This is a genomic window from Achromobacter sp. KK8, from assembly GCF_054188005.1.
Genome location: NZ_CM135178.1, coordinates 2,523,590 through 2,638,282, shown reverse-complemented (window position 1 = coordinate 2,638,282; position 114,693 = coordinate 2,523,590). Strand labels below are relative to the sequence as shown.

Sequence of the window (114,693 nt, the reverse complement as noted above, 5' to 3'; positions counted from 1 at the left end):
AAGCCACCACCGCCACTCCCGCCATCCGCCCCACAGGCGCCTCCGCCCTACACCGCTCATTCGCATGCGGACACCGAGGATGAAACGTGCACCCCGACGGCGGATTCAACGGATTCGGCACTTCCCCCGCCACCGCCGTGCGCGGCTTGCCGGCCCCATCGATATCCGGAATCGCCGCCAGCAGCATCCGCGTATACGGATGCCGCGGCCGCGCGAACAGCTCGTCGCGCGGCGCCACCTCCACCATCCGCCCCAGATACATCACCCCGACCCGATCGGCCACGTGATGCACCACCGCCAGATTGTGCGAGATGAACAGATAGGTCAGCCCCAGCTCGCGCTGCAGGTCCTTCATCAGGTTCAGCACCTGCGCCTGCACCGACACATCCAGCGCCGAGGTCGGCTCATCGCACACCAGGAACTCCGGATTCACCGCCAACGCCCGCGCGATCGAAATGCGCTGGCGCTGCCCGCCCGAGAACTGGTGCGGATAACGGCTCTGGTCGGCCGGATCCAGCCCCACCTGCCTGAGCAGATCGCCGACCCGCGCCGTGCGCTCGGCCGGCGTCATTTTCGTATGCGTCAGCATCGGCTCGGCAATGATGCGGCCGACGCGCCAGCGCGGATTCAGGCTCGCGTACGGGTCCTGGAAAATCATCTGCAGCCGCTTGCGCAGCTCGCGCCCGCCCGGCTCCGACATGCGCGACAGCGGCTGGCCGTCGAAACGGATGTCGCCACGCGTCAGCCCATACAGCCCCACCAGCATGCGCGCCACCGTCGACTTGCCGCAGCCCGACTCGCCCACCAGCGCCAGTGTCTCGCCCCGATTGATCTCGAACGACACGCCGTCCACCGCGCGCAGCATCATCCGCGGCTTGCCCGCCAGCTTGCGCTCCAGCCAGGGCGGCGACACATCGAACCAGCGCGCCGCGTCCTTCACTTGCACCAACGGCGTGCTCATGGCGTCACCTCGACTTCGTTTTCATGCAACCAACAGGCCGCGCGGGACGTGCCCGCCGGCATCAGTTCGGGCCGGTCCTGGCCGCAGCGCGGCAGGCGCCGGCCGCAACGCGGATTGAAGGCACAGCCCGGCGGAATCGCATTCAGGCGCGGCATGCTGCCGTCGATCTGCACCAGCCGCTCGGCATGCCCTTGCAGCGACGGGATCGACCCCATCAGCCCCGTCGTGTACGGATGGCGCGGCTGGTGGATGACGTCGCGCACGGGGCCGATCTCGGCCACGCGTCCCGCGTACATCACCGCCACCCGGTCCGCCGTTTCCGCGATCACGCCCATGTCGTGCGTGATCAGCATCACCGCCGTGCCCTGCTCGCGGCACAGGCGCTTGAGCAGCTCGATGATCTGCGCCTGGATCGACACGTCCAGCGCCGTGGTCGGCTCGTCCGCCACCACCAATTTCGGCTCGGCCGCCAGCGCCAGCGCGATCACCACACGCTGCCGCATGCCGCCCGAGAACTGGTGCGGGTAATGATCGATACGCTCGCGCGCCGCCGGGATGCCGGTGGCCGCCAGCAGCTCGACCGCGCGGTTGCGCGCCTGCGACCAGCTCATGTCCAGATGCGTCACGATGGTCTCGGCCAGTTGCCGGCCCACCGTGTACAGCGGATTCAGGGAGGTCAGCGGGTCCTGGAACACCGCTCCGATCTCGCGGCCGCGCACGCGGCGCATCTGCTCGTCGGGCAGGTTGTCGATACGCCGGCCCGCCAGCAGGATCTCGCCGGCCGCGATGCGGCCAGGCGGTTCCAGCAGGCCGATGATCGACGCGCCGGTCAGCGACTTGCCGGCGCCCGATTCCCCCACCACGCCCAGGACTTCGCCCGCCTGGATCGAAAAGGACACGTCGTCCAGGGCGCGTAGCGTGCCGCGGCGCGTCGGAAACTCGACGCGCAGATTGCGGACTTCAAGTAATGCGCTCATGGGTATATCTCTAATTCAGGCGTGGATTCAATGCGTCGCGCAGCCAGTCGCCCAGCAGGTTGACCGACAGCACCAGCAGCACCAGCGCCGCGCCCGGGAAGATGGTGATCCACCATTCGCCGGAAAACAGGAAATCGTTGCCGATGCGGATCAGCGTGCCCAGCGACGGCGCGGTCGGCGGCACCCCCACGCCCAGGAACGACAGCGTCGCCTCGGTGATGATGGCCGTCGCCAAGTGCACGGTGGCCAGCACCAGCACCGGCCCCAGCACGTTGGGCAGCACGTGGCGGAACATGATGACGGGCGAGGCCACGCCGATCACGCGCGCCGCCTGCACGTATTCGCGGTTCTTTTCCACCAGGGTCGAACCGCGCACCGTGCGCGCGTACTGCGGCCAGCCGGCCAGCGCGATGGCGCCGATCAGCACCGGGAACGCGATGATCTCGTGCAGCTCGCGCGGCACCGCCGCGCGCGCCACGCCATCGATCAGCAGCGCGATCAGGATCGCCGGGAACGACAGTTGCACGTCGGCGATGCGCATGATGAAGGCATCGATGCGTCCGCCCGCGTAGCCCGAGATCAGCCCCAGCACGATGCCGATCAGCATCGACAGCAGCACCGAGGCCAGGCCGATCAGCAGCGACACGCGGGTGCCGTACAGGATCGCCGAATACAGGTCGCGGCCCTGGCTGTCGGTGCCCAACAGATAGGTCGACTGGCCGTTGGGCGACCAGGCCGGCGGCAACAACGCGTCCAGCAGCTCGACCTTGGTCAGGTCGAACGGATTGTGCGGCGCCACCCAGCCGGCCCCGAAGGAACCGATCAGCAGCAGCGCCAGCATGACGGTGGCGACGATAGCCACGGGCGCCCGGCGCCAGGCCCAGGCAATGTCGCTGTCCCACCAGCGTTTCAGTACGGCACGCATCAGTGGCCACCTCCGCCGCGGGTCAGCCCCGAACGCAGGCGCGGGTCCACGACAAAATACAGAAGATCGACGATCAGGTTGATCACCACGAACACCAGCGCGATCAGGCACAGGTACGCGGCCATCACCGGCACGTCGGCGAATTGCACCGCCTGGATGAACAGCAGCCCCATGCCGGGCCACTGGAACACCGTCTCGGTCACGATGGCGAAGGCGATGATGCCGCCCAGCTGCAGGCCGGTGATGGTGATGACGGGCACCATGGTGTTCTTGAGCGCGTGGCCGAAATGGATGGCGCGCCGCTTCAGGCCGCGGGCGCGGGCGAACTTGATGTAGTCCGAACGCAGCACCTCCAGCATTTCGGAGCGCACCAGCCGCAGCACCAGCGTCATCTGGAACAGCGACAGCGTGATCGACGGCAGGATCAGGTGCTTCCAGCCATTGGCGGTGAACAGGCCCGAGGTCCACCAGCCCAGCGCCACGGTGTCGCCGCGGCCGTAGCTGGGCAGCCAGCCCAGTTGCACCGAGAACACCAGGATCAGCAGGATGCCGATCAGGAAGGTCGGCAACGACACGCCCAGCAGCGAACCGGCCAGCAGCAGCTGCGACAGCAGGCTGTTGCGCTTGAGCGCGGTGTACACGCCCAGCGGCACGCCCACCACCAGCGCCAGCAGGGCCGCCACCAGGGACAGCTCCAGCGTGGCCGGCAGGCGCGACTTGAGCAGGCTCGAGACCGGTTCGCTCTGGCGCAGGGAAATGCCGAAATTGCCCTGGGCGGCGTTGGCCACGAAATGGCCGAACTGGACGATGGCGGGCTCGTTCAGCCCCAGGCGCTCACGCAGCTCGATGCGCTCGGCATCGGTGGCGTCCTGCCCCAGCATGATGGTGACAGGGTCGCCGACGTATTGGAAAAGCACGAAGGCCAGTAGCGCGACGGTGAGCATCACCGCTACGGCCTGCAACAGGCGACGCAGTATGAAAGCAAACATAGGCGGGAAAGGCAAAACGGCGAAGCCCCGCGGGGCTTCGCTGTCTGGTTAGCCGGGGCGGGGTCAGTCGACCTTGACCCAGTCGGCAACGAGGCGGTTGTCCGCGCGGTGGATCACCGAGACGTTCTTGCGCATGGCCCAGGGAATGACCTGGTCGTGCAGCGGGATGTGGCCGAATTCCTTGGCGTGCACTTCCAGCACCTTGTGGATGTCGGCGTCGCGCTTGGCCGCATCGGTTTCGGTCTTGATGCGGTCGATGATCGCGTCCAGTTCCTTGTTGCTGTAGTTGCCCAGGTTGTACATGCCGTCCGCGCCCTCGCCCTTGGTGCGGATCAGGTTCTGCAGCGTGTACATGGCGTCGAACGTGGGCACGCCCCAGCCGAACAGGTAGGCGCTGGTGTCGGAGCTCTGCACCTTGGGGAAGTAGGTCGAACGCGGCATGGCGTTCATGGTCGCCTTCACGCCCACCTTGGCCCACATGCCGACCACGGCCTGGCAGATGGCTTCGTCGTTGATGTAGCGGTTGTTGGGACAGTCGAGCGTGAAGTTCAGGGTGCCGTCGTAGCCGGCTTCCTTGAGCAAGGCGCGGGCCTTTTCGGGATCGTAGGGCACGCGCTTGTGCAGCGACTCGGTCCAGCCGTGGACCTGCGGCGCGATCATGGTGCCGGTGGGCGCCGACAGACCGCGCATCACGGCGCGCTTGATGGCGTCGACGTCGATGGCGCGGTACAGCGCCTCGCGCACGCGGATGTCCTGGAACGGGTTCTTGCCCTTGATGCTGGAGTACTGCAGCTCGGGACGCTTCTGGTCCAGGCCCAGGTAGATGGTGCGGTATTCGTTGCCCTCGACCACCTTGGCCGACTGGCGCAAGCGGTCCAGATCCTGCGCGGCCGGGTCGAGCACGAAGTCGATCTCGCCGGACAGCAGCGCCGCGGTGCGCGTGGCGTTCTGCTTGATCGGCGTGAACACCACTTCGGTCACGTTGCCGACCTTGCCGGCCTTGTTCCACCAGTCCTTGTTTTCTTCGAACACGGTGCGCACGTCGACTTCGCGCGACTTCAGCTTGTACGGGCCGGTGCCGTTGGTGTTGCGCGCGCCGTAGGTCTCTTCCTTGTTGACGAAGTCCTGCGGCTTGGCGATGTTGTTCTTCTCCGACCAGGCCTTGTTCATGATGAACACGTTGGGCAGCTGGCGCAGCAGCACCGGGTTGGGCGCCGTGGTTTCGATCTCGACCGTCAGGTCGTCGATCTTGCGCGCTTCCTTGATGCCGGTGGTGTAGGCCTTGTAGTTCGAGGTGGGCGCCATGGCGCGATGCACCGAGAACACCACGTCGTCGGCCGTGAAGGCGGCGCCGTCGTGGAACTTGACACCGGGACGCAGCTTGAAGCGGTACAGCGTGGGCGAAACCTGCTGCCATTCGGTTGCCAGGCGCGGCACCACCTTGAAGTCCTTGTCGTAGTCCACCAGCGGTTCATAGACATAGCTGTTGGCGGCGATCGTCATGCCTTCGTTCTGCGAGTGCGGATCGAAGGTGAGGATGTCGCCCTGGGCGGCCCAACGGAAGGTCTTGGCCTGCCCGATCGAGGGCACGGCCACGGCGGCGGCGATCGCGATGGCAATCAAAGTGCGGCGCATGGTTCAACTCCTGACTGTAGTCTGAATACCGGCGCGATATTGCCTAGCGCCAAGACCCGCGTCAATTAAGGGTTTATGCGTACCGGAGGGGGTTTTCCCTGGGAGAACCTATTTAGGGACGTATAAAAATATGACAAAAAAATCGCTGTTCTCTTGATGTAAACGGTGTTCACCCGACCGCAACGCGCCTCATCAAGGGCTCGGCCCCTGGCGGCCGGTGCCGCCCTACTCGTCGGCCTCCAGCGGCAGGTCGAGCGGCACATGCTCGGTCATCAGCACCCGCAGCATGTCAATCAGCAGGGCGGCCTTTTCTTCGCCGAAAGGGGCCAGCACTGCCTTCTGGTGCTGCTTCGCCTGCTCGCACAGCGCGGCAATGAGGTTGCGGCCCTTGGTGGTGATGCAGACCCGGGTCTGGCGCCGGTCGGCGCGCACCCCGTTGCGCGCCACCAGCCCTTCGGCCTCCATGCGCTGCACCACCTTGCTCAGCGTCGGCTGCTTGGTGATGGCCAGCACCGCCAGGTCGCCGATGGTCTCGCCCGCGCTGCCTTCCAGGCTGGCCAGCACCCGCCATTCGGTCACCGACAGGCCGGCCGCCTTCACCTGCTGGTGGAACTCCGCGGAAATGCGCTGGCTGGCCTGCGCCAGCAGGTAGGCCAGGTAGTCGTCGACGAACCGTGCGCCGCCGGCCAGGGTATCGCCGTGCTTGTCCGACCGCATGTTGTTCTGCTCCCACGCATCAATATTGAATAGGCGACCCGAGGCCGGCAGGCGCATTGCACCACGTTGGCGCCGGCCTGCGCCATGACGCGGCGCAATGCTGTTGCGCAGCACAGGGTATACCCCGAATCGCAACCCGTTTTTGCACCATCAAAGCGCCTTTTCCCGGTCCTTCGGATAGAGAACAACCAGTATATACACCCTTGTTTTAGCGTGATATTTTTTTGATTCCATGAAATTTCATCTTTTTTATTGACAGCTAAAACGTTGACTCCTAAAGTATTTTTCAGAGCGAAATTTCGTGACATGGGCGTGCTGCGCAGCAGCATGGCTTCGGGACCCGGATGCCGGTCCGCGTGGAGGAGTTCGAGATGGCTGAAAGGTCTTTCAAGAAAGAAGTCCAGCAGTTGCGCATCGGCGCGGGCGAAGAGTTCCGCGGCGAGGGCATCCTTGCGGTCACCAAGGCGCTGCTGCAATCTGGCGTGGGCTACGTCGCGGGCTACCAGGGTTCGCCCATCTCACACCTGATGGACGTGCTGGCCGACGCCAACGACATCCTGCAGGAACTCGGCGTGCACTTCGAGGCCAGCGCCTCGGAAGCCACCGCCGCCGCCACGCTGGCCGCCTCGGTCATGTACCCGATTCGCGGCGCGGTCACCTGGAAATCCACCGTCGGCACCAACGTCGCCTCCGACGCGCTGGCCAACCTGGCATCGGGTGGCGTCACCGGCGGCGCGCTGGTCATCGTCGGCGAGGACTACGGCGAAGGCTCGTCCATCATGCAGGAACGCTCGCACGCGTTCGCCATGAAGTCGCAGATCTGGCTGCTCGATCCGCGTCCCAACCTGGAAAGCATGGTCAAGGCGGTGGAAGACGGCTTCGCGCTGTCGGAAGCCAGCAAGACGCCGGTGATGCTGCAACTGCGCATCCGCGGCTGCCACGTGCACGGCCGCTTCATCGCCAAGGACAACCAGCGGCCGGCGTTCTCGCTGGCCCAGGCGCTGGAAAGCCCGGCGCGCGACACCAGCCGCATCGTGCTGCCGCCGGCCTCGTTCCTGCACGAGCAGGAAAAGATCAAGGAACGCTGGCCCGCCGCCATCCGCTATATCAAGGAACACAAGCTCAACGAGCACTTCGACGGCGACCAGGACGACATCGGCCTGATCCTGCAGGGCGGCCTGTACAACGGTGTGATCCGCGCCCTGCAACTGCTGGGCCTGGCGGACAACTTCGGCAACAGCCGCATTCCGCTGTATGTGATGAACGTGGCCTACCCTGTCATCGAAGACGAGGTCATCGACTTTTGCCGCGGCAAGCGCGCCGTGCTGCTGCTGGAGGAAGGCCAGCCCGATTATCTGGAGCAGGCCCTGCACGCGGTGCTGCGCAAGGCCGGCGTCGATACGAAGCTGTCCGGCAAGGACGTGCTGCCGATGGCGGGCGAATACACCACCCAGGTGATGCGCGACGGCCTGCGTGAATTCCTCAAGCGCGAACGCCCCGAATCGCTGCAGACCCATCCGGCCGTGGCCGCCGACGCCGCCGCCGAAGCCACATTGCAGGTCACCGAGATCACGCGGCCCAAGCCCGCGCCGCGTCCGGCCGAGCAGCCCATCACCTTCCACAAGCACGTCGCGGAACTGGCCGCGGTGGTGCCGCCGCGCCCGGCCGGCTTCTGTACCGGCTGTCCGGAGCGGCCGATCTTCTCGGCCCTGACGCTGGCGCAGGAAAAGCTGGGCCAGCACCATATTTCCTGCGACATCGGCTGCCACCTGTTCTCGATTTTGCCGCCGTTCAACCTGGGCGCGACCACCATGGGCTACGGCCTGGGCGCATCCAGCGCCGCGGCCTTCAACGTGCCGGCGGCCAAGCGGCCCATCTCGATCATGGGCGACGGCGGCTTCTGGCACAACGGCCTGGCCTCGGGCATCGGCAACGCGGTGTTCAACAAGTACGACGGCGTCATCGTCATCGTCGACAACTTCTACGCCTCGGCCACCGGCGGCCAGGACATCCTGTCCTCGCGCGCCGAGAATCCGGACCGCTCCACCAACAATCCCATCGACCAGGCCGTGCGCGGCGTGGGCGTGAAGTGGGTGCGCACGCTGGACCGCACCTATGACGTCGCCAAGGTGCGCGCCACCATCGAGGAAGCGCTGACCACCGACGTCAAGGGCCCCAAGGTCATCATCGCCCAGTCGGAATGCATGCTGAACAAGCAGCGCCGCATCAAGCCGCTGTTCAACCAGGCGGTCAAGGCGGGCAAGCGCGTGATCAAGGAACGCTTCGGCGTCGACCCCGACGTCTGCACCGGCGACCACGCCTGTATCCGGCTGTCCGGCTGCCCGTCGCTGACGGTCAAGGACAGCGGCGATCCGCTCAAGGAAGATCCGGTGGCCCACGTGGAGAGCAGCTGCGTCGGCTGCGGCAACTGCGGCGAAGTGGCGCACGCCGCCGTGCTGTGCCCGTCGTTCTACCGCGCCGACATCGTCCACAACCCCAGCGGCCGCGACCGTTTCCTGGCGCGCCTGCGCCAGGGCGTGATCGGCTACCTGCAGCGCCGCCGCGAAGCGCGCCTGGCCAAATTCGCCCTGTGAGGACCCGCCCCATGAACCCGGTGGCATTGCAGCAAGGCACTCCCATCAAGATCGCCATCCTGGCCATGGGCGGCCAGGGCGGCGGCGTGCTGGCCGACTGGATCGTCGACATGGCCGAGCACGCCGGCTGGTGGGCCCAGACCACCTCGGTGCCAGGCGTGGCGCAGCGCACCGGCGCCACCATCTATTACCTGGAACTGCTGCCCGAGTCCGACGTGACGCGCGCCGGCCGCCCGCCGGCGCTGGCGCTGATGCCCACCCCGGGCGACGTCGACCTGGTGGTGGCGGCCGAGCTGATGGAAGGCGGCCGCGCCATCCAGCGCGGGCTGGTGACGCCCGACCGCAGCGTGCTGATCGCCTCGTCGCACCGCAGCTACGCGGTCAGCGAGAAATCGGCGCCGGGCAACGGCATCGCCGATCCCAACAAGGTGCTGGAGGCCGGCCGCGCGGCGGCCCGCCGCTTCCTCTGCTTCGACCTGCAGGACCTGGCCGACCGCGCCGGCAGCGTCATCAGCGCCAGCCTGTTCGGCGCCGTCGCCGGCAGCGGCGCGCTGCCGTTCTCGCGCGACGACTTCGAGGCCACCGTGCGCCGCGCTGGCGTCGGCGTGGACGCCAGCCTGCGCGCCTTCGCGCTCGGCTTCGAGGCCGCCGACCAGGCGCCCGCGCAGCCGGCCGCGATCGATCTGGCGCGCCCGGTCCCTGTCGTGCCCGAGCGCGCCGCCAGCCCGAGAGCGCAAACCTTGCTCGACCGCATCACCCGCGACTTTCCCGCCTGTGCGCAGCCGATGCTGACGGCCGGCGCGCGCCGCCAGATCGAATTCCAGGACCTGGCATACGCCGAGGACTACCTGGCCCGCATGGCCGCGATCCGCGAACTGGACGCGCGCCACGGTGGCGAATCGAAGCAATGGGCGCTGACCTGTGCCGCCGCGCGCTACCTGGCCACCGCCATGGCCTATGACGACGTGATCCGCGTGGCCGACCTGAAGACGCGAGGCAGCCGCTTCGAGCGGGTGCGCGCCGAAGTCGGCGCCAAGCCGGATCAGCTGGTCTACACCACCGAATTCATGCACCCGCGGCTCGAAGAGATCTGCGGCACGTTGCCGGCCGGGCTGGGCCGCTGGCTGGAACGGTCGAAGGCCTTCGGCGGCTTCGTCGAACGCCGCCTGGGCAAGGGCCGCCGCATGCAGAGCGGCACGCTGGGCGGCTTCCTGATGCTGTACACGCTGGCCGGCATGCGCCGCTTCCGCCGCCGCACGCTGCGCCACCAGATCGAATCCGAAGGCCTGACGCAATGGCTGGACCTGATCGCCGACCTGGCGCCACGCGACTACGACCTGGCGGTCGAGACGGTGAACTGCCGCCGCCTGGTCAAGGGCTACAGCGACACCCACGCGCGCGGCGGCGGCAAGTACCGCCAGCTGATCGCGGCCGCCGCCAAGCTGGCGGGTCGGCCCGACGCGGCGGCCTCGCTGCGCGCCCTGCGCCAGGCCGCGCTGGCCGACGAGAAATGCGGCCCCATGGAACGCCAACTGGCCGAGAAACTGGCCGCCTGATATCGATATAGAGACGACGCCGTGCAAACCCTGAAACTCATCGTCCGTGAAGTCCGGCAGGAATCGCCGCTGATCCGCTCGCTGCGCCTGGCGCGCGAAGACGGCGGCGCCCTGCCCGCCTTCGGCCCCGGCGCCCACCTGAAGGTCAGCGTGCCGGGCCTGCGCGAGCCGCGCTGCTACTCGCTGGTGCAACTGGCGCCGGAAGCCGGCCGCTTCGCCGAACCCGTCGAATACCGCCTGGGCGTGCGTCTGGAAGAAGCCAGCGCGGGCGGCTCGCGCCACATGCATGGCCTGGCAGTGGGCGACACGCTCAGCGTCGAAGGGCCAAAGAACGATTTCCCGCTGCACGAGGGTCCGGCTGGCGACGAACCGGTGGTGCTGATCGCCGGCGGCATCGGCATCACGCCGGTGGCGTCGATGGCGGCGGCACTCAAGTCCGCCAACCGCGCCTTTGAACTGCACTACAGCGGCCGCAGCCGCGACCAACTGGCCTTCCTGCCGGAACTGCAGGCGCTGGCCGGCGACGCGCTGGTGCTGCACGCCGACGATGATGCCTCCTGCCGCTTCGACCTGAAGGCGCTGCTGGACGCCGCCAGTCCACGCCAGCATCTGTACGTCTGCGGTCCCAAGGGCCTGATAGACGCCGTCATCCAGGAAGCGCGCGCGCGCCACTGGCCCGACGCCCACATCCATTTCGAACTGTTCACCAGCGCCGCGCCGCAGGCCGGCGACCAGCCCTTCGAGGTCGAGCTGCGCCAGTCCGGCCGGGTGCTGACCATTCCCGCCGACAAGACCATCGTCGAGGTGATGGAAGAAGAAGGCTGCGACCCGATGTACGACTGCAAGCGCGGCGAATGCGGCGTTTGCCAGGCCACCGTGCTGGAAGGCGAGCCGGACCACCGCGATTACTACCTGTCGGATACCGAGAAAGCCAGCGGCAAGATCATCCAGATCTGTATCTCGCGCGCCAAGTCGGCGCGCCTGGTGCTGGACCTGTAGGCCGGGCGCGAGAAGAGGAGACCACGATGGCCAAATACCGCGACAACCCCGATGCCATCCGCGCCTTGCTGCGCGAGACCGAGGTGCACAAGGACCTGTTCATCGACGACGAACTGTTCGACCTGGAGATGGAACGGCTGTACGCCAACACCTGGGTCTACGTCGGCCACGACAGCCAGGTGCCCAACCCCGGCGACTACATCACCACCACCGTCGGCAACCAGCCGGTGGTGATGGTGCGCCACAGCGACCGCTCGGTGCGCGTGCTGCACAACCGCTGTCCGCACAAGGGCACCATGGTGGCGGGCGACGCCTGCGGCAACACCGGCAAGTTCTTCCGCTGTCCCTATCACGCCTGGACCTTCAAGACCGACGGCAGCCTGCTGTCGATCCCGCTGAAAAAGGGCTATGAGAACACCGGCCTGGAGCAGTGCGAGGCCAGCCAGGGCATGGCGGCGGTGAAAGACGTGCGCAACCACCGCGGCTTCGTGTTCTGCCGCCTGAACCCGAACGGCCAGTCGTTCGAGGACTTCTTCGGCGACGCGCTGTCGACGCTGGATAACATGGTCGACCGCTCGCCCGAGGGCCGGCTGGAAGTGGCCGGCGGCGTGCTGCGCTACATGCACCGCTGCAACTGGAAGATGCTGGTCGACAACCAGACCGACACCTGCCACCCGATGGTGGCGCACGAGTCGTCGGCCGGCACCGCGGTCAAGGTCTGGGAACAGGCCCCGGCCGGCACGCCCAAGCCGATGGCGGTGGAACTGTTCGCGCCGTTCATCTCGCCGTATGAATTCTTCGAGAACATGGGCATCCGCGTCTGGGAAAACGGCCACGGCCATACCGGCGTGTCCGACTCGATCCATGCCGCGTATTCCGGCATTCCCGGCTACTGGGAGTCCATGGTCGCGGCCTACGGCGAGGAACGCGCCCACCAGATCCTGGGCGACGTGCGCCACAACACCGTGTACTTCCCCAACATCATGGTCAAGGGCCCGATCCAGACCCTGCGCGTGTTCAAGCCGATCGCCGCCGACCGCACCCTGGTGGAGTCGTGGACCTTCCGCCTGGTCGGCGCGCCCGACCTGCTGCTGGAACGCACCCTCATGTACAACCGCCTGATCAACGCGCCCACCTCGGTGGTCGGCCACGACGACCTGGAGATGTACGAGCGCGCCCAGGACGGCCTGCAATCGCGCGCCCGCGACTGGGTCAACGTCGGCCGCCTGTACGACCCGGCCGAGCTCGGCCAGAAGAACGTCACCACCAACGGCACCAACGAATGGCAGATGCGCAACCAGTACCGCGCATGGGGCCGCTACATGACGGAGCAGGCATGAGCTTGAGCGACCGCGACCTGATCGATTTCGTCTACGCCGAGGCGCGCCTGCTCGACGAGCTGCGCTTCGAGGACTGGCTGGATCTGTACACCGAGGACGGCCACTACTGGATGCCGCTGGCCCACGGCCAGACCGACGCCCGCCTGCACGCCTCGCTGATGTACGAGGACAAGCTGCTGCTGCGCGTGCGGGTCGAGCGCCTGGCGGGCCAGCGCACCTTCTCGCAGCAACCCAAGAGCCGTTGCCATCACCTGCTACAGGCGCCCACGGTAGAACGCGACCATCCCGACTCGGCGCCCGGGCAGGGGCGCCATGTGGTGCGCACTGCCTTCCACTACGTCGAAACGCGGCAGGACGCGCAGACCCTGTACGCCGGCTGGGCCACGCATCATCTGGTCGAGCAGGACGGCGCGCTGCGCATCCGCCTCAAGCGCGTCGACCTGGTGAACTGCGACGCCGCATTCGGCAACATCCAATTGTTCATGTAGGAGCGGCTTGTGAGCCCCACCGTCCACCAGGCTTTTCTGGACACCGCGGCCCGGCATGGCGCCCGGCCCTTCCTGTGCATCCTGCCGGAAACCGCGGGCATCTATGGCATCGGCGCCGGCGAGCTGACCTACGCCCAGGCGGCCAGCGCCATCGAGACGCTGCGCGCGGCCTATGCCCGCGCCGGCTACGGCCACGGCCACCGCGCCGGCCTGCTGCTGGAAAACCGTCCCGCCTTCTTCCTGCACTGGTTCGCGCTCAACGCGCTGGGCGTGTCGGTGGTGCCGATCAATCCCGACCTGCGCGCGGCCGAACTGGAGTACCTGACCGGCCATTCCGAAATCGCGCTGGCCGTCGCCCTACCCGAGCGCCACGCCGACCTGTTGTCCGCCGCCGAGCGCGCCGGCCGGCCGCTGCGCGTGATGGGACCGGACGACGCCCCGCCCGCCGCGCCCTTCCCCGCGCCGCTGGCGGGCGAGCCGGATGAACTGACCGAGTGCGCGCTGCTGTACACGTCCGGCACCACCGGCCGTCCCAAGGGCTGCATCCTGCCGAACCGCTATTTTCTGCACGCGGGCGGCTGGTACGCCCGCATCGGCGGCCTGGCCGCGCTGCGCCCCGGCGAGGAACGCATGCTGACGCCGCTGCCGCTGGTGCACATGAACGCCATGGCCTATTCCGCCATGGCCATGGTGCTCACCGGCGGCTGCCTGATTCCGCTGGACCGCTTCCATCCCAAGACCTGGTGGGACAGCGTGCGCGAATCCGGCGCCACCGTGCTGCACTACCTGGGCGTGATGCCGGCGATCCTGATGAAGGCCGAACCCTCGGCCCGGGACAGGCAGCCGGCCATCCGATTCGGTTTCGGCGCGGGCGTCGACCGCAAGCTGCACCAGCCCTTTGAGGAACGCTTCGGTTTTCCGCTGCTGGAAGCCTGGGCCATGACCGAAACCGGCGCCGGGGCCGTCATCATCGCCAACCAGGAGCCGCGCCACATCGGCAGCAGTTGCTTCGGCCGCGAAGAGGACGACGTGCTGGTGCGCATCGTCGCCGACCACGGCGGCGAGGCCGCGGCCGGCGAGCCGGGCGAGCTGCTGGTGCGCCATGCTGGCGATGACCCGCGCTACGGCTTCTTCGCCGGGTACCTGAAGGACGCCGAGGCCACTTCGCAGGCCTGGGAGGACGGCTGGTTCCACACCGGCGACATCGTGCGCCGCGAGGCCGACGGCGCGCTGCGCTTCGTCGACCGCAAGAAGAACGTGATCCGCCGCAGCGGCGAGAACATCTCGGCCGTGGAAGTCGAAAGCGTGCTGCTGCAGCATCCCCTGGTCAAGGCCGTGGCGGTGGCCGCCGTGCCCGACCCGGTGCGCGGCGACGAGGTGCTGGCCTGCGTGGTGGCGGAAATCGCGCCCGCCGACGCCGCCGCCCGCGCCGACGCGGCCCGCGACATCGTCCAGTGGAGCCTGCAACAGCTGGCCTATTACAAGGCGCCCGGCTACGTCGCCTTCGTCGACAGCCTGCCGCTCACCACCACCAACAAGATCCAGCGCGGCGAAATGAAGGCGCTGGCGCCGACCCTGCCAGGCACGGCCAGCTGCGTCGACACCACCGCCATGAAGAAGCGCCAGGAGTCCGCCCGATGAGTACGCCGCGCGCCCGCTACGACGGCGTGGTGGCGGCCCTGCCCGTCAGCATTCCGTATGAGCGCTACTCCACCCATGCCGCGCATTGGTGGCTGGGCCGCGCGCTGGGCGCGCTGATCCGCCAGGCCGGCATCGCCAAGACCGACGTCGACGGCCTGTGCGTGTCCAGCTTCACGCTGGCGCCGGACACCGCCGTGGGCCTGACGCAGCACCTGGGCATGAGCCCGCGCTGGCTCGACCACATCCCCATGGGCGGCGCCAGCGGCGTGGCCGCGCTGCGCCGCGCCGCGCGCGCGGTGCAGGCGGGCGACGCCGGCATCGTCGCCTGCATCGCGGGCGACACCAACCAGGTCGACTCGTTCCGCAACACCGTCAGCCAGTTCTCGCGCTTCGCCCAGGATGCCGTCTACCCCTATGGCGCCGGCGGCCCCAACGCCAGCTTCGCGCTGCTGACCGCGCACTACATGCGCAGCACCGGCGCCACCCGCGAGGACTTCGGCAAGGTCTGCGTGGCGCAGCGCGCCAACGCCCTGCGCTATCCGCACGCGCTGATGAAAAAGCCGCTGACCCTCAAGCAATACCTGGACGCGCGCGTCATCACCGACCCGATCCACCTGTTCGACTGCGTCATGCCCTGCGCTGGCGCCGACGGCTTCCTGGTGATGAGCGAAGACCGGGCCCGGGCGCTGAACCTGCCCTACGCCCGCATCCTGTCCACCATCGAGCGCCACAACGCCTGGATCGAGGACCCGATCCAGACCCGCGGCGGCTGGACCATGGACATCGACGAACTCTATGGCATGGCGGACGCGGCCCCGGCCGACATGGACTTCCTGCAGGCCTACGACGACTACCCCGTCATCAACCTGATGCAGATGGAGGACCTGGGCTTCTGCGCCAAGGGCGAGGCGCCGCAATTCGTGCGCGCCAACACCTTCACCGTCGACGGCAGCTTCCCGTTCAACACCAACGGCGGCCAGCTGTCGGTGGGCCAGGCCGGCGCCGCCGGCGGCTACCTCGGCATGGTCGAGGCGCTGCGCCAGCTGACCGGCACCGCCGGCGGCACGCAGGTGGCCGACGCGCGCCTGGGCCTGGTCAGCGGCTTCGGCATGATCAACTACGACCGTGGGCTGTGCACCGCCGCGGCCATCCTGGCCAGGAGCGACGCATGACCGAGCCGCTAGCCAAGCCGCCGCGCAAGAATCCGGTGGCGCGCACGCGCCAGCCGACCCTGCCGCCGGGCGCCCGCAGCCGCGCCGCCCTGGGCCTGACGGCCGCGGCCGCCGAAGGCCGCTTCGAACTGCAGACCTGCGCCGATTGCGGCGCGGTGCAGTACCCGCCGCGCGAAGTCTGCGGCCATTGCCTGTCGGAACGCCTGCCGTGGCGGCCGGTGGATCCCAACGGCGTGCTGCTGGTCAGCACCACGCTGCACCACAGCAACGACCTCTATTTCCGTGAACGCCTGCCGTGGCGGGTGGGCACGGTGCGCATGGACGTCGGCCCGTCGGTGGTGGCGCACGTGCACCAGGATTGCGCCGACGGCGCCCGCGTGCGGCTGGCGCTCAAGCTCGACCGCAGCGGCCAGGCCGTGATGATCGCCCTGCCCGAAAGGAATACGCCCCATATGGAAGACGACAAGACCCTGCGCGAGACCTCGTGCGATCCGAAATTCCGCCGGGCGCTGGTCACCGACGGCAAGTCGGCGGTGGGCCAGGCGGTGGCGCGCGCCCTGCTCGACGCCGGCTGCCCGACCGTGTTCCTGGGCGACCCGCAGGCCTGGCGCCGCGACGCCGCCTTCGACGCGCTGGCGGCCGATCCGCGGGTGCAGGCGCTGGCGCTGGACGTGACCGACAGCGACTCGGTCGAACGCGCCGCCGCGTCGATCGGCGGCAAGGTCGAGATCCTGGTCAACACCGCCGACCTGGAACGCGAAGGCGGCCTGCTCGGCCGCAAGGACGTCAACACCGCGCGCGACGCCCTGGACGTCAACGTGCTGGGCCTGATGCGGCTGGCGCAGGGTTTCGGGCCAGCACTGTGCGGCCGCGCCGCCGACGGCGTCAACAACGCCACGGCCTGGGTCAACGTGCTGTCGATCTACGCCCACCTCAACCTGCCGGCGCGCGGCATGTGGTCGGCCTCCAAGGCCGCCGCGCTGTCACTGGCGCAATGCCTGCGCGCCGAAATGCGGCCGGCCGGCGTGCGCGTGGTGAACGTGTTCCCCGGCCCGGTCGACCACGAATGGGAGCAGCGCACGCCGCCCCCGCGCGTGGCGCCCGCGGCCATCGCGAGCGCCATCGTGCGCGCGCTGAAGGATGGCGTCGAGGACGTGTACGTCGGCGACGTGGCACAGGAATTCCGCGCGCGGCTGGCGGAGAACCCCAAGGGACTGGAACGGGAACTGGGCGCCTGACGCCCCGACACGAAAACCAAAGGAGCAACAGATGAGCCAACCCATACTTGCCCAATTCATGACCGAACTGGTGTCGGGCCGCATCCGCCTGGTGGACCTGACCGAGACGCTGACGCCGGAATTCCCGACCATCGTGCTGCCGCCGGAATTCGGCCAGGCCTGGCCGTTCCGCATCGAGGAGATCTCGCGCTATGACGAGCGCGGCCCGGCCTGGTACTGGAACAACTTCTCCTGCTCCGAGCATACCGGCACCCACTTCGACGCGCCGGTGCACTGGGTCACCGGCAAGGACCAGCCCGACAACACCGTCGACACCATCCCGGTCGAGGCTTTCATCGCCGGCGCCAGCGTCATCGACTGTTCGGCCGAGGCGCGCGACAACCCCGACTTCCTGCTGACCATCGACTTCGTCAAGAAGTGGGAGGAAAAGCATGGCCGCATCCCGGCCCGTTCCTGGGTGCTGATGCGCACCGACTGGTCCAAGCGCGCCAAGCCGGCCGAATACCTGAACATGCAGGAAGACGGCGCCCACTCGCCCGGCCCCGACGCCGAGGTGGTGCCGTGGCTGATCAAGGAACGCGACGTGCACGGCTTCGGCACCGAGTCGGTAGGCACCGACGCCGGCCAGGCCCATCACCTGAATCCGCCCTACCCCTGCCACTACTTCATGCACGGCAACAACCGCTACGGCCTGCAGTGCCTGACCAACCTGGACCAACTGCCGCCCACCGGCGCGGTGATCTTCTCGGCGCCGCTCAAGATCCGCAGCGGCTCGGGCAGCCCGCTGCGGGTGCTGGCGCTGGCGCCGCGCGCCTGAGCGGCGGCGATAACTACAGAACACAGGGGGAACCACCATGACGCAAACCAACGTCGCCATCGTCACCGGCGGCAGCGCCGGCATCGGCGCCGAGATCTGCCGCAGCATGCTCGACGCCGGCTACGAGGTGATCTCGATGGCGCGCCGCGCCGCCGACTTCAGCCACCCGCGCCTGCACAACGTGCAGGTCGACCTGCTGGACGCCGACGCCACCGCCCAGGCGGGCGCCGAGATCGCGGCGCGTTTTCCGGTCAGCCACGTCATCCACAACGCCGGCGTCATCTGGCCCAACCTGCTGCCGCAGGTGACCCAGGAGGAACTGCACGGCCTGACCCAGATCCACCTGGGCGCGGCTATCAGCCTGGTGCAGGCGGCCTTGCCCGGCATGCAGGAACGCCATTTCGGCCGCATCGTCATGATGTCCTCGCGCGGCGCGCTGGGCCTGCCCACCCGCACCGCCTACTCGGCCACCAAGGCCGGCATGGTCGGCATGGCGCGCACCTGGTCGCTGGAACTGGCGCCCTACGGCATCACCGTCAACGTGGTGGCGCCCGGCCCGATCCAGACCGACATGTTCTACGAAGTGATCGAACCCGGCAGCGAACGCGAAAAGCAGCTTGCCAACGGCATCCCGGTCAAGCGCCTGGGACGCTCGGACGACGTGGCGCGGGCGGTGATGTTCTTCGCCGACCCGGCCAACAGCTTTGTCACCGGCCAGACGCTGTTCGTCTGCGGCGGCGCCAGCGTCAGTTCCATCACCATCTGACCGGCGTCCCACGCATCCGCTTCGGGTTTTGACGGATAGGTAAGCACGCAGACCGCGTCTACAGTGCAGTGCCAGAAAGTTGAAACCAAAAGCAATTTCCGCGGTATCCGTTTTCTCCGTTTTCCAGCCGCACCCACTCTGCCCCCTATCCGGAGGTTTTGCCATGCTGTCGAAGAAACTCCCCCTGGCCGCCGCCGTGCTGGCCACGCTGGTCTCCCTGCCCGTCCTGGCCCAGGTCAAGGTCGGCGTGGTCACCTCGTCCACCGGCCCCACCGCGCTGGTCGGCATCCCGCAAAAGAACACCGTGCCGCTGCTGCCCAAGAAGATCGGCGACCTGACCGTGGAATACATCTCGCTGGACGACGCCAGCGATTCCACCAACTCGGTCACGGCCTTCAAGAAGCTCATCACCGAACAGAACGTGGACGCCCTGATCGGGCCGTCGGGCTCGCCCAACGCCATGGGCGTGATCCAGTTCGCCGCCGAGGCCGGCGTGCCGATGCTGGCGCCGGTCGGCACCGCCGCCGTGGTGCTGCCGATGAACGAGCAGAAGAAGTGGGTGTTCAAGACCACCCAGAACGACGACATCATCGCCCGCGCGCTGGTCGACCACATGGCCAAGAGCGGCATCAAGACGGTCGGCTTCATCGGCCTGAACGATCCGTATGGCGAGAACTGGTACAAGGTGTTCTCCGGCCTGGCGGCCGAAAAGGGCATCAAACTCACCGCCAACGAGCGCTACCTGCGCTTTGACAGCTCGGTCACCGGCCAGGCGCTGAAGATCCTGGCGGCCAAGCCCGACGCCGTGCTGGTGGCCGCCCCCGGCGCCGCCAGCGTGCTGCCGCAGACGACGCTGTTCGACCAGGGCTACAAGGGCAAGTTCTACCAGACCCACGGCGCCGCGCTGCCCGACTTCCTCAAGCTCGGCGGCAAGAAGGTCGAAGGCACCGTGCTGGCCGCCAGCCTGATGCTGGTGCTGCCGGAAATGCCCGACAGCAACCCGTCCAAGAAGGTCGCCAGCGACTACATCGCCGCCTACGAAAAACTCAACGGTTCCAAGCCCGCCACCTTCGGCGCCAACGTCTACGACGCCGGCCTGCTGCTGGAAAAGGCCATTCCGCTGGCCGAGAAGGCCGGCAAGCCGGGCACCAAGGAGTTCCGCAGCGCGCTGCGCGACGCGCTGGAACAGACCCGCGAGCTGGTCGGCACCCAGGGCGTCTACAACATGAGCGCCGCCGACCACAGCGGCTTCGACGACCGCGGCCGCGAACTCATCACCGTCAAAGACGGCAACTGGACGCTGGTGAAGTAAGCCGGAGCAGGCCCCCCCCGAAGCGCTGCGCGCCTCCCCCCAGGGGGCATGCCTGCGGACCGGCAGAGCCGGCTCCGCGGCATCCCGATGGGCAACGTTCAAGCGGAGATGAAGTCGCTCCAATGTTTTTCCGTTCTATCCGGAAGTACCGATGAATGCTCAGATCGCCCTGATACTCGGGCAGGATGGCATCACCAACGGCGCCATCTACGCGCTGCTGGCCTTGTCCATCCTGCTGGTCTTTACCGTTACCCGCGTGCTGTTCATCCCCCAGGGCGAGTTCGTCGCCTTCGGCGCGCTCACCATGGCCGCGCTGCAGGCCGGCAAGCCGGTGCTGCTGGTGTGGCTGCTGCTGGCGTTCGCCCTGGCCGAGGCCGTGGCCGACCTGATGGCGCGCGCCAAACGGCCGGGACGCCGCGCGCCGCTGTGGCGCATCGGCGCCAAGGTGGTGTATCCGCTGCTGCTGGCCGCGCTGTTCTACCGCCTGCCGCTGGCGCAGCTGCCGATGGCCGTGCAGGCGCTGCTGACGCTGCTGCTGGTGGTGCCGATGGGCCCGCAGCTGTACCGCCTGTTCTACCAGCCGATCGCCTCGGCCTCGACGCTGGTGCTGCTGATCGTGTCGATCGCCGTACACCTGGCGCTGGTCGGCCTGGGCCTGCTGGCCTTTGGCGCCGAGGGCGCGCGCACCGCGCCGTTCAGCGACGCCAGCCTGGCGCTGGGCCCGGTCAACGTCAACAGCCAGGCGCTGTGGGTGGTGGCGGTGTCGGCGCTGCTGATCGTGGTGCTGTACCAGTTCTTCGAGCGCTCGATGTACGGCAAGGCCTTGCGCGCGGCCGCCTTCAACCGGCTCGGCGCGCGCCTGATGGGCATTTCGCCGGTGTTCGCCGGCAAGGCCACGTTTTTCCTGGCGGCGCTGATCGGCACCGTCTCGGGCATCCTGATCGCGCCCATCACCACCATGTATTTCGATTCCGGCTTCATGGTCAGCCTGAAGGGCTTCGTCGGCGCCATCATCGGCGGCCTGGTGAGCTACCCGCTGGCCGCCGCCGGCGCCGTGCTGGTCGGCCTGATCGAGGCCTTCTCCTCGTTCTGGGCCAGCGCCTACAAGGAGATCATCGTCTTCACGCTGATCATCCCCGTGCTGCTCTGGCGTTCCCTGAAAAGCCACCACGTCGAGGAAGAAGAAGAATGACCCCGCGCCACCTCGTCCTCGTGTTCCTGGCGCTGCTGGCGGCCGCGCCGCTGGCGTTGCCGCCGTTCTACGTCACGCTGCTGAACTACATCGGCCTGTATGCCATGGTGGCGCTGGGGCTGGTGCTGCTGACCGGCGTGGGCGGCCTGACCAGCTTCGGCCAGGCGGCCTTCGTCGGCGTCGGCGCCTACACCACCGCGCTGCTCACCACCCGCGCCGACGCCCTGCCCGCCTGGCTGGCGTGGTTGGGCGCCTCGCCCTGGCTGACGCTGCTGGCAGGCCTGCTGCTGACCCTGGTGGTGGCCTACCTGCTGGGCGCCATCACGCTCAAGCTGTCCGGCCACTTCCTGCCGCTGGGCACCATCGCCTGGGGCCTGTCGCTGTACTTCGCCTTCGGCTCGGTCGAGGGCCTGGGCGGCCACACCGGCATCCCGGACGTGCCCGCCATCAACCTGTTCGGCTGGTCGCTGACGCAGGGCGATGAGATCTACTACCTGATCTGGGCCTTCCTGCTGGTGGCCATGTGGTCGACCAGCAACCTGCTCGATTCGCGCGAGGGCCGCGCCATCCGCGCCCTCAAGGGCGGCCGCGTCATGGCCGAGTCCATGGGCGTGGACACGGCCCGCTCGCGCATGGTGATCTTCATCATCGCCGCGCTGCAGGCCTGTGCCTCGGGCTGGCTGTACGCGCACATGCAGCGCTTCGTCAATCCCAACCCGTTCGGCCTGCAGATGGGCATCGAATACCTGTTCATGACCGTCATCGGCGGCGCCGGCCAGGTGTGGGGCGCGCTGGTGGGCGCGGGCGTGTTCACGGTGCTCAAGCAGTGGCTGCAGGACTGGCTGCCCAAGCTGCTGGGCCAGACCGGCAACTTCGAGGTGATCGTGTTCGGCTTCGGCATGGTACTGCTGCTGCACCGCTTCCGCGGCGGCCTGTGGCCGGTGCTGGCGCGCTGCGTGCCGGTGCGCAAGCGCCAGCGCCAGATCGACAGCCAGGCCGAACCGCTGCCGCGCAAGCCCATGCCGCCGCGCGGCGAGGTGGTGCTGAAGGCGGTCGACGTGACCCGCAAGTTCGGCGGCCTGGTCGCCAACAACGCCATGAACCTGGAGATCCGCGCCGGCGAGATCCTGGCGCTGATCGGCCCCAACGGCGCCGGCAAGAGCACCATGTTCAACCAGATCTCGGGCGTGGACACGCCCACCTCCGGCCAGGTCACGCTGCTGGGCCAGCCAGTGGCCGGCGCCGGCGCGCGCCGCATCGCCCGCCTGGGCCTGTCGCGCACCTTCCAGCACGTGCGGCTGCTGGGCCGCATGAGCGTGCTGGAGAACGTCGCCATCGGCGCCCACCTGCGCGGCCATCGCGGCGTGCTGCCGGCCGCCTGGCGGCTGGACCGCGCCGAGGAGGCCCGCCTGCTGGCCGAGGCCGCGCGCCAGGTCAAGCGCGTCGGCCTGGGCAAACACCTGCACGACGAGGCCGGCTCGCTGGCGCTGGGCCAGCAGCGCATCCTGGAGATCGCGCGGGCGCTGGCGTCGGATCCCTGCATCCTGCTGCTGGACGAACCGGCCGCCGGCCTGCGCTACCAGGAAAAATGCGAACTGGCCGAGCTGCTGAAAAAGCTGCGGGCCGAGGGCATGGCGATCCTGCTGGTCGAGCACGACATGGATTTCGTGATGGGCCTGGTGGATCGCGTGGTGGTGATGGACTTCGGCGAAAAGATCGCCGAGGGCCTGCCGGCGGAGATCCAGCACAACCCCGCGGTGCTGGAAGCCTATCTGGGCGGAGTGGAATGATGAGCGCGAAACTGCTGGAAGTGCGCGACCTGCGCGTGGCCTACGACAAGGTCGAGGCCGTCTCGGGCGTCAGCCTGTCGGTGGACGAAGGCAAGATCGTGACCGTGATCGGCCCCAACGGCGCCGGCAAGACCACGCTGCTGTCGGCCATCATGGGCGTGCTGCCCTCGCGCGGCGAGATCGTGTTCGGCGGCAAGCGCCAGGAGCACGCCGAGATCGAGGAAATGGTGGCGGCCGGCATGAACCTGGTGCCGGAAAAACGCGAGCTGTTCGCAGAGATGTCGGTGGAGGACAACCTGATGCTGGGCGCCTTCGACCGCTTCCGCCGCGGCCTGCGCGACCAGGACCAGACGCTGGCCGAAGTCTACGACCTGTTCCCGCGCCTGCGCGAACGCCGGGCGCAACTGTCGGGCACGCTGTCCGGCGGCGAACGCCAGATGCTGGCGGTGGGCCGCACGCTGATGGCCAAGCCGCGCCTGCTGATGCTGGACGAGCCCAGCCTGGGCCTGGCGCCGCGCATTGTGCGCGAGGTGTTCCGCATCGTCGAGCAGTTGCGCGGCATGGGCGTGTCGATCCTGCTGATCGAACAGAACGCGCGCGCCGCGCTGCAGGTGGCCGATTACGCCTACGTGCTGGAAACCGGCGCGGTCACCCTGGAAGGCCCGGCCGCGCAGGTGGCGGAGGACCCGCGCGTGGTCGAGGTGTACCTGGGGTTGGGGCACGCCACGGCGGCGTCGGCGTAGCCGCGGCCAAGCGGACGGGCGCGGGCCCGCCCCGCGCCGGCATTTCCCGGGTGCTCAGGCAACGCCGCGCCGCCGGTCGCGGCGGTACAGCGCATAGCCCAACGGCCACATCACGCCCACCATCAACCGCGCCCACGGGTTTGTCAGGCGGTAGGCCTGCAACGCCGTCGGCACGCCCGAGTGCTTCAGGTGCAGCCGGAAGCGCGTGTAGCGCGCGGCGGCCATGATGAATTCGCGTGGCCGGAAGCGGAAGAATTCCAGGTGGTGCTGCAACATGTCCCAGGCCAGCAGGTACAGGCCCTGGGCGTTGTTGTGCACCGAGACCGCCCCCTGGCTGAGCCCGCCCGGGGTGTCGTGGTAAGTGCGCACGACCTGGTTGATGAAGCGGCTGAGATAGCCAGCCCGCGCGATCGCCCACCACACCAGGCTCTCGGGCACGAACCCGGCCACGTCTTCGGGGAACGGAAACTTGCGCAGGATGTCGGTGCGCATACAGCCGAACTTCTCGCCCTTGATGCGATAGCGGAAATACACGTCGACCGCGGTGCTGTCGAACACGTCCTGCGGATAGCGGTCGCCGACGATGCTGCCGTCCGGCCGCGCGCACAGGCCGGTGATGGCCACGTACGAATCGCGCCGCGCCGGCGGAATGGCGTCCCAGGCGGCCTTGAACGTGGCCAGCGCCTCGGGCGGCATTTCGTCGTCGCTGTCCAGCGCCACGACCAGTTCGCCGCGCGCCTCGCGCACGCCGCGATTGAAGGCGGTTTTCTTGTGCTGGTTGTTCTGCCAGACGTAACGGATGGGGAAGGCGGCGCGCTGCTGCCAGTCGAGCACGGCTTCGTGGGTGTTGTCGGTGGAACCGTCGTCCACGATCACCCACTCGAAATCCCGGTAGGTCTGGCGGGAAAGCGATTCATACACCCGATGCAGCGTGCCCGCCCGGTTGTAAGTGGGGGTGAGGACGGTGAAAAACGTCGGCGTAGCGGTCATGCGAACTGTGCCCCTTTGCGATTTCCGGCAAACCGCTGCGGTCTTGGTCTGTGTGTTGTTTTCGCCTGAAGTTTAGGGGATATGCCTGTGCCAACTGATGCCATGGCATGCAAATTTGCAATCAAATCTGACAATGTGCGGATTTCCAGACGCTTCCTAGCTTCCGCTCCGGCCGTTGGGCACCTGCCCGGAGTGGCGTAAACTCGGGCGGCCCACACCGGAACGCCTATGGAAGCTTCGACCGTCCAGCTCAATGACATCGCCTTGTTCGTAGAGGTTGCCAAGCGCAAGAGCTTCAGCCTGGCCGCCCGGGCCCTGAACATGCCCACATCGACGTTGTCACGCCGTATCAACGAGCTGGAACGGGCGATCGGGCTGCGCCTGATCAACCGCAATACCCGCCGGCTGGACCTGACCGAGGCGGGCGCGGCCTACATGAGCCGCTGCCAGGGCCTGATCGACGAGGCGCGCCTGGCGCACGAGCAATTGCAGGCGTTGTCGGGCGGCCCGTCCGGCAATCTGCGGGTGTCGATGCCCTATAGCCTGGCGATCTGGCTGCTGCCGGAGACGATCAAGGATTTCACCGACCGCTATCCGGAGGTGGAGTGCGAGTTCGACCTGAGCATGATGACGGCATCGGACGCGCAGGGTACGCCGTTCGACATCGTGCTGCGCTTCGGGCGCGACGGCGACTATCCTTCGGCCGCCGCGGACAACGGCAATGGCGCCGCGCCGGTGCCGCGCAGCGATGGCGCGGTGGTGCAGGAGCTGGTGTCGCTGGACAATTACCTGTATGCATCGGACCGCTATCTGGAGCGCTTTGGCGAGCCCAAAACGCCGAGCGACCTGATGCAGCACCAGTGCCTGCGCACCACCATCGACGACGCCCATTCCTATTGGACGCTGCACAACGGCAAGGTGACCGAGCAGGTGCCGGTGAGCGGCCATCTGGCCGCGAACAACATGAGCATCGCGGGGACTTTCGCGGGGCTGGACCTGGCGATCACGCGCATGCCGCACTGCCAGGCGCTGGATCCGATCATCAAGCGCAATTCGCTGCGGCGGGTGTTGCCTGGGTGGTCGGTGGATCCGATTTCTATCTACGTGGTTTATCCGTCGAGTATTCAGCCGGCCAAGACGCGGGCGTTCATGGATTTCATTCGGCCTAAGTTGGGGCCGGCTGAGTAGTCTTTGTTTTTGGGCGATGCGGGTTCTTGAGCCGCGCGTGGCGGGATCGGCGGGGATGGCGGGGCTACGATTGCGGTCCGGAGCCTTCGCTCCGGACTACCCCTTCCTCATCTTCGTCCAGGCCTTCGGCCTTCCCTTCAGATTCCGTCGGGCGCATCTACACGCCCCGCCATCCCCGCCGATCCCGCCACGCGCTCACGATGAGACTTAGCGTCGGGCTTTGGGGCGGCCGGCTTGCTTGGCGTGCTGGTGACCGTCAGGAGTGGAGCGGAGGATCTTGCGGGGCCCGCCTCAAACCGGCCGCGCGGGCGGCCTTTTGAGGCTTACGCGGTGTCTTGCGTCGGGATGATGGCGCTCTCGCGTGTGCGAAGGGGCCAATCAGCTGGCCTGTTGATGCATGTCCTGCACACGGAGCGGACCGAAAGAGGGCTTACCAAGCCAAATACGTCCCTATTTTTTGGCGTTCCCGGCTCTCCAGGCAAGCCCCCCAAATTGGCACCCTCGCCACTTTCAGGCTAGAATGCCGAGTTACCCAATTTCCCCGCCAGCCCAGTTTCCGGTTGTGCGGCCGGGTCGAAGACACCCGCAAGCCAAGCTTGAAGGCGGCTTCGCCCCGCTAATTCGATTTCCGCAAATTCAACAGGAGAATCAACATGGCTGAACGCAAACGCGTGCGTCGCAACACCCTGGAACGCCGTTGCCTGGGCAAGGCCTTCAAGCGCTTGTTCGTCAAGTCGCCCAAGGGTGTGTTCAAGATGCTGGAAAAGATCAAGCGCGTCTAAATGACACGCGGGCCGCGCCAGGTTCCTGGCGTGCCGCCTGATCGAAAAAAAATCCCCGCTGGTGCGAACCGGCGGGGATTTTTGTTTGGGCGGCCGGGCAAGCCTGCGATAGGCAAACGGCCTTGGGGAAACTGGCGAGAGGGCGACCCGCGCGTTGCCGGCAGGCCATTGTCGACGAGCCGTCCGCAGCGCTGGCTGTTGATGCCGGCCGCGGGCGTCAACCCCGCAGCTTCGCCAGCACCTGCTCGGCGCGGGGCAACGGGTCGACCGCGCCGTAGCCCAGCGTCGACAGCGCCGCCGCCACGTTGGCGTAGCGCACCGCGTCGGCCCAGCCGTCGCCCTGGCAGCGGCGCGCCAGCAGGCTGCCGGCGAAGCAGTCGCCGGCGCCGGTGGCGTCCACCGCATCCACGCGCAATGCCGCGACCGGCGTGCGGGTCTTGCCGTCGTCGATGATGGAGCCGTCCTTGCCCAGTTTCAGCACCACCACGCCGGTCGCGCCGGCGTCGCGGATCCAATCGAGGGTGCGCTCGGGGTCGTCGTTGCCGGTCAGGTGCTGCATGTCGTCCATGCTTGGCAGGAACAGGTCGGCGTGGCGCAGCGCCTCGCGCAGTACGGCGCGGGCCCGGTCCAGCGGCCACAGGCGCAGCCGCAGGTTCGAATCCAGGCTGACCTGCACGCCGGCGGCGCGGGCGCGGGCGATGGCGGCGAAGACCGTGTCGCAGGCGCTGGTGCTGATCGCCAGGCTGATGCCGGAGACGTGCAGGAAGCGGGCGCGTTCGATCAGGCCGCCGTCGAGGCTGGCGGGGGTCATGAGGCTGGCGGCCGAGCCACGTCGCAGGTAGCTGAAGGCGTGGCCGTCGGGGCCGTGCTGCACGAAGTACAGGCCGGTGTGCGCATTGGCGTCGACCTCGACGCCCGAGGTGTCCACGCCCTCGTCGCGCCACAGCGCCAGGAACTGCGCGCCGAAGGCGTCGTCGCCCACGCGGGTCAGGTAGACGCAGCGCGCGCCCTGGCGGGCCGCGGCGATGACGGCGTTGGAGGTGTCGCCGCCGAAGCCTTGCAGGTATTGGCGCTGGTCCTGGCTGGTCTGGTTCAGTTCGACCAGCGGCTCGCCCAGCGCGACGATGTCGAAATCAGCCATGGGCGGCCTCGCGGGTGCGGGTGATCTGGGCCACCAGCGCGGCGGTGTCGCGCGCGGCGAAGGCGGCCTTGTCGTAAAGGTTGCTGCCGATGCCGACCAGGCCGGCGCCAGCGGCGAAATAGGAAGCCATGTTCTCGGCGGTGACGCCGCCGGTGGGGCAGAACACCGTGTCCGGGTAGACCGACTTCAACGCCGCCAGGTGCTTGGGGCCGCCCGTGTCGGCGGGGAACACCTTGACCACGTCGACGCCGGCGCGGCGCGCGGCCAGCACTTCGGTGGGCGTGAAGGCGCCCAACAGGCACAGGGCGTCGGCGGCGTGCGCCAGGTCGACGATCTCGCAGGCCAGGGCCGGCGACACCAGGAAATCGGCGCCGGCCACCAGCGCCTCGCGCGCCTGGGTTTCATCCAGCACCGTGCCCACCCCCAGCAGCAGCGCGGGGCCATGCTTGTCGCGCAGCGCGCGCACCAGATCGGTCACGCCGGGAATGGTCCAGGTCAGTTCGAGGGTGGTGCAGCCGGCGGCCACGGCCACCTCGGCGGCATAGGCCGCGGTGGCGGCGTCCTGGTAGCGCAGCACAGGCACCACCCGCGCGGCGAGCAAGGCGTCGAGTTTCGAGGCAAGAGGAGCAGCGGTCATGGCATTCCTTTCGGGGCGGATCGTTCAGGCGCCGCCGGATGGCAGCACGGCAAGTTTGGCCGTGGCCGCATCACGCAGCCGCAGCAGGGGTTCGATATAGGCGGACTGCGGATCGTCGCGGCGCCGGAACAGCAAGGTGCTGATGCTGACGCAGGCCACCGGGTGGCCCGCGGCATCGCGCAGCGCCACGCCGTAGCAGACGATGCCGGGCTCGTTTTCCTCGTTGTCCATGGCGTAGCCGCGCGCCGCCGTTTCGGCCAGGGCCGCGCGCAACGCGGGCAGGCTCGCCAGCGTGCCGGGCATGCGCGATTCCAAGGGCAGATCGCGCAGCAGGGGTTCGCGCGCGGCATCGCCCAGCGCCGCCAGATAGGCCTTGCCCACCGCGCTCGAATGCAGCGCCACCGCCGCGCCCACGCGCGAGGCCATGCGCACCGGGCCGGGGCTTTCAAGCTTGTCGATATAGACCATTTCCGTGCCGGCCGGCACCGCCAGGTGCACGGTTTCGCCGGTGGCGTCGCGCAGCGCCCGCAGGTCGGCCGCCAGCGTGGCGCGCAGGTCGAACTGCGACCAGGCGCGGCTGGCCAGCGACAGCAGGCGGGGTCCGAGGCGGTAAACGCCGTCGGTCTCGGCCACCATGCCCTGCTCGGCCAGCGCCGCCACGATGCGGTAGACCGTGGGCCGCGGGTAACCGCAGCCGCGCGCCAGCGCCGCCGCCGTAGGCGGACTGGGCGCGTCCGCCACCGCCTGCAGCACCGTCATGAATTTGGCGAACGCCGCGGCGCCCGCCACCTTGGATTCCGACACCATCACCCCCATCTCGGGAAGATGCCCAGCGTTAACAATGCCCGTGCAGAATGCGGGCCGCTCGAAGCAAATCGCGCCAATTTCAGATGAATCTGCGATACTGTTTATTTGTACAGCAGCGGAGCGCATGATTGACCACATTATGGACACATGCCTCACGATATAGGCAATTATTCCACATCGCCGCGCCCGGAACCAGCCACAGGCCGCCGTCCGGGGCCGCCTCCTCCCTCAGGCTACGATACCGTCCATGAGCTCCCAAATCCGCATCGTTGGCGCCCGCCAGAACAATCTCAAGAACCTGGACCTGACCATCGCCACCGGCGAACTGGTGGTCGTGACCGGCGTGTCGGGGTCCGGCAAAAGTTCGCTGGCCTTCGACACGCTCTACGCCGAGGGCCAGCGCCGCTACGTGGAAACCTTCTCGCCCTATGCGCGCCAGTTCCTGGACCGCATGGACAAGCCGCAGGTGGATCGCATCGAAGGCATCCTGCCTGCCATCGCCATCGACCAGACCAACCCGGTGCGCAGTTCGCGCAGCACGGTCGGCACGATGACCGAGCTCAATGACCACATCAAGCTGCTGTTCGCGCGCGGCGCGCGCCTGCACTGCCGCGGCTGTGGCAAGGTGGTGCAGCGCGACACGCCGGAATCGATCCACCGCTCGCTGGCCGAACGCTCGGCCGCGGCCGGCGATCCGCGGCTGGTGGTGACCTTCCCCATCGCCGTGCCGGCCAACTTCACCGAAGACGAAGTGCGCGGCTTCCTCGAACAGCAGGGCTATACCCGCGTGCACGCCGAGGAAACCGCCGTGCCGAACGCCACCGCGCCGGCCAAGGGCGCCAAGAAGGAAAAGGGCAAGGCCAAGGCCGCCACCGAGGAACGCCGCATCCTGCACGTCATCCAGGATCGCTTCCGCTTCGCCGGCACCGAACGCGAACGCGTGATGGAAGCGCTGGATACGGCACTGCGCATGGGCGCCGGCCACCTGGCCGTGTACGTCATGGACGCCGAGGGCGCCGACGCGCACATCTGGAAGTACAGCGACCGCCTGCACTGCGCCGACTGCAACATCGAATACACCGACCCGCTGCCCAGCAGCTTCTCGTTCAACTCGCCGCTGGGCGCCTGCGAGGCCTGCCGCGGCTTCGGTCGCGTGATCGGCATCGACTTCGGCCTGGTCATCCCCGACGAGAACAAGACCCTGCTGGAAGGCGCCATCAAGCCCTGGACCACGCCCTCGTACAAGGAATGCCAGGACGACCTGCAGAAATACGCGCCGCGCGCCGGCATCCCACTGGGCGTGCCGTGGAAGAGCATGAGCGAGGAGCACAAGCGCTGGGTGCTGTACGGCACGCCCGACTGGAAGGGCGGCAACGACGCCTGGAAGCACCAGTGGTACGGCGTGCAGCGTTTCTTCGACTGGCTCGAGACCAAGTCGTACAAGATGCACGTGCGCGTGCTGCTGTCCAAGTACCGCAGCTACACCCCCTGCCCCACCTGCAACGGCGCGCGCCTCAAGCCCGATGCGCTGCTGTGGCGCCTGGGCACCAAGGCCGAGGCCGACAGCGTGCTGCCGCCGGAAGACGGCCGCTACAAGCGCTTCATGCCGGTCGGCGCCAACTGGAGCCGCGAGCAGCTCGACAAGCTGGACGGCCTGTCGATCCATGACGTGATGCTGCTGCCGATCGAACGGGTGCGCGCGTTCTTCGACAAGCTGTCGTTCGAAGGCGCGCTGGACGCCGCCACCGACCTGCTCATGACCGAGGTGCGCGCGCGCCTGAAATTCCTGTGCGACGTCGGCCTGGGCTACCTGACGCTGGACCGCCAGAGCCGCACGCTGTCCGGCGGCGAGGTGCAGCGCATCAACCTGACCACCGCGCTCGGCACCTCGCTGGTGAACACGCTGTTCGTGCTGGACGAGCCGTCCATCGGCCTGCACCCGCGCGACATGCACCGCGTGGTCGAGGTCATGCACCGGCTGCGCAACGCCGGCAATACGCTGGTGGTGGTGGAGCACGACCCGCAGGTCATGGTGGCCGCCGACCGCATCATCGACATCGGCCCCGGCCCCGGCGAACGCGGCGGCCAGATCGTGTTCGACGGCACGCCGGCGCAGTTGCGCGCGGCCCGCACGCTGACCGGCGACTATCTCGGCGGACGCCAGCGCGTCGAAGCGCCGCGCCCCATGCCGGTGGCGGCCAACACGCCGCGCCTGCTGCTCGAAGGCGTCAGCGCGCACAACCTCAAGAATGTCTCGGTCGAGCTGCCGCTGGGCCGACTGGTGTGCGTCACCGGCGTGTCCGGCTCGGGCAAGTCGACGCTGGTGCAGGACGTGCTGTTCCCCGCCCTGCTCAAGCAGAAGGGCAAGCCGTCAGAGGCGCCGGGCGCCTTCGAGCGCCTGCTGGGCGCCGAGCAGATCGCCGACGTCGTCATGGTCGACCAGACCCCGATCGGCAAGACCGCGCGTTCCAACCCGGCCAGTTACGTGGGCGCGTTCGACGCGATCCGCAAGCTGTTCGCGCAGGCGCCGCTGGCGCGTGAACGCGCCTACACCGCCGGCACCTTCAGCTTCAACGGCGGCGACGGCCGCTGCCCCACCTGCGGCGGCACCGGCTTCGAACACGTCGAGATGCAGTTCCTGTCCGACGTCTACCTGCGCTGCCCCGATTGCGACGGCAAGCGCTTCCGTCCCGAAGTGCTGGAAGTGCGCGTCGAGCACCTGGGCAAGAGCGCCTCGATCGACGAGGTGCTGGAAATGACCGTGAGCGAGGCGCTGGAGTTCTTCAAGGGCCTGCGCGACGTGCAGACGGGCCTGGCGCCGCTGGCCGACGTCGGCCTGGAATACGTGCGGCTGGGCCAGCCGGTGCCGACCCTGTCGGGCGGCGAGGCGCAGCGCCTGAAGCTGGCCGGTCACCTGGCCGAGGCGGCGCGCAGCGGCATCTCCACCGCCAAGGTCGCCAAGAAAGGCAGCCTGTTCCTGTTCGATGAACCCACCACCGGCCTGCACTTCGATGACGTCGCGCGCCTGATGCGCGCCTTCCGCAAGCTGCTGGCCGCGGGCCACACGTTGCTGGTCATCGAGCACAACCTGGACGTGATCCGCGCGGCCGACTGGCTGATCGACCTGGGCCCCGAAGGCGGCGACGCCGGCGGCCTGGTGATCGGCGTCGGCACGCCGCAGGACCTGATGGCCAACCCCGCCTCGCACACCGGCGCGGCGCTGCGCGACTACGAAGTCAGCATCCTGCCGGCCGACGTGGTGGTCAGCAGCGACATCGACGCGCAGGAAGCCGAGCAGGCCGGCCTGACGGCCCGCATCGCCGAGCCCACTGCCGCCTATGGCGCCGGCGAAGGCACGCCGCTGCAATCCGTCATGCGCAAGCGCCGCCAGGACAACATGGCGATCGAGATCCGCAACGCGCGCGAACACAACCTGAAGAACGTCAGCGTCGAGATCCCGCGCGACAAGTTCACGGTGATCACCGGCGTGTCCGGCTCGGGCAAGTCGACCCTGGCCTTCGACATCCTGTTCAACGAAGGCCAGCGCCGCTATCTCGAATCGCTCAACGCCTACGCCCGCGCCATCGTGCAGCCTGCCGGCAAGCCGGATGTGGACGCCATTTTCGGCATCCCGCCCACCGTGGCCATCGAGCAGCGCACCAGCCGCGGCGGCCGCAAGTCGACCGTGGCCACGATGACCGAGATCCACCACTTCCTGCGGCTGCTGTACGTGAAGCTGGGCACGCAGTACTGCCCGGACTGCAACGTCGCGGTCGAACCGCAGAACACCGACCAGATCGTGGCGCGCCTGCTGCGCGAGCGCAAGGGCGAGCACATCGGCCTGCTGGCGCCGCTGGTCACCGCGCGCAAGGGCTACTACACCGACCTGGCCAAGTGGGCCGGCTCCAAGGGCCACACGCACCTGCGGGTCGACGGCGAATTCATCCCGGTGGCGCCGTGGCCGCGCCTGGACCGCTACAAGGAACACACCATCGAACTGCCCGTGGCCGACGTGGTGGTCGACCCGGCCAACGAGGCCGACCTGCGCGCCGCGGTCAAGAGCGCGCTGGAAAACGGCCAGGGCGTGATGTCGGTGGTGTGGCCGGTGGACAAGCTGCACGAGGCGCTGAACAGCGAACTGCAGCAGCAGCACTTCTCGGTCAAGCGCGCCTGCCCCTCGTGCGGCACCAGCTTCCCCGAGCCCGATCCGCGCCTGTTCTCGTACAACTCCAAGCATGGCTGGTGCACCGGCTGCTTCGGCACCGGCCTGCAACTGCAGGGCTTCGACGAAGAACAGACCGGCGAGGAAACCGCCTGGAACGCCTGGTACGAGGGCGAGGCCAAGGTCTGCACACAGTGCGACGGCCAGCGCCTGAACCGCGTCGCGCGCGCCGTGCGCTGGCGCGACAAGTCGATCGCCGAGCTGGCCTCGCTGCCGGTGTCGGACGCGCATACTTTCTTCACCGGACTGGTGGCGCGCGGCCGCGAAGGCGAGATCGCCCGCGACATCCTCACCGAGATCCGCGGCCGCCTGAACTTCATGCAGGAAGTCGGCCTGAACTACCTGGCGCTGGACCGCGCCGCCCCCACCCTGTCGGGCGGCGAGGCGCAGCGCATCCGGCTGGCGGCGCAGCTGGGCTCGAACCTGCAAGGCGTCTGCTACGTGCTGGACGAGCCCACCATCGGCCTGCACCCGCGCGACAACCGCATCCTGCTGGACGCGCTGGCGCGCCTGGAAGGCAACGGCAACACGCTGGTGGTGGTCGAGCATGACGACGACACCATCCGCCGCGCCTCGCACATCATCGACATCGGCCCCGGCGCCGGCATCCGCGGCGGCCGCGTGGTGGCGCAGGGCAGCGCGCAGGACCTGATCGACGCGCCCGAATCCGTCACCGGCCGCTACCTGGCCAAGCCGCTGCAGCACCCGCTGCAAGGCCGCCGTCCGGTCGAGGCCGACACGCCCATGATCGAGATCAAGGGCGCGCGCCTGCACAACCTGCGCAGCGTCGACGCCAAGATCCCGGTCGGCCGCCTGAGCGTGGTCACGGGCGTGTCCGGTTCCGGCAAATCGACGCTGGCGCGCGAAGTGCTGCTGGACAACCTGATGCAGGCCGTCTCGCAGGGCAAGGCGCCCGGCTGGGCCGGCTGCGAAAGCATCAAGGGCTGGGAAGCGATCGACCGCGTGCTGGAAGTGGACCAGACCCCGATCGGCAAGACGCCGCGTTCGTGCCCGGCGACCTACGTCGGCTTCTGGGACGACGTGCGCAAGCAGTTCGCCGATACCCGCGAAGCGCGCATGCGCGGCTGGACCTCGGCGCGCTTCTCGTTCAACACCGGCGACGGCCGCTGCCCGATCTGCGAAGGCCAGGGCATGCGCACCATCGAAATGAACTTCCTGCCCGACGTGAAGGTGCCGTGCGACGCCTGCAACGGCGCGCGTTTCAACAGCGACACGCTGAGCGTGCAGATGCGCGGCAAGAACGCCGGCGAGCTGCTGGCCATGGAAGTCGATGACGCCATCGAATACTTCGCCGCCCATCCCAAGATCCATCGCCCGCTGCAACTGATGCAGGACGTCGGCCTGGGCTACCTGACGCTGGGCCAGCCGTCGCCGACGCTATCCGGCGGCGAGGCGCAGCGCATCAAGCTCGTGACCGAGCTGTCCAAGGCGCGCCTGACCGACGGCCTGATCAAGACCGGCCGCGCCTCGCGCATCCCGCACACGCTGTACGTGCTGGACGAGCCGACCGTGGGCCTGTCGATGGCCGACGTGGAAAAGCTGATCCACGTGCTGCACCGCCTGGTGGAGGCCGGCAACACGGTGGTGGTGATCGAGCATAATCTCGACGTCATCGCCGAGGCCGACTGGCTGCTGGACCTGGGCCCCGAGGGCGGCACCGGCGGCGGCAAGCTGGTGGCGCAGGGGTCGCCGGAACACGTCATGACCTTGCGCGACCACTCCCACACGGGCCGGGTGCTGACGGAGTTCCTGGCACAACAGTAAAGAGCGTCATGCATTGTCGTTTTGAAGACCGGCTGGCCGGCCGCGCCCTGCGGCTGGACGGCTTCCTGGCCCGCATCGAGGCGCGCGCGGCGGCCGAGGTCGGCCCCGCGCTGGCCGCCATCGACGCGGCGCGCCAGCGCGGACACTGGGTCGCCCTGCTGCTGGACTACGAACTGGGCGAATGGCTGCTGCCGGAAGCCACCCTGCCCGCGCCCGCCGGGCCCTGGACGCCGCCGCGCGACGACGGCCGGGCGCGCCTGACGGCCCTGGTATTCGAACGCAAGATCGACGAAGCCCCGTGGGACGCGCCAGCGGCCGACAGCGCGCCGGGCGCCCTCAGCATCCCCGCGCCGCGCATGACCGAGGCCGGCTACGTGCGCCAGATCGACGCCATCCGCGAACTGATCGGCGCCGGCGAGCTGTACCAGGTCAACTACACCCAGCCGCTGGACGTGCAGTACCAGGGCAACGCCGCCACGCTGTACCGCCGCATCGCCGCCCGCAATCCGGTGGCGCACGGCGCCTATATCGAGGACGGCGCGCGCACGGTGCTGTCGTTCTCGCCAGAGCTGTTCGTGGCCCGTCGCGGCGCGCGACTGACCACCCGGCCGATGAAGGGCACCGCGCCGCGCCACCCCGATCCGGCCGAGGACCAGCGCCTGGGCCAGGCGCTGCTGGCCAGCGACAAGAACCGCGCCGAGAACCTGATGATCGTGGACCTGCTGCGCAACGACCTGGGCCGGCTGGCCGAGCCCGGTTCGGTCAAGGTCGAGGCGCTGTTCTCGCTGGAGCGCTATCCCACCGTCTGGACCATGACCTCGACCGTGTCGGCGCAGGCGCCGCGCGCCACGCTCGAAGACGTGCTGCGCGCGCTGTTCCCGTGCGGCTCCATCACCGGCGCGCCCAAGGTCGCCGCCATGCGCCGCATCCGGCAAATGGAGGCCGCGCCGCGCGGTCTGTATTGCGGCAGCATCGGCTGGCTGGCGCCGGACGGCGACTTCTCGCTCAACGTGGCGATCCGCACGCTGGTGCTGGATGCGGCCGGCCATGGCGTCTACAGCGTCGGCGGCGGCATCGTGCACGACTCCGATCCGGCCGAGGAATGGCAGGAATGCCACTGGAAGGCCCGCATCCTGCGCGCCTGAGTGCGCAATCCGTGGCCGCGGGGTAGGATAGACCCCGGCCCCGCCCTCCTTCGCCCGCCGTTTACCAGGAGCCCGCATGCAACCCGAACTGATCGAGACCATCCTGGTCGACGCCGAGCGCCGCGTGCCGCTGCTGGCGCGCCACCTGCACCGCCTGGAGCATTCCTGCAAGGCGCTGGGCTACACCTGGGGCGGCAACGCGGTGCAAAGCGACATCATGATCGCCGCGCTCAGCCTGAACACCCCCGGCGCGCACCGCCTGCGCCTGTTGGTGGCGCGCGACGGCAGCCGCCACATCCAGACCGCCGTGCTGCCGCCGTTGCCGGCGGCGCAGGAAATCATGCTGGCGCCCGAGGCGCTGCGCTCCTCCGAACCGCTGCTGCGCTACAAGACCACCTACCGGCCCTGGTACACCAAGACCATCGAATGGCTGCCGGCCCATCCGCACATCTTCGACCTGGTCTACCTGAACGAACGCGGCGAGCTGTGCGAAGGCAGCCGCAGCAACGTCTACCTGCGCCTGGATGGCGACTGGTACACGCCGCCGGTCGACAGCGGCTGCCTGCCCGGCGTGCAGCGCGCCGAACTGCTCGATACCGGCAACGTCAGCGAACGCGTGCTGACCCTGGCCGACCTGCACGCGGCCGACGAAATCCGGCTGTCCAACGCCCTGCGCGGCTGGTTCAAGGTCACGCTGCGCGAGACCTGAATCCCGCCGCGCCGGGCGGTGAGTACGCGGTCCCCTAATCCGCGAACTGCTCCACCACCACCTGCCGCAGCCACTGGTTGGCCGGCTCGCGGTGGTTGCGGGCGTGCCAGAACACGTTGATGACGGACTCGGGGATCTTCACCGGACAGGGCGCGGTGGCCAGGCCGAAGGGCTTGCAGGCGCAATCGGCGAAGCGCCGCGGCACCACCGCGATCATGTCGGTGGCCTGCAGCACCGGCCCCACCGCCATGAAATGCGGCACCGTCAGGCGCAAGCGCCGGCGGATGCCGGCCTGCTCGATCACCTGGTCCACCACCCCGTGGCCGGTGCCCTCCGACACGATGGCGACATGCTCGGCGGCGCGGAACTGCCGCGCCGACACGCCGGTGCGCGCCAGCGGATGATCCTCGCGAAAGATGCACACATAGGGCTGGCGGAACAGCCGGCGCTGGAAGAAACCGTGCTTCAGGCCCGGCAAAAAGCCCATCGCCAGGTCGATGCGGCCGCGCTCCATCTCGTCCTTCACGTCGATCGAGGTGGTGCGCACCGTGCGGATGGTGACGCCGGGCGCGGCATCGTCCAGCGCCCGCATCAGGCGCGGCAGGAAGTAGGTCTCGCCGACGTCGTTGACGCCGATGACGAAGGCGCGCTCGCTGCGCGCAGGATCGAAGCTGGCGCGCGCATTGAGCGTGCCGTGCAGCGCCGCCAGCGCGTCGGCGATCGGCTGCGCCAGCGCCTCGGCATAGGGCGTGGGCACCATGCCGCGCGAGGTGCGCAGGAACAGCTCGTCGCCCAGCAGTTTGCGCAACCGCCCCAGCGCGTTGCTGACCCCCGGCTGCGAGATGCCCAGGTTCTGCGCCACCGTCGACACCCGGCCGTGCTTGCACAGCTCGTTGAACACGACCAGCAGGTTCAAGTCCATGTCTTGCAGGTTCATGCTTGTCTCCACCAATATTTATTTTGGTGATTGTTGTCATCATCCAGATTCTATTTATTTATTTCACACCCTGGCCGATGATGCAACAAACGCCTGCGCCGATGTCGCGCAGGCTCCGATGGATGAAGGAGACAACCATGCGCCATCCCCCCGTCACGCCCTGTAGGCGCGGCCGCCTCGCCGGAGGCCGCCGATGAACACTCCCCTGGATAGCGCGCCGGACGCGATCGCCGGCGCCGCCGCCAACTCTGCCTGCCCCGCCAGCGCCGCCCGCGAACAGCCGCTGTCGTTCATGCCCCCCTGGCAGGGCGACGGCAGCCACCGCATTCCCTTCGGCGTCTACACCGACGCCGCCCTGCACCTGCGCGAGCTGGAGCGTTTCTTCTACCGCGGCCACTGGAGCTACGTCGGCCTGGAAGCGGAAATCCCCAATCCCGGCGACTTCAAGCGCACCGCCGTGGGCGAGCGTTCCGTCATCCTGCTGCGCGACAACGACGGCCAGGTGCGCGTGGTGGAGAACGTCTGCGCCCATCGCGGCGTGCAGTTCTGCCGCGAACGTTCCGGCAACCGCAGCGAGTTCGTCTGCCCCTACCACCAGTGGAACTACGACCTGCAGGGCAACCTGATCGGCGTGCCGTTCCGCCGCGGCGTCAAGCAGGACGGCCGCGTCAATGGCGGCATGCCGCCCGATTTCAAGCCGGAGGATCACGGCCTGACCAAGCTGGCCGTGGCCTGCCGCAACGGCGTGGTGTTCGCCTCGTTCGACCACGACTTCGAGCCGCTGGAAGACTACCTGGGCCCGGACATCCTGCACTACTTCGACCGCGTCTTCGACGGCCGCCAACTGGTCATCCACGGCTACAGCCGCCAGCGCATCCCGGGCAACTGGAAGCTGATGCAGGAGAACATCAAGGACCCGTACCACCCCGGCCTGCTTCACACCTGGTTCGTCACCTTCGGCCTGTGGCGCGCCGACAACCGCTCGGAACTGAAGATGGACCGCCATTTCCGCCACGCGGCCATGATCTCGACCCGCGGCCAGGGCGGCAAGGGCAGCGTCACCAGCGGCGTGTCCAGCTTCAAGGAACAGATGACGCTGAACGATGACCGCTTCCTGGACATCGTGCCGGAACCCTGGTGGAACGGCCCCACCGCCGTGCTGATGACGCTGTTCCCCAGCGTCATCATCCAGCAGCAGGTCAACTCGCTGTCCACGCGCCACATCCAGCCGGTCGGCCACGACGCCTTCGACTTCGTCTGGACCCACTTCGGCTTCGCCGACGACACCCCCGAGATGACACAGCGCCGCCTGCGCCAGGCCAACCTGTTCGGCCCGGCCGGCTTCGTCTCGGCGGACGATGGCGAAGTGATCGAATTCTCGCAATCGGGCTTCGCGCAGAAGCCCTGGCACCGCAGCGTGGCCGAACTGGGCGGCAAGACCGCCGAGAACACCGACCACATGGTGACCGAAACCCTGATCCGCGGGATGTACGCCTACTGGCGCCGCGTGATGGAAGCGGAGGCGTGAACATGCTGGACTTTCCCCTCTACTACCAGTTGACCCGGCTGTACGCCGACTACGCCGCCGCGCTCGACGCCGAGCAATGGGAGCAATGGCCGGAGTTCTTCCTGGAGGACTGCGTCTACAAGGTACTGCCGCGCGAGAACCACGAGCGCGGCTATCCGCTGGCGACCATGTCGTTCGAGAGCCGCGGCATGCTCAAGGATCGCATCTACGGCGCCACCGACACCATCTTCCACGACCCCTACTACCAGCGCCACGTGGTCGGCGCGCCGCGCGTGCTGTCGGTGCAGGGCGACCGCATCGAATCGGAAGCCAACTACGCGGTGTTCCGCACCAAGCCGAACCAGCTGACCACGGTCTACAACGTCGGCCGCTACCTGGACGTGATCCGGCAGACGCCCGACGGGCTGAAGTTCGAGTCGCGCCTGTGCATCTTCGACAGCGAGCTGATCCCGAATTCGCTGATCTACCCCATCTGACCAGGACACCAAGACATGAGTACGAACTGGATCAAGGCCATCGCGCTGGCCGACGTGCCGGACGAAGACGTGATCGCCGTGCAGGCGGGCGACCGCGAGATCGCGCTGTACGGCGTGGAAGGCAACGTCTACGCCACCGACAACCTCTGTACGCACGGCAATGCGCGCCTGTGCGACGGCTTCCTGACGGGCCACGAGATCGAGTGCCCGCTGCACCAGGGCCGCTTCGACGTGCGCGACGGCCGCGCGCTCTGTTCGCCGCTGCGCGACAACCTGGCGACCTATCCGGTCAGGATCGAGGACGGCGTGGTGTTCGTGGCGCTGTGACCCGGGCGCGGCGGCGTTCCGTGACGGGCCCGTCGCCGCCCAGCTAGCCTTGCAACGCCAGCCGCAAGGCCTCGTTGGCGGCCGCCATGCCCATGGCCGCGGTCACGGTGACCACCGAGCCATAGCCTGCGCAGGACAACCCCTGCGGCGCCACGGCCTGCGCCGAGGCGCCCATATCGTCCTCGGCTTCGGCCTGCCGCGTCCATTCATCGGGCAGGATGGCAGGCTGGTCGAACCACAGCGCGTGGATGCCCATTTTTGGAATGCGCTTAAGCGCCTTGCCATTCTTGTCCGATGCGCGCGGCAACCCGTGTTCGCGCCGCAGCTTGTTGCGCAGCTTGGACAGCAAGGCGTCATTGACCGCGGCCGACAGGTCGCCGGCGCGCAACGCCAGCGGATCGGTCTTGCCGCCGGCGCCGCCGCACAGCAGCATCGGAATCCCCAGCGCCCGCGCATGCAGGATCATGGCGATCTTGGCCGCGGCCTGGTCGGTGCAGTCGATGATGGCGCTGTAGGGGCCGGGCAGCACTTGCGCGACGTTTTCCGGAGAAACGAAGTCGTCCACGCGGGTCAGGCGGCATTCGGGATTGATGGCCAGGACGCGCTCGGCCATGGCATCCACCTTGGATTGCCCCAGGGTTTCCGTGAGCGCATGGATCTGCCGGTTGACGTTGGATTCGGCGATGTGGTCCAGGTCGATCAGCGTCAGGGCGCCGACCCCGCAACGGGCCAGCGCTTCGACCGTCCACGAGCCTACGCCACCCAGGCCGGCGACGGCGATGTGGGCGTTCTGGAGGCGGGCGGGAGCCTCGGGGCCGTAGAGGCGGGACAGGCTGCCGAAGCGGCGGGCGATGTCGGCTTTTTCTTCTGGGGCGGTCATGGGGGGTATTTTATATGGGCGCGGGGTTGGGTTCTTGAGCCGCGCGCTGCGGGGCAGGCGGGGGGAAATGGAGGATCTTGCGGGGCCCGCCTCAAGCCGGCCGCGCGGGCGGCCTTTTGAGCCTTACGTGGTGTCTTGCTTCAGGCGCATTCAATGGCTCTGACGTTCAAAGATAATCAGCGCCCATTGGTATCGACGGAGCCGTTCATTGCCAGGGCAGCATCGTCGCCGCCTAGCGCCTGGTAGACCTTTACCTGGTTGATCAGGCGGTTCAACGCGTTCTCATCCCGCGCAATCTCCGCCGTCCGCCGTTTCTCCTGGGCATCCAGCCAGAACCGCAACGACACCGATCCCGCTCGGTAGCGCACCTCGTACAGGCGCTCCGCCTCGCGCGCCGCCTTCAACGACGCGTCCAACTGCTCCGCCTGCAGACGCAACTGCGTCCGGTTCGACAACGCGTTTTCCACATCCGCCATCGCCTGGTACAAGGCCTGCCGGAAGCTCACCACCCGTTCGTCGAAATCCGCGCGCGAGACCTTCAGGTTCAGGTTCAGGCGGTTGAATTGCAGGAACGGCAGCGTCAGCGCCCCCGTCAGCGTGCCCACGGGGTTCTGCAGCACATTCGACAGCGTCGGGCTGGAGCTGCCCAGCGCGCCGGTCAGGTTCAGCGTCGGGTAGAAACTGGCGCGGGCCGCGTCGATGTTCGACAGCGACTCCCGCAGGCGCAGTTCGGCGGCGCGCAGGTCGGGACGGCGGCCCAGCAGTTCGGCCGGCACGCCTTCGCGCGCCTGCGGCAGCGGGTACTGCGGCAGGCGTTGCGGGTCGGCCATGACGCGGTCGGGCGGACCGTCGAACAGGATCGCCAGCGCGTTCACGTATTCCACCCGTTGCTGCACCAGCAGCGCGTGCGCCGCCTGCTGGCTGGCCACGGTCTGTTCGGCCTCGGCCACTTCCAGCGCCGAGGCGCCGCCGGCGGCATATTGCGCGCGCACCAGTTCCTGCGTCTTGCGGGCGTAGGCGATGCTCTCCAGACTGCTGGCGATGCGCTGGTTGATGAAGGCCGTCTGCCAATACAGCGTGGCGGTGGTGCCCACGAGCGACAGCGCGGAGCTTTGGCGGTCCTGCTCGCTGGCGAGCGCCTCCCATTCGGCGGCGTCGAGCTGGCGCGACAGTTTGCCCCACAGGTCGACCTCGTAGCCGATCGACAGTTCGGCGCTGTTGGTGCGCGTGATTTCGCGTTCGCCGCGCAGGTTGCGCGCGCGCGTCACGTTGCCGGTGCCGGACAGTTGCGGGATCAGTTGGTCCTGCGCCAGCCCGGCCTGCAATTGCGCGCGGCGCACGCGGATGGCGGCGGCGGCCAGGTCGTTGTTGCGCGCCAGCGCGCCATCGACCAGGCCGTCCAGCACCGGGTCGTTGAAATTGCGCCACCAGGCGCCGCCAGCGGCCAGCGCGTTGGCGGGCGCGTCGGCGCCCGCGCCGTGGCGCCAGGCGGCCGGAGACTGCGTCCGCGGCGTTTCGTATTCGCTCTTGAGCAGGCCGCCGCAGCCGGTCAGGGCCAGCGCCAGGGCCAGGGCGGCGGGTTTGCGGATCAGGGAAACAGCTTTCATCGTTCTCATTCCCGGGCCAGGGCCTCGACGGGATCCAGGCGCGCCGCGTTGCGCGCCGGGAGATAACCAAACAGCACACCGATCAGGGTCGAGCAGGTGAATGCCGCCACCATCGACGCGGTGGAATAGATCATGCGGAAGGACCCGCCGGTCGCTTTCGAGACCAGCACGCCCAGGCCCAGCGACAGCGCGATGCCCACGGCGCCGCCGATCAGGCAGACCAGCACGGCTTCGATCAGGAACTGCTGCATGATGTCGCTGCGCCGCGCGCCCACCGCCATGCGCACGCCGATCTCGCGGGTACGCTCGGTCACCGACACCAGCATGATGTTCATGACGCCGATGCCGCCCACCATCAGCGAGATCAGCGCGATCAGCGATACCAGCAGCGTCATGGTGGCCGTGGTGCGCTCAATGGTCTTGCGGATCGCGTCGGTGTTGAACACGAAGAAATCCTTCACCACGTGGCGCCGCAGCAGCACCTTGGTGATGGCCTGCTCGGCCGCCGCCGGCGGCGCGGCGTCGTTGACGCGCACGGTGATGCTTTTGAGGTGCTGCTGCCCCAGCACGCGCGACAGCGCCGTGGTGTAGGGAATCCACACGTTCAAGGTCTCGTTGTTGCCGAACACCGTGTCGTTCTTCTTGGTGACGCCGATCACCCGCGCCGGCATCGACCCCAGGAACACCACCTGACCGATCGGGTCGGTGTGCGAACCGAACAGGGTCTTGCGGGTGCTCTCGTCGATCACCACTTCCTGGGCGCGCCGCGCCACGCTGGTGGCGTCGAAGAACTTGCCCTGCGCCAGCTTGACCGCGCGCACCCGGAAGTACTGCTCGCCCACGCCCTGGATCGAGCCATTCACCGCCACGTTGCGATAGCGCAGCGTGTTGCTGGTGGAAACCTCGGGCGTGACGCTGTCCACGTAGGACTCGCGTGACAGGGCCTCGGCATCGGCCGGCACCAGGGTGCGGATGGTCAGGGCCTTTTCGTCGCCGAAGTCCTTGCCGGGAAACACTTCGACGGTATTGGTGCCGATCTCGCTGATGTCTTCCAGGATCTTCTGGCGCGAGCCCTCGCCCAGCGCCACCACCGACACCACGGCGGCGATGCCGATGATGATGCCCAGCATGGTCAGCGAGGTGCGCAGGCGGTGCGCGTTCATGGCCAGCAGCGCCATGCGCAACGCCTCGCCGCAGCGGTCCAGGTAGGCCTGCCAGGCCGGCCGCGGCGGCAGCGGCGCCGCCTCCTCGCGCACGACCTCGATGCGCGGCGCGTCGGGGTTGCGCCGGTCCGAGACGATCTCGCCGTCGCTGATCTCGATGATGCGCTGCGCGTGCCGCGCCACGTTCATGTCGTGGGTGACCAGGATGATGGTGTGGCCGGCGGCGTTCAGTTCCTCCAGGATGCGCAGCACTTCCTGGCCGGTGTGCGTGTCCAGCGCGCCGGTCGGCTCGTCGGCCAGGATGATGTCGCCGCCATTCATCAGCGCGCGGGCGATGCTCACGCGCTGCTGCTGGCCGCCGGACAGTTGGCCCGGGCGGTGGCCGGTGCGTTCGCCCAGCCCCAGGCGCTCGAGCAGGTCGGCGGCGCGTTCCAGCCGGGCCTCGCGGCGCTTGCCGGCGTAGACGGCCGGCACCTCGACGTTGCCCTGCGCCGTCAGGTCGGACAGCAGGTGATAGCGCTGGAAGATGAAGCCGAAATGCTCGCGCCGCAATTCGGCCAGTTCGTCAGGGTCCAGCTCGCCAGTGCTGCGGCCGCTGACGCGGTAGTCGCCGCTGGTGGCGCGGTCCAGGCAGCCCAGGATGTTCATCAGGGTCGACTTGCCCGAACCGGACGCGCCGACGATGGCCACCATTTCCCCGGCCTCGATGGTCAGGTTGATGTCCTTGAGAACGGCGATGGTCTGCTCGCCCGCGGGGAATTCGCGCCGGACGCCGGACAGCGAAATCAACGGTTCGGCCATATCAGCGTCCCGCCGCGGCGGCCACCGGCGCGGCGTCGGCCGACACCACGCGCTCGCCCACCTCCAGGCCTTCCAGCACCTGCGCCTGCACGTTGTTGTTCATGCCGATCTTGACCTTGCGGGTCTCGGTCTGGTTGTCCTTGCCGACCACCCGCACCTCGTAGCGCCCGTCCTCGCCGCGCTTGCCCAGGGCCGAGGCCGGCACCACCACGGCGTCGCGCGCCTCGCCCAGCACGATGGAAACCTGCGCGGTCATGGAGATGCGCAGCTTCTCGTCCGGGTTGGGCACGTCGAACAGCCCGTTGTAATAGACGGCCGCGCTGGTGGATGTGGAGCTGGACGAGGTCAGCGACGTGGCGGCGTCGTCCTTCTGGATCGAATCCGGCGCCGGCTCCACCGCGCGCAGCGTGGCGTGATAGCGGTGGTCCGGCTCGCCCAGGATGGTGAAGTACACGGGCAGGCCCGGCTTGACGCGGGTCACGTCGGCTTCGGAGATTTGCGCCTTGATGGTCATGGTGGCCACCTGGGCCACCTTGATGATGGTGGGCGCGCTCTGGATCGCGTTGACGGTCTGGCCTTCCTTGGTCACCACCGCCACCACCACGCCGTCGATCGGCGACACGATACGGGTGTAGCCCAGGTTGACCTTGGCCTTGTCGACCTCGATTTCGGCCTGGACGATCTGGGCGTCGAGCGCGGCGATATCGGCCCGGGTCACGCCCAGCGTGGCCTCGGCCGATTCAAAGGCCTCGCGCGAACTGGCGTCGGCCGCCAGCATCTGGCGCTGCCGGCGGAAAGCCAGCTCGGCCTGCTTCAGGGTGGCGACCTTGGCGGCGCGCTCGGCGCGGCGTGTCTGCAGGGCGGCCTGGGTATTGCGCAGTTCGTTCTGCTGCGTCAAATCGTCGATCTCGGCGACCAGTTGGCCGCGCGTCACGCGGTCACCCAACGCCACCTTCAGCGACTTCAACTGGCCGGTGGCCTGCGCGCCGACGCTGACGCGCTCGATGGCGTCCATGGTGCCGCTGGCCAGCACACTGTCTTCGAGATTGCCGCGGACGACCTCGGCCACGGCGAAGGTGGGCGGCGGCGGCGACGAGAAAAAGGCGGCGCGGACGCCAAAGGCGATGATCAGGAGAACGACGGCGATCAGGACGTAACGCTGGACTTTGCTACGAGGCTTTTTCATTGAACCAGTTCGGAGGAGGCGGCGGAGGCATCGTCCACCACTCGGATAACTCGATACGGATCGGGCCGGCTGTACGTACCCATACTGCCCGCTCATCCTAAACGGGGGGCTGCGTCAAAGCATGGCCAATCTGTGGCGAAAGGGTGAAAAACGGTAAAGCACCCGGCATTGGGTCGTGGGCAGGCAATATTGTTCCGTTGCACGAACGATACATCTGTTGCGGCGCATTAGCGTTTCCATTCTATGGAACCTTGCCGGCAACGTGATGCCATCTTGCCGCATCCCCATCTCAGTTGGACCATAGATGGCGCCTATCTTGTCACCATTGGCAATCGAGAATTGCGGCGGCGCAAAAAATCCACGCCTCGACATAGGGCGACGATAGGGACAGAATGAATGCAGTTAAGCCGTATCCGTGTCCAATTCGCCCCCTCCCCCCTCTTCACACAGCGCCGCCCCGGAGTTTTCCGGGGCGGCGCTGTTGTGCCTGCTGGCCATGTTGAACCATGTGGCGCTGACAGGGGGACGGATCACCGTATCCCTGACGGCGCTGCAAATGGGGCTGTCGACCTTCAAGGTGGGCACCCTGGTGGCGGTGTTCGCGGTTTTGCCGATGCTGTTCTCGGTGCGCGCCGGACGCTGGGTGGACCGGGTCGGCATCGTCCGGCCGCTGGTCACCGGCACCACGCTGGTGGCGGTTGGCACGGCCTTGCCGTTCCTGTCGCAGACCCAGTTCGCGCTGCTGGTGGCGTCCTGTTGCATCGGCATCGGCTTCATGCTGCACCAGGTGGCCACGCAGGACCTGTTGGGCCACGCCGAGCCGGCCCAGCGGCTGCGCAATTTCTCGCTGATGTCGCTGGCGCTGGCGGGCTCGGGCTTCTCGGGACCGCTGATCGCCGGCCTGGCGATCGACCATCTGGGCACCCGGCTGGCCTTCGGCCTGCTGACGCTCGGTCCGCTACTGTCGGCCGGCGGCCTGTATGCGCTGCGGCACCAATTGAAGGCGGTGGATTCGCAGCTGGCCGGCACCAAGGAAGCGCAGCGCCGCCGCGTGACGGAACTGCTGGCGGTGCCGGCGCTGCGCCGCATCCTGATGGTCAACACCATCCTGTCGGGCGCCTGGGACACGCACTTGTTCGTGGTGCCGATCTTCGGTGTCGCCATCGGCCTGTCCGCCACCACCATCGGCGTCATTCTCGCGTCCTTCGCGGCGGCAACGTTCATCATCCGCCTGGTACTGCCCCTGATCCAGCGCCGGGTGCGGTCCTGGACACTGGTGCGGGTGGCCATGGCCACCGCCGCCATCGATTTCATGCTTTATCCGCTGTTCACCGACGTTGGCGTCCTGATCGTGCTGTCCTTCATCCTGGGGCTTGCGCTGGGTTGCTGCCAACCGAGTATGCTTTCATTGCTGCACCAGCATTCGCCGCCGGGCCGCGCCGCCGAAGCCGTGGGGTTGCGGATGGCGCTGATCAACGGCTCCCAGGTTTCCCTGCCGCTGACCTTCGGCGCGCTGGGTGCGGTCATTGGCGTCGCCCCGCTGTTCTGGGCCTATTCCGTGGCCCTGATGGCTGGCGGCTGGGCCAATCGCAACCCCCCGCTCGAATCTGACCGGAAACCGTAGTCGTGAACATGCAGTCTTCTCCTCCCGTGGCCGGCGCCAGCCTGCCTTTTCGCCTGTGGACCCCCGAAGAGCGGCAGGCATCGCTGCAGGCGGCCTTGCAGCATTGGCGGGACGGGGAAGACGTCTGGGTATATGGGTACGGATCACTGATCTGGCGCCCCGACTTCGACTTCGAGGAACGCCGCCTGGCCACCCTGCGCGGCCATCACCGCGCGCTGTGCCTGTGGTCGCGGGTCAACCGCGGCACGCCGGAATGCCCCGGCCTGGTGTTTGGGCTGGACCGTGGCGGCTCCTGCCGCGGCGTGGTCTACCGCCTGGCCGGCAACCAGGTGCCGACCTATTTCCCCGCCCTGTGGGACCGCGAGATGTCCACCGGCGCCTACCTGCCCCGCTGGATCAATTGCAGCACCGAGGCCGGCCCGGTCCGCGCCCTGGTCTTCATCATGAACCGGGACAACCCGGCCTACATCCGCGCCCTGCCCGAGGCCGAGCTGCTGGCCATCGTGCGCCGCGCCGCCGGCCGCTATGGCCCCTGCACCGACTACGTGGTGCAGACCGCCCAGGCCCTGCGCGCCGCCGGCATCCACGATGCCCGCCTGGACGCCATCGCCCGGCGCCTGGAACAGGACAGCCACGCGCTGCCCGAAGGCGCCTGAGGCGCCCCTGGCGCAAAAACTTGCCCGGGCCCTGCGCGGGGTCAATGAGGGGAGCGTTTCTTCGGCGGTATAAACTGCTTGTTATCAACGCTGAATCAAACGTCCCATGTCTGTCTCCGATCTGCGTCAAAGCTACGAAAAGAACGTGCTGCTGGAAAGCGACGCCGCCGCGTCCCCGTTCGAGCAGTTCACCCGCTGGTTCGACGAGGCCCTGGCCGCCAAGGTGCCCGAGCCCAACGCCATGACCCTGGCCACGGTCGACGCCAACGGCCAGCCCAGTGCCCGCATCGTCCTGATCAAGGGCTTCGACGAGCAAGGTTTCACGTTCTTCACCAATTACGAGTCGCGCAAGGGCACCGACCTGCTGGCCGAGCCGCGCGCTTGCCTGCTGTTCTTCTGGCAGCCGCTCGAGCGCCAGGTGCGCATCGAGGGCGTGGTGGAAAAAGTGCCGGCCGAAGAGTCGGACGCCTACTACCACAGCCGCCCGGCCGGTTCGCGCATCGGCGCCTGGGCCTCGCGCCAGAGCCAGCCCATCACCCGCGCCGAACTCGAAGCCCGCGAGCAGGAGTTCCGCGCCCGCTACGGCGACCAGCCGCCGCGCCCGCCGCACTGGGGCGGCTACCGCCTCAAGCCCACCGCGATGGAATTCTGGCAAGGCCGGCCCTCGCGCCTGCACGACCGCCTGCGCTACGTCGCCGACGGCCAGGGCTGGAAGATCGAACGCCTGTCGCCCTGACGCCGCCGGGCGCCGCTCCCGCGGCGCCCGCCCCATCTATCAATTGCATGCCAGCCTCCTCCCCTGATTTCGACGCAGCCTTCTTCCGCACCGCACTCGGCCGCTACGCCACCGGCGTCACGGTCGTGACCACCGCCGACCTCGATGGCGCCCCCATCGGCCTGACGGTCAGCTCGTTCAACTCGGTGTCCCTGAATCCGCCGCTGGTGCTGTGGAGCCTGTCGCGCAATTCCTCGTCGCTGGCCGCCTTCGAGCAGTGCCAGCGCTACGTGGTCAATGTATTGAGCGCCGACCAGATCGCGCTGGCGCGGCGCTTCGCCACCGGCAAGACGCCGGACCGCTATGCCGGCCTGACCGTGCACCACGCGCCCGGCGGCACGCCGATGCTGGACGGCCATTGCGCCGCCTGGTTCGAATGCCACAACCGCAGCCGCTATGTCGAGGGAGATCACGTCATCATGGTGGGAGAAGTCGAACGTTGCGGACATAGCGGCGAGCCGCCGCTGGTCTTCCACGCCGGCGGTTTCGACCTGACGCCCGCCGGCGCCCGTGCAGAGGGCAGGAAGTCATGAGCGCCGACATCGATTGCGTCGTCATCGGCGCGGGCGTGGTCGGCCTGGCCATCGCCCGCGCCCTGGCCCAGTCGGGCCGCGAGGTGCTGGTGGCCGAGGCCACCGAGGCCATCGGCACCGGCACCAGCTCGCGCAATTCCGAAGTGATCCACGCCGGCATCTATTACCCCGCGGGCAGCCTCAAGGCCCGCCTGTGCGTGCGCGGCAAGCACCTGCTGTACGCCTATTGCGCCGAACGCGGCATTCCGCACAAGCGGCTGGGCAAGCTGATCGTGGCCACCAGCACCGAGCAGGCCGCGCAGCTCGAAGGCATCGCGCAGCGCGCCCGCGCCAACGGCGTGGACGATCTGCAGTTCATTTCCGGCGAAGACGCCATGCGGCTGGAACCGGCGCTGCGCTGCACGGCGGCGCTGGTGTCGCCGTCCACCGGCATCGTCGACAGCCACGCGTTGATGCTGGCCTACCAGGGCGATGCCGAGAACGCCGGCGCCCAGTGCGTGTTCCACACCCCGCTGGTGTCCGGCCGGGTGCGCCCCGAAGGCGGCTTCGACCTGCAGTTCGGCGGCGACGAGGCCATGAGCCTGAGCTGCAACGTGCTGATCAATTCCGCCGGCCTGCAGGCCCCGGCGCTGGCGCGCCGCATCGAAGGCGTGCCGGCCGCCAGCATCCCCACCGACTACCTGTGCAAGGGCAGCTATTTCACGCTGTCCGGCCGCGCGCCGTTCTCGCGCCTGATCTACCCCGTGCCGCAACACGCCGGCCTGGGCGTGCACCTGACGCTCGACATGGGCGGCCAGGCCAAGTTCGGCCCCGACACCGAATGGGTCGGCACCGAGGACTACACCATCGACCCGGCCCGCGCCGAGGTCTTCTACGCCGCCGTGCGCAGCTACTGGCCGGCCCTGCCGGACGACGCCCTGGCGCCTGGCTATACCGGCATCCGCCCCAAGATCTCCGGTCCGCACGAGCCGGCCGCCGATTTCGTCATCGCCGGCCCGGCCACGCATGGCGTGTCCGGCCTGGTGAACCTGTTTGGCATAGAATCGCCCGGACTGACTTCCAGCCTGGCGCTGGCGGAAGAAACCCTGGCGCGCCTGGCCGACGACGCTTCCTCTCCTTCCTTTCCCTGAACAATGCAGCACAACGACTACATCCTGACCCTGTCCTGCCCCGACCGCACCGGCATCGTCTTCCGCGTCAGCGGCCTGTTGTTCGAATCGGGTTGCAACATCCTCGATTCGCAGCAGTTTGGCGACGAGGAGACCGGCCGCTTCTTCCTGCGGGTGCACTTCGACCTGCCGGCCGGCGCGGCTCCGGACGCGCTGCGCGCCCGCCTGGACGAGATGGCGGCCGAGTACGGCATGGAGTTGCAGCTGCATGACGCCCGCCGCAAGGAACGCCTGCTGATCATGGTCAGCAAGCAGGGCCATTGCCTGAACGACCTGCTGTTCCGCGTGCACAGCGGCCAGCTGCATGCCGAAGTGGCCGCCATCGTCTCGAACCACAACGACTACGCCAGCCTGGCCGCGTCCTATGGCATCCCGTTCCACCACCTGCCCGTCACGCCCGACACCAAGGCCGAACAGGAACGCCAGGTGCTGGCGCTGGTGGACCGCTACGAGATCGACCTGGTGGTGCTGGCGCGCTACATGCAGATCCTGTCGGCCGACATGTGCCGCGCGCTGAACGGCCGCGCCATCAACATCCACCACAGCTTCCTGCCCAGCTTCAAGGGCGCCCGCCCGTACCACCAGGCGCATGCGCGCGGCGTGAAGATCATCGGCGCCACCGCCCACTTCGTCACCTCGGACCTGGACGAAGGCCCGATCATCGACCAGGACATCGAGCGCGTCGACCACACCATGACGGCGCAGGACCTGACCCAGGTCGGCAGCGACATCGAATCGCTGGTGCTGTCGCGCGCCGTGCGCAGCCACGTCGAGCACCGCATCCTGCTGAACCGCAACAAGACCGTGGTGTTCCGCTAGGACAGCACCGGCATCCGCTGGCGCGCGCTCAGCGCTTCCAGTCGGCGTCCTTGAACCAGTTGCGCAGGTGTTCCACGACCAGCCTGACCTTGTCGGGCTGGTTGCGGCGGGTCTGCACGACCGCGTGGATGTCCAGCCCCTGCGGCTCGTAGCCCGGCAGCAGCACTTCCAGCGCGCCATCGGCAATGTCCTGTTCGACCATGTAGCGCGGGTGCATCGACACCCCGCCGCCGCGCTTGGTCATGTTCATCAGCGCTTCCCCGAGGTTCGAATTGAACGAGCCCGCCACCCGCACCACGTGGGTGTTCGACTGGGCGTCGGTGAAGCTCCATTGCCCGGTGGGCGCCTTCAGGCTGTGCACCAGGCAGTTGTGCCGTTCCAGGTCCTGCGGCTTCCCCGGCCGACCGTGGCGGGCCAGATAGTCGCGCGTCGCCACCACCACTTGCGGCACCAGCGTGATCTTGTAGGCGATCTGGTTGGAATCCTTCAGCCGCGGCGCAATGCGCACGGACAGGTCCAGATTTTCGGCGATCAGGTCGCCACGGCCGTCATCGATCAGCAGCGACACCTTGATCGCGGGATAGCGCGCCAGGAAGTCCTGGATCGCCGGCACCATGTGCACGGTGCCGAACGACGGCGGCGTGCCGATGCGGATGCGGCCGCTGGCGGTCAGCACCGGCCCCTGCACCAGCTCCTTCAGGTTCATCAGGCTCAGCGCCAGTGTATCGGCGTTTTCCAGCAGCAGGCGGCCGCTCTCGGTCAGGCTGACGTGCTTGGTATTGCGGTTGAGCAGTTGCACTTCGAAGTGCGCTTCGAGCCAGGCGATCTTCTTGGTGACCGCCGAGCGGCTCGACGCCAGGCTTTCCGCCGCCTTGGAGAAACTCAGGCTCTTGCCGACTTCGACGAAGACTTCCAGGCAATCGATGACGTTCATTTCCAACTCGTGTGTTTCCAAAAAGGAAAAAACGATTTCCTTTTTTGGTGATTTTTCAGGGCGATCGGTCTCTCTATACTGGCCGCATGAGCCAAGAACGTCCCCCCACTGCCGCCGCCAGCGCCGCCGCTTTCGACTACCACCTGTTCGGCACCCATGTCTGTTTCGGTGATGGCGTATCGGCCTTGATATTAAAGGAACTGGACGCGCTAGGCTGTTTCCGGCCGGCGATCCTGGCACAGGAGGCGATGGCGCGATCCGCCGCTTTCGAGACCCTGTCCGCCTGTTGGAGCGGACTCGATCACCTGCGGCTTCCGGCAGTCCCGCGGCACTCCAGTGTCGACATTGTGGAAACAATGGCCGAAAAAGTGCGGACATTCGGCGCGGACAGCCTGATCGCCATCGGCGGCGGCAGCGTGGCCGACAGCGCCAAGGCCCTGGCGCTGCTGCTGGCCGAAGGCGGCCGGCTGGCCGACCACGTCACCACCTTCGAACCGCCCGCCACGGTGCGCATTCCGCGCCGTGTCCGACCGCAGCTGCCGATCATCGGCATCCCCACGACCGCCTCGGGCGCGGAAACCACGTCGTCGTTCGGCGTGCGCCGGCAAGACGGCCACAAGCTGATGTTCTGGAACCGCGGGGTGGCCGCGGCGACCCTGCTGATCGATCCGCGCCTGAGCGCGGACCAACCCGTCGCGCTGCTGCGCGACAGCGCCATGAACGGCATCGCCCACGCGCTGGAGGCCCTGTATTCGCGGGGACGATCGCCCGTGTCCGATTGCATCGCCGTGCAGGCGATCCGGCTGTTCGACAGCGCCCTCGACGGCGACAGCCTCGCCGCTGGCGACGAGCGCGGCGCGATCCTGCAAGCGGCGCATCTGGCCGGGCTGGCCCTGTCGATGGCGCGCAGCTGCCTGCATCACGCCATCTGCCATGTCGTGGCGTCGCGCCAGCGGTTGTCGCATGGCGCGGTCAACAGCGTGATCCTGCCGCATGCGCTGGCGTTCAACGAAGCGGCAGCGGCCGACGCGCTGCGGCCGGCGCTCGACGCAATCAACCAGCGGGCGCGCCGGCCGCACGTCACGCTGTCGGCCTGGGTGCGGGACATCCAGCGGCGCCACGCCATGCCCGCGCGGCTGTCGGAACTTGGCGTGGCACGCGAGGCGCTCGGCGCCATGGCCCGCGACGTCCTGACCGAACGAGGGCTGGCGCTCAATCCCCGGCCGGTATCCGAAGCCGAGGCCTCAGGAATTCTGCGGGCCGCTTTCTAGCCCTGGCATCCCCGCAAGGCCGTCCCTGGCCTTGCCCATCCCGAAAACGGAGAGATCATGAAAATCGTTGCTGGCGAAGGCCCGTTGGGCGCCCGCATCCTGGATATCGACCTGGCCCGCCCCCTGGCCGACGCCGACTATCGCGCCATCGAGGCGGCGCTGGGCCGGCATGGCGTGGTCAGCTTCCCGAAACAGGCGCTGGAGGCGCGGCACCTGAAGGCGTTCGCCGAGCGCTTCGGCACGCTGGAAGTGAACGTCGCCAACATGTACTTCGAGCCCGGCCTGCCGGAAGTGATGATCCTGTCGAACATGGTGGAGAACGGCAAGCCGGTGGGCCTGAGCGACGCCGGCCAGGACTGGCACACCGACATGTCCTACAGCCGAACCATCGCCTTCAGCAACGTGCTGTACGGCATCCGCATCCCGATGCGCGACGGCAAGTCGCTGGGCAACACCGAGTTCTGCAACATGCACGCCGCCTATGACGACCTGCCGCAGGCATTGAAGGACGAGCTGGACGGCATGACCATCACCCACGACTTCAACAAGTTCTGGGAAATGATGCGGCGGGAAAAAGGCAGCACCCGGCCCCCGTTGACCGAGGAGCAGAAGCGCCGCAAGCCACCGGTGTCGCACCCCGTTTTCCTGACGCATCCGATCACGGGCCGCAAGGTGCTGTACGCCAACCCCGGCTATTCCGTCAGGATCAACGAATTGCCCGAGGCGCGCAGCGCCGAGGTGCTGGACTTCCTGTTCAGGCACCAGCTGCAGGAGAAGTACCGCTATCGCCACCAGTGGCAGGAAGGCGATGTGCTGATGTGGGACAACATGGGAACCATCCATAACGCCGTGGCCGACTACCGGCCGGACGAGCCGCGCCTGATCAAGCGCTGCCAGGTCATGGCGGACCGGTACTTCCCGGACCAATACTGATACCAACACAAGGAGGAGACATCATGAACACAAAAAAATGGACCACGCTGCTGTGCGCCGCGCTGATCGGCGCGGGCGTTGCCGCGCCCGCCCTGGCCGACGACTACCCGTCGCGGCCGATCCGCATGGAAGTCGGCTACGCCGCCGGCGGGCCGACCGACGTGATCGCGCGCATTCTCGCCAAGCGCATGTCCGAGAGCCTGAATACCTCGATCGTGGTGGAGAACAAGCCGGGGGCCAGCGCGTCCATCGCCGCCAACGACGTGATGCGCGCCGAACCCGACGGCTACAAGGTGCTGGTGACCTCGCTCACGCTGAACGTGAATCCGTTGCTGTACCCCGAGCGCTACAACTATGACGCGGTCAAGGATTTCACGCCCGTCGGCAACTTCGCCAAGCTGCCCATGGTGGTGGTGACCAGCTATGGCTCGCCCTACAAGACCATGCAGGAGCTGGTGGCCGCGGCCAAGGCCAGTCCGGACAAGCTCACCTTCGGCTCGTCGGGCATCGGCGGGTCGGCGCACCTGACGGCCGAGATGCTGGCCAACATGACCGGCGCGCGCATGATGCACGTGCCCTTCAAGGGCAACGGGCCGGCCCTGCAGGAAATGCTGGCGGGCCGCATTTCGTTCATGTTCTATCCCAGCGTCGGCATCGCCAACTACGTGGCGCAGAAGCAGTTGCGCGTGCTGGCCATCGGCACGCGCGAGCCGCAGCCCGACTTCCCCGGCGTGCCGACGCTCGAAAGCCTGGGCTATCCCGGCTTCGACGAAGCCGCCACCTGGGTAGGCATGCTGGCGCCGCCCGCCACGCCCAAGGCCATCGTCGACAAGCTGAACCGGGCCGCCAACGAGGCTCTGGCCGATCCGGCGGTGCGGCAACAGCTTGCCTCGCTCGGCGCCCTGGCCGACGGCGGCACGCCGCAACAGTTCAGCCAATTCCTGGTGCAGGACCGCAAGCGCTGGGCCGACGTGATCAAGAAAGGCAATGTCAAAGGCGAATGATGGTCCATCGGAGCAGCATGCAATGACCGCCCGGCTGGATGATTGCTATTCCATCGAGCGCCTGCGGCTCGCGGCCCGGGCGCGCCTGCCGCGGCCGGTGTTCGACTTCTTCGACGGCGGCGCCGAGGACGAGATCACGCTGCGCGAGAACGCCGGCGCGTTCCAGCGCCTGCGGCTGGCGCCGCGGGTGCTGCGCGATGTCTCGCGGGTGGATGCCACGGCGATGCTTGTCGGCGCCCCCGCCGCCCTGCCCTGCGCCATCGCGCCCACGGGCGCTGTGGGCTTCGGCTGGCGCGGCGGCGACGTGGCGCTGGCGCGCGCCGCCGCCCAGGCCGGGATTCCCTACACCCTGTCCACGTCCGCCACCGCGTCGATCGAGGAGATCGCCGACCGGGCGCCCGGACGGCTCTGGTTCCAGGCCTACATCCTGCAGGACAAGGCCCGGCTCGCCGACCTGATCCGGCGCGCCGGGGCCGCCGGCTACGAGGCGCTGATGATCACGGTGGATCTGCCGGTAGGCGGCAAGCGCGAACGCGACCTGGCGCACGGCCTGGCGTTTCCCATGAAGATCAACCCGCGCAACTTCTTCCAGTTCGCGCGCAAGCCCGCCTGGTCGCTGGACATGCTGCTGCGGCGGCCGCCGGCCATGCCCAGCCTGGCGGGGCTGGCGCGGGTCGCCACGGACCGCAAGGCCATGAAATCCGTCGCCGGCCGCAACTACGATCCGGCGTTCAAGCTCGACGACCTGGCGCGGCTGCGCGAAGGCTGGCAGGGCAAGCTCATCGTCAAGGGCGTGGTCAATGCCCTGGACGTGGACGCCATCGTCGCTATCGGCGCCGACGCGCTGGTCGTCTCCAACCACGGCGGCCGGCAGCTCGACACCGGCATCGCGACGCTGGCCGCCTTGCCGGAAGTGATCGCCGCCGCGCGCGGCCGGGTGCCGGTGCTGCTGGACGGCGGCGTGCGGCGCGGCAGCGACATCTTCAAGGCGCTGGCGCTGGGCGCGGCCGGTGTGTTGACCGGCCGCGCCACGCTCTACGGCGTGCTGGCGGGCGGTCACCCCGGCGCCTGCAAGGCGCTGGAGATATTGCGCGACGAGCTGGCGCGCACCATGCAACTGTGCGGCGCGGACACGCTGGCCGCCATCGATGAAACCATGCTGAGGATGACATCCCCATGAGCGACACCCTGTCCCTCTGCCACAACCAGGTCATGGCGTTCTTTCGCGACCTGGATGAAAGCCGCTACGACGACCTGGTGCGGCGCCTCGCTCCCGACGGCGTCTGGCTGCGCCAGGGCCAGACGCTGGCGGGCCGCGACGCCGTGCTGGCGGCGCTGGCGCGCCGCTCCGCGACCCAGCGCATCCATCACCTGATCTGCAACCTGGCGGCGCACGCCTGGAGCGCGGACCACTGCGCGCTGCGCGGCTACATGCTGGTGGTGCGGCATGACAGCGGCAGCCCGCTGTCCGGCCCGGCGCCGCTGGCGGGCGTGGACACCATCCGCACCCTGCGCGTCGAACTGGCGCGCCGCGACGGCGAATGGCTCATCGCCCGCATGGCCAATGACGAACCCAGTTTTTCCGCCCAGGCGGCCTGAAGGAACCCACCATGAAATGGATACGCTGCACCCACGACGGCGAAACGTTCTACGGCATCCTCGATGACGACCGCATCACGCCGGTGCGCGGCGACCCGTTCAACGGCCATGAAAAGCGCAACGAATCGCTGCGCCTGGCCGACGTGCGGATCGAAGTGCCGGTGATTCCACCGACCTTCTATTGTGTCGGCCTGAACTATGTCCAGCACATCGGCACCGAGGGCAAGAACATTCCCACCCAGCCCGACGTCGGCTACCGCGCCAACAACGCGCTGCTGGCGCATGGACAGGACGTGCTGATGCCGGCCGACGCCAACCGCGTGCACTACGAGGGCGAACTGGTGGTGGTGATCGGCAAGCGCATGAAGCACGTGCGGCCCGACGAGGTGCGCGCCGGCATCCTCGGCTACACCATCGGCAACGACGTCAGCGCGCGCGATTGGCAGGCGTCCGACCGCACTTTCTGGCGCTCCAAGAACACCGACACCTTCAAGCCGATGGGGCCCTGGATCGAGACCGACCCGGACCTGGCGCGCATGGAGACGGTGGTCAGCGTCAACGGCCGCGAGAGCACCCGCTTCGGCACCGGCGACATGCTGTTCGGCGTGGATACCTTCATCAGCACGATGAGCCGCTACCTCACCTTGCAGCCCGGCGACATCCTGTGGATGGGCACCGACGGCCATTCGCCCGACCTGCGCGACGGCGACGTAGTCGACGTGACGCTGACGGGTTTGGGCACGCTCACCAACCGCTTCGCTCGGCTGCCGGACTGATTTCAGGCGGGCCGGTCAGGAGACAACACCCGGACGCCCGTTCAGCCCGCGGGGAACTGGCGCTCGACCAGCGCCAGCGCCTTTTCCTGCAGCGGCGACCGGCCCTCTTGCGGCCAGATCACCTGGCTGACCGAGCGCGCCTGGTGCTCGAACGCGATGAACCGGGTGCCCGCCAGGCCGCTGCGCGACAGGCACGACGGCACGATCGACACGCCCAGGCCCTGCGACACCAGCGAAGCCACGCTGAGCCAGTGGCGCACCTCGTGGCGGACCACGGGCATGAAGCCCGCCCCCACGCACAGCGACAGCACAGTCTCGTAATAGCTCGGCGAGGCGGCGCGGGCGAAGAACACGAAATCATCGCCGGCCAGGTCCGCCAACGCCAACGAACGCCGCCCGGCCAGCGCATGGCTTTGCGGCAGGCACACCACGAAGGGTTCGGCCAACAGATCGCGCGCCGCCACGCCGGCCGGCACCGGGTTGGCATGGATGAAGCCCAGGTCCTGTTCGCCGCGCCGCACCGCCTCGATCTGGTCGTGCGAATTCAATTCGGTCAGCACGTGCTCGACGTCCGGCAGTTCGGCCCGCATGGACTCCAGCAGCGCCGGCAGGCCGCGGTACAGCATCGACCCCACGAAGCCGATGCGCAACCGGCCGCGCAGGCCGGCGTCGACCCGCTGCACCAGCATGCGCACGTCCTCGGCCTGGCGCAGCAGCGTCAGGGCCTCGCGGTACAGCACCTGGCCGGCGGCGGTCAGTTCGACGTGGCGGCTGGTGCGCGCCAGCAGGCGCGCGCCGACGTTGTCCTCGAGCTGGCGGATGGCGTAGCTCAAGGGCGGCTGGGAAATGTGCAGGCGCGCGGCGGCGCGGCTGAAATGGCGTTCTTCGGCCACGGCGATGAAATAGCGCAACAAGCGCGGATCCAGGTCCATCGGTCTCCTCCCGGGGCGCGCCTGCCGGCGGCACCCGAGATCCATATTTTTATTGGATAGGTCTACACAAAAACGGTATTTGTATAGATTAATCCATCATCGCACCATGCCGGAAACTCCCCTTTTGCGCAGGATGCCGCCATGGATACCCCCGCCCAGCCCCCCGTCGCCCCCACCCGCGCCACCGCCACGCCCGTCCCGGACGCGCGCGGCCTGAACCTGTTCCGCGCCGATCCGTACGCCGCGCCTCTGGCCCGGCGCTATCTGCCCGCGGCGCTGCACGCGCACCTGCTGCCGCACCTGGACCGCCTGGGCGAACTGGCGGGCGGCGTGATGGACGAACTGGCGGCCACCGCCGACAAGCATCCGCCCACCCTGTCGGTGCGCAGCCGCGCCGGCGCCGACGAGTCACGCATCGACAAGCATCCCGCCTATGTCGAGCTGGAACGCCTGGCCTACAGCGAATTCGGCCTGGCGGCGCTGTCGCATCGCGGCGGCGTGCTGGGCTGGCCCGAGCCGATGCCCGCCGCCGCCAAGTACGCGCTCAGCCACCTGTTCGTACAGGCTGAATTCGGCCTGTGCTGCCCGGTCAGCATGACCGACTCGCTGGCGCGCACGCTGCGCAAGTTCGGCGACCCGGCGCTGGTCGAACGGGTGCTGCCGCAGGTCACCAGCCAGGATTTCGATGCCCTGCGCCAGGGCGCCATGTTCATGACCGAACAGGGCGCCGGCTCGGACGTCAGCGCCACCGAGGTCACGGCCACGCGCCAGGACGACGGCAGCTGGCGCATCCACGGCGACAAGTGGTTCTGCTCCAACCCCGACGCCGGCTTCGCCATGGTGCTGGCGCGCAGCGAAAGCGAGCCCGGCCTGAAGGGCGTGTCGCTGTTCCTGCTGCCGCGCGACCTGGCCGACGGCACGCACAACCACTACCGCATCCTGCGCCTGAAGGACAAGCTCGGCACCCGTTCCATGGCCAGCGGCGAAATCCGCCTGGAAGGCGCGGTGGCGTGGCTGGTGGGCGAGCGCGGCAAGGGCTTCAAGCACATGGCCGACATGATCAACAACTCGCGCCTGTCCAACGGCATGCGGGCGGCCGGCCTGATGCGCCGCGCCGTCACCGAGGCCACCTACGTCTCGCAACACCGCCGCGCGTTCGGCAAGCGCCTGATCGACATGCCGCTGATGCAGCGCCAGCTGGTGAAGATGACGGTATGGGCCGAGCAGGCCCGCAGCGTCATGTTCCAGACCGCCCGCGCGCTGGCCGACGCCGACCAGGGCCGGGGCGATCCGGCGCTGGCGCGCATCCTGACGCCGCTGATCAAGTTCCGCGCCTGCCGCGATGCGCGCAAGGTCACCGGCGACGCCATGGAAGTGCGCGGCGGCTGCGGCTACATCGAGGAATGGACCGAGCCGCGCCTGGTGCGCGACGCGCACCTGGGCTCGATCTGGGAAGGCACCAGCAACATCGTGGCGCTGGACGTGCTGCGCGCCATCAGGAAAGAGGGCTCGCTGCCCGCGCTGCGCCGGCATGTCGACCAGTTGCTGGCCGAAGGCCTGCCCTGCCCGCCGGCGCTCGCCGCCACCCAGGCCGACGCGCTGGAACGGACCTATGCGCTGGCCGAACATGCCGCGCAGGGCGACCGCGCCGAACTGGCGCGGCAGGCCGCCTCGCTGCTGTACCACGCGGTATCGATGGCGGCGCTGCGCTGGGAAGCCGTCGGCGACGGCCTGGCCAGCCGCGCCCTGCTGGCCGACCAGGTGCTGCAACATCGCCTGGCCCCGCGCGACCCATACGCGATTCCCGCCGACGAAAGCGCCGCCTGCCGCGGCATCCTGCAACACGCGCTGTAGCCTGGCGCACCACGACGCCGGCGGCACAGCCGGCGCGTCCACCACTGGAGACAACCATGAAACGCCTGTTCACCCCTTTGCTGCTGGCGGTCGCCGCCATCGCCGCCGCGCCCGCCGCGCTGGCCGCCGACGCCTATCCGTCGCGGCCGGTCACGCTGGTGGTGCCGTTCCCGCCCGGCGGCCCGACCGACGCCCTGGCGCGCCGCCTGGCCGAAAAGCTCAAGCAGCCGCTGGGCCAGACCGTCATCGTCGAGAGCCGCGCCGGCGCCGGCGGCAACATCGGCTCCGAATACGTGGCCGCCGCCAAGCCGGACGGCTACACCATCCTGTTCGGCACCTCCGGACCGCTGGCCATCAACGTCAGCCTGTACAAGAACCAGGGCTACAACCCCGAGACCAGCTTCGCCCCCATCATCCGCATCGGCCACCTGCCCAACATCCTGGTGGTGAACCCCTCGGTGCCGGCCACCAACGCGCAGGAACTGATCGCCTACGCCAAAAAGAACCCGGACAAGCTCAGCTACGCCTCGTCCGGCAACGGCGCGTCGTCGCACCTGGCCGGCATCCTGTTCAACCAGATGGCCGGCACGCGCATCATGCACATTCCCTACAAGGGCACCGGGCCGGCGCTCAACGACCTGCTGGGCGGCCAGGTGTCGATGTCGTTCACCGACATCCTGACGGCGCTGCCGTACATCAAGGCCGGCAAGCTGCGCGCCATCGGCCTGGCCAGCGCGCAGCGCTCCGAGGCCCTGCCCGACCTGCCGACGCTGTCCGAACAAGGGCTGTCCGGCTACGACGTCAGCGTGTTCTTCGGCATCGTCGCGCCCAAGACCACGCCGACCGAGACCGTGGCCAGGCTGAACCAGGCATTCCAGGCCGCGCTGTCGGACCCCGCGATCGAACAGACCCTGCGCAACCAGGGCATCGTGCGCGCCCAGGACCAGACGCCGCAGGGGCTGTCCCGCTTCATCACGACCGAAGTGCCCAAGTGGCGCACGCTCATCAAGAGCGCCAACGTTTCCATCGACTGACCGCAGAGGCTTCATGGCTCCCAAGCTCCCCGACGCCGGCGCCCTGGCCGGCTGCAAAGTGATCGACCTGTCGCGCGTGCTGGGCGGTCCTTACTGCACCCAGATCCTGGCCGACCACGGCGCCGACGTGCTCAAGATCGAACCGCCCGGCGGCGACGAAACGCGCGGCTGGGGTCCGCCGTTCCTGGGCGATACCGCGTCGTACTTCGTCGGCGTCAACCGCAACAAGCGCGGCATGACGCTGGACCTGTCGCAGGCGGCCGGCCAGGAACTGCTGCGCCACCTGCTGGCCGATGCCGACGTGCTGGTCGAGAACTTCAAGCCGGGCACGCTGGAGAAGTGGGGGCTTGGCTACGACACCTTGAAAGAACGCTTCCCGAAACTGATCCACTGCCGCGTCAGCGGCTTCGGCGCCGACGGCCCGCTGGGCGGCCTGCCCGGCTATGACGCCTGCGCGCAGGCCATGTGCGGGCTGATGAGCGTGAACGGCGAAGCCGACGGCGACGCCACCCGCGTCGGCCTGCCGGTGGTGGACATGGTGACGGGCCTGAACGCGGCGGTGGCGATCCTGCTGGCGCTGAACGAGCGCGCGCGCAGCGGGCTGGGCCAGTTCCTCGACATCACGCTGTACGACTGCGCGCTGTCGCTGCTGCATCCGCACGCGCCCAATTACTTCTACAGCGGCAAGACGCCGGGCCGCAGCGGCAACGCGCATCCCAACATCGCGCCCTACGAGACCCTGCCCACCGCCAGCGGCCCGATCTTCCTGGCGGTCGGCAACAACCGCCAGTTCGCGCAGCTGGCGCAAGTGCTGGAAGCGCCAGCGCTGGCCGCGGACCCGCGCTATGCCGCCAACGCCGACCGGCTGGCGCATCGCCAGGCCCTGCGCGAAGACCTGTCGGCCCTGCTCGCACATCACGAGGCGGCGGCCCTGGCCGACCGCCTGCTGCGCGCCGGCGTGCCGGCCGCGGCCGTGCAGACGGTGGACCAGGCGCTGGCGCATCCGCACACGCGCCATCGCGGCATGGTGCTGGAACAGGGCGACTATCGCGGCGTCGGCTCGCCCATCAAACTGTCGCGCACGCCCGCCACGCTGCGCCGCCTGCCGCCCGATCTGGCGCCGCCCCAGCCATAGCGGCCGCGGCATCAGCGCTCGCCCCATGCGCCGCCCTGCCCGCCTTGCGCGGGCCTTTTCATGCCTGCCTAACCAGGAGCCGCGCCGGCGATTGCCGCCATTCCCTACACCCGCTTGCATGTCTTGCATGCACAGACAATTCGTTGCATGACTGTTGCATTGCCCGCCTCCCGGCCGATTTAGACTTTTCCCATCACACCGGCCCGCCCTTCATGGCGGGCACCGAGGGAGCGATGCGCGGCGATACCCGCGCTGCATGCCCGCTCCCTCGACGTTGCCCTGGCGCGACTCCCCATCGAACGAGAACAAGGAGAAAGACTATGGCTACGAACGCCCCCAGCGGCGATCCGCAACAGAACGCCGCGCTCAAGCGGGTGATGGGCCCCAAGCTGCTGCTGCTCTTCATCGTCGGCGACATCCTGGGCACCGGGGTCTACGCCCTGACCGGACAGGTCGCCAAGGAAGTCGGCGGCGCGGCCTGGCTGCCGTTCCTGGTGGCCTTCGGCGTGGCGCTGCTGACCGCGCTGTCCTACCTGGAACTGGTGACCAAGTATCCGAAAGCGGCGGGCGCCGCGCTCTACGTGCACAAGGCGTTCGGCCTGCACTTCCTGACCTTTATCGTCTGCTTCACGGTGATGTGCTCGGGCCTGACCTCGGCCGCGACCGCGTCGCAGGCCTTCGCGGCCAATCTGTTCGCCGCCTTCGGCATCGAGGCCAGCAAGACCTGGATCACCATGGGCGCGCTGGGATTCATGGCGCTGGTGATGCTGGTGAACCTGCGCGGCGCGTCCGAAAGCGTGCGCGCCAACGTGGTGCTGACGCTGATCGAACTGTCCGGCCTGCTGATGGTGATCCTGCTGGGCTTTTACGCCATGTCGGAAGGCCAGGCCGACTTCTCGCGCGTCATCGCCTTCGACACGCCGGAAGACAAGAGCGTGTTCCTGGCCGTCACCTCGGCCACCGCGTTGGCTTTCTTTGCCATGGTCGGCTTCGAGGACTCCGTCAACATGGCCGAGGAAACCCACAACCCCAGCCGCATCTTTCCCAAGGTGATGCTGACCGGCCTGGGGCTGACGGCGGTGATCTACGTGCTGGTGTCGATCTGCGCGGTGGCGCTGGTGCCGGTGGGCGAACTGGCCGGCAGCAGCACGCCGCTGGTGCTGGTGGTCAAGCGCGCCGCGCCCGGCCTGCCAGTGGAATACATCATGCCGGTGATCTCTATGTTCGCCGTCGCCAACTCCGCGCTCATCAACATGATGATGGCCAGCCGCCTGCTGTACGGCATGTCGCGCCAGGGCGTGCTGCCGGCCTTCCTGGCCCACGTGCATCGCCGCAACCAGACGCCGTGGACGGCGATCCTGTTCACCACCGCGCTGGCGTTCGGCCTGATCATCCTGGTGGCGCTGGCCGATTCCGAAGCCATCCGCGCGCTGGGCGGCACCACCGCCCTGCTGCTGCTGGGCGTGTTCGCCTTCGTCAACGTGGCGGTGCTGGTGCTGCGCCGCGACCAGGTCAAGCACGAGCATTTCCGCATCAACCGCATCGTGCCGTGGCTGGGCGCGGCCGCCTGCCTGTTCCTGGTGACGCCGCTGACCGGACGCGACGTGATCCAGTACCAGGTGGCCGGCTGGCTGCTGCTGCTGGGCGTGGTGATGTGGGGCGTGACCTACCTGGCACGCAGCCGCGAGGAAAAGATGCGGCTGGATCCGTCGGCGCTGGAATAGGAAGGCGCGCCAGGCCCTGCCTGGCGCGGGGCCTGCCCCGGCCCATGCGGGAACGGCGGATGGCGCGCCGGGAATCCTCCTCAGCCGCCTTGCACCAAACCCTCGCGGCGCGGATCGACCCCGCCCTGCAGGCCGTCGGCGTCGATCACGATGCCATGGATGCCGCTGGGGAAATCGGTGATCTTGACCGGATGCCCCATGCGCTCCAGGGCCGGCGCCAGCGCCTCCAGCGCGGTGCCCTTTTCCAGTTCGGTTTCCTTGTTGCGGCTGCCCAGGTTCGGCAAGGCCGCGGCGGCCTGGATGTCGAGCTTCCAGTCGAGCACCGCCACGATGGTCTTGGCGACGTAGTTGATGATGGCGCTGCCGCCCGGCGATCCCACCAGCAGGTAGGGCTTGCCGTCGCGCAGCACGATCATCGGCGCCATCGCGCTGCGCGGGCGCTTGCCGGGTTCGACGCGATTGGCCACCAGCCGCCCTTCGGGATCCTTGAACGAGGACGAAAAGTCCGTCATCTCGTTGTTCAGCAGGAAGCCGCGCACGAAAATCTTGCTGCCGAATTCGTTCTCGATGGTGGTGGTCATCGACAGCGCATTGCCGTCGGCGTCCACCGCCACCAGATGGCTGGTCGAAGGTTGCTCCAGGGCGTTGCCGCGCCCCAGCGACAGCAACTTGCCTTCGGGGTCGCCGGGCAGCGCCACCTTCATGCTGCGGTCGGGCCGGATCAGCGCGCCGCGCGCGCGCAAATACGCCGGATCCAGCATCGCGCGCACCGGCACGCGGACGAAATCCGGGTCGGCCACGTAGAAGTCGCGGTCGGCAAACGCCAGCCGGCCGGCCTCGGCGAAATAATGCACCGCTTCGACGCTGCCAGGCGCGAAATCGCCGATCGGATATTGCTCCAGTTCGCCCAGCATCTGCAGCACCGCGATCGGGCCGCTGCTGGGCGGCCCCATGCCGCACAGCTCGTAGCCGCGATAGGCGCCGCACACCGGTTCACGCTGGCGCGCCTGGTAGCCCGCCAGGTCGGCCAGCGTCAGGTCGCCCGGCTTGGGATGCGCATGCACCGCGGCCACGATGTCGCGGGCGATATCGCCCTGGTAGAAAGCGTCCGCGCCGCCCTGCGCCACGGCCCGCAGCGTGGCCGCGAAGGCGGGATTCTTCAGCACGTGGCCGACGGGCCAGGCGCTACCATCGGGCGCGTAGAAATAGGCCGCGGCGGCCGGCTGGCGCGGCAATTCCTTGTTGCCCGCCAGCAGCTTGTGCAAGCGCGGCGACACGGCGAAACCCTGCTCGGCCAGCCGGATCGCGGGCTGGAACAGGTCGGCCCACGGCAGCTTTCCCTGGCGCTGGTGCGCCATTTCCAGGCCGCGCAGCAGGCCCGGGACGCCCACCGCCATGCCGTTGTTGACCGCCTGCGCGAACGGCAGCGGCTTGCCGTCGGCATCCAGGAAGCGGTCGGGACGCGCCGCGGCGGGCGCCGTCTCGCGGCTATCGTAGGTCACGATGGCGCGATCCTTGGCCGAATACACCACCATGAAGGCGCCGCCGCCGATGCCCGACGATTGCGGTTCGACCAGATTGAGCACCAGCTGAGTGGCGATGGCGGCATCCACCACGCTGCCGCCGCGCCGCAGCATCTCGTCGCCGGCGGCGGTGGCCAGGGGGTTGGCCGCGACCATCATGAAATGCGGAGCGCGCACCAGCTTGCGGGCCTGGCTGCCGGTGGCGGCCTCGGGATTCAGGTCGTCGGCGGCCACCGGCGAACGGGCCCAGGCGGACGGCGCCGCGGCCAGCGCGGCGGCGAGCAAAAGAGCGGCGGTGGAACGACACACGCGCATGGAAAGGGCTCCAGGATGGCGCCGGATGGCCGGCATGGACGTCCATGATAGACAAGACCCGCGCCGCTGTCGCAGTGCCCCGTCGCGCCGTAGAATGCGGGATTGCGCCGACCCACCCTTCGCATCATGCGCCTGCGCCACATCGAGATCTTCGAAGCGATCCGCCGCACCGGCTCCCTGACCCAGGCCGCGGCGGCGCTGCACATCACCCAGCCGGCCGCCAGCAAGCTGCTGGCCAGCGCCGAGTCGCAACTGGGCTTCAAGCTGTTCGAGCGCGTCAAGGGCCGTCTGGTGGCCACGCGCGAAGCCGACATCCTCACGCCCGAAGTGGCGCGCCTGAACCAGGACCTGGACAGCGTGCGCAGGCTGGCCGCCAGCCTGCGCGACCGGCCCCACGCGCACCTGCGGCTGGGCTGCGCGCCGGCGCTGGGCCTGGGCCTGCTGCCCGGCGTGGTGCGCGACAGCCGCGAGGCGCAGCCCGGCCTGACCTTCGATATCCACACCTACCACAGCAGCGAGCTGGTGCGCGGCATGCTGACGCGCGAGCTGGACCTGGCGGTGACCTTCGACACCAGCGAGACGCCCGGCCTGACGCGCACCGAACTGGGCCAGACCGAACTGGTGCACCTGGGCCGCGGCCCCGCCGGCGGCCCGCTTGCGCTCGCCGACGTCGCAGGCGACAACCTGATCCTGCTGGACGCCAGCGACGCCGCCGGCGCCCTGCTCCAAATGGCGCTGGACGCGCAGGGCGTGGACCCGCACGCCGCGATCCGGGTGCAGACCCACTACGTCGCCTGCGCGCTGGCGCAGGCCGGGGCCGGCGACGCCATCGTCGACGCCATCACGGCCCAGGCCATGCTGCGACCCGACATGCGCCTGCGGCGATTGTCGCCCACGCTGGGCGTGCCGATCAGCGTGTTGACGCGCAGCCAGGATCCGCTGACGGCCGTGCATCGAGACCTGATCGACCGGTTGCGCGCGGCCTGCGACGCAAGCCAGGCGGCGCTGGAACGCTGACGCCCCTTGGGCGCGGGCCCCGCGCGCAAAGAAAAAAAAGCGCCCCGCGGGGCGCCTTCTCTGCCAGGCCGGCGGCGGGCCGGAGCCCGCGCCGTCAGGCCATCAATCCAGCTTGATGTTCTGCTTCTTCACGACGTCCTTCGCCCAGTCGTACTGTTCCTTGATTTCCTTGGCGAACTCTTCCGGCGTGTTGCCCGAGGGCGCCGAGCCCTGGTCGTCCAGCGCCTTGATGACCTTGGGGTCCTTCAGGGCCACGACGGCGGCGTCGCGCAGCTTGTTCACGACTTCCATCGGGGTGCCCTTGGGCGCCAGCAGGCCGTACCAGACCGGCTGGTTCAGCACGGGGAAGCCGGCTTGCTTGAAGTTCGGCACGCCCTTGAGCGAAGCGATGTCTTCCGGCCAGGCGATCGCCATGGCGTTCAACTTGCCCGCCTGGATCTGCGGCATCGAGGACGGCAGGTTGTCGAAGATGATTTCGATCTGGCCGCCGACGGCGTCGGCCACGGCCGGGCCCGAGCCCTTGTAGGGCACGTGCACGATGTCGGTGCCGGTGGCCATCTTGAACGATTCGCCCATCAGGTGCAGCACGCCGCAAGTGCCCGAGCTGCCGTACGAGTACTTGCCCGGGTTCTTCTTCAGTTCCTCGACGAAGCCCTTGAAGTCCTTGGCCGGGAACTTCGGATTCACGGCGACCACGTTGGCGGTGTTGGCGAAGTTGGTGACCGGCTGGAAGTCCTTGATCGGATCGTAGGGCAGGTCGTTGGGGCGGCACGCAGGGTTGACGGCCATGGTCGAGACCGTGGCGATCGACAGCGTGTAGCCGTCCGGCGCGGCGCGCGCGGCTTCGGCCGCGCCGATGGCCCCGCCGGCGCCGCCCTTGTTCTCGACGACCATGGGCTGGCCCAGTTCCTGGCTCATGCGCTGCGTCACCAGGCGCGCGATGATGTCGGTGGAGCCGCCGGGCGCGAACGGGACGATGACGCGGATCGGCTTGTCGGGATACTTGTCGGCGGCATGGGCAACCGAGGCGCCGACCGTGCCGGCAGCCAGCGCGATGGCGATGGCCAGGGAGCGAACTTTAATCATTGGTGTGTTTCCTCCAAATATGCGAGCCCGGGTGTGAACGGACCGTCTTGTGGCGCACTCGTCTGTGGACGAGTCAGCAGTTAGCGTTGGCGGGACATCGCTTGTTGTGCAGGGCTGAAAGCCGTGCTGTTATGGGTTGCTTGTGGCACACGCGCCCGCCAGAATGACGGAGAATAGCAGCAAATGCTTACAGTCGCATAGCGAGCCGATCCCCCGCGCCCGCGCCAGAAAAAATAGCTTATCCATGTCGGTTGCACTGCTCGTTTTCCCTGATTTCATGCTGGTCGCGCTGGGTTGGGCGCTGCGCCACAAACTCAATTTCTCGCGCGAGTTTTTCGCCGGCACCGAGCGCCTGGTGTACTTCGTGCTGTTCCCCGCCCTGTTGTTCCAATCCATCCTGCGCACGCCGATCAGCGCCGGCAACGCCGCAATACTGTTGCAGGCGACGGCGGCGGTGATCGTCTCGGGGGTGGCCTTGTCGTGGCTGGCGGGGCTGGCGCTCAGGCCCACATCGCTGGGGCTGGCGTCATCGGCGCAATGCGGCTTCCGCTTCAACACCTATATCGGACTGGCCCTATCCGCCAGCCTGGGCGGCGCGCAGGGCCAGACGGTGATGGCGCTGATCATCGGTTTCGCCGTGCCGATGGCGAACGTGGCGGCGGTGTACGGCCTGGCGCGCCACAACGGCGGCAATCTGCTGCGCGAGCTGGCGCGCAATCCGCTGGTGGTGTCGACGCTGGCGGGGTTGGCGTGCAACCTCGCGGGACTGCACCTGCCGGGACCGGTGGACACGGTGCTGGCCCGCCTGGGCGCGGCGGCGATCGCGTTGGGGATCCTGTGCGTGGGCGCCAGCCTGGCATGGGAAGGCGGCAAGGGCTATGGCGGGTTGATCGCGTGGATGCTGGCGGTGAAGCTGGTGGCGTTGCCGCTGGTGGCGCTCGGCGTAGCCAGATTGCTGGGGCTGGCGCCGCTGGAGGCGCGCATGCTGCTGCTGTTCGCGGCGTTGCCCACGGCTTCGGCGGCTTATGTGTTGGCGATGCGGATGGGGGGCGATGGGAGAATGGTGGCGGTGCTCATTTCCCTGGGGACGTTGTTTTCCGCGGTGACGATTCCTGCTTGGTTGTTGTTGACCGGGAATGCTTAGCGGGTTTCGAGGCATGTTGCGCTGCTGGACCTGAAAAAAAGCCGCCCTGCTGGGCGGCTTCGTGTTTGGCGACGGCGGCGTTACTTGCCGGCGTTGGTCATGCTGCCGGGCACGACCCATTCGGCGAACTGGGCTTCGGTGACGTAGCCCAGGGCCAGGGCCGATTCCTTCAGCGACAGGCCTTCCTTGTGCGCCTTCTTGGCGATCTGGGCGGCCTTGTCGTAGCCGATGTGCGGGTTCAGGGCGGTGACCAGCATCAGCGAGCGGTCGACCAGTTCGGCGATGCGCTCGCGGTTGGGCTGGATGCCGGCGGCGCAGTGCTGGTCGAAACTGGCCATGCCGTCGGTCAGCAGGCGCACCGACTGCAGGAAGTTGTGGATCACCAGGGGCTTGTAGACGTTCAGCTCGAAGTTGCCGCTGGCGCCGCCGATGTTGATGGCGACGTCGTTGCCCATGACCTGGGCGGCCAGCATGGTGATGGCTTCGCACTGGGTCGGGTTGACCTTGCCCGGCATGATGGAGCTGCCGGGTTCGTTTTCGGGGATGCTGATTTCACCCAGGCCGGAACGCGGGCCGCTGGACAGCCAGCGCACGTCGTTGGCGATCTTCATGAGGCCGGCGGCGAGCGACTTGAGGGCGCCGTGGGCGAACAGCAGGGCTTCGTGCGAGGCCAGGGCCTGGAACTTGTTGGGCGCGGAGACGAAGGCGGTTTCGGTGGCGTGGGCCAGTTCGGCCGAGACCTTGGCGGAAAATTGCGGATGGGCGTTCAGGCCGGTGCCGACGGCGGTGCCGCCGATGGCCAGCTGGTGCAGGCCCGGCAGCGTGGCGCGGATCTGCTGTTCGGCCAGGTCGAGCTGGGCGACGTAGCCGGACAGTTCCTGGCCCAGCGTCAGCGGGGTCGCGTCCTGCAAGTGGGTGCGGCCGATCTTGACGATATCGTAGAACTCGGCGCTCTTGGCGGCGAAGGTGGCGCGCAGGGTCTTCAGGGCCGGCAGCAGGTGGTGCTCGACCTGCACGGCGGCAGCCACGTGCATGGCGGTGGGGAAGGTATCGTTGGACGACTGGCCGCGGTTGACGTGGTCGTTGGGGTGCACCTTGCGTTCTTCGCCGCGCACGCCGCCCAGCAATTCGGAGGCGCGGTTGGCCAGCACCTCGTTCATGTTCATGTTGCTCTGCGTGCCCGAGCCGGTCTGCCACACGGACAGCGGGAATTCGTTGGGCCACTTGCCGGCGATGACTTCATCGGCGGCGCGGATGATGCCATCGGCGATCTTGGGATCGAGCTCACCCAGGTCGGCGTTGACCTTGGCGGCCGCGCGCTTCAGGCGCGCCATCGCAATGACCAGCGGCTCGGGCATCTTTTCGGTGGAGATCGCGAAAAAATGCAGCGAACGCTGCGTCTGCGCGCCCCAGAGATGATCCTCCGGGACTTCGATGGGGCCAAAGGTGTCTTTTTCGATGCGGGTCTTCATGGCGCTTACTGCTCCGTGGCGGCGTCCGTCGCGGCCGGCGGATTCCGCCTGGCCGGACTTATTTGAGAATAGCAATCACTTATAAGATTAGCAGAAACCCGAATTCCTATAATTGCGTTCGATCCGTGTTCCCATCCAGACCTTTTACCACTCGCCCCCGACCCGCGCCATGTCCGCTCCCCTCAGCAGCCTGACCCTGCACCTGCCCGATGAAGCCGCCACGGAAGCGCTGGCACGCCAGCTCGCGCCTCTTGTCTCCGGCCGCGAAACCGGCCTGGCAGGCGCATGTATCCACCTTCAAGGGGACCTGGGGGCAGGAAAAACGGCCTTCTCCAGGGCATTGTTGCGGGAATGCGGCATCACAGGCCGAATCAAGAGTCCGAGCTACGCGCTGCTTGAATCCTATAAAGTTTCTAACTTATACTTCTATCACCTTGATTTTTATAGATTTAGTGATTCGCGCGAATGGTTGGACGCCGGATTCCGGGATTTGCTGCGTGAGGATGCGGTCGTTTTGATTGAATGGCCGGAACGGGCCGAGGGCCTTTTGCCCCCTCCCGACCTGCAGATTTCCCTGGCATACGCCGGCCAAGGACGCGATGTCACGCTGACCGCGCACACCGCTCGAGGACAAACATGGTTGAACGCGATTGTCCCCCCGCCCGACACGGCGCCCTCCCAGCGGCAGGCGCCACCCGACGTCGCCTGATCAGCGTCGCCGCCACCCTGCTCGTCCTGCCGGTGGTGCCGCGGCTGGCGCAGGCCGCCACCATCCTGGCCGTGCGCACCTGGCCGGCCGACGAATACACCCGCGTCACGCTGGAACTGGACAGCGAGCTCAAGGCCGAACAGTTCACCCTGGAAAATCCGCACCGCCTGGTGGTGGATATCGAGGGACTGACCCTGAGCGCGGCGCTCAACGACCTGGTGTCCAAGGTCCGCCCCGACGATCCCTACATCCAGAGCCTGCGCGTGGCGCAGAACCGTCCCAACGTGGTACGGCTGGTGTTCGACCTGAAGCAGGCCGTGGCGCCGCAGGTGTTCACGCTCAAGCCGGTGGCCGACTACCAGTACCGTTTGGTGCTGGACCTGTATCCCAAGATCGCGCAGGATCCGCTGGTCGCCATCCTCAACAAGACCGGTCCCGACGCCGACGATCCGCTGGCGCGCATCCTCGAAGACATCCAGCGCAACCCGGCCACTCGCGCCGACCCGCCTGAACCGCCGCGCGTGCGCGGCCAGCAGCCCGCCGCGCCGCTGCCGGTGCCGAAGTCGCCGCCCGCCTCCGCCGGCCGTGGCAAGCAACGCATGCTGACCATCGCGCTGGATCCCGGCCACGGCGGCGAGGACCCCGGCGCCATCGGCGGCAGCGGCCTGCGTGAAAAAGACGTGGTGCTGCGCATCGCGCGGCGCCTGAAGGCGCTGATCGACGCCCAACCCTACATGCGCGCCTACCTGACGCGCGACGACGACTTCTTCGTGCCGCTGCATGTGCGCGTGCAGAAGGCGCGCCGGGTACACGCCGACCTGTTCGTGTCGATCCACGCCGACGCCTGGATCAAGCCGTCGGCCAACGGCTCGTCGGTGTTCGCGCTGTCGCAGCGCGGCGCCAGCAGCGCCCAGGCGCGCTGGATGGCCGACAAGGAAAACGCGGCCGACCTGATCGGCGGCGTCAACCTGGGCAGCCACGACCGCCAGGTGGCCAAGGTGCTGCTGGACCTGTCCACCACCGCGCAGATCAACGATTCGCTCAAGGTCGGCAATGCCTTCCTGGACGAGATCAAGAAGATCAACCGGCTGCACAAGAACAGCGTCGAGCAGGCCGGCTTTGCCGTGCTGAAGGCGCCGGACATCCCGTCGGTGCTGGTGGAAACCGCCTTCATCAGCAACCCGCAGGAAGAGGCGCTGCTCAAGACCTCGGCGCACCAGGAGAAACTGGCGCAGGCCATGCTGACCGGCATCCAGCGCTACTTCACCGCCAACCCGCCGCTGGCGCGGCTCGGCGACGTCAGCTGAGACTACGCCGGATACGAATAGGGCCATGCCTGCGCATGGCCCTATTCTTTTGCGCCCGCGCCATCAATGCCTTCGGACGATCCGGCTGCGGCTTGAATACGGTGCGGCTATCACAAGCGCCGGGTTACACCATCCTATATACCGGCAGGTGCGAGACTTGTCTCCGGATTTTCAGACGGATCCATACAGATACCGAAAGGCGACCCCGGTAGATTAGCGGCCATCTTTTGGAAAGATCCATGGCCGTCCGCCTGCTATCCGCTCCGCCTTGCGTTCCAGCGCAATCCTGTATTCATCATGCAGGGATTCTGGAACATGAAACGCACGAAAATATCGCTGGCGGCAGCCCTCCTGTTGTCCACAACCTCTTATGGCCAGACCGTCCCGAACGAGGCCACGCCCGGCGAGGCCAGGCACGACGCTCGTGATGGGTTGAAGATTTTTTCGCCGATCACTGTTAGCGCAACCATCAAGCCGGAAGATGTCACCACGCAATCCATTTCCGCCGATGAGCTGAAAAGGACGGGTGGCAACAACTTTGGCACCATCATGCGCTACCAACCGCTGATCAGCGCATCAGGCGTGAACAGCGGGTCCCGCAACGGCAAATCGGGTTTTGACCGTGGCGGTTACAGCAGCTACAACATTCGCGGCCTGGACGGCAACCGGGTGGCGCTGGATGTCAACGGCATCCCCTTGCCGGACGCGACCGGGCGCAGTTACGCGGTCTCCAGCGGTGAAGATACTTTTGGCATTGGCCGCGATTACATCGATCCCTATCTGTACGGCCAGGTGAACATCGCTTCCGGATCACGCCAGAACACGGTCAAGAACGTGGTCGGCGGCTCCGTGTCATTCGTCAGCAAATCACCGGATGCCTATCTCACGGACGGTAAACGCAGCTACCTGGAATACACCGGCGAGTTCGACACGACCGATCATGGCTGGCACAACGGCGTGACCACCGCGTTCGGCAATGACAGCGCCCGGGCATTGTTCGCCTACAGCCGCCGTGATGGCAGGCAGACGCAAAACAACAGCGGCTACCTGGATACTTATCCGATGCGCTGGCATTCCGATGCGGCGCTGATCAATGGCGTGATCGATACCGGCGGCAGCGGCCGGATCATAGGCACCCTGGATTTCTACCGTAAATCCAGCAGGGAGAGCGCGCCCATGTATAAAAAGCTGAACAGCACCGCCGCCCGCGAGAGCATCGTGGGCTCACACGGGCAGAAGAACTCCACGCAACGCGATTCAATCAGCCTGGCGCACGTATTCACACCAGGAAACAACACCCTGATAGACACGATGGAAAGCAAGGTCTTCTATCAGCGCACGCGCGTTGGCGACGACACGGTGTCAGCACAGGATATCGTCACTTCCTCCAGGTGGAGGTCGACCGGCATGGAGACGGAGAACCCCTTGGAGAATGTTTCGACCTTCTCCAACATGAACACCAAGACTTATGGCCTGCAAAGCGAAATCACCAAGGACTATGGCGCCCAGGCATTGAATTACGGCGTGAATTTCTCGGTAACGGATTTTTCCCGGCCGTTTGAACAGGTCGGCGCGGACCATCCCACCTTGCAGCCACAGGGCAACAACAGGACCTATGACACGAATGTGTGGCTGAGCGACACCATCACCATCGGCGCGCTTTCGGTAATGCCGGGCCTGAAATACTCGTGGCACAAAATCAACCCGCAGGGCTTTGAGGCGCCGTCCGACGACAAGGCGCTGGGCGCATTGACGCTGGCGGAAATCAACGAGATACATGGCAAGACGTTTACGGACGGGAAGCTATTGCCTTCGTTGACCGTCATGTATGCGTCCAAGCAGGGGTTCAATACCTACCTGCAGTACAAACGCGGGGTCTCCTACCCCACCAGCAGCCAGATAGCGGGAATCTGGCTGCACCCCAGGATCGGGCGCGCCTCGCCCGCCATGGTGGGCAATTCCGACCTCAAGTCCGAAACCAGCAACCAGTTTGAATTAGGGGTGGTTGGCAAGGCAGCCCGTGGCCTTACGGTGCGCGGCAATGTCTTCTACAACAGCTACGACAATTTCATCTATAACCGGAAATACGCCTTGAGGGACTACCAGACAGGCGCGCCGAAACCGGGCGTGCAAAGCCTGCTGGCCAGGCTTCCGGCCTCGATCTCCAGCCTCACCATCGCGGAGAACCGCGACAAGGCATACATCTATGGCGCCGAGGTCGTCACCCGGATCGATTATGGCGCGCTGTTCGGCGCCGGCCACGGACTGAGCAGCACTTTTGCCGTGGGATACAACCAGGGCAAATCGAAATCATCGTATTCGGGTGATGGCTGGGTGGAGCTGGACAGCGTGTTGCCTGTCAAGGCCATTGCATCATTGGCGTGGGATGATCCTCAGAACCGTTATGGCGCGAGCCTTACCGCCACCTTCGTCAAGGGCAAGCAAGCCGTGGATCCTGTCCGCCAGAATTTCCCGAACAATGGCAGCCTCTCATTCGAAGAATATTCCGGAAAGTACGAAAAGAACTACCTGCGCGTACCCGGATACAGCATTTTCGATCTGACGGCCTACTACAACGTGAAGAAGCACCTGACAGTGGCGATGGGGGTCTACAACCTCACCAACCGCAGATACTGGGAATACGCCAGCAATAGAAAAATGACGACGACCTCGGAGCAGGATCTGCGTGATATCGCCCTGGGCGCCGCGCCTGGCAGGACCTACCAGCTAAGCCTCACCGCGATGTTCTGATTCCGTCGTTTTTCCATTTCCGGGGTGGCCAGGCTCGCATTGCCGCGGTCAGCCGCCCCGGCGCGCGCGCAGCAGCTTGAACAACGCCGCGCCCACCACCGGCACGATGGCCGCGGCCAGGCCGATCAGCACGATGGTGTTCAGGTGTTCCTTCACCAGCGGGATGTTGCCGAAGAAATAACCCGCCGCCACCAGGCTCACCACCCACAGCAGGGCTCCCAGGATATTGAACAGCTGGAAGCGCGACAACGGCATGTCGGCCACGCCGGCCACGAACGGCGCGAACGTGCGCACCACGGGGATGAAACGCGACATGACGATGGTCTTGCCGCCGTGCTTTTCGTAGAACGCGTGCGTGCGCATCAGGGCGCCGCGATCCAGGAAGCGCAGGTTCATCGAGAACACGCGCGGCCCGATGTAGCGGCCGATGGCGTAGTTCACGCTGTTGCCGGTGATGGCGGCCACGATCAGCAGCGCCCCCAGCAGCACCGGATCCAGGCTGCCGGTGGCGCCGAAGGCGCCGGCGATGAACAGCAGCGAATCGCCCGGCAGGAACGGCAGCACCACCAATCCGGTCTCCGCGAAAACGATCAGGAACAGCACCAGATAGACCCACACGCCATACTGCTGGACCCAGACACCGAGGGTCTGGTCGATGTGGAGCACCATTTGGAAAAAATCGAGCATCAATACGTCCCTGGAAGCGGAAGGGGAATAAGGCCACGACTATAGCCCAGCCCATCCAGAGGCTAAAATCCTCCCTATGGCTATACCGGAACACCCCATGACAGAACGCCGCTCCATTCTTGCGCTGCCCGATCTGCTGATCAGCCAGATCGCCGCGGGCGAAGTGATCGAGAGACCCGCCTCGGTGCTCAAGGAAATCCTCGAGAACGCCATCGACGCCGGCGGGCGCGCGATCGAGGTGCGCCTGGAGGGCGGCGGCATCCGCCGCATCGCCGTGACCGACGACGGCGGCGGCATTCCCCCCGAGGAACTGCCGCTGGCGCTGGCGCGCCACGCCACCAGCAAGATCCGCAACCTCCACGAGCTGGAATCGGTCGCGTCCATGGGGTTCCGCGGCGAGGCCCTGGCCTCGATTGCCTCGGTGGCGCAGGTTTCCATCATTTCGCGCACCCGTGACGGCGAGCATGCCTGGCAGATCCAGGCCGGCAGCATGCAGGTCACCCCCGCCTCGGGTCCGCCGGGCACCACCGTGGACGTGCGCCAGCTGTTCGACGCGGTGCCGGCGCGGCGCAAGTTCCTGCGCTCGGAAGCCACCGAGTTCGGCCACTGCGTCGACGCCATGGAGCGCATCGCGCTGGCCCATCCGCAGATCGCCTTCCGCCTGTTTCACCACGACCGCGCGCAACGCCAATGGCTGCCGGCCGAACCGCCGCAGCGCATCCGCGACGTGCTGGGCGCGGAGTTCGCCGAGCACGGCCTGCTGCTGTCGCACAGCGTCGGCACGGTCAGCCTGGCAGGCATGATCACCCGCCCCACCGCGGCCCGCGCCCGCGCCGACCGCCAGTACCTGTACGTCAACGGCCGCTACGTGCGCGACCGCACCGTCAGCCACGCGCTGCGCGCCGCCTACGCCGACGTGCTGCATGGCGACCGCCAGCCGGCCTATGTGCTGTTCCTGGACATCGACCCGGCCGCGGTCGACGTCAACGTGCATCCGGCCAAGCACGAGGTGCGCTTTCGCGACAGCGGCGCGGTGCACCGCTTCGTCAACCACGCGGTCAGCCAGACGCTGGCGCAGACCGGCGGATCGTCGGCGGTGGCGCCGGCCGCGGCGACGCGCGATGACGATGATGGATTCGAGACCGTGGCGCCGTCAGCGCCCGCGGCAGCCGACGGCTTGCCCGCCTCCGCGCCGGCCGACACGCCTCGCCCCGGCTATACCGGCGCCAGCCCGGGCGCCGCGCCCGCCTACGGCCTGCGGCCCACGCCGGCGCCGCAGCGCCCGCATACACAGGTGCCGTTCCGCCTGCACGCCGAGCCGGCCGGGATTCCCGCCGCCGACTGGCAATCGCTGTATCGCCCGCTGACCGAAGACACCGCCGCGCGCGTCGAGCCGCTGCGCGACGTGGCGGCGCTGGCGCCGCAGGCAGCGCCGGCGCCGACGCTGCCGGCCGACGAGGAACACCCGCTCGGCATGGCGCTGGGCCAGTTGCACGGCATCTACATCCTGGCGCAGAACCGCCGCGGCATGGTGCTGGTGGACATGCACGCGGCCCATGAACGGGTGGTCTACGAACAGCTCAAGCAGGCGCTGGACGCGCGCAGCCTGCCGCGCCAGGACCTGCTGGTGCCGGTGGTGTTCCACGCCCAGGAAAAGGATGTGGCGGTGGTCGAGGAATTCGAGGAACAGCTGGAAGATCTCGGCTTCCAGATGCGACCGTCCGGCCCCACCTCGATCGCGGTGCGCTCGGTGCCGGCGATCCTGGCGCGCGGCGACATCGAGACGCTGGCGCGCGCCGTGCTGCGCGACCTGGCCGGCGTGGGCGTGTCGCGCCTGCTGACCGAACAGCGCAACGAACTGCTCTCGACCATGGCCTGCCACGGTTCGGTGCGCGCCAACCGCAAGCTCACGATCGAAGAGATGAACGGCCTGCTGCGGCAGATGGAAGCCACCGAGCGCGCCGACCAGTGCAACCACGGCCGGCCCACCTGGGTGCAGTGGTCGGTGTCCGACCTGGACAAGCTGTTCCTGCGTGGGCAATAGGTCTTGCCCGTGTCCGCCCCTCCCCTCGTCATCTGCCTGGCCGGCCCCACCGCGGCCGGCAAAAGCGCATCCACCCTGGCGCTGGCCGAACGCTGGCCGCTGGAGATCGTCAACGTCGATTCGGCCACCATCTACCGCGGCATGGACATCGGCACCGCCAAGCCGTCGCCGGCCGAACAAGCGCAGGTGCCCCAGCATCTGCTGGATATCCGGGACCCGGCGCAGTCGTATTCGGCGGCCGAATTCCGCGCCGACGCGCTGCGCCTGATCGACGAGATCCGCGCGCGCGGCCGCATTCCGCTTCTGGCCGGCGGCACCATGATGTACTACAAGGCGCTGCGCGACGGCCTGGACGACCTGCCGCAGGCCGACCCCGCGCTGCGCGCAGAACTGGAAGCGCGCGCCGCCCGCGACGGCTGGCCGGCGCTGCACGCCGAGCTGGCGCGGCTCGACCCCGTCACCGCCGCGCGCCTGGCGCCCAACGACAGCCAGCGGATCCAGCGCGCGCTGGAGATCTGCCAGTTATCGGGCCAGCCCATGTCGGCGCTGCTCGGCCGCCAGCGCGCCGCCGCCGGCGACGACGACAACCGCTACCTGACCATCAGCCTGGAACCCTCGGAGCGCGCCGCGCTGCACGCGCGCATCGAACAGCGCTTCGACGCGATGCTGGCCAACGGCCTGTTGGAAGAAGTGCGCGGCCTGCATGCGCGCGCCGACCTGCACCCGGGCCTGCCGTCGGTGCGCTGCGTGGGCTACCGCCAGATGTGGGCCCATCTCGACGGCGAGATCAGCCTGGAGGAAGCCCGCGAACAGGGCATCGCCGCCACCCGCCAGCTGGCCAAGCGCCAGATCACCTGGCTGCGGGCCCAGCCCGAGCGCGTGATCGTCGACTGCCTGGCGGCCGACGCGGTGGCGCAGACCATCGACGCGGTGGCCGCGGCACTGGCCGACGCATCCTGACGCAAGAGGCTGCCTGCTTTCGCGCCTGACCTTTTCGCCGCAGCCGGCCCTTGCGGCAGCGCCTGACCACGGGATATCGAACGGATGGAAATCAACGAAGCGAACCAGTCTTTTGCCGCCGGACTGCGCAAGCAGGGCCAGGCCCTGATCAGTGAAATCCAGCGGTTGCTGCGGGAACGTCCGTTCACGCTGGAGGAGGGAGTTTCCAGGGAAACCGTGGACGCCATCCACTTCGAGTACGACTGGGAGTCGTTCACTCCCGTCGCGATTCCCCTGAACACACGCTCCGGCTACTGTGGACGGGGCCTGCGGCTGGCATTGCAGTACCCGTTGATTGCGCCCGATGTCGACGCCGCGTTGACCGAAGCCATGGACAACGAGGACGACGATTTCGGCGATGAACTGCGCGAAATAATGACGGAGACCTACCTCGCCTGGTTCCAGGCGGCCTGGCGCGACGCGCGGGACGCCAACCGGGAGGTGCGTGGCTTTCTGTCCGTTCACGACACCATCTGGCGCACGGACCTGGATACGGGAGAAGCATTCCGCGAGGACGCGGGCCGGGTCAAGTTCTTCTAGCCGGACTGCGAAAGAAAAACCCGCCACCAGGGCGGGTTGTTGATTGCGAGGCCGGCCGGCTCAGACCACCACGGTCTGGGGCATGCCTTCGGTCTGCGCGACGATCTCGCCCAGCTTGCTGACGGTTTCGCCCTGCTCGCGCAGCGTGGCGGCGATGGCGTCGGCCTGGGCCGGATCCACCACCAACACCATGCCGATGCCGCAGTTGAAGACGCGGTACATCTCGGTGTCCTCGACGCCGCCCTGCTCCTGCAGCCACTGGAACAGCTTGGGCATTTCCCAGCTGTCGCGCCGCAGGCGGGCCGACAGGCCGTCCTGCAGGATGCGCGGCACGTTGTCGAGCAGGCCGCCGCCGGTGATGTGGGCCAGACCCTTGATGGCGGTGCCGTGCTTGGCCAGCGCGGCCAGCACCTGCTTGACATAGATGCGGGTCGGGGCCATGACCACGTCGACCAGCGGCTGGCCGTGGAAATCGTCGTCGGGCTTGGCGCCGGCGCGTTCCAGGATCTTGCGCAGCAGCGAATAGCCGTTGGAGTGAGCGCCGCTGGACGCCAGGCCCAGCACCACGTCGCCGACCTTGATCGACTTGCCGTCGATGATGGCCGACTTCTCGACCGCGCCCACCGCGAACCCTGCCAGGTCGTATTCGCCGTCGGGGTACATACCCGGCATTTCGGCGGTTTCGCCGCCGATCAGGGCGCAGCCCGACAGTTCGCAGCCCTTGGCGATGCCGCCCACCACCGACGCCGCCGTGTCCACCGAAAGCTTGCCGCAACCGAAGTAATCCAGGAAGAACAGCGGCTCGGCGCCCTGCACCAGGATGTCGTTGACGCTCATCGCCACCAGGTCGATGCCGACGGTGTCGTGGCGGTTCCAGTCGAACGCCAGGCGCAGCTTGGTACCGACGCCGTCGGTGCCCGAGACCAGCACGGGCTCCTTGTAGTTCTTGGGCACTTCGAACAGGCCGCCAAAGCCGCCGATACCGGCCAGCACCCCGGGGCGCATGGTGCGCGCCGCAAGCGGTTTGATACGGTCGACCAGGGCGTCGCCCGCGTCGATGTCGACACCGGCGTCACGGTAGGTCAGGGGAGCTTTGGGTTGATTCGTCATGAGAAATGCCGTGGGATATGTAACAATTGCTGGGAATTGGGGTGGAACGCCCTGCATTTTACGATGTTGCGGCCCGGTCCTGGCCAGCGCCCGGCGAAAGCCGCCGGCGGCGGGCGGGACGGCTCCGGCCCGGCGCGGCGCCATTTTGGCGCAAACCCAAGCCAGACAAAGGGCTCGGACGCGACACCGGCGCCCCGGGTGGTTTAAAGTGTAGGGTTGGCCGATAGCGATTTTGCCAGTTTCTGGCGGGCAACGCCGCCGCCGGCCATGGGCTCACCCCGGAGCCTGGCTCTACCCGCCTGATCGATAACCTCTCATGAACCGCCAGCTGCTGCTCGACGTTCTTCCCGCGCCAGCGCCCTCGCTGAACAATTTCATCGCCGGTCCCAACGGAGAGGCGCTGGCGGCCGTGCGCACGCTCGCTCCCGGCCGCGCGCTGTACATCTGGGGCTCGGCCGGCTGCGGCCGCAGCCATCTGCTGCGCGCGCTGACCGCGCGCCCCGACGCCGTCTACATCGAAGCGGCCAACAGCGCCAACATCCTGCGCGTGCTGGCCGAGGCCGATTCCAAGTCGCCCATGCCCAAGTTCGTGGCGGTGGACGACGTGCATCTCATGGACGAGCATCGCCAGGCGGGCCTCTTTGCCCTGTACAACCGCTGGCGCGAATCCGCCGCCACCGGCCGCGCCTTCGCGCTGGCCGTGGCCGGCGACCGCTCGACGCTGTCGATGCCGCTGCGCGAAGACCTGCGCACCCGGCTGGGCTGGGACCTGGTGTTCCGCCTCGATCCCCTTTCCGACGCCGACAAGCTGGCGGCGCTGGCGGCCCAGGCGGCCGAACGCGGCCTGCACCTGGCGCCCGAAATCATCAACTGGATGTTGACGCACCACGAGCGCGACATCCGCAAGCTGGCGGCGTTGCTGGACGCGCTGGACCGCTACTCCCTGGCCACCGGCCGTCCCATCACCCTGCCCCTGCTGCGCGCCATGCTCGCAGACCCCGATTCGCAACGCACATGACCTCCCGACGTCTCGCCCTGTTCGACCTGGATCACACCCTGCTGCCGCTGGACAGCGACTACCAATGGGCCGACTACCTGGCGCGCACCGGCCGCGCCGGCGATCCCGCCGAGGCCCGCCGCCAGAACGACGACCTGATGGACCGCTACAACCGCGGCGAGCTCACCGCCGAGCAGGCAGCCGAGTTCATGCTGGGACTGCTGGCGGCTCACGCGCCGTTCGAGCTGGCCGCCTGGCACGAGGATTTCATGGCCGAGGTCATCCGCCCGTCGATCACGCCCGCCGCGCGCGCGCTGGTCGAATCGCACCTGGAAGCCGGCGACCTGTGCGCCGTGGTCACCGCCACCAACAGTTTCGTCACCGCCCCCATCGCCCGCGCCTTCGGCATCCCCCACCTGGTGGCCACCGACGCCGAAGTCCAGCGCGGCCGCTACACCGGCCGCATCCGCGGCACCCCCAGCTTCAAGGAAGGCAAGGTGGTGCGCGTGAACGACTGGCTGGCCGCCATGGGCCTGGGGCTTGCGGATTTCCCCGAATCGTTTTTCTATAGTGATTCGGTCAACGATGTCCCGCTGCTCGAAAAGGTGACCCGCCCGATCGCCGCCAACCCCAGCCCCGCCCTGCGCGCCATCGCGCAGGAACGCGGCTGGCAAGTGATCGATCTGTTCGACCACGTCATGGATGCCAAGTCCTAAATGATCACCGAAACCATAAAAAAATTCGTCGGCCGACTCTTCGCGCCGGCAGCCCGGGGGCCTTTGCGCATCGGACGCGACAAGCACGGCATCGACCGCCGCAATGTCTCGCGCCACGCCATCAAGGTATGCGAGGTGCTGCGCCAGCATGGCTATGAAGCCTATATCGTCGGCGGCGCGGTGCGCGACCTGATCGTCGGCCTGGAACCCAAGGACTTCGACGTCGCCACCAACGCCACGCCCGAACAGATCCGCCCGCTGTTCCGCCGCGCCCGCATCATCGGCCGCCGCTTCCAACTGGTGCACGTGGTGTTCGGCCAGGAGATCATCGAGACCTCCACCTTCCGCGCCCCCGCCTCGGAAGACCAGGAAACCGACGCGCACGGCCGCATCCTGCGCGACAACGTGTTCGGCACGCACGAGGAAGACGCGGCGCGCCGCGACTTCACCATGAACGCGCTGTACTACGACCCGCACAACGAGGAAGTCATCGACTTCCACAACGGCGTGGCCGACCTTAAAAAGCGCCAGATCCGCATGATCGGCGACCCGGCCAAGCGCTACCGCGAAGATCCGGTGCGCATGCTGCGCGCGGTGCGTTTCGCCGCCAAGCTGAACGGCACGATCGACCCGGCCACGCGCCAGCCGATCCGCACCATGGCCGACCTGATCGAGAACGTGCCGGCTTCGCGCCTGTTCGACGAGATGCTCAAGCTGCTGACCTGCGGCCACGCCATGGACTGCCTGCGCCAGCTGCGCGCCGACGGCCTGCACAACGGCCTGCTGCCGCTGCTGGACGTGGTGCTGGAGCAGCCGGGCGGCGAGCACTTCGTGGAACTGGCGCTGGAACGCACCGACGCCCGCGTGCGCGCCGGCAAGACCATCAGCCCCAGCTTCCTGTTCGCCGCGCTGCTGTGGCAGCAGGTGGAGGTGCGCTGGAAGCAGCTGCGCGCCCAGGGCGAACACACCATCCCGGCGCTGTCCCAGGCCGCCGACTCGGTGCTCGACGAGCAGACCGAGAAGCTCGCGATCCAGCGCCGCTTCTCGTCGGACATGCGCGAGATCTGGTTCATGCAGCCGCGCTTCGAGCGCCGCATGGGCAAGACCATCTTCCGCATGATCGAGCAGCCGCGCTTCCGAGCCGCCTGCGACTTCCTGCAGCTGCGCGCCGCCGCCGGCGAGTTCGACAGCGTGCTGGCGCAGTGGTGGATGGACCTGGCCAACGCCGACGATGCCACCCGCGCTGACATGATCGAGGAAGTCTCGCGCCTGCCGCGCGACGCCAGCGACGGCCCGGCGCCGGCCGCGCGCAAGCGCCGGCCGCGCCGCCGCTCGTCCTCGCGTGGCGCGGGCAGCGCCGCGGGCAGTGCCGGCGGCGCCGAATAAAGCCATGGCCGCCCCCGTGCGCGCCTACATCGGGCTGGGCGCCAACCTGGGCGACAGCGCGGCAACGCTGCGCAGCGTGCTGGCCGAGCTGGCCGCCACCGACGGCATCATCGCGGTGACGGCCTCGCCGTTCTACCGCACGGCGCCGGTGGACGCCACCGGCCCGGACTTCGTCAACGCGGTCGCCGCGCTGGACACCACGCTGGCGCCTCTCGACCTGCTGGACCTGCTGCAGGCGCTGGAATTGCGCCATGGCCGTGAGCGGCCCTACCGCAACGCGCCGCGCACCCTCGACCTGGACCTGCTGCTGCATGGCGACGCCGCCATGGCGCATGAGCGCCTGGTCCTGCCGCACCCGCGCATGCAGTTGCGCGCTTTCGTGCTGCGTCCGCTGCGCGACCTGGCGCCGACGCTGACGCTGGCCGGCCGCGGCCTCGACGCCTGGCTCGGCGACATCACCGACCAGCCGATCGAACGGCTGGACTGAACCGCGCCGGGCGGCACGGTTGCCGCCGCCTTCCTGATTACCTTGAAGATCGGCCCTGCGGCCGCGTCACGCCTTGGGCGCAAACGCCAGCATGGCGCGTTCGACGTCGTCCACGCCGGGCAGTCCAGCCTCGTTGCCCAGGTGCTGGATCTTGTGCGCCGAGGCGGCGCGGGCGAAGGTGAAGTGTTCCTTCCAGGCCAGCTCGGGCCGGTTGACGTACGACCAGACATAGGCGCCGTGGAACACGTCGCCCGCGCCGGAGGTATCGATGATGCGGTCGGCCGGCACGTCCAGCGACGGCAGCGTGTCGACCGCGCCGGTTTCGTCGTACCAGAGCATGCCGCGCTCGCCCAGCGTCACCGCCCCGATGCGGCAGCCTCGCTGTTTCAGCAGGTCCAGCAAGCCATGCGGCGACAGGTCCAGCTGCTCGCACATGCGTTCGGCGCAGACGGCCACGTCGATGTGGCGCAGCAGTTCGTCGGTGTTCTCTCGCACGCCGCCGCCATCGAGGGAGGTCAGGATGCCGGCCTGGCGGCAGGCGCGCGCATAGTGCAGCGCGGCGTCGGGCTGGTGGCCGTCCAGATGCAGCGCGCGGTAGCCGCTGACGTCCAGGCGCGGGAAATCGTTCAGGTAGTCGGCATCGCGCGCCCGCACGATGGCGCGCTTGCCATGGTTGGGCATGATGAACGACAGCGACGAGCGCCGCACCTGGCGCCCGTGCAGCGTGACGCCGTGCGCGGCCGCCATGTCGGTGTACATGTGGCCGAGCCAGTCCGGCGCCAGCGAGCAGATCAGGTCGGGCTTCGTGCCCAGCTTGCCGCAGGCGAATGCCGCGGTGACGGCATTGCCGCCGAACGACACGGCGTAGTCGCGCGCCACGCTTTTCTCGTCGCCGGTGGGCCATTCGTCGGCCAGCACGGTGACGTCGATGTAGGTATGCCCGATGAAAAGCGCTGCACTCATGAGACCGTCCGCGGAAAGGGTTGCCGGATTGTAGGCCGGACAACGCCGGACGGGATCAACCGGCGCTGGCTTCGCCGGCCTGCGCCAGCACGCGGCGGGCGCGGGTGATGACGGGCGCGTCCACCATCTTGCCGTCCAGCATGAAGGTGCCGGCGGCCTTGTCGCGATGCGCGTCGACCACGCGGCGGGCCCAGGCCAGCTCGGCCGGATCGGGCGCGAAGGCGGCGTGGATCACCGGCACCTGCGCGGGATGGATGCATAGCATGCCGCCGAACCCCATCTGCAGCGCGCGCGAGGCGGCGGCGGACAGGCCGTCCTGGTCCTCCACGCCCGGGAACACGCCGTCCAGCGCCGGCGCCAGGCCGGCGGACCGGGTATGCAGCAGCACCTGCACGCGGGCCTGGTCCAGCACGGTCTCGGCGCCGGCCGTGTCCGGCGCCACGCCCAGGTCCAGGCCATAGTCGAGGCTGCCGAACGCCAGCCGCGCCACGCCGGGCGTGCCCGCGACCTCGGCGGCGTTGAGGATGCCGCGCGCGGTTTCCAGGATGGGGATGACCGGCAGCCCGGTCTGCGCTACGTGGCGCACCTGCGCCAGGCTTTCGGCCTTGGGCAGCAGGATACCGGCCACCGCGGGCTTGCCGCGGCAGGCCTTGAGGTCGTCGTCGTGCCACGAGGTGGAGGCGTCGTTGATGCGCACCCAGACCCGCGCCTGCGGCTGCGTGCCCAGGAAGTCACAGAGCGCTTCGCGCGCCGAGGCCTTGGCCAGGTGCTCGACCGCGTCTTCCAGGTCGACGATGACGGCGTCGGCGCCGCTGGCCAGGGCCTTGGGGATGCGTTCGGCACGGGAGGCCGGCACGAACAGCGCGGTACGAACGACGGAATGCATCACACCACCTCCGAAGCATGGAAGCGCGCCACCTGTTCGGGCGCGTATCCCAGTGATGCTAGCACCGCATCCGTGTTCTGGCCCACGGCGGGCACCGCCGCCATGCGCGGCGCGAAGGCGTTGCTGCTGGCCGGCGGCAGCAGCGCCGGCAGCGTACCGGCCGGGCTGTCGACCTGGCTCCAGCGATCGCGCGCCCGCAATTGCGGGTGGTCCCAGACCCCGGCCATGTCGTTGACGCGGGCATTGGCGATCTGCGCGTCCTCCAGCCGGTCGGTGACCTGCTGCACGCTGAGGTCGGCGAAGGCCGCCACGATCAGCGCGCGCAGGGCCTCGCGGTTGGCGGTGCGCAGCGAGTTGGTGGCGAAACGCGGGTCCTCGGCCAGTTCGGCCTGGCGCAGCACCTGGGCGCAGAACACGCGCCATTCGCGCTCGTTCTGCAGGCCCAGCATGATGGTGTTGCCGTCGCCGGTGGGGAACGGGCCGTAGGGATAGATCGAGGCGTGGGCCGCGCCGGCGCGCACCGGCGGCGCCGCGCCCTCGAACGCGTAGTACATCGGGAAGCCCATCCACTCGACCATGCTTTCGAGCATGGAGACGTCCAGGCGGCTGCCCAGGCCGGTCTTCTGGCGCAGCAGCAGCGCGTTGAGGATGGCGGAATAGGCGTACATGCCGGCCGAGATGTCGGCGATGGAGCAGCCGGCCTTGACCGGGTCGTCGGCGGTGCCGGTGACCGACAGGAAGCCGCTTTCGCTCTGGATCAGCAGGTCGTAGGCTTTCTTGTCCTGGTAGGGACCGCCTTCGCCATAGCCGGAGATGTCGCAGACGATCAGGCGCGGATACTTGGCGTGCAGCGCCTCGAACGACAGCCCCAGGCGCGCCGCGGCGCCGGGGGCCAGGTTCTGCACCAGCACGTCGGCCTGTTGCAGCAGGCGTTCCATGATGTCGCCGGCTTCGTCGCGCTTGAGGTCCAGCGTCAGGCTTTCCTTGGAACGGTTGGTCCAGACGAAGTGCGACGACAGGCCGCGCACGCGCTCGTCGTAGCCGCGGGCGAAGTCGCCCGCGCCGGGGCGTTCGATCTTGATGACGCGCGCGCCCATGTCCGCCAGCTGGCGGGTGCAGAACGGCGCGGCGATGGCGTGCTCGAGGCTGACGACGGTGATGCCGTCCAGTGGGCGGGGGGCTGGCGTGCTCATGCGGTGAACCTCAGTTCGGCCTGGTGGGCCAGCGTGCCGTCCTGCTCGGCCCAGAGCCGGGCCAGGCCCGGTTCCTCGACCCGGCCGGCCACCTGGAAAGGCGTGGGTGAAATCAGCGGCCGCAGGCCACGGTACGACAGGTGCGAGGGACGCGCGCCGGGGTGGGCGCGCAGGAAGGCGGCGACCATCTCGGTGGCGATCAACGGGCCGTGCACCACCAGCCCCGGATAGCCTTCGGTGCCGGTGACGTAGGGATGGTCGTAGTGGATGCGGTGGCCGTTGAAGGTCACGGCGGAATAGCGGAACAGCAGCACCGAGGTGGGTTCGATGGTGTCGCGCCACTGGGCCTGCGGCGCCGGCTCGGTGCCGGTGAGCTTGGGCGGCGTGGGTTGGCGGTAGACGATGTCCTGCTCTTCCAGGATGGCCACCTCGCCGTCCTGGCGGTATTCGTGGCGCACCGTCACGAACAGCAGCGCGCCGGTGCGGCCGGCCTTTTCCTTGACGTCGGCCACCACCGAGACCCGTTCGGCCGGCACGCCCACCCGAAGCGGCTGGCGGAATTCGACGCGGCCGCCGGCCCACATGCGGTTGCGGTCCTGCGCCGGCGGCAGGAAGCCGCCGCGAGCCGGGTGCCCATCCGTCCCCAATCCGTCGGCCGCGACCGTGCTGATGAAGAACGCCCACTGCCACAAGGGGGGCAAGGGATCGCCCACGGCGGGCGCGGGGCCGCCCAGCGTGGCGGCGATGCGCGCCGCATGGCCGGGGTCCAGCGCGTCCGCCTGGCGCTCGCCGCTGCCGATCCAGCCGGCCGGGTCTGTCGATGTCATGCCGATATTCCTTTGATAAATGTCCTGGCGGCTAGCATCCCGCATGCCGCGGGCGCTGTGAATTCATTTTTACTCAAGGCCGGGTTTGGGGCGCCTGAATCGTGCGCCCGGCGCCGGCCGCCGTAATATAGGCGCCATGCACTTCGATCTCGCCGACCTCCGCCTGTTCATCCACATCGCCGAATCCCCCAGCCTGACGCAGGCCGCCAAGCGCGCCCACCTGTCGCTGGCCGCGGTCAGCGTGCGCATCAAGGCGCTGGAGAACCAGCTCAACACCCGCCTGTTGTACCGCGACAGCCGCGGCGTGGAAATCACCCCGGCCGGCCAGCGGCTGTTGCAGCACGCGCGGGTCATCATGCGCCAGGTCGATCACCTGAAGCACGACTTCCAGGAGCAGGCCGACGGCGATGCCGGCCACATCCGCATTTTCGCCAATACCACGGCAGTGACGGAATTCATGCCCGACATCCTGGCGCGCTTCCTGGCGGGCCACCCCGGCGTCACGGTCGACCTGCAGGAACGCCTGACCCGTGACATCGTGCGCGGCGTGCTGGACGGCACCACCGACCTGGGCATCGTCGCCGGCCCGGTCGACGCCCCTGAATTGCAGACCATCCACTTCAGCACCGACCGGCTGGTGCTGGTGGTGCCCAACGGCCACCCCCTGCAGGACCAGGACAAGGTCAAGCTGGCCGACGCGGTGCGCTATCCGTTCATCACCATGCATGAGGGCTCGACCCTGGTGGCGTTCCTGCGCGACCAGCTCGAGCGCATCGGCCAGCGCCTGCCGCAACGCATCCAGCTTTACAGCTTCGATTCCATCTGCCGGATGGTGCAGGCGGGCGTCGGCGTCGGCGTGATCCCGGATTCGGCCGCGCGCCGCTACGGCGCGGAGATGAAGCTGCGCGTGGTGGAGCTGGACGAGCCCTGGGTGGTGCGCGAACGCAAGCTGCTGGTGCGCGATATCGACGCCCTGCCCGGCTGCGCCCGCGAACTGATCGAACAGATCCGGCAGCCGGCGGCCGCGTGACGCGCTGGCGGCGGGAGGCGCCCCAGCCGTCCCGCGCGCCGCGATGCCACGTCCAGCAGGCTGTTCACACGACAAGGAGCCTCGCGCCGCGGGCCCTAGCGTCCGGTGAACGCCGGCGCGCGCTTCTGCGCAAAGGCGCGCATGCCTTCCAGGTAATCGTCGGTGTAGCCCAGTTCGCGCTGCAAGGCGCATTCCAGATCGAACTGCTGCGCCAGCGTGTTGCCGCTGGAGGCATGCAGGGCGGCCTTGGTGGCGGCATAGGCGCGGGTGGGTCCGGCCGCCAGCGTGGCGCGCACGTCGGCCAGGGTTGCCGCCAGCGCCGCGTCCGGCACGACGCGCCAGATCAGCCCCCACGCCTCGGCCTGGCGCGCGCTGACGGCCTCGCCGAACAGAGCCGCGCCCATGGCCCGCGCCGTGCCCACCAGGCGCGGCAGGAACCAAGTGCCGCCCGCGTCCGGCAACAGGCCGATCTTGCTGAAGGCCTGGATGAAGCGAGCCGACTCCACCGCGAACACCACGTCGCACGCCAGCACCAGGCTGGCGCCTGCGCCGGCCGCGACGCCGTTCATCACGCACACCACCGGCGCCGGCAGCGCGCGCAGCCGCATGATGAGCGGCTTGTACAGCTTTTCCAGGTTCTCGCTCAGGTCGCGGCGCGAGCCGTCCTCTGCCGGCTTGCGCTCGCCCAGGTCCTGGCCGGCGCAGAAGCCGCGGCCGGCGCCGGTCAGGATCACGCCGCGCAATCCGGCGTGCGCTTGCAGCGCGTCCAGCGCCCGCGCCAGTTCGGCGTGCATGACCGCGGTGAAGCTGTTCAGGCGCTCGGGGCGGTTGAGCGTGATGACGCCCACGCCCTGCTCCAGGGTGAACGTGATCTGGGTATAGTCGGCGGCGCTCATGCCAGTTCCTCCAGCACCGCCAGTTGCTCGGCGCTGTCGCCCAGCAGCAGGTCCGCGACCGTCAGGCGCTTGAAGTAATCGCCGACCTCCAGTTCGTCCGTCATGCCCATGCCGCCGTGCAGCTGCACCGCCATCTGCGCCACCAGCCGGCCGGCGCGCGCGGTTTCGAGCTTGGCCGAGGCCAGCATGCGGCGGCGCTGCGCCGTGTCCGCTTCGGTCAGCGCGGCCACGGCCACATAGGCCATGGACAGCGCCAGTTCCTTGGCCACCAGCATCTCGGCCAGGCGATGCTGCAGCGCCTGGAACGCGGCCAGCGGCTGGCCGAACTGCTTGCGCGTCTTGAGATAGTCGACGGTGATCTCCAGCAACCGTTCCATCGCGCCCGCCGCATGGGCGCACAGCGCCGCCGTGCCCCATTGCAACGCCTGCGCCAAGGCCGCGTCGGCCGCCTCGCCTTGCGCCAGCAGGGCATCGGCGCCAAGCGATACGGCATCGAAATCGAGCCGGGCGCAGCGCGCGCCGTCCAGCGTTGGCGTATCGGTGACCCGCACCCCGGCGGCGTCCGCCGGCACCGCCAGCAGCAGCGTGACGCCGTCTTCCCCGCGCGCGCTCACCAGCCAGGCGTGGGCCGCCGCGCCGTGCCACACCAGGTGCTTGGCGCCATCCAGCCGCCAGCCGTCGCCGCTGCGCGTCGCGCGGCAGCCCTCGGGATCGGCCTGATAGCGGCGCCCGGGTTCCTGGTAGGCCACGCTGACCACCTTGTCGCCCGACGCGATGTCCGGCAGCCAGCGGTCACGCGCCTTGTCGTCGCAGGCGCCGATCAGGGCCGCGCCCATCACCGCGCTGGGAATCACCGGCTCGGCCACCAGTCCGCGCCCCAGCTCCAGGTGCACCGGCAGCAGGCTGGCCGGCACTTCGCCAAAGCCGCCCGCTTCTTGCGGGATGTTCAGGCCCAGCACGCCCAGCTCGGCCAGCGCGCTCCAGGCCGCCGGATCGAGCCGGCCCGCGGCCTCGCGGGCGCGGCGCTGCGGGCGGGTCCATGCCTGGTCCACCAGGCGGCGCAGGCTGTCGGCCAGCATGCGCTGTTCTTCGGTATAGAGGAAATCCATGCGTCGTGTTCCTTGCGGATGCGGGCCGGGCCTACAGGCCCAGCACCAGGCGGGCGATGATGCCCTTCTGCACTTCGGTGGTGCCGCCGTAGATCGAGGTCTTGCGCATGTCGGCATAGCCCGCACCCGAGGCCGCCGCCATCTCCGGGCCGGGGCCGTGATAGGCGGCATCGGCCAGCATCCATTCGGGATCGTAGGGCCAGGCGTCGGGACCGGCGATTTCCATCTGCAGCATGGCCAGGTCCTGCTGGATCTCGGAACCCCGGATCTTGAGCACCGAGGCCTCCGGGCCGGGCGTGCCGCCGTTGCTTGCCGCCACGCGCAGCAGCAGCATTTCCAGCGCCATGATGTCGACCTCGATGCGCGAGATGCGGTCGCGCATGCGGCTGTCGGCCAGCAGCGGCCGGCCGCGCGAAGTGGCGCGCGCGGCCATGTCCTTGAGGATGCCGAGTTCGCGATGGCAATGGCCCAGGCCGGCGATGCCAGTGCGCTCGTGGCCCAGCAGGTACTTGGCGTACGTCCAGCCCTGGTTCTCCTCGCCCACCAGGTTGGCCACGGGCACCCGCACGTTCTCCAGCCAGACCTCGTTGACATCATGGCCGCCGTCGAGCGTGCGGATCGGGCGCACGGTCACGCCCGGCGCGCGCATGTCCAGCAGCAGCATCGAGATGCCGCGCTGGGCGCGCGCGTCGGGGTCGGTGCGCGCCAGGCAGAACATCCAGTCGGCGTACTGCGCCAGCGTGGTCCAGGTCTTCTGGCCGTTGACCACGTATTCATCCCCATCGCGCACCGCGCGGGTCTTGAGCGAGGCCAGGTCCGACCCTGAGCCGGGCTCGGAATAGCCCTGGCACCACCAGTCCTGCACCCGGGGAATGCGCGGCAGGAAGCGCGCCTGCTGCTCGGCGCTGGCGTACTTCATCAGCACCGGGCCGATCATGGACAGGCCGAACGGCAGCAGGCGCGGCGCGCCGGCCTTGAAACATTCCACTTCGAAGATCAGCCGTTCCAGCGCGTTCCAGCCGGTGCCGCCGTGTTCGACCGGCCAGTTCGGCGCGCCCCAGCCCTGGTCGGCCAGGATGTTGTGCCAGCGCACATAGTCGTCGCGTTCCAGCCGCTGATGCCGGCGCACCTTGTCGCGGATGTCCCGCGGCAGCCGGTCGGCGGCGAACGCGCGCACCATTTCGCGGAACCGGATCTCCTCCGGCGTCCAGGTCAGATTCATGGCCTACCTCCTTTGGCGGCTATCTAGCCATGCCGACCCGGCGCCGGACAATCTGCGGTTGCGGAAGACCGCCTTTTGCCTCGGTGTAGGGCACGGGCACTACGGGCCGGCAAAAGGCCTGCTTCAGCAATGAAGAATGGCACCGGCCGGCGCCAGCCCCGACACTGGCGGCTCGTCCATCCGGAACCCATGCAATGACCGCAACCGACCCACGCGCCGCCGAAGGCGCCGAGGCGCAATACCGCCAGGCGCTCGACCAGGGACGCTTCCAGATCCAGCACTGCGACGCCTGCGACCGAGCCGTGTTCTATCCCCGCATGATCTGCCCGCATTGCGGCGCGGACCAGTTGTCCTGGCGCACGCCGGACGGGCGCGGCACGGTCTATTCCACCACCACCGTGCGGCGCAAGCCCGAGGCGGGCGGCGACTACAACGTGGCGCTGGTCGACCTGGCCGAGGGCGTGCGCCTGATGAGCCGGGTCGAGGGCGTGGCGCCCGACGCCGTGCGCATCGGCATGGCGGTGCGGGCCCAGGTGGCCGTGACGGAAGGCCGCGGCCTGCTGGTCTTTGTTCCCAACAAGGAGGCGCAATGACGCTGAACGATCTGCGCGGCGCCGTCGCGGTGGCGGGCGTCGGCCATGCCGGCCTGGGCCAGGCCCACGGCTACACCGAAATGGAAATCCTGGTGCAGGCAGCGCAGCGCGCCGTGGCCGACGCCGGCCTGTCGATGCGCGACATCGACGGCATCTGCACCGCCAGCGTGGCCGCGCCGATGTGGGCGATGCCGGTCATCGAGCACCTGGGCATCCGCCCCAGCTTCATCGACAGCACCATGCTGGGCGGTTCCAGCTTCGTGGCGCACCTGCTGCCGGCGCTGCACGCGCTGGCCTCGGGCCAATGCAACGCGGTGCTGGTCTGCTATGGCAGCACGCAGCGCACCTCGACGCTGAGCCGCGCCGAGATCGGCCGCGTGCGCAAGCAGTTCGATCCGCAGCCCTACGAGACGCCGTACGACCCGTTGAGCCCGCTGTCGTCGTATGCGCTGGCCGCGGCGCGCCACATGCACCAGTACGGCACCCGCCGCGAACACCTGGCGCAGGTCGCGCTGGCCGCCAACCAGTGGGCCCAGCTCAATCCCGAGGCGCAGTTGCGCGAGCCGGCCACGCTGGAGCAGATCCTGGCCGCGCGCATGGTGTCCGACCCGTTGAGCGTGCGCGATTGCTGCCTGGTCACCGACGGCGCCGGCGCCTACGTGCTGGTGCGCGCCGACCGCGCCCGCGACCTGCCGCGCCCGCCGGTCTACGTGCTGGGCAACGCCACCGCCGTGTGGAACCGGCAGATCTCGTCGATGGAAGACCTGACCGTCACCGCCGCCAGCGTATCGGGCCGCCGCGCCTATGCCATGGCGGGCGTCTCGGCCCAGGACATCGACGTGGTCGAGCTGTACGACGCCTTCACCATCAACACCCTGCTGTTCCTGGAGGACCTGGGCTTCTGCGCCAAGGGCGAGAGCAAGGACTTCATCGCCGGCGGCGCCATCGCGCCCGGCGGGCGGCTGCCGGTCAACACCAACGGCGGCGGCCTGTGCTGCGTGCATCCGGGCATGTACGGCGTCTTCATCATGATCGAGGCCGTGCGGCAGCTGCGTGGCGAGGCCGGCGCGCGCCAGGTGGCCAACGCCGAACTGGCGCTGGTGCACGGCAACGGCGGCACGCTGTCCAGCCAGGCCACCGCCATCCTCGGCACCGCCGCCACGCTTTGATTCCGACCGCAGCAACCATGTCGCACGTCGAACCGCTCACCCGCATCCACCAACTGCTGGCCCGCCAGGCCGGCAGTCAGCCCGACGCCATCTGCCTGTACGAGGAAGGCGGCGGCATCCTGACCTATGCACAACTGTGGCAATGCGCCCGCGATGCGGCCGACTGGCTGGCGGCGGCGGGCGTACGGCCGGGGCATCGCGTGTTGATGGTCGGCGAGAACTGCGCCGCCATGATCGCCACGCTGTTTGGCTGCGGCATCATCGGCGCCTGGCCGGTTGGCGTCAACGCGCGCCTGTCGGCGCGCGAGATCACCGCGATCAGCGCGCATGCCCAGCCGGAGGTGACGCTCTACACCAGCGGCATCTCGGCAGCCGCCGCCGCCCACGCCGAGGCCGCCGGCGCGCACCCCGCCGATGCCGCCGCCTGGGGCGGGGGCGTGCATGCGCGACGCGCGGACGCGCCGACGCTCCCCGAGACCGGCGACGCGGTCGCCGAGGTCGCCACGGTGATCTACACATCCGGCACCACGGGCGCGCCGAAGGGCGTCATGGTGCCGCACCGCGGCCTGCTGCACTTCGCCGGCGTCTCCGCGGCGTCGCGCCGCCTGACGCCCCAGGACATCGGCTACGCCGCCCTGCCGCTGTCGCACATCTTCGGCATCGCCACCGTGCTGATGGCGACGCTGCATGCCGGCGCCAGCCTGGTGCTGCGCAGCCGTTTCGATCCCGAGGATGCCTTCAAGGCGCTGGCCCACCCCGGCGTCAGCATCCTGCAGGGCGTGCCGACCATGTTCAACCGCATGCTGGCGGCCGCGCCGCCGCGCGCTGAATTGCGCGCGCCAGCGCTGCGCTATCTCTACACCGGCGGCGCGGCGCTCGACCCGACGCTCAAGCGCGACGCCGAACGCTACTTCGGTATCGCCATGCACCACGGCTACGGCATCACCGAGTACGCCGGCTCCATGTTCATCACCGACATCGACGCCCCGCCGACCGATTGCAGCGCCGGCTTCGCGGTGGACGGCGTGCAATTGCGCATCGGCCGTCCCGACGCCGACGCGCCGCGCCCGGGCGAACGCGGCGGCATCCTGATCCGCGGCCCCGGCGTGATGCTGGGCTACTACCGCGACCCGGCGCAGACCGCGCAGGCGCTGCTGCCTGGCGGCTGGCTCAACACCGGCGACATCGGCTACCTGGACGACCGCGGCGCGCTGTACATCGCCGGCCGCTCCAAGGACCTGATCATCCGGTCCGGCTTCAACGTCTACCCGATCGAGGTGGAGGCGGTCATCAACGCCTTTCCCGGCGTGCGCCTGTCGGCGGTGGTGGGCCGCCCCACCGAAGACCACAACGAGGAAGTCATCGCCTTCGTCGAACCCTTGGCCGGCGCGTGCCTGGACACCCATCTGCTGATGCTGCACCTGCGCGCCCAGCTGGCGCCGTACAAGCGGCCGGCGCGGATCCACTGCATCGACACGATTCCCACCACCGTCAGCGGCAAGATCCTCAAGCAGCCGCTGAAAGAAAGGCTGGCGTAGGCGCGGCCCCGCTGTTCCGCTCCGCGACCGGCTCATTCCACAAGGAGACATGAGCGTGAACATCAAGACCCTGCTCGCCGCGGCCGCCGCCGTGGCGGCCATGGCGACCGGCGCCAGCGCCGCCGCCGACAGCGCCTACCCCGACCGCCCCATCCGCCTGCTGGTGGGCTACGCCCCTGGCGGCCCCGTGGACACCACCGCGCGCGTCTTCGCCAAGTACCTGGGCGACAAGCTGGGCCAGGCGGTCGTGGTCGAGAACCGCGCCGGCGCCAGCGGCATGATCGCTTCCGACGCCACCGCCAAGGCGCCGCCCGACGGCTACCTGCTGGGCTTTGCCGCCAGCCCCACGCTGACCATGTCGCCCCTGGTCCAGCGCAGCACCCTGTTCGATCCACGCAAGGACTTCTCGCTGATCGGCCTGGTGGTCGACTACGCCAACGTGCTGCTTATCGGCCCGCAGGCCCCGGCCAAGAGCGTGGGTGAGCTGGTCGACTACGCCCGCGCCCATCCCGATGCCGTGTCGTTCGGCTCGGCCGGCATCGGGGCGTCGAACCACCTGTCGGCCGAACTGCTGAAGAAGCAGGCCGGCGTGCCGATGCTGCACGTGCCCTATCGCGGCAACTCGCCGGCGATGATGGACGTGGTCAGCGGCAAGATCACCTTCATGTTCGACATCACCAGCACCGCGATTCCGTTCATCAAGAGCGGCAAGGCGCGCGCGCTGGCCGTCACCTCGCGCACCCGCAACCCCGAGCTGCCCGACGTGCCCACCATGATCGAGGCCGGCATGAAGGACTACGAGGTGGTCGGCTGGTATGCGCTGGTCGGCCCGCGCAAGCTGCCCGACGCGGTGCAGGCGCGCCTGAAACGCGCGCTATCCGAGGTGTCGAAGGACCCCGCCTTCCGCCGCGCCATGACCGACGGCGGCTACACCATCAACAGCGGCGACGCCGCCGCCCTGCAACAGCGCATCGACCGCGAATATGCCCTGTGGGCCGATGTGATCAAGAGCGCCAACATCCAGGCCAACTGACCCCGACCGGAACCCGCCCATGAAGCCATCCGCACTGCGCGCGCAGACCCGACTGCCCATCATCGGCGCTCCCATGTTCCTGGTCTCCGGCCCGGACCTGGTGGCGGCGCAATGCGGCGCCGGCATCATCGGCACCTTCCCCTCGCTCAACGCCAGGCCGCAGGAACAATTGCACGACTGGATCAACCGCATCGAAGAACGCCTGGCCGCCGCCCGCCGCGCGGATCCGCGCGCGCGGGTGGCGCCCTACGGCGTCAACCTCATCGTCCATCCCAGCAACGCCCGCTGGCAGGGCGACCTGGCCATCTGCGCCGAGCGCCGCGTGCCCCTGGTGATCACCTCGCTGCATCCGCCCGAAGCCGTGGTGCGCGCCGTCCATGCCTACGGCGGCCAGGTCTACCACGACGTCACCACGGTACGCCACGCCCGCCGCGCCCTGGATGCCGGCGTCGACGGCCTGATCCTGGTCGCGGCCGGCGCCGGCGGCCACGCCGGCCGGCTCAACCCCATCGCCCTGGTCAACGAGATCCGCGCCTTCCACGACGGCCCCCTGGCCCTGTCCGGCTGCATCAGCCACGGCAAGGACATCCTGGCAGCCCAGGCCCTGGGCTGCGACTTCGCCTACATGGGCACCCGCTTCATCGCCACCCGCGAATCCCTGGCCAACGACGCCTACCGCGAAATGATCCTGCGCGCCCAGGCCGCCGACGTCACCTACACCCCGTACTTCTCGGGCGTGCCCGCCAACTACCTGAGCGAGAGCATCCGCGCCGTGGGCCTGGATCCCGCCCAGCTTCCCGACTACGACGCCCCGCCCCCGAACCTGGACAAGAACACTCGCCCCAAAGCCTGGAAAGACGTCTGGAGCGCCGGCCAGGGCGTGGGCGCGGTGCAGGAAGTGCTGGCGGTACACGAGCTGGTGAATCTGCTCGAAGCAGAATACCAGGCAGCCAGGCAAGCGCTGCTGCGCTGACAGTCAGAAGCGATAGCTCATCCTGACACTGCCCGCCTGCGACGACGCGCGGGACGTGTTGACGAGCGCATCATAGGCAAGAGACACGTCCAGTTGCCGCGTCAGCGGCAAGCCGACGCTCACGCCGAACGTCAGGAAGCCGCGCGACAGATCGGCGCCCGGCGCGGCGAAGCGCGTGCCGTCCTGCGACACGACCGTCATCGCGCGGCCGGTATCAAGCAGTTCGTGGGCGTAGGCCACACGGAACTGGAGGTTCAACGGCCGCTGCGCGCTATCGAACGCCGTGTCGAAAGTCATGCCGACGTAGGGCTGCAGGCTGCGGGCGGTGTCCGAGCCGACAAGCAGGTTCTGGCCCCTTGCGCCGCCTTCGTCAAAGCTGTTGGCGTGGAAATAGGCATAACGCAATCCCAGCCGGGGCGTCATGACCAGTCCGCCAAGCGCCATGGGCTTGCTGACTTGCGCCGCCGCCGTGAATTCCTGCCCGACATGATCACCCTTGGCCGTGCCGACATTCTCGAAGGGCCGCTTCTGCGACAGGAAATGCAGGCCGTAGCCGAGCATGCCCGTCACATCGACCGGCCCCAGGTCGCGGCTGGCATAGGTGGCCAGGCGCACCGTATCGCGCGTGCCGGCGCTTTCCGTGCTCTCTTCCGACAGCTCGGCGTGGGAATAGCCCATCGCCAGGCCGAAGGTGTTGCGATCCACCCGCTTGTCGGCGCCGGCGAGAAAGCCGTACTGGTTTTCCTGGAAGCCCGGCAGCCCCCCCGAGCCGGACAGCCGGCCATGCCGTCCCGTGGCGTTTGCCCAGACCGAAACGGTATCCGTCGCGTCGGCTGGCCCGGACGCGACGGCGCGCCGCGTCGCGCGGTCGAGCACCGCAGCGGTGGCCGACTGCGCGCTCATCAACGCGGCGCTGCCAAGCGCCGTATAGATGCTGGTGCGGGTCGGCGCGATGATCACCGGCGTGTCGCCCGGCATGCCCGAGGCCGGATTGCTCAGCAGCAACGCGACCTCGTTGGCGCCGTAGGCCACCGATGAGCGCAGGCCGTTCAGGTCCGCGCCGGAGGCCAGCGAGCCCGTTACCGACGAGAAGCGCCCGCTGATGCCATTGGCCGCGCTCACCACGTTGTAGCGCGTGGCCGAATAGGTGCCCGGCGCGTATGTGATCGCCAGCGTCCCGTTCAATGTGGCGCTGCCACCGACCTTCAGCAACGAGGCCTCGGTCGGACTGACTTCGATGGCCAAGGTCGCATTCGACGCCTGGGTGTAATTGCCGCCCACGTTCAGCGTGCCGATGGATCCACCGGGCGACACCATGCCGCCGTTCGTCACATCACCGAGAATCGTGCCGTGCCCGCCGAGCGTGCCTTGCGCCCCGACCTCCACGTCGCCGCCCAGCACCGCGCCGCCATGGCCGGCATCGCCCACCTGGAGCCTGCCCTGAGCGACAGTCGTCGCTCCCGTGAATCCGGCATTCGAACCATTGAGCACGAGCATGCCGGTCCCTTGTTTGACCAACGCGCCGCTGCCCGTGAGCTCGCCTTCATAGACGCTGTCGGTGGCCGCGCCGAGCGTCAGCGTGCTGGCGCCGGCCAGCAGGCGCGAACCGGCCACCCCGTACAACCCGGCCAGCGTCTGGCCCGATGCCGCCGACAGGTCGAGCGTCGCGCCGCTGCCCATGAGCGAGACGGCCGAGGCCGCGGACAGCCGTCCCGCGCCGGTGAGCACCAGCGAGCCGCCGTTGATCGTGGTCGCGCCGGTGTAGGTGCTTACCCCCGAAAGCGTCTGCGTGCCACTGCTGAGCACCAGTCCGCCGGCGCCGTCGATGACGCCGGAAAACACGCCCGACGCGTTCGTCAGGGTCAGGGTGCGGCCGCCGAGCGCGACTCTCCCGCCGCCCGCAAGGCTGGCCACGGACGCACCGCTCGTCGTCGCCGAAATGTCCAGCGTTCCGTCGCTGGTCACCCCGCTGGATGCCGCCACGCTGCCGCCGCCGCTGAGCGCGAGCGTCGCGCCGCTGTCGATGGTGGTGGTTCCCGTGTAGGTGTTGACGCCCGCCATCGTCAGGCCCCTGCTGCCCTGGACGCTTACCCCGCCCGCGCCGGAGATGACGCCCGAAAACGTCAGGCCGCTCGCCACCGAAGAGAACGCGACGCCGGACGCGGCATCGGTCAGGATCACATCGTTGGCCAGCGTCAGCCCGGGGTGGCTCGCGGAAATGGTGGCGGTCGCCCCCGCATCGAACAACAGGCCGCCTACGATGTTGGAGCCCGTCAGCAGCGTCAACGTGTTGCCCGTGCCGCCGAACTGGATGGCCGCCGCGCGGGCTCCGCCCGGGCCACTCGGCGCGCCGGTGATGGTGCCCGCATTGACGATCGTGTCCATGCCGCGCGTCACGATACCGACGCCGCCGCCATTGCCGGCGCCGCCAGCGATGGTGCCGACATTGAGGATCATATTGCGCGAGCCGGCAAGATTGATGCCGGCCCCCCCCGCCCCGTCCGCCCCCGCGCCGGAATTGCCCGCCCCCCCGCTGCCGCCCGCGCCTCCGGTGATGCCGCCGGTATTGGTGATGGTGGCGTTGCCGCCAACCGCGAGCAAGCCGTCGCCGCCGGCGCCTCCCCCGCCGCCAAAGCCGCCGCTACCGCCGTTGCCGCCAGCGCCCCCGGTGATCGTGCCATGATTGTTGATCGACGCCCCCGCCCCGGCCGACGTCAAGCCGCTGCCGCCCCCGCCGCCGCCGCCGCCGTTGCCGCTGCCCGTGTTGAAGACATTGCCGCCATTGCCGCCCGCACCGCCCACGGCCGCCGCCGAATTGTTGATGGTGATATCGTTGCCCAGGTACTGAAGCGATGTATTGCCGCCATTGCCACCGCCGCCGAAATTGGTGCCGTCGCGGCCGGCATTGCCGGCGTCGCCCGCAATCGGCGCGTTGATGGCCAATCCAGACCCCGTGAACGTTTGTGCCGGTGCGTTGGCGGTCGCGTTGCCTGCGTCGCCGGCAGCCCCCGCGCCACCCGTTCCCGAGCCGCCCCAGCTTCCCGGCACCTGCACGGTCACGTTGCTCGGGTCGAGCTCGCTGGCGCCGCCCCCCTGGCCATTGCCATTGCCGCCAGCGCCGCCGCGACCGGGATAACCCGCTCCGCCGGGCGCGCCGCAACCCGTCGTGTCGCTGGCGGAACAGGCGGCCAAGGCGGGCGCCGCCGCGGTCGAAAGGGCCAGCGCCAGGGCGGCGCTGCCGGCCGCGAGCATGACGCTTGCGGCCGACCGCAAGCTGGCCGCCGGAGGCGCGATATCGTAGCGGTCTGACGTCGGAACGGTCGAAGACGCCGGCGCGTCACAGTGGGCCACAAGCCCGGCTTTGCCTTGGAGCACGAATTTCCCCTTGCTTCGCCCTGCCCATTACCAGGATGACCCGGAGGGGACAAACGCCAGGGTCCCGCGGCACGGCAATCATATGGAAGCCAGCGCCCGGGGAGACCATGCGTGTTCAACTGCCGAGCGCTGGAGCGTTGCGCCGTCTGAGCGCACATCGGCAGCAAATGTAATGCAAAGTTTCGTGGTTCGCCATGCTGGCGTTCCTGACGGGCAGACGCGCTACCGGACCGCGCGAGGACGGCCCCCCCTGCGCAGCGTGCTACGGCGCCTATTCCAGCCTGATGCCCGCCTTGGTAATCACATCCCGCCACTTGGCCACCTCGCCGCGCACGAACGCCCCAAACGCCTCCGGGCTGCCGGGCTTGGGCTCCGCCCCCGCCGCCACCATCGCCTTGGCCGTCGCGGGATCCGACAACACCTTCACCATGTCCGCATTGACCCGCGCCACGATGTCGGCGGGCGTCCCCTTCGGCGCCAGTACCCCGCTCCACGAGTACGCCTCGTAGCCTGGCAACCCAGACTCGGCGATCGTAGGCACGTCCGGCAACATGCTCGACCGCGTCGGATTCCCTACCCCCAACGCGCGCACCTTGCCCGTCTTCAGATGCGGCACCGCCGACGGCCCGTCCGCGAACATCACCTGCACCTGCCCTCCCAGCAGATCCTGCATCGCCGGCGCGCTGCCCCGGTAAGGAATGTGCTGGATCTTCACGCCCGCCATCGCATTGAACAGCTCGCCCGCCAGATGCGTGCCGCCGCCCGTTCCGGAGGAACTGAACGACAGCTTGCCCGGATTCGCCTTGGCATAGGCGATCAGTTCGCTCACCGAAGTCACCGGCAACGCCGGGTTCACCACCAGCACGATCGGAAACACCGCCGCCATGCCCACCGGCACGAAATCACGGTTGATGTCGTAGGTCAGGTTGTCCCGCAGGCTCGGCAGCACCGCGTGATGGATGGAGGCGAAGAAGAAGTTGTAGCCGTCCGGCTCGGCCTTGGCGGCGAACTGCGCGCCAACGATGCCGCCGGCGCCCGAGCGGTTGTCCACCACAGTAGGCACCGACCACAGGTGGCCCAGCGGCTGCGCGGTGAACCGCGCGGTGGTGTCGACCGGACCGCCGGCCGGAAACGGCACGATGAAGGTCACGGCGTGGCCGGGCCAGGCAGCGGCGCGGGCGAAAGTGGGCAGCAACGTCGTGGCGCACGCAGCGCCCAGCCCCGCGATGACGCGGCGGCGTTGGGGATCTAGCAAGGCAGTCTCCTGAGTCGTTCTTGTCGGTGGCGCGGCCGCAAACCACACCGGAACAACGCGGTGCTTGCCGCCTGCCGGCCCCATTTTTCTACTGTCCGCGCATCAGGCGCGGCCGGGGCTTTTTTTATTATTTGCCGCGCGGCCGCTTTTGCCGCTACATATTTTCAAAAGCCCCTCTTTCGCCGCGATGCCGTGTTCGCTGATCGGACACTATCGCAGGTCCGATGTGGCGCCACGGCGACGGCCATGCGGACCGTCAAGCCGTCAGGACGGGCGGAACACCGCGTTCGCCGCGGCATGACACCGCCCCCGCCGCGGCTACTGTCCCCTCGCCGCGCGCTGCACGTGCTCGATGAAGCACTCGGCGAAGCTGGGCAGGTCGCGGCCGCGCTGGCGGCACAGCAGGCGGTCGCGCAGGGCCCAGGGATCTTCCAGTTTCAACACGTGCAAGGCATCGGGCCGGCTGTAGCGCGCCGCGCAGGCGCGCGGCACCACGGCGATGCCGGCGCCGGCCTCGACCATGCGGCACACGGCCTCGAAACTGCCCACGTGCACGCGCTGGCAGATGCGCTTGCCCAGGCCGCTGGCGATGTCCTCCAGGAAGGTCTGGATGGCGCTGTCGGGATGGATGCCGACGAACTGGTAGGCATCGATCAGGTCGGCGAAATGGGCCGACTTCGACGCCGCCAGCGGATGGTCCAGCGCCGTGACCACGGTGAGCTCATCGCGGAACAGCGGCGTCACATCCAGGCCCTCGACGTCGATGTTGCCGGCCACCAGCCCCAGGTCGCCGGCGCCCGCGCGGATCGCGATGACGATGTCGCCCGAGATCTTCTCTTCCAGCTCGACGTCCACGTCGGGGTTCTCGGCCAGGAAGGTCGACAGCGCGTCCGCCAGGAAGGAATTGGTGGCAGTGGTGTTGGCCAGCAGGCGCAGCCGCCCCTTCAGGCCGCTGGCGTAGGGCTGCAGGTCGGCGTTCAGGCATTCGAGCTGGCGGAACACCGCGTTGGCGTGCTTGAGCAGCACCTCGCCGGCCGGCGTCAGTGCCACGCCCGTGGCCATGCGCACCAGCAGCCGCGCCTTGAAGGCCTCTTCCATGTGCTTGACGCGCGCGCTGGCGGCGGGCAGCGACAGGAAGGTGCGTTCGGCCGCGCGGGTCAGATTGAGCGTTTCCCCCACGTTCACGAATAGCCGCAGGTCAGTCAGATCATGTCTCATGTTCCACCACACAGAAGGGGGGCATTTCTAATTTTGAATTCTTCGAATGCCGTGACGACCATACCATGGGGCAACCCCGTAAACCATACGGTTTGACGCGGAACTGTTTCCCACGCGGCGCGCGCCGCGGCATCTGGAGTAAGCCCCAATGAGCGGTATTGTTTCCGGCAAGGTAGTGGTCGTTACAGGCGCAGGCGGCGGCATCGGCCGCGGCATCGCGCTGGCCATGGCGCAGGCGGGCGCCAAGGTGGTGGTCAACGACATCGGCGTCTCGCTCACCGGCGAGGGCGGCGGCGAAGGCCCCGCGCAGGCCGTGGTGCGCGAGATCGTGGCGGCGGGCGGGCAGGCCGTCGCCAACACCGACAGCGTGGCAGCCTACGACAGCGCCAGCCGCGTCGTCCAGACCGCCATCGACGCCTTCGGTCGCATCGACGCGGTGGTCAACAACGCCGGCAACCTGCGCGACCGCGTGTTCCACAAGATGAGCGAGGAGGAATGGCGCCAGGTCATCGACGTGCACCTGAACGGCTCGTTCTTCATGAGCCGCGCCGCCGCGCCGTATTTCCGTGAACAGGAGTCGGGCGCCTTCGTGCACATGACTTCCACGTCCGGCCTGATCGGCAATTTCGGCCAGGCCAACTACGCCGCCGCCAAGCTCGGCATCGTGGCGCTGTCCAAGTCGATCGCGCTGGACATGGCGCGCTACAACGTGCGCTCGAACTGCATCGCGCCGTTCGCCTGGAGCCGCATGACCAGCTCCATTCCCGCCGAGACCGACGAGGAGAAGGCGCGCGTCGAGAAGCTCAAGAAAATGGAGGCCAACAAGGTCGCGCCGATGGCCGTTTACCTGGCCAGCGACGCGGCCAGCGCCATCACCGCGCAGGTGTTCGCGGTGCGCGCCAACGAGATCATGCTGATGAGCCAGCCGCGGCCGCTACGCACCGTGCACTACAGCGAGGGCTGGACACCCGAACTGATCGGCGAGATCGCCGTGCCCGCCATGCGCAAGCATTTCTACGCGCTGGAGCGTTCGCCCGACGTGATCGACTGGGACCCCATCTGAGACCGCCATGCCGCTCGACTACGCAACCGTGAAGCACTGGCGCTTCGACGACGTGCGCCAGCACTACGACGACAAGGACACCATGCTGTATGCCCTGGGCATCGGCCTGGGACAGGATCCCGAGGACACCCGGCAACTGCGCTACGTGTACGAAAAGGACCTGCGCGCCTTTCCCACCATGAGCGTGGTGCTGGGCTATCCGGGATTCTGGATGAGCGATCCGCGCGCCGGCATCGACTGGGTCCGGCTGGTGCATGGCGAACAGCGACTGGCGGTACACGCGCCGCTGCCCACGTCCGGCACCGTGATCGGCAGGAGCCGCGTTACCCACGTGATAGACAAGGGCGCGGACAAGGGCGCCATCGTGGTCACCGAACGCACGCTGCACGACACCGCCGGCACGCACCTGGCCACCTTGCGGCAAAGCACCTTCTGCCGCGGCGATGGCGGCTTCGGCCAGGGCGACGCCAGCCCCGAGCCGCTGCCCGCCGCGCCGCAGGGCGAGCCGGAGCGCCGCTGCGAACTGCGCATTCCGCCGCAGGCGGCGCTCCTGTATCGCCTGAACGCCGACCGCAATCCGCTGCACGCCGACCCCGAGGTCGCGCACCAGGCCGGCTATCCCAAGCCGATCCTGCATGGACTGTGTTCCTACGGCGTGGCCGCGCACGCGCTGGTCAAGACCTGGTGCGACTACGACGCCTCCCGCCTGACCCGGCTGGATGCGCGATTCTCCGCGCCGGTCTACCCGGGCGAAACCTTGCAATGCGATATGTGGCGCATGCCGGACGGCCAGATCCGCTTCATCGCCCGCGCCGTCGAACGCGACATCATCGTGATGAGCCATGGCGCCGCCGAGGTGCAATCATGACGCGCCCGCCCGCATTGGACGGCATCCGCGTGCTGGACCTGTCGCGCATCCTGGCAGGCCCGTGGTGCACGCAGAACCTGGCCGACCTGGGCGCCGACGTCATCAAGATCGAGCGCCCCGGCGTCGGCGACGACACCCGCGCCTGGGGCCCGCCCTTCCTGAAGGACGGCAATGGCGTCGACACCAACGAATCCGCCTATTACCTCAGCGCCAACCGCAACAAGCGCTCGGTCGAGGCCGACATGGCCACGCCGCATGGCGCGGCGCTGATCCGCGAACTGGCGGCGGTCAGCGATATCCTGGTCGAGAACTTCAAGGTCGGCGGGCTGGCCAAATACGGCCTGGACTATGCCAGCCTGAAGGCCATCAATCCGCGCCTGATCTACTGCTCGGTCACCGGCTTCGGCCAGGACGGGCCGTTCGCGCGCCGCCCCGGCTACGACTTCATGATCCAGGGCATGGGCGGCCTGATGAGCATCACCGGCGAACGCGACGACCTGCCCGGCGGCGGACCGCAGAAGGCCGGCGTGGCAGTCACCGATATCGTCACCGGCATGTATGCGACGGTGGCGATCCTGGCGGCGCTGCAGGAACGGCACCGCAGCGGGCTGGGCCAGCACCTGGACATCGCGCTGCTGGACAGCCACGTGGCGCTGCTGGCCAACCAGAATTCCAACTATTTCAATTCCGGCGTGGCGCCGAAACGCGCCGGCAACGCGCACCAGAACGTGGTGCCCTACCAGGTGTTCGCCGCCAGCGACGGCCATCTGATCGTGGCCACCGGCAACGAATCGCAGTACCGCGCCTATTGCAAGGCCATCGGCGCGCCGGAGCTGGGGGACGATCCGCGCTTTGCCACCAACCGGCTGCGCGTGACCCACCGCGAAGAGCTGGTCGGGAGACTGGCCGCCATCATGCGCCAGGGACGGCGCGATGACTGGATCGCCAGGCTGGAGGCCGTGGGCGTGCCCTGCGGCCCGATCAACGACATCGCCCAGGCTTTCGCTCACCCACAGGCGCAGGCGCGGCAGCTGCGCCGCGACCTGCCGCATCCGGGCGGCGGCGTGGCGCCGGTGACGGCCAGTCCGTTGCGCTTTTCGGATTCGCCGGTGGTGTACCGGCGCGCGCCGCCGCTGCTGGGGCAGCATACGGAGGAAGTGCTGCGCGAGGTGCTGGGGAAGTCGCCGCAGGCGATTGCCGAGTTCAAGGCGAGCGCCGTTTAGCGGTCTGATTTGTTTCGCACCCGCGGTGTTATTTCGCGGTGCTCGCCTATATTTCCATATCAACAATAAAGACCGCCGCATGCCATTACCGACTTGGTCTTATTAGTCGCCAACGGGTGATAAAACGTCCGTGCGCCATACCTACACTTACCGCCACGCAATTCAAGTGATCGGTAAATGTTGGCTATGACTACGCTCGCTTTCAGAAAGAACCTTTTCCCCGCTACCGTTACCCTGCTCCTGTTGAGCGCCCCAATGGTCCTGCCGCTTGAGGCCCGTGCCGCCGAGGGCACGCGGGGCGGCGGACTGGGCGGCAGAACCATGCTCGACGGGAGGCCCAAAACGGACTTGATGGGAGGCGAAGGCGGCGGCCTGGTAGCCATCGACGCGGACGGCGTTGCCGGCGCCGGTGGCATGGGTTCCAGGCACCCCGGCACAGGTGGCGCCCCACGCGTGACGGCGGCTGCCGGAGAAACCGTTGTCACAAGCTCAGTCACCGGCGTGAATGGAACATGCAAGGCGCCTTGCAGTAGCTCCGATGTGAGCACGGCGCGTCACTCGGGCGGCGGTGGCGGCGCCGGCATCATCGGGGGAGCGGACACCACTCTCACGGTCAACACCGGGATAACCGTGAGCGGGGGCGCGGGTGGTGCCGGAAACGTCGGGACGGTATACGACATTGGCCCGGTCGCCAGTAACGGCGGCGGCGGTGGCGGCGGCGCGGGCATTGCCGTCCGGTCCGGTGCCTTGACCCTGAATGGCAACGTCGTTGGCGGGGCCGGAGGAAACTCCAACAGCTATCCAGGAGGCGGCGGCGATGGCGTGGTACTGGGATCCGGCAGCATCGCTATCGGCAAAGGCGTCTTCATCGACGGCGGCCAGGGCGGTGTGCGCCGGGGAACCGCCCTCCCTAATACGGCCAGCGGAGACGGCGGCGCGGGCATATCGATCGGTTCGGGAAACGTCGTCAACTCCGGCATCGTGCGCGGCGGCAAACCCGGCGACAGGAAGACTCCCGCCCATTCAACCATCGGCGAAGCTGGCGACGCACTGCGCGCGAGCCACGATACCGTGCTCACCAACAAGGGGCGCATGAATGGCCGCAACGCCGTCCTGTTCGAAGGCGACAACAACACGCTCATCATGTGGGAGGGATCCAGCTTTGTTGGCAATGTCAATTTCGCGGGCGCGAACAACACGCTGACATTCGGCAGCGATGACGGAACCACCCCGGTCACGAAAGCCATCCAGATAGAATCTGGCGGCATCCTCAATTTCGGCACCAATGGCACGTACGCAGTGCGGGTCACGCCCACCGCGGCGGACCGGCTGGACGTTCTCACGGGTACCGTCAGGCTCAACGATGCAAGCGTCAAGGTCATTGCCCTTGATTCGGGTGCGGAACTGTATGACGAGAACCGCGATTACACGATTCTGCATGCCGGAAAAGGTTTCAATGGGGATACGCGTTTCGGGAGCGTGGAATCCAATCTGGCCTATCTCACACCCTCGCTCAAGTACGCAACGGATGCCACGGCTGGCAGCAGCGACGTCATTCTGACGCTGGCGCGCAAGTCAGTGCCAGTCGAGCCGGGGCCGCCTTCCGCTCCGGTCCCGCCGGAGGCTTCCGATCCGACTCCACCCGTGGCTTCCGACCCGGCTCCACCCGTGGCTTCCGACCCGGCTCCACCCGTGACTTCCGATCCGGCTCCACCCGTGGCTTCCGATCCGGCCCCACCCGCGGCTTCCGATCCGGCCCCACCCGCGGCTTCCGATCCGGCCCCACCCGCGGATTCCGATCCGGCTCCACCCGCGGATTCCGATCCGACTCCGCCCGCGGCTTCCGATCCGGCTCCGCCCGCGGCTTCCGATCCGGCTCCGCCCGCGGCTTCCGATCCGGCTCCGCCCGCGGCTTCCGATCCGGCTCCACCCCTGGCTTCCGATCCAGTCCCGCCGGTGGCATCCGAGCCTGCGCCACCCGTACAGGGCGGTGCGGACCAGCGGCCGATCCGCTTCGCGGACCTCATCACCGGCCGCAATGCCATGGCCGTGAGCGACGCCATCGAGAGCCTGCCGCGCACACATGAGATCTATCGCCGGGCCTTGAGCCTGCCTGAGGACGCCCCGCAAGCGTACTTCTCGGCACTGACGGGAGAGGCGCATGCCAGCACACGCAACGCGCTGGCCGGTCTTAGCCGTCCGGCCAGCGCGCTGCCGTTGTCACACCTGCGCGCGAACCTGGCCGCCGGCCTGCAGCCCGGCGCGCCGATGGCGGCGGCGGGCGCCTCCGACATGCCGCCCGCTGCGTCGGCCCTGCCCGCCAGCGCCGCCCGTCCCATATGGGCGCAGCTCGTCGGCAACTGGCAGCGCCAGTCCGCAAGCAACGACAACGCCGCCGTGCGCCTGCATACCGCTGGCATTTTCGTGGGTACCGACCATGCCATTGGCGACGGTTGGCGCCTGGGCGTCGCGCTTGGGTATACCGACAGCCGCTCGCGTATCGACGACGCGGATGACAGGAGCAGCATCGCCAGCTACAGCGCCAGCATCTATGGCGGCAAAGCCTTCGCCCGGGGGACAGGTACGTTCAACCTGATGCTGGGCGCGTCCCACACCTGGCACGACGTCAACACGCGGCGGCGCATTGCCGTGGGCGGGCTGGATCAGACGCTGCGCGCCGATTATCGCGCCGGTACGACCCAGCTCTTTGGGGAATTGGGTTATGCCATGCCGATGAACCAGACCCTCACGCTCGAACCCTACGCCGGTCTGGCATGGGCCGGCCAGCGCAACCGGGCGTTCCAGGAAAAGGGCGGCAGCGCCGCGCTTTCAGGCGACAGCCAGTGCATCCGCACCACGACTACGACTCTGGGCATGCGCCTGCGGCAGGCTCTGAGCGCGGGCGCGTTCCAGGGCACGCTCACTGCCGGGGCGGGATGGCGCCGCGCCTTCGGCAATCTGCACCCGGTCTCGACGCTGGCATTCGATGCCGGCGAGGCGTTCACCGTGACCGGCGCCCCTATCGCCCGCAACGCCGCGCTGCTCGAAACCGGCTTGCAGGCGCGAGCCGGCCGCAACGCGACGGTCGGCCTGAACTACGCAGGACAGTTCGGCTCGGGCAATCGCGACCACAGCGCCATGCTGAATTGGCGCTGGACATTCTGACCGCACCTTTCCCGACTGATAGAGGGCCGAGGAGGCCCTTTATCAGACGGCATAACAGGACCAGAACGGCGATCGGGCGCCTTGCAAACCTTATGATTCGGCTCACCCATCAAGAAGGCTCCTGATAACCGATGGCGGCGTCCCTTCCAAAACGGCGCGTGGCCTTGCCCCCCATCGGGCGGCACGGCATTTTTCGTTCGAGTTCAACATGCATTGGTTTCCCTTCAAGCGCCTGTTCCGTCGCAAGCGCGACACACGGAATGCGGATCTGTACGGCCAGATCGCGGCCATCCACAAGGCGCAGGCGATCATCGAGTTCGACCTGGACGGCCATGTGCTCATGGCCAACCAGAATTTCCTCGATGCCATGGGCTACACGCTCGACGAACTGCGGGGGCAGCACCACCGCATCTTCGTGGCGCCCGACCGGCGCGGCTCTCCTGAATACCGGGCGTTCTGGGACAAGCTCAAGCGCGGCGAGTACGACGCGGGCCGCTATCGCCGCATCCACAAGGACGGCAGCGACGTCTGGCTGCAGGCCAGCTACAACCCGATCCTCGACGAGTCCGGCCGGCCCTTCAAGGTGGTCAAGTACGCCACCGACGTCACCGAGCAGCAGCGCCGCCAGGCCGACACCGAGGGCCAGCTTGCCGCCATCTCCAAGGTGCAGGGCATCATCGAGTTCGAACTGGACGGCACCATCATTCGCGCCAACGACCTGTTCCTGGACGCCATGGGCTACCGCGAAGACGAACTGCGCGGCCGCCACCACAGCATGCTGGTGCTGCCCGAGGAAGTCCGCAGCCCCGCCTACAAGGAATTCTGGCGCAAGCTGCGCGGCGGCGAATACGACACCGGCCAATACCTGCGCATCGGCAAGAACGGGCGCCGCGTCTGGATCGAGGCCAGCTACAACCCGATCTTCGATGCCGAGGGCCGGCCATTCAAGGTGGTGAAGTTCGCCACCGACATCACCCGCCGCTTCACCGCCGCGCAGACGCTGCGGGTGGCGGTGCAGGGCCTGACCGAGAACGCCGAACGCGCCAGCCAGGCCAATACGCTGGCCCGCGACGCCTGCCAGGTGGCCGAGGAAGGCGGCAAGACCGTGGCCGGCGTGGTAGCCACCATGGGCACCATCACCGAAAGCTCGCGGCGCATCTCGGAGATCATCGGCGTGATGGATGGCATCGCGTTCCAGACAAACATCCTGGCGCTCAATGCCGCGGTCGAGGCGGCGCGCGCGGGCCCGCACGGCAAAGGCTTCGCGGTGGTGGCGGCCGAGGTGCGCAGCCTGGCCCAGAACAGCGCATCCGCGGCCAAGGAGATCAAGGACCTGATCACCACCTCGGTCCAGCAGATCGGCAGCGGCGCCGAGCAGGTGCAATCCGCCGGCGCCACCATGGAGAACATCGTCACTTCGTCGCGCCGGGTCACGGAGATCATGGGCGAGGTGGTCGAAGTGTCGTTGGCGCAGTCGGCCAAGCTGGGCGAGGTCACCGAGGACATCACCCAGATGACGGCCGAGGCGGCGCACGAACTGCAGAGCGCCTATGAGGCCCAGGACCGCCCCGAGGCGGCGCGGGAGACAGCATCGGCGCGAGCCGTGGCGCCCCGCGCGCCGGCGTCCTCGCAATCGGCGCTGGAGTACGTGCGCTACTGACCGGCCCTGGTCGGGCGGCCACGGGCGCCCGTGCCGACGGCAGGCCGCGAAACGTCCCGGGGATAAAAAAAGGGCGCCGTCACCGGCGCCCTTCTCGCGTTCATGTCGCCCGTTTACGCGGTGGCGACCGGGATCTTGCCGATCCTGGCCTGCCATTCCTTCGGGCCGGTGGTGTGGACCGAAGTGCCCTGGGCGTCAACCGCCACGGTCACCGGCATGTCCTTCACGTCGAACTCGTAGATGGCTTCCATGCCCAGGTCGGCGAAACCCAGCACCTTGGCGCCGCGGATTGCCTTGGACACCAGGTAGGCCGCGCCGCCCACGGCCATCAGGTAGGCCGAGCCGTGCTTCTTGATCGACTCGATCGCGACCGGGCCGCGCTCGGACTTGCCGATCATGGCGATCAGGCCGGTCTGCTCCAGCATCATGTCGGTGAACTTGTCCATGCGGGTGGCGGTGGTCGGGCCAGCCGGGCCCACCACCTCGTCGCGCACCGGATCGACCGGGCCGACGTAGTAGATGACGCGGTTGGTGAAGTCCACGGGCAGCGGCTCGCCCTTGGCCAGCATGTCCTGGATGCGCTTGTGCGCGGCGTCGCGGCCGGTCAGCATCTTGCCCGACAGCAGCAGGGTCTGGCCCGGCTTCCAGCTGGCGACTTCTTCCTTGGTCAGCGTGTTCAGGTCGACCTGCTTGGACTTGTTGTAGTCCGGCGCCCAGTGCACTTCCGGCCATTCCGACAGCGACGGCGGGTCCAGGCGCGCCGGGCCCGAGCCGTCCAGCTCGAAGTGGGCATGGCGGGTGGCCGCGCAGTTCGGGATCATGGCGACGGGCTTGGAAGCCGCGTGCGTCGGGAAGGTGTTGATCTTGACGTCCAGCACGGTGGTCAGGCCGCCCAGGCCCTGGGCGCCGATGCCCAGCGCGTTGACCTTTTCGTACAGCTCGATGCGCAGTTCTTCGAGCTTGTTCTGCGGGCCGCGGGCCAGCAGTTCGTACATGTCGATGTCTTCCATCAGCGACTGCTTGGCCATCAGCATGGCCTTTTCGGCGGTGCCGCCGACGCCGATGCCCAGCATGCCCGGCGGGCACCAGCCGGCGCCCATGGTCGGGACCGTCTTGAGCACCCAGTCCACCAGCGAATCGCTGGGGTTGAGCATGGCGAACTTGGACTTGTTTTCCGAACCGCCGCCCTTCGAAGCCAGCTGCACGTCGACCTTGTCACCCGGGACAAGCTCGACGTGCAGGATACAGGGCGTGTTGTCGCGGGTGTTCTTGCGGGCGAACAGCGGATCGTCCAGCACCGAGGCGCGCAGGGGATTGTCCGGGTTCAGGTAGCCGCGGCGCACGCCTTCGTCGCACAGTTCCTGCAGGGTGCGCTTGGTGTCGAAGCGCACGCCCATGCCGACCTTCAGGAACACGTTGACGATGCCGGTGTCCTGGCACAGCGGGCGCTTGCCCTCGGCGCACATGCGCGAGTTGGTCAGGATCTGGGCCATCGCGTCGCGCGCGGCCGGGCTTTCCTCGCGCTCGTAGGCGCGGGCCAGGTGGCGGATGTAGTCGACGGGGTGGTAATAGCTGATGAACTGGATGCCATCGGCTATCGACTGGATGAAGTCTTCTTCTTTGATGAGGACGGACATGGCGATATGCGGGTTACGGAGGGAAACGTGAAAACGCGGCCGGCGAACCGGCCGCGCGCGATGGGGTGCAGCTTATTTTATTTTCCTTGCCATACGGGCTTGCGCTTCTCCGCGAAAGCGGTGGCGCCTTCCTTGGCGTCGGCCGACGAGAAGATATGGGCGATCAGCGGACGCTGGCGGTTGAACATCTCTTCCTGGGTCCAGTCGCCGGACTGCGCCACGATGCTCTTGGCGGTCTGCACCGACAGCGGGCCGTTCTCGACGATGGCGCGGGCCAGTTCCAGCGCGCCGGCCAGGGCGCCGCCCGGCTCGGTCAGGCGGTTCACCAGGCCGAAGCCGTAGGCGCGCTCGGCGCCCAGCATGTCGCCGGTCAGGATCACTTCCATGGCGATGTGGTACGGCAGGCGACGCGGCAGGCGCAGCATGCCGCCGGCGCCGGCCACCAGGCCGCGCTTGACTTCGGGCAGGCCGAACTTGGCGTTGCTGGCGGCCACGATCAGGTCGGACGCCAGGGCCATCTCGCAACCGCCGGCCAGCGCATAACCTTCGACCGCGGCGATCAGCGGCTTTTT

96 protein-coding genes (2 of these 96 only partly in view) are annotated in these 114,693 nt (G+C 68.2%); 62 read left to right on the top strand and 34 right to left on the bottom strand.

What is annotated here, in order from left to right; all coding sequences use genetic code 11:
• The 6 genes from ACVN9Z_RS12230 to ACVN9Z_RS12205 form a co-directional block, all read right to left on the bottom strand.
• Positions 1–961: the 5' portion of an ABC transporter ATP-binding protein gene (locus tag ACVN9Z_RS12230; protein ID WP_458213419.1), read on the bottom strand. The gene continues 35 nt to the left of window position 1, outside the view; the window shows 961 of its 996 coding nt (coding positions 1–961); the start codon lies at positions 959–961; its stop codon lies beyond the left edge, outside the window.
• Positions 958–1,938 carry an ABC transporter ATP-binding protein gene (locus tag ACVN9Z_RS12225; RefSeq protein WP_006388965.1) on the bottom strand — a complete coding sequence of 327 codons (981 nt, stop codon included), beginning with the start codon at positions 1,936–1,938 and terminating at the stop codon, positions 958–960. The genes ACVN9Z_RS12230 and ACVN9Z_RS12225 overlap by 4 nt, the downstream gene beginning before the upstream one ends.
• A gap of 10 nt (positions 1,939–1,948) precedes the next feature.
• Positions 1,949–2,863, bottom strand: coding sequence for an ABC transporter permease (locus ACVN9Z_RS12220; protein WP_006388964.1), 915 nt, complete (start codon positions 2,861–2,863; stop codon positions 1,949–1,951).
• Positions 2,863–3,852, bottom strand: a complete 990-nt coding sequence (locus ACVN9Z_RS12215; protein ID WP_006388963.1) for an ABC transporter permease — start codon at positions 3,850–3,852, stop codon at positions 2,863–2,865. Before ACVN9Z_RS12215 ends, ACVN9Z_RS12220 begins: the two co-directional genes overlap by 1 nt.
• Positions 3,853–3,915: 63 nt before the next feature.
• Positions 3,916–5,487, bottom strand: a complete 1,572-nt coding sequence (locus ACVN9Z_RS12210) for an ABC transporter substrate-binding protein (RefSeq protein WP_240685636.1) — start codon at positions 5,485–5,487, stop codon at positions 3,916–3,918.
• 225 nt (positions 5,488–5,712) lie between these two features.
• Positions 5,713–6,204: a MarR family winged helix-turn-helix transcriptional regulator gene (locus ACVN9Z_RS12205; RefSeq protein ID WP_035183977.1), complete on the bottom strand. Its 492-nt coding sequence runs from the start codon at positions 6,202–6,204 to the stop codon at positions 5,713–5,715.
• A 371-nt stretch (positions 6,205–6,575) separates the two neighbouring features.
• Here ACVN9Z_RS12205 and ACVN9Z_RS12200 point away from each other — a divergent pair, with 371 nt between their 5' ends.
• From ACVN9Z_RS12200 to ACVN9Z_RS12135, 14 genes are all read left to right on the top strand, one after another.
• A complete protein-coding gene (locus tag ACVN9Z_RS12200) occupies positions 6,576–8,798 on the top strand; it encodes a thiamine pyrophosphate-dependent enzyme (RefSeq protein WP_458213418.1) in 2,223 nt (740 codons plus the stop codon).
• Between the two features lie 11 nt (positions 8,799–8,809).
• Positions 8,810–10,354 (top strand): indolepyruvate oxidoreductase subunit beta family protein, encoded by a 1,545-nt coding sequence (locus tag ACVN9Z_RS12195; RefSeq protein ID WP_054499633.1) that lies wholly within the window; start codon positions 8,810–8,812, stop codon positions 10,352–10,354.
• A 21-nt stretch (positions 10,355–10,375) separates the two neighbouring features.
• On the top strand, positions 10,376–11,353 hold the full coding sequence (locus ACVN9Z_RS12190; RefSeq protein ID WP_047992564.1) for a PDR/VanB family oxidoreductase: 978 nt from the start codon (positions 10,376–10,378) through the stop codon (positions 11,351–11,353).
• Positions 11,354–11,379: 26 nt separating this feature from the next.
• Entirely contained in the window at positions 11,380–12,693 is a 1,314-nt protein-coding gene (locus ACVN9Z_RS12185; RefSeq protein WP_006388957.1) for an aromatic ring-hydroxylating dioxygenase subunit alpha, read from the top strand.
• Positions 12,690–13,181, top strand: a complete 492-nt coding sequence (locus ACVN9Z_RS12180) for an aromatic-ring-hydroxylating dioxygenase subunit beta (RefSeq protein ID WP_006388956.1) — start codon at positions 12,690–12,692, stop codon at positions 13,179–13,181. The genes ACVN9Z_RS12185 and ACVN9Z_RS12180 overlap by 4 nt, the downstream gene beginning before the upstream one ends.
• 9 nt (positions 13,182–13,190) lie before the next feature.
• The gene (locus tag ACVN9Z_RS12175; RefSeq protein WP_458213417.1) at positions 13,191–14,822 is read left to right on the top strand and encodes an AMP-binding protein; all 1,632 of its coding nucleotides are present in this window, start codon (positions 13,191–13,193) and stop codon (positions 14,820–14,822) included.
• Complete coding sequence (locus ACVN9Z_RS12170) at positions 14,819–15,994, top strand: thiolase family protein (RefSeq protein ID WP_070542811.1); 1,176 nt, start codon at positions 14,819–14,821, stop codon at positions 15,992–15,994. The genes ACVN9Z_RS12175 and ACVN9Z_RS12170 overlap by 4 nt, the downstream gene beginning before the upstream one ends.
• Positions 15,991–17,232 carry an SDR family NAD(P)-dependent oxidoreductase gene (locus tag ACVN9Z_RS12165; protein ID WP_070542814.1) on the top strand — a complete coding sequence of 414 codons (1,242 nt, stop codon included), beginning with the start codon at positions 15,991–15,993 and terminating at the stop codon, positions 17,230–17,232. Before ACVN9Z_RS12170 ends, ACVN9Z_RS12165 begins: the two co-directional genes overlap by 4 nt.
• A gap of 31 nt (positions 17,233–17,263) precedes the next feature.
• Complete coding sequence (locus tag ACVN9Z_RS12160) at positions 17,264–18,049, top strand: cyclase family protein (RefSeq protein ID WP_006388952.1); 786 nt, start codon at positions 17,264–17,266, stop codon at positions 18,047–18,049.
• Between the two features lie 37 nt (positions 18,050–18,086).
• Positions 18,087–18,815 (top strand): SDR family NAD(P)-dependent oxidoreductase, encoded by a 729-nt coding sequence (locus ACVN9Z_RS12155; protein WP_006388951.1) that lies wholly within the window; start codon positions 18,087–18,089, stop codon positions 18,813–18,815.
• 163 nt (positions 18,816–18,978) lie between these two features.
• Positions 18,979–20,127, top strand: coding sequence for an ABC transporter substrate-binding protein (locus tag ACVN9Z_RS12150; protein WP_024067841.1), 1,149 nt, complete (start codon positions 18,979–18,981; stop codon positions 20,125–20,127).
• A gap of 151 nt (positions 20,128–20,278) precedes the next feature.
• A complete protein-coding gene (locus ACVN9Z_RS12145) occupies positions 20,279–21,319 on the top strand; it encodes a branched-chain amino acid ABC transporter permease (protein ID WP_054439471.1) in 1,041 nt (346 codons plus the stop codon).
• Positions 21,316–23,109: a branched-chain amino acid ABC transporter ATP-binding protein/permease gene (locus ACVN9Z_RS12140; RefSeq protein ID WP_458213416.1), complete on the top strand. Its 1,794-nt coding sequence runs from the start codon at positions 21,316–21,318 to the stop codon at positions 23,107–23,109. Before ACVN9Z_RS12145 ends, ACVN9Z_RS12140 begins: the two co-directional genes overlap by 4 nt.
• Positions 23,109–23,852, top strand: a complete 744-nt coding sequence (locus ACVN9Z_RS12135; RefSeq protein ID WP_458213415.1) for an ABC transporter ATP-binding protein — start codon at positions 23,109–23,111, stop codon at positions 23,850–23,852. The genes ACVN9Z_RS12140 and ACVN9Z_RS12135 overlap by 1 nt, the downstream gene beginning before the upstream one ends.
• Positions 23,853–23,906: 54 nt before the next feature.
• On the opposite strand, the gene ACVN9Z_RS12130 is transcribed toward ACVN9Z_RS12135, so the two are convergent.
• Positions 23,907–24,842 carry a glycosyltransferase family 2 protein gene (locus ACVN9Z_RS12130; RefSeq protein ID WP_006388945.1) on the bottom strand — a complete coding sequence of 312 codons (936 nt, stop codon included), beginning with the start codon at positions 24,840–24,842 and terminating at the stop codon, positions 23,907–23,909.
• A gap of 228 nt (positions 24,843–25,070) precedes the next feature.
• Between ACVN9Z_RS12130 and ACVN9Z_RS12125 the strand changes: the two genes are divergently transcribed.
• Positions 25,071–26,030 carry a LysR family transcriptional regulator gene (locus tag ACVN9Z_RS12125; RefSeq protein ID WP_024067838.1) on the top strand — a complete coding sequence of 320 codons (960 nt, stop codon included), beginning with the start codon at positions 25,071–25,073 and terminating at the stop codon, positions 26,028–26,030.
• A gap of 653 nt (positions 26,031–26,683) precedes the next feature.
• Positions 26,684–26,812 (top strand): hypothetical protein, encoded by a 129-nt coding sequence (locus ACVN9Z_RS12120; protein ID WP_006226408.1) that lies wholly within the window; start codon positions 26,684–26,686, stop codon positions 26,810–26,812.
• A gap of 217 nt (positions 26,813–27,029) precedes the next feature.
• Here the strand turns inward: ACVN9Z_RS12120 and ACVN9Z_RS12115 are convergent, their stop codons facing one another.
• From ACVN9Z_RS12115 to ACVN9Z_RS12105, 3 genes are read right to left on the bottom strand one after another with little or no spacing between them, the layout of a single operon-like run.
• On the bottom strand, positions 27,030–27,953 hold the full coding sequence (locus ACVN9Z_RS12115; protein ID WP_458213414.1) for a sugar kinase: 924 nt from the start codon (positions 27,951–27,953) through the stop codon (positions 27,030–27,032).
• The gene (locus ACVN9Z_RS12110) at positions 27,946–28,590 is read right to left on the bottom strand and encodes a bifunctional 4-hydroxy-2-oxoglutarate aldolase/2-dehydro-3-deoxy-phosphogluconate aldolase (RefSeq protein WP_006388942.1); all 645 of its coding nucleotides are present in this window, start codon (positions 28,588–28,590) and stop codon (positions 27,946–27,948) included. Before ACVN9Z_RS12110 ends, ACVN9Z_RS12115 begins: the two co-directional genes overlap by 8 nt.
• 24 nt (positions 28,591–28,614) lie before the next feature.
• On the bottom strand, positions 28,615–29,406 hold the full coding sequence (locus ACVN9Z_RS12105; protein ID WP_053498301.1) for an IclR family transcriptional regulator: 792 nt from the start codon (positions 29,404–29,406) through the stop codon (positions 28,615–28,617).
• A gap of 238 nt (positions 29,407–29,644) precedes the next feature.
• Here ACVN9Z_RS12105 and uvrA point away from each other — a divergent pair, with 238 nt between their 5' ends.
• The 3 genes from uvrA (at position 29,645) to ACVN9Z_RS12090 (ending at position 37,258) form a co-directional block, all read left to right on the top strand.
• The gene (gene uvrA, locus ACVN9Z_RS12100; protein ID WP_020925020.1) at positions 29,645–35,404 is read left to right on the top strand and encodes an excinuclease ABC subunit UvrA; all 5,760 of its coding nucleotides are present in this window, start codon (positions 29,645–29,647) and stop codon (positions 35,402–35,404) included.
• Positions 35,405–35,412: 8 nt separating this feature from the next.
• On the top strand, positions 35,413–36,549 hold the full coding sequence (locus ACVN9Z_RS12095; protein ID WP_054499629.1) for an aminodeoxychorismate synthase component I: 1,137 nt from the start codon (positions 35,413–35,415) through the stop codon (positions 36,547–36,549).
• Between the two features lie 76 nt (positions 36,550–36,625).
• Positions 36,626–37,258 carry an aminotransferase class IV family protein gene (locus ACVN9Z_RS12090; RefSeq protein WP_006388938.1) on the top strand — a complete coding sequence of 211 codons (633 nt, stop codon included), beginning with the start codon at positions 36,626–36,628 and terminating at the stop codon, positions 37,256–37,258.
• A gap of 34 nt (positions 37,259–37,292) precedes the next feature.
• Here the strand turns inward: ACVN9Z_RS12090 and ACVN9Z_RS12085 are convergent, their stop codons facing one another.
• Positions 37,293–38,195 (bottom strand): LysR family transcriptional regulator, encoded by a 903-nt coding sequence (locus tag ACVN9Z_RS12085; protein ID WP_343719867.1) that lies wholly within the window; start codon positions 38,193–38,195, stop codon positions 37,293–37,295.
• Here ACVN9Z_RS12085 and ACVN9Z_RS12080 point away from each other — a divergent pair.
• The 4 genes from ACVN9Z_RS12080 to ACVN9Z_RS12065 all read left to right on the top strand — a co-directional run bounded on the left by ACVN9Z_RS12080 (position 38,194) and on the right by ACVN9Z_RS12065 (position 40,526).
• Positions 38,194–38,361: a hypothetical protein gene (locus ACVN9Z_RS12080; RefSeq protein WP_153228280.1), complete on the top strand. Its 168-nt coding sequence runs from the start codon at positions 38,194–38,196 to the stop codon at positions 38,359–38,361. The two genes, ACVN9Z_RS12085 and ACVN9Z_RS12080, sit on opposite strands and share 2 nt — an antisense overlap.
• Positions 38,362–38,487: 126 nt before the next feature.
• Entirely contained in the window at positions 38,488–39,723 is a 1,236-nt protein-coding gene (locus ACVN9Z_RS12075; RefSeq protein ID WP_458213512.1) for an aromatic ring-hydroxylating dioxygenase subunit alpha, read from the top strand.
• A gap of 2 nt (positions 39,724–39,725) precedes the next feature.
• Complete coding sequence (locus tag ACVN9Z_RS12070; RefSeq protein WP_049053759.1) at positions 39,726–40,199, top strand: aromatic-ring-hydroxylating dioxygenase subunit beta; 474 nt, start codon at positions 39,726–39,728, stop codon at positions 40,197–40,199.
• A gap of 15 nt (positions 40,200–40,214) precedes the next feature.
• On the top strand, positions 40,215–40,526 hold the full coding sequence (locus tag ACVN9Z_RS12065; protein ID WP_024067829.1) for a non-heme iron oxygenase ferredoxin subunit: 312 nt from the start codon (positions 40,215–40,217) through the stop codon (positions 40,524–40,526).
• 43 nt (positions 40,527–40,569) lie between these two features.
• On the opposite strand, the gene ACVN9Z_RS12060 is transcribed toward ACVN9Z_RS12065, so the two are convergent.
• The 4 genes from ACVN9Z_RS12060 to ACVN9Z_RS12045 all read right to left on the bottom strand — a co-directional run bounded on the left by ACVN9Z_RS12060 (position 40,570) and on the right by ACVN9Z_RS12045 (position 46,163).
• Positions 40,570–41,406 carry a tRNA threonylcarbamoyladenosine dehydratase gene (locus ACVN9Z_RS12060; protein ID WP_458213413.1) on the bottom strand — a complete coding sequence of 279 codons (837 nt, stop codon included), beginning with the start codon at positions 41,404–41,406 and terminating at the stop codon, positions 40,570–40,572.
• 176 nt (positions 41,407–41,582) lie between these two features.
• Positions 41,583–43,013, bottom strand: a complete 1,431-nt coding sequence (locus ACVN9Z_RS12055) for an efflux transporter outer membrane subunit (RefSeq protein WP_054439496.1) — start codon at positions 43,011–43,013, stop codon at positions 41,583–41,585.
• A 5-nt stretch (positions 43,014–43,018) separates the two neighbouring features.
• A complete protein-coding gene (locus ACVN9Z_RS12050) occupies positions 43,019–44,977 on the bottom strand; it encodes a MacB family efflux pump subunit (RefSeq protein WP_006388929.1) in 1,959 nt (652 codons plus the stop codon).
• A gap of 1 nt (position 44,978) precedes the next feature.
• Positions 44,979–46,163, bottom strand: a complete 1,185-nt coding sequence (locus ACVN9Z_RS12045) for an efflux RND transporter periplasmic adaptor subunit (RefSeq protein WP_006388928.1) — start codon at positions 46,161–46,163, stop codon at positions 44,979–44,981.
• A gap of 415 nt (positions 46,164–46,578) precedes the next feature.
• On the opposite strand from ACVN9Z_RS12045, the gene ACVN9Z_RS12040 reads away from it, so the two are divergent.
• From ACVN9Z_RS12040 to purU, 6 genes are all read left to right on the top strand, one after another.
• Entirely contained in the window at positions 46,579–47,787 is a 1,209-nt protein-coding gene (locus tag ACVN9Z_RS12040; RefSeq protein WP_102949893.1) for an MFS transporter, read from the top strand.
• Positions 47,788–47,789: 2 nt separating this feature from the next.
• Positions 47,790–48,443 (top strand): gamma-glutamylcyclotransferase, encoded by a 654-nt coding sequence (locus tag ACVN9Z_RS12035; protein ID WP_006388926.1) that lies wholly within the window; start codon positions 47,790–47,792, stop codon positions 48,441–48,443.
• A 106-nt stretch (positions 48,444–48,549) separates the two neighbouring features.
• Positions 48,550–49,179 (top strand): pyridoxamine 5'-phosphate oxidase, encoded by a 630-nt coding sequence (pdxH, locus tag ACVN9Z_RS12030; protein ID WP_006388925.1) that lies wholly within the window; start codon positions 48,550–48,552, stop codon positions 49,177–49,179.
• 47 nt (positions 49,180–49,226) lie between these two features.
• Positions 49,227–49,751 (top strand): flavin reductase family protein, encoded by a 525-nt coding sequence (locus ACVN9Z_RS12025; protein WP_006388924.1) that lies wholly within the window; start codon positions 49,227–49,229, stop codon positions 49,749–49,751.
• Positions 49,748–50,881 (top strand): NAD(P)/FAD-dependent oxidoreductase, encoded by a 1,134-nt coding sequence (locus ACVN9Z_RS12020; protein WP_006388923.1) that lies wholly within the window; start codon positions 49,748–49,750, stop codon positions 50,879–50,881. Before ACVN9Z_RS12025 ends, ACVN9Z_RS12020 begins: the two co-directional genes overlap by 4 nt.
• A gap of 3 nt (positions 50,882–50,884) precedes the next feature.
• Positions 50,885–51,739 (top strand): formyltetrahydrofolate deformylase, encoded by an 855-nt coding sequence (purU, locus tag ACVN9Z_RS12015; RefSeq protein ID WP_006388922.1) that lies wholly within the window; start codon positions 50,885–50,887, stop codon positions 51,737–51,739.
• A 28-nt stretch (positions 51,740–51,767) separates the two neighbouring features.
• Here purU and ACVN9Z_RS12010 read toward each other — a convergent pair whose 3' ends face one another.
• The gene (locus tag ACVN9Z_RS12010; RefSeq protein WP_035183819.1) at positions 51,768–52,673 is read right to left on the bottom strand and encodes a LysR family transcriptional regulator; all 906 of its coding nucleotides are present in this window, start codon (positions 52,671–52,673) and stop codon (positions 51,768–51,770) included.
• Between the two features lie 86 nt (positions 52,674–52,759).
• Between ACVN9Z_RS12010 and ACVN9Z_RS12005 the strand changes: the two genes are divergently transcribed.
• From ACVN9Z_RS12005 to ACVN9Z_RS11980, 6 genes are read left to right on the top strand one after another with little or no spacing between them, the layout of a single operon-like run.
• Positions 52,760–53,944 (top strand): iron-containing alcohol dehydrogenase family protein, encoded by a 1,185-nt coding sequence (locus ACVN9Z_RS12005; RefSeq protein ID WP_076467690.1) that lies wholly within the window; start codon positions 52,760–52,762, stop codon positions 53,942–53,944.
• 57 nt (positions 53,945–54,001) lie between these two features.
• The gene (locus ACVN9Z_RS12000) at positions 54,002–54,877 is read left to right on the top strand and encodes a TauD/TfdA dioxygenase family protein (protein ID WP_049055537.1); all 876 of its coding nucleotides are present in this window, start codon (positions 54,002–54,004) and stop codon (positions 54,875–54,877) included.
• Positions 54,878–54,900: 23 nt separating this feature from the next.
• A complete protein-coding gene (locus ACVN9Z_RS11995; RefSeq protein ID WP_006388918.1) occupies positions 54,901–55,881 on the top strand; it encodes a Bug family tripartite tricarboxylate transporter substrate binding protein in 981 nt (326 codons plus the stop codon).
• A gap of 22 nt (positions 55,882–55,903) precedes the next feature.
• Complete coding sequence (locus ACVN9Z_RS11990) at positions 55,904–57,061, top strand: alpha-hydroxy acid oxidase (RefSeq protein WP_054439510.1); 1,158 nt, start codon at positions 55,904–55,906, stop codon at positions 57,059–57,061.
• Positions 57,058–57,480, top strand: a complete 423-nt coding sequence (locus tag ACVN9Z_RS11985) for a nuclear transport factor 2 family protein (RefSeq protein WP_054484516.1) — start codon at positions 57,058–57,060, stop codon at positions 57,478–57,480. The genes ACVN9Z_RS11990 and ACVN9Z_RS11985 overlap by 4 nt, the downstream gene beginning before the upstream one ends.
• Positions 57,481–57,491: 11 nt before the next feature.
• Entirely contained in the window at positions 57,492–58,256 is a 765-nt protein-coding gene (locus ACVN9Z_RS11980; RefSeq protein WP_049054001.1) for a fumarylacetoacetate hydrolase family protein, read from the top strand.
• 41 nt (positions 58,257–58,297) lie between these two features.
• Here ACVN9Z_RS11980 and ACVN9Z_RS11975 read toward each other — a convergent pair whose 3' ends face one another.
• Positions 58,298–59,188: a LysR family transcriptional regulator gene (locus ACVN9Z_RS11975; protein ID WP_006388910.1), complete on the bottom strand. Its 891-nt coding sequence runs from the start codon at positions 59,186–59,188 to the stop codon at positions 58,298–58,300.
• A 141-nt stretch (positions 59,189–59,329) separates the two neighbouring features.
• On the opposite strand from ACVN9Z_RS11975, the gene ACVN9Z_RS11970 reads away from it, so the two are divergent.
• The 4 genes from ACVN9Z_RS11970 to ACVN9Z_RS11955 all read left to right on the top strand — a co-directional run bounded on the left by ACVN9Z_RS11970 (position 59,330) and on the right by ACVN9Z_RS11955 (position 64,935).
• On the top strand, positions 59,330–61,042 hold the full coding sequence (locus ACVN9Z_RS11970) for an acyl-CoA dehydrogenase family protein (protein WP_458213412.1): 1,713 nt from the start codon (positions 59,330–59,332) through the stop codon (positions 61,040–61,042).
• A 56-nt stretch (positions 61,043–61,098) separates the two neighbouring features.
• Complete coding sequence (locus ACVN9Z_RS11965; RefSeq protein ID WP_458213411.1) at positions 61,099–62,076, top strand: Bug family tripartite tricarboxylate transporter substrate binding protein; 978 nt, start codon at positions 61,099–61,101, stop codon at positions 62,074–62,076.
• A 13-nt stretch (positions 62,077–62,089) separates the two neighbouring features.
• On the top strand, positions 62,090–63,211 hold the full coding sequence (locus tag ACVN9Z_RS11960; protein ID WP_020925047.1) for a CaiB/BaiF CoA transferase family protein: 1,122 nt from the start codon (positions 62,090–62,092) through the stop codon (positions 63,209–63,211).
• Between the two features lie 320 nt (positions 63,212–63,531).
• Positions 63,532–64,935, top strand: coding sequence for an APC family permease (locus tag ACVN9Z_RS11955; protein WP_047992591.1), 1,404 nt, complete (start codon positions 63,532–63,534; stop codon positions 64,933–64,935).
• A gap of 80 nt (positions 64,936–65,015) precedes the next feature.
• Here ACVN9Z_RS11955 and ggt read toward each other — a convergent pair whose 3' ends face one another.
• The gene (gene ggt, locus ACVN9Z_RS11950) at positions 65,016–66,773 is read right to left on the bottom strand and encodes a gamma-glutamyltransferase (RefSeq protein WP_458213410.1); all 1,758 of its coding nucleotides are present in this window, start codon (positions 66,771–66,773) and stop codon (positions 65,016–65,018) included.
• Between the two features lie 126 nt (positions 66,774–66,899).
• Here ggt and ACVN9Z_RS11945 point away from each other — a divergent pair, with 126 nt between their 5' ends.
• Positions 66,900–67,790: a LysR family transcriptional regulator gene (locus ACVN9Z_RS11945; RefSeq protein WP_020925051.1), complete on the top strand. Its 891-nt coding sequence runs from the start codon at positions 66,900–66,902 to the stop codon at positions 67,788–67,790.
• A 102-nt stretch (positions 67,791–67,892) separates the two neighbouring features.
• Here ACVN9Z_RS11945 and ACVN9Z_RS11940 read toward each other — a convergent pair whose 3' ends face one another.
• Positions 67,893–68,876: a tripartite tricarboxylate transporter substrate binding protein BugE gene (locus ACVN9Z_RS11940; protein ID WP_006388900.1), complete on the bottom strand. Its 984-nt coding sequence runs from the start codon at positions 68,874–68,876 to the stop codon at positions 67,893–67,895.
• Between the two features lie 244 nt (positions 68,877–69,120).
• Between ACVN9Z_RS11940 and ACVN9Z_RS11935 the strand changes: the two genes are divergently transcribed.
• A complete protein-coding gene (locus ACVN9Z_RS11935; protein WP_370445608.1) occupies positions 69,121–70,020 on the top strand; it encodes an AEC family transporter in 900 nt (299 codons plus the stop codon).
• 80 nt (positions 70,021–70,100) lie between these two features.
• Here ACVN9Z_RS11935 and fumC read toward each other — a convergent pair whose 3' ends face one another.
• Complete coding sequence (fumC, locus tag ACVN9Z_RS11930; protein WP_006388898.1) at positions 70,101–71,492, bottom strand: class II fumarate hydratase; 1,392 nt, start codon at positions 71,490–71,492, stop codon at positions 70,101–70,103.
• Between the two features lie 169 nt (positions 71,493–71,661).
• Between fumC and tsaE the strand changes: the two genes are divergently transcribed.
• The 3 genes from tsaE to ACVN9Z_RS11915 all read left to right on the top strand — a co-directional run bounded on the left by tsaE (position 71,662) and on the right by ACVN9Z_RS11915 (position 76,259).
• The gene (gene tsaE, locus ACVN9Z_RS11925) at positions 71,662–72,201 is read left to right on the top strand and encodes a tRNA (adenosine(37)-N6)-threonylcarbamoyltransferase complex ATPase subunit type 1 TsaE (RefSeq protein ID WP_026384412.1); all 540 of its coding nucleotides are present in this window, start codon (positions 71,662–71,664) and stop codon (positions 72,199–72,201) included.
• Entirely contained in the window at positions 72,129–73,508 is a 1,380-nt protein-coding gene (locus tag ACVN9Z_RS11920) for an N-acetylmuramoyl-L-alanine amidase (protein WP_020925054.1), read from the top strand. The genes tsaE and ACVN9Z_RS11920 overlap by 73 nt, the downstream gene beginning before the upstream one ends.
• 315 nt (positions 73,509–73,823) lie before the next feature.
• Complete coding sequence (locus tag ACVN9Z_RS11915) at positions 73,824–76,259, top strand: TonB-dependent receptor domain-containing protein (protein WP_458213409.1); 2,436 nt, start codon at positions 73,824–73,826, stop codon at positions 76,257–76,259.
• Between the two features lie 48 nt (positions 76,260–76,307).
• On the opposite strand, the gene ACVN9Z_RS11910 is transcribed toward ACVN9Z_RS11915, so the two are convergent.
• Positions 76,308–76,946, bottom strand: coding sequence for a VTT domain-containing protein (locus tag ACVN9Z_RS11910; protein ID WP_020925056.1), 639 nt, complete (start codon positions 76,944–76,946; stop codon positions 76,308–76,310).
• Between the two features lie 97 nt (positions 76,947–77,043).
• Between ACVN9Z_RS11910 and mutL the strand changes: the two genes are divergently transcribed.
• The 3 genes from mutL (at position 77,044) to ACVN9Z_RS11895 (ending at position 80,529) form a co-directional block, all read left to right on the top strand.
• Entirely contained in the window at positions 77,044–78,990 is a 1,947-nt protein-coding gene (mutL, locus tag ACVN9Z_RS11905; protein WP_054499616.1) for a DNA mismatch repair endonuclease MutL, read from the top strand.
• A gap of 9 nt (positions 78,991–78,999) precedes the next feature.
• Positions 79,000–79,950 carry a tRNA (adenosine(37)-N6)-dimethylallyltransferase MiaA gene (gene miaA, locus ACVN9Z_RS11900; RefSeq protein WP_020925058.1) on the top strand — a complete coding sequence of 317 codons (951 nt, stop codon included), beginning with the start codon at positions 79,000–79,002 and terminating at the stop codon, positions 79,948–79,950.
• 84 nt (positions 79,951–80,034) lie between these two features.
• Positions 80,035–80,529: a hypothetical protein gene (locus tag ACVN9Z_RS11895; protein ID WP_006388891.1), complete on the top strand. Its 495-nt coding sequence runs from the start codon at positions 80,035–80,037 to the stop codon at positions 80,527–80,529.
• A 60-nt stretch (positions 80,530–80,589) separates the two neighbouring features.
• Here the strand turns inward: ACVN9Z_RS11895 and purM are convergent, their stop codons facing one another.
• Positions 80,590–81,639 (bottom strand): phosphoribosylformylglycinamidine cyclo-ligase, encoded by a 1,050-nt coding sequence (purM, locus tag ACVN9Z_RS11890; RefSeq protein ID WP_020925060.1) that lies wholly within the window; start codon positions 81,637–81,639, stop codon positions 80,590–80,592.
• Positions 81,640–81,955: 316 nt separating this feature from the next.
• Between purM and hda the strand changes: the two genes are divergently transcribed.
• Genes hda through ACVN9Z_RS11870 form a run of 4 tightly spaced genes read left to right on the top strand, consistent with a single transcriptional unit; the run spans position 81,956 to position 85,225 of the window.
• Positions 81,956–82,657, top strand: a complete 702-nt coding sequence (gene hda / locus ACVN9Z_RS11885; protein ID WP_006388889.1) for a DnaA regulatory inactivator Hda — start codon at positions 81,956–81,958, stop codon at positions 82,655–82,657.
• Positions 82,654–83,352: an HAD family hydrolase gene (locus ACVN9Z_RS11880; RefSeq protein WP_458213408.1), complete on the top strand. Its 699-nt coding sequence runs from the start codon at positions 82,654–82,656 to the stop codon at positions 83,350–83,352. Before hda ends, ACVN9Z_RS11880 begins: the two co-directional genes overlap by 4 nt.
• Complete coding sequence (gene pcnB / locus ACVN9Z_RS11875) at positions 83,353–84,738, top strand: polynucleotide adenylyltransferase PcnB (protein WP_054473640.1); 1,386 nt, start codon at positions 83,353–83,355, stop codon at positions 84,736–84,738.
• Between the two features lie 4 nt (positions 84,739–84,742).
• Entirely contained in the window at positions 84,743–85,225 is a 483-nt protein-coding gene (locus ACVN9Z_RS11870) for a 2-amino-4-hydroxy-6-hydroxymethyldihydropteridine diphosphokinase (protein WP_020925063.1), read from the top strand.
• Between the two features lie 66 nt (positions 85,226–85,291).
• Here the strand turns inward: ACVN9Z_RS11870 and ACVN9Z_RS11865 are convergent, their stop codons facing one another.
• Genes ACVN9Z_RS11865 through ACVN9Z_RS11850 form a run of 4 tightly spaced genes read right to left on the bottom strand, consistent with a single transcriptional unit; the run spans position 85,292 to position 89,094 of the window.
• On the bottom strand, positions 85,292–86,188 hold the full coding sequence (locus tag ACVN9Z_RS11865; protein ID WP_020925064.1) for a sugar kinase: 897 nt from the start codon (positions 86,186–86,188) through the stop codon (positions 85,292–85,294).
• Between the two features lie 55 nt (positions 86,189–86,243).
• Entirely contained in the window at positions 86,244–87,077 is an 834-nt protein-coding gene (locus ACVN9Z_RS11860) for an HpcH/HpaI aldolase/citrate lyase family protein (RefSeq protein WP_026382344.1), read from the bottom strand.
• Entirely contained in the window at positions 87,074–88,267 is a 1,194-nt protein-coding gene (locus ACVN9Z_RS11855) for a CaiB/BaiF CoA transferase family protein (protein ID WP_054473642.1), read from the bottom strand. The genes ACVN9Z_RS11860 and ACVN9Z_RS11855 overlap by 4 nt, the downstream gene beginning before the upstream one ends.
• A complete protein-coding gene (locus ACVN9Z_RS11850) occupies positions 88,264–89,094 on the bottom strand; it encodes an HTD2 family dehydratase (RefSeq protein ID WP_054473645.1) in 831 nt (276 codons plus the stop codon). The genes ACVN9Z_RS11855 and ACVN9Z_RS11850 overlap by 4 nt, the downstream gene beginning before the upstream one ends.
• 136 nt (positions 89,095–89,230) lie before the next feature.
• On the opposite strand from ACVN9Z_RS11850, the gene ACVN9Z_RS11845 reads away from it, so the two are divergent.
• Positions 89,231–90,124, top strand: coding sequence for a LysR substrate-binding domain-containing protein (locus ACVN9Z_RS11845; protein ID WP_006388881.1), 894 nt, complete (start codon positions 89,231–89,233; stop codon positions 90,122–90,124).
• Positions 90,125–90,219: 95 nt separating this feature from the next.
• On the opposite strand, the gene paaG is transcribed toward ACVN9Z_RS11845, so the two are convergent.
• The 3 genes from paaG to ACVN9Z_RS11830 are packed head-to-tail and all read right to left on the bottom strand — an operon-like array spanning position 90,220 to position 93,351.
• The gene (gene paaG / locus ACVN9Z_RS11840) at positions 90,220–91,020 is read right to left on the bottom strand and encodes a 2-(1,2-epoxy-1,2-dihydrophenyl)acetyl-CoA isomerase PaaG (protein ID WP_047992602.1); all 801 of its coding nucleotides are present in this window, start codon (positions 91,018–91,020) and stop codon (positions 90,220–90,222) included.
• A complete protein-coding gene (locus ACVN9Z_RS11835) occupies positions 91,017–92,129 on the bottom strand; it encodes an acyl-CoA dehydrogenase family protein (protein ID WP_024067801.1) in 1,113 nt (370 codons plus the stop codon). The genes paaG and ACVN9Z_RS11835 overlap by 4 nt, the downstream gene beginning before the upstream one ends.
• A 31-nt stretch (positions 92,130–92,160) precedes the next feature.
• Positions 92,161–93,351, bottom strand: coding sequence for an acyl-CoA dehydrogenase family protein (locus ACVN9Z_RS11830; RefSeq protein ID WP_020925070.1), 1,191 nt, complete (start codon positions 93,349–93,351; stop codon positions 92,161–92,163).
• Between the two features lie 194 nt (positions 93,352–93,545).
• Between ACVN9Z_RS11830 and ACVN9Z_RS11825 the strand changes: the two genes are divergently transcribed.
• From ACVN9Z_RS11825 to ACVN9Z_RS11805, 5 genes are read left to right on the top strand one after another with little or no spacing between them, the layout of a single operon-like run.
• Positions 93,546–93,944 carry a Zn-ribbon domain-containing OB-fold protein gene (locus ACVN9Z_RS11825; RefSeq protein WP_006388877.1) on the top strand — a complete coding sequence of 133 codons (399 nt, stop codon included), beginning with the start codon at positions 93,546–93,548 and terminating at the stop codon, positions 93,942–93,944.
• A complete protein-coding gene (locus ACVN9Z_RS11820; RefSeq protein ID WP_458213407.1) occupies positions 93,941–95,113 on the top strand; it encodes a thiolase in 1,173 nt (390 codons plus the stop codon). The genes ACVN9Z_RS11825 and ACVN9Z_RS11820 overlap by 4 nt, the downstream gene beginning before the upstream one ends.
• Positions 95,114–95,130: 17 nt before the next feature.
• A complete protein-coding gene (locus ACVN9Z_RS11815) occupies positions 95,131–96,651 on the top strand; it encodes a class I adenylate-forming enzyme family protein (protein WP_458213406.1) in 1,521 nt (506 codons plus the stop codon).
• Positions 96,652–96,706: 55 nt separating this feature from the next.
• The gene (locus ACVN9Z_RS11810) at positions 96,707–97,684 is read left to right on the top strand and encodes a Bug family tripartite tricarboxylate transporter substrate binding protein (RefSeq protein WP_006388874.1); all 978 of its coding nucleotides are present in this window, start codon (positions 96,707–96,709) and stop codon (positions 97,682–97,684) included.
• Between the two features lie 19 nt (positions 97,685–97,703).
• Positions 97,704–98,657 carry an NAD(P)H-dependent flavin oxidoreductase gene (locus tag ACVN9Z_RS11805; protein ID WP_458213405.1) on the top strand — a complete coding sequence of 318 codons (954 nt, stop codon included), beginning with the start codon at positions 97,704–97,706 and terminating at the stop codon, positions 98,655–98,657.
• Between the two features lie 3 nt (positions 98,658–98,660).
• On the opposite strand, the gene ACVN9Z_RS11800 is transcribed toward ACVN9Z_RS11805, so the two are convergent.
• The 3 genes from ACVN9Z_RS11800 to ACVN9Z_RS11790 all read right to left on the bottom strand — a co-directional run bounded on the left by ACVN9Z_RS11800 (position 98,661) and on the right by ACVN9Z_RS11790 (position 104,505).
• Positions 98,661–102,032: an autotransporter outer membrane beta-barrel domain-containing protein gene (locus tag ACVN9Z_RS11800; RefSeq protein WP_327764110.1), complete on the bottom strand. Its 3,372-nt coding sequence runs from the start codon at positions 102,030–102,032 to the stop codon at positions 98,661–98,663.
• A gap of 271 nt (positions 102,033–102,303) precedes the next feature.
• The gene (locus ACVN9Z_RS11795) at positions 102,304–103,287 is read right to left on the bottom strand and encodes a Bug family tripartite tricarboxylate transporter substrate binding protein (RefSeq protein ID WP_150101508.1); all 984 of its coding nucleotides are present in this window, start codon (positions 103,285–103,287) and stop codon (positions 102,304–102,306) included.
• Positions 103,288–103,605: 318 nt separating this feature from the next.
• On the bottom strand, positions 103,606–104,505 hold the full coding sequence (locus ACVN9Z_RS11790; RefSeq protein ID WP_026382350.1) for a LysR family transcriptional regulator: 900 nt from the start codon (positions 104,503–104,505) through the stop codon (positions 103,606–103,608).
• Between the two features lie 148 nt (positions 104,506–104,653).
• Here ACVN9Z_RS11790 and ACVN9Z_RS11785 point away from each other — a divergent pair, with 148 nt between their 5' ends.
• The 5 genes from ACVN9Z_RS11785 (at position 104,654) to ACVN9Z_RS11765 (ending at position 112,484) form a co-directional block, all read left to right on the top strand.
• Positions 104,654–105,568 (top strand): SDR family NAD(P)-dependent oxidoreductase, encoded by a 915-nt coding sequence (locus ACVN9Z_RS11785; RefSeq protein WP_020925077.1) that lies wholly within the window; start codon positions 104,654–104,656, stop codon positions 105,566–105,568.
• A 7-nt stretch (positions 105,569–105,575) separates the two neighbouring features.
• Complete coding sequence (locus tag ACVN9Z_RS11780) at positions 105,576–106,436, top strand: MaoC/PaaZ C-terminal domain-containing protein (RefSeq protein ID WP_047992610.1); 861 nt, start codon at positions 105,576–105,578, stop codon at positions 106,434–106,436.
• A complete protein-coding gene (locus ACVN9Z_RS11775; protein WP_047992611.1) occupies positions 106,433–107,659 on the top strand; it encodes a CaiB/BaiF CoA transferase family protein in 1,227 nt (408 codons plus the stop codon). Before ACVN9Z_RS11780 ends, ACVN9Z_RS11775 begins: the two co-directional genes overlap by 4 nt.
• 186 nt (positions 107,660–107,845) lie before the next feature.
• Positions 107,846–110,824, top strand: a complete 2,979-nt coding sequence (locus tag ACVN9Z_RS11770; RefSeq protein ID WP_238920178.1) for an autotransporter family protein — start codon at positions 107,846–107,848, stop codon at positions 110,822–110,824.
• 208 nt (positions 110,825–111,032) lie between these two features.
• The gene (locus ACVN9Z_RS11765) at positions 111,033–112,484 is read left to right on the top strand and encodes a methyl-accepting chemotaxis protein (protein WP_458213404.1); all 1,452 of its coding nucleotides are present in this window, start codon (positions 111,033–111,035) and stop codon (positions 112,482–112,484) included.
• A gap of 113 nt (positions 112,485–112,597) precedes the next feature.
• On the opposite strand, the gene ACVN9Z_RS11760 is transcribed toward ACVN9Z_RS11765, so the two are convergent.
• Both ACVN9Z_RS11760 and ACVN9Z_RS11755 read right to left on the bottom strand, forming a co-directional pair.
• Positions 112,598–114,121 carry a fumarate hydratase gene (locus ACVN9Z_RS11760; protein ID WP_006388864.1) on the bottom strand — a complete coding sequence of 508 codons (1,524 nt, stop codon included), beginning with the start codon at positions 114,119–114,121 and terminating at the stop codon, positions 112,598–112,600.
• Between the two features lie 77 nt (positions 114,122–114,198).
• On the bottom strand, positions 114,199–114,693 hold the 3' portion of the coding sequence (locus tag ACVN9Z_RS11755) for a crotonase/enoyl-CoA hydratase family protein (protein ID WP_006388863.1). It continues 273 nt past the right edge of the window; 495 of the gene's 768 nt are visible here — the last part of the coding sequence; its start codon lies beyond the right edge, outside the window — the gene reads right to left on this strand; the stop codon is at positions 114,199–114,201.

Coding starts and splice junctions, on each gene's coding strand:
- purU (WP_006388922.1), top strand. CDS start 50,885: ATGCAGCACAACGACTACATCCTGACCCTGTCCTGCCCCGACCGCACC.
- ACVN9Z_RS11850 (WP_054473645.1), bottom strand. CDS start 89,094: ATGACATCGACAGACCCGGCCGGCTGGATCGGCAGCGGCGAGCGCCAG.
- ggt (WP_458213410.1), bottom strand. CDS start 66,773: ATGCGCGTGTGTCGTTCCACCGCCGCTCTTTTGCTCGCCGCCGCGCTG.
- ACVN9Z_RS12005 (WP_076467690.1), top strand. CDS start 52,760: ATGAGCCAAGAACGTCCCCCCACTGCCGCCGCCAGCGCCGCCGCTTTC.
- ACVN9Z_RS11955 (WP_047992591.1), top strand. CDS start 63,532: ATGGCTACGAACGCCCCCAGCGGCGATCCGCAACAGAACGCCGCGCTC.
- ACVN9Z_RS12160 (WP_006388952.1), top strand. CDS start 17,264: ATGAGCCAACCCATACTTGCCCAATTCATGACCGAACTGGTGTCGGGC.
- ACVN9Z_RS12210 (WP_240685636.1), bottom strand. CDS start 5,487: ATGCGCCGCACTTTGATTGCCATCGCGATCGCCGCCGCCGTGGCCGTG.
- ACVN9Z_RS12085 (WP_343719867.1), bottom strand. CDS start 38,195: ATGAACCTGCAAGACATGGACTTGAACCTGCTGGTCGTGTTCAACGAG.
- ACVN9Z_RS12170 (WP_070542811.1), top strand. CDS start 14,819: ATGAGTACGCCGCGCGCCCGCTACGACGGCGTGGTGGCGGCCCTGCCC.
- ACVN9Z_RS11760 (WP_006388864.1), bottom strand. CDS start 114,121: ATGTCCGTCCTCATCAAAGAAGAAGACTTCATCCAGTCGATAGCCGAT.
- ACVN9Z_RS11825 (WP_006388877.1), top strand. CDS start 93,546: ATGACCGCAACCGACCCACGCGCCGCCGAAGGCGCCGAGGCGCAATAC.
- uvrA (WP_020925020.1), top strand. CDS start 29,645: ATGAGCTCCCAAATCCGCATCGTTGGCGCCCGCCAGAACAATCTCAAG.
- ACVN9Z_RS12110 (WP_006388942.1), bottom strand. CDS start 28,590: ATGACCGCTGCTCCTCTTGCCTCGAAACTCGACGCCTTGCTCGCCGCG.
- ACVN9Z_RS11815 (WP_458213406.1), top strand. CDS start 95,131: ATGTCGCACGTCGAACCGCTCACCCGCATCCACCAACTGCTGGCCCGC.
- ACVN9Z_RS12155 (WP_006388951.1), top strand. CDS start 18,087: ATGACGCAAACCAACGTCGCCATCGTCACCGGCGGCAGCGCCGGCATC.
- ACVN9Z_RS11985 (WP_054484516.1), top strand. CDS start 57,058: ATGAGCGACACCCTGTCCCTCTGCCACAACCAGGTCATGGCGTTCTTT.
- mutL (WP_054499616.1), top strand. CDS start 77,044: ATGACAGAACGCCGCTCCATTCTTGCGCTGCCCGATCTGCTGATCAGC.
- ACVN9Z_RS11940 (WP_006388900.1), bottom strand. CDS start 68,876: ATGATTAAAGTTCGCTCCCTGGCCATCGCCATCGCGCTGGCTGCCGGC.
- fumC (WP_006388898.1), bottom strand. CDS start 71,492: ATGAAGACCCGCATCGAAAAAGACACCTTTGGCCCCATCGAAGTCCCG.
- ACVN9Z_RS11970 (WP_458213412.1), top strand. CDS start 59,330: ATGGATACCCCCGCCCAGCCCCCCGTCGCCCCCACCCGCGCCACCGCC.
- ACVN9Z_RS12050 (WP_006388929.1), bottom strand. CDS start 44,977: ATGGCCGAACCGTTGATTTCGCTGTCCGGCGTCCGGCGCGAATTCCCC.
- ACVN9Z_RS11785 (WP_020925077.1), top strand. CDS start 104,654: ATGAGCGGTATTGTTTCCGGCAAGGTAGTGGTCGTTACAGGCGCAGGC.
- ACVN9Z_RS12130 (WP_006388945.1), bottom strand. CDS start 24,842: ATGACCGCTACGCCGACGTTTTTCACCGTCCTCACCCCCACTTACAAC.
- ACVN9Z_RS12010 (WP_035183819.1), bottom strand. CDS start 52,673: ATGAACGTCATCGATTGCCTGGAAGTCTTCGTCGAAGTCGGCAAGAGC.
- pdxH (WP_006388925.1), top strand. CDS start 48,550: ATGTCTGTCTCCGATCTGCGTCAAAGCTACGAAAAGAACGTGCTGCTG.
- ACVN9Z_RS11780 (WP_047992610.1), top strand. CDS start 105,576: ATGCCGCTCGACTACGCAACCGTGAAGCACTGGCGCTTCGACGACGTG.
- ACVN9Z_RS11865 (WP_020925064.1), bottom strand. CDS start 86,188: ATGAGTGCAGCGCTTTTCATCGGGCATACCTACATCGACGTCACCGTG.
- ACVN9Z_RS12180 (WP_006388956.1), top strand. CDS start 12,690: ATGAGCTTGAGCGACCGCGACCTGATCGATTTCGTCTACGCCGAGGCG.
- ACVN9Z_RS12125 (WP_024067838.1), top strand. CDS start 25,071: ATGGAAGCTTCGACCGTCCAGCTCAATGACATCGCCTTGTTCGTAGAG.
- ACVN9Z_RS11855 (WP_054473642.1), bottom strand. CDS start 88,267: ATGAGCACGCCAGCCCCCCGCCCACTGGACGGCATCACCGTCGTCAGC.
- ACVN9Z_RS11915 (WP_458213409.1), top strand. CDS start 73,824: ATGAAACGCACGAAAATATCGCTGGCGGCAGCCCTCCTGTTGTCCACA.
- ACVN9Z_RS12025 (WP_006388924.1), top strand. CDS start 49,227: ATGCCAGCCTCCTCCCCTGATTTCGACGCAGCCTTCTTCCGCACCGCA.
- ACVN9Z_RS12185 (WP_006388957.1), top strand. CDS start 11,380: ATGGCCAAATACCGCGACAACCCCGATGCCATCCGCGCCTTGCTGCGC.
- ACVN9Z_RS12080 (WP_153228280.1), top strand. CDS start 38,194: ATGCTTGTCTCCACCAATATTTATTTTGGTGATTGTTGTCATCATCCA.
- ACVN9Z_RS11790 (WP_026382350.1), bottom strand. CDS start 104,505: ATGAGACATGATCTGACTGACCTGCGGCTATTCGTGAACGTGGGGGAA.
- ACVN9Z_RS12065 (WP_024067829.1), top strand. CDS start 40,215: ATGAGTACGAACTGGATCAAGGCCATCGCGCTGGCCGACGTGCCGGAC.
- paaG (WP_047992602.1), bottom strand. CDS start 91,020: ATGAGCGCCGCCGACTATACCCAGATCACGTTCACCCTGGAGCAGGGC.
- ACVN9Z_RS11965 (WP_458213411.1), top strand. CDS start 61,099: ATGAAACGCCTGTTCACCCCTTTGCTGCTGGCGGTCGCCGCCATCGCC.
- ACVN9Z_RS12220 (WP_006388964.1), bottom strand. CDS start 2,863: ATGCGTGCCGTACTGAAACGCTGGTGGGACAGCGACATTGCCTGGGCC.
- ACVN9Z_RS12095 (WP_054499629.1), top strand. CDS start 35,413: ATGCATTGTCGTTTTGAAGACCGGCTGGCCGGCCGCGCCCTGCGGCTG.
- ACVN9Z_RS12215 (WP_006388963.1), bottom strand. CDS start 3,852: ATGTTTGCTTTCATACTGCGTCGCCTGTTGCAGGCCGTAGCGGTGATG.
- ACVN9Z_RS12105 (WP_053498301.1), bottom strand. CDS start 29,406: ATGGGGGTGATGGTGTCGGAATCCAAGGTGGCGGGCGCCGCGGCGTTC.
- ACVN9Z_RS11880 (WP_458213408.1), top strand. CDS start 82,654: ATGACCTCCCGACGTCTCGCCCTGTTCGACCTGGATCACACCCTGCTG.
- ACVN9Z_RS11895 (WP_006388891.1), top strand. CDS start 80,035: ATGGAAATCAACGAAGCGAACCAGTCTTTTGCCGCCGGACTGCGCAAG.
- ACVN9Z_RS11910 (WP_020925056.1), bottom strand. CDS start 76,946: ATGCTCGATTTTTTCCAAATGGTGCTCCACATCGACCAGACCCTCGGT.
- ACVN9Z_RS12145 (WP_054439471.1), top strand. CDS start 20,279: ATGAATGCTCAGATCGCCCTGATACTCGGGCAGGATGGCATCACCAAC.
- ACVN9Z_RS11960 (WP_020925047.1), top strand. CDS start 62,090: ATGGCTCCCAAGCTCCCCGACGCCGGCGCCCTGGCCGGCTGCAAAGTG.
- ACVN9Z_RS11980 (WP_049054001.1), top strand. CDS start 57,492: ATGAAATGGATACGCTGCACCCACGACGGCGAAACGTTCTACGGCATC.
- hda (WP_006388889.1), top strand. CDS start 81,956: ATGAACCGCCAGCTGCTGCTCGACGTTCTTCCCGCGCCAGCGCCCTCG.
- ACVN9Z_RS12140 (WP_458213416.1), top strand. CDS start 21,316: ATGACCCCGCGCCACCTCGTCCTCGTGTTCCTGGCGCTGCTGGCGGCC.
- ACVN9Z_RS12225 (WP_006388965.1), bottom strand. CDS start 1,938: ATGAGCGCATTACTTGAAGTCCGCAATCTGCGCGTCGAGTTTCCGACG.
- ACVN9Z_RS12075 (WP_458213512.1), top strand. CDS start 38,488: ATGCCCCCCTGGCAGGGCGACGGCAGCCACCGCATTCCCTTCGGCGTC.
- ACVN9Z_RS11945 (WP_020925051.1), top strand. CDS start 66,900: ATGCGCCTGCGCCACATCGAGATCTTCGAAGCGATCCGCCGCACCGGC.
- ACVN9Z_RS11990 (WP_054439510.1), top strand. CDS start 55,904: ATGACCGCCCGGCTGGATGATTGCTATTCCATCGAGCGCCTGCGGCTC.
- ACVN9Z_RS12205 (WP_035183977.1), bottom strand. CDS start 6,204: ATGCGGTCGGACAAGCACGGCGATACCCTGGCCGGCGGCGCACGGTTC.
- ACVN9Z_RS12000 (WP_049055537.1), top strand. CDS start 54,002: ATGAAAATCGTTGCTGGCGAAGGCCCGTTGGGCGCCCGCATCCTGGAT.
- ACVN9Z_RS12060 (WP_458213413.1), bottom strand. CDS start 41,406: ATGACCGCCCCAGAAGAAAAAGCCGACATCGCCCGCCGCTTCGGCAGC.
- ACVN9Z_RS12115 (WP_458213414.1), bottom strand. CDS start 27,953: ATGGCTGATTTCGACATCGTCGCGCTGGGCGAGCCGCTGGTCGAACTG.
- ACVN9Z_RS11770 (WP_238920178.1), top strand. CDS start 107,846: ATGACTACGCTCGCTTTCAGAAAGAACCTTTTCCCCGCTACCGTTACC.
- ACVN9Z_RS11820 (WP_458213407.1), top strand. CDS start 93,941: ATGACGCTGAACGATCTGCGCGGCGCCGTCGCGGTGGCGGGCGTCGGC.
- ACVN9Z_RS11975 (WP_006388910.1), bottom strand. CDS start 59,188: ATGGACCTGGATCCGCGCTTGTTGCGCTATTTCATCGCCGTGGCCGAA.
- ACVN9Z_RS12070 (WP_049053759.1), top strand. CDS start 39,726: ATGCTGGACTTTCCCCTCTACTACCAGTTGACCCGGCTGTACGCCGAC.
- purM (WP_020925060.1), bottom strand. CDS start 81,639: ATGACGAATCAACCCAAAGCTCCCCTGACCTACCGTGACGCCGGTGTC.
- ACVN9Z_RS12165 (WP_070542814.1), top strand. CDS start 15,991: ATGACCGAGCCGCTAGCCAAGCCGCCGCGCAAGAATCCGGTGGCGCGC.
- ACVN9Z_RS12055 (WP_054439496.1), bottom strand. CDS start 43,013: ATGAAAGCTGTTTCCCTGATCCGCAAACCCGCCGCCCTGGCCCTGGCG.
- ACVN9Z_RS12150 (WP_024067841.1), top strand. CDS start 18,979: ATGCTGTCGAAGAAACTCCCCCTGGCCGCCGCCGTGCTGGCCACGCTG.
- ACVN9Z_RS12090 (WP_006388938.1), top strand. CDS start 36,626: ATGCAACCCGAACTGATCGAGACCATCCTGGTCGACGCCGAGCGCCGC.
- ACVN9Z_RS11835 (WP_024067801.1), bottom strand. CDS start 92,129: ATGGATTTCCTCTATACCGAAGAACAGCGCATGCTGGCCGACAGCCTG.
- ACVN9Z_RS12135 (WP_458213415.1), top strand. CDS start 23,109: ATGAGCGCGAAACTGCTGGAAGTGCGCGACCTGCGCGTGGCCTACGAC.
- ACVN9Z_RS11995 (WP_006388918.1), top strand. CDS start 54,901: ATGAACACAAAAAAATGGACCACGCTGCTGTGCGCCGCGCTGATCGGC.
- ACVN9Z_RS11845 (WP_006388881.1), top strand. CDS start 89,231: ATGCACTTCGATCTCGCCGACCTCCGCCTGTTCATCCACATCGCCGAA.
- ACVN9Z_RS11920 (WP_020925054.1), top strand. CDS start 72,129: ATGGTTGAACGCGATTGTCCCCCCGCCCGACACGGCGCCCTCCCAGCG.
- ACVN9Z_RS11870 (WP_020925063.1), top strand. CDS start 84,743: ATGGCCGCCCCCGTGCGCGCCTACATCGGGCTGGGCGCCAACCTGGGC.
- ACVN9Z_RS12020 (WP_006388923.1), top strand. CDS start 49,748: ATGAGCGCCGACATCGATTGCGTCGTCATCGGCGCGGGCGTGGTCGGC.
- ACVN9Z_RS12200 (WP_458213418.1), top strand. CDS start 6,576: ATGGCTGAAAGGTCTTTCAAGAAAGAAGTCCAGCAGTTGCGCATCGGC.
- ACVN9Z_RS11775 (WP_047992611.1), top strand. CDS start 106,433: ATGACGCGCCCGCCCGCATTGGACGGCATCCGCGTGCTGGACCTGTCG.
- ACVN9Z_RS12120 (WP_006226408.1), top strand. CDS start 26,684: ATGGCTGAACGCAAACGCGTGCGTCGCAACACCCTGGAACGCCGTTGC.
- pcnB (WP_054473640.1), top strand. CDS start 83,353: ATGATCACCGAAACCATAAAAAAATTCGTCGGCCGACTCTTCGCGCCG.
- ACVN9Z_RS11935 (WP_370445608.1), top strand. CDS start 69,121: ATGTCGGTTGCACTGCTCGTTTTCCCTGATTTCATGCTGGTCGCGCTG.
- ACVN9Z_RS12195 (WP_054499633.1), top strand. CDS start 8,810: ATGAACCCGGTGGCATTGCAGCAAGGCACTCCCATCAAGATCGCCATC.
- ACVN9Z_RS11765 (WP_458213404.1), top strand. CDS start 111,033: ATGCATTGGTTTCCCTTCAAGCGCCTGTTCCGTCGCAAGCGCGACACA.
- ACVN9Z_RS11830 (WP_020925070.1), bottom strand. CDS start 93,351: ATGAATCTGACCTGGACGCCGGAGGAGATCCGGTTCCGCGAAATGGTG.
- tsaE (WP_026384412.1), top strand. CDS start 71,662: ATGTCCGCTCCCCTCAGCAGCCTGACCCTGCACCTGCCCGATGAAGCC.
- ACVN9Z_RS12045 (WP_006388928.1), bottom strand. CDS start 46,163: ATGAAAAAGCCTCGTAGCAAAGTCCAGCGTTACGTCCTGATCGCCGTC.
- ACVN9Z_RS11805 (WP_458213405.1), top strand. CDS start 97,704: ATGAAGCCATCCGCACTGCGCGCGCAGACCCGACTGCCCATCATCGGC.